Annotated in this window: 110 protein-coding genes and 6 pseudogenes (1 of these 116 only partly in view); 54 read left to right on the top strand and 62 right to left on the bottom strand. The window is 41.5% G+C overall.

Annotation, left to right across the window (positions count from 1 at the left end; translation table 11 throughout):
• Positions 1-36 precede the first annotated feature (36 nt).
• The 11 genes from ssuC to QUB80_RS25760 form a co-directional block, all read right to left on the bottom strand.
• The gene (gene ssuC, locus QUB80_RS25805; RefSeq protein ID WP_289792336.1) at positions 37-837 is read right to left on the bottom strand and encodes an aliphatic sulfonate ABC transporter permease SsuC; all 801 of its coding nucleotides are present in this window, start codon (positions 835-837) and stop codon (positions 37-39) included.
• Between the two features lie 110 nt (positions 838-947).
• Entirely contained in the window at positions 948-1,118 is a 171-nt protein-coding gene (locus QUB80_RS35305; protein WP_502875327.1) for a hypothetical protein, read from the bottom strand.
• Between the two features lie 62 nt (positions 1,119-1,180).
• Positions 1,181-1,639 (bottom strand): LLM class flavin-dependent oxidoreductase, encoded by a 459-nt coding sequence (locus QUB80_RS25800; RefSeq protein WP_502875326.1) that lies wholly within the window; start codon positions 1,637-1,639, stop codon positions 1,181-1,183.
• Positions 1,640-1,658: 19 nt separating this feature from the next.
• Entirely contained in the window at positions 1,659-2,702 is a 1,044-nt protein-coding gene (locus QUB80_RS25795) for a sulfonate ABC transporter substrate-binding protein (RefSeq protein WP_289792335.1), read from the bottom strand.
• A 25-nt stretch (positions 2,703-2,727) separates the two neighbouring features.
• The gene (locus tag QUB80_RS25790; RefSeq protein WP_289792334.1) at positions 2,728-3,543 is read right to left on the bottom strand and encodes a class I SAM-dependent methyltransferase; all 816 of its coding nucleotides are present in this window, start codon (positions 3,541-3,543) and stop codon (positions 2,728-2,730) included.
• 96 nt (positions 3,544-3,639) lie between these two features.
• On the bottom strand, positions 3,640-4,740 hold the full coding sequence (locus tag QUB80_RS25785) for an aliphatic sulfonate ABC transporter substrate-binding protein (RefSeq protein ID WP_289792333.1): 1,101 nt from the start codon (positions 4,738-4,740) through the stop codon (positions 3,640-3,642).
• Positions 4,741-4,998: 258 nt separating this feature from the next.
• A complete protein-coding gene (locus tag QUB80_RS25780; protein WP_289792332.1) occupies positions 4,999-6,186 on the bottom strand; it encodes an acyl-CoA dehydrogenase family protein in 1,188 nt (395 codons plus the stop codon).
• A gap of 35 nt (positions 6,187-6,221) precedes the next feature.
• Positions 6,222-7,016 (bottom strand): ATP-binding cassette domain-containing protein, encoded by a 795-nt coding sequence (locus QUB80_RS25775; protein WP_289792331.1) that lies wholly within the window; start codon positions 7,014-7,016, stop codon positions 6,222-6,224.
• Positions 7,017-7,467: 451 nt separating this feature from the next.
• Positions 7,468-8,289 (bottom strand): NADPH-dependent oxidoreductase, encoded by an 822-nt coding sequence (locus QUB80_RS25770; protein WP_289792330.1) that lies wholly within the window; start codon positions 8,287-8,289, stop codon positions 7,468-7,470.
• A gap of 146 nt (positions 8,290-8,435) precedes the next feature.
• Positions 8,436-9,458, bottom strand: coding sequence for a sulfonate ABC transporter substrate-binding protein (locus QUB80_RS25765; RefSeq protein WP_502875325.1), 1,023 nt, complete (start codon positions 9,456-9,458; stop codon positions 8,436-8,438).
• Between the two features lie 169 nt (positions 9,459-9,627).
• Positions 9,628-11,295, bottom strand: a complete 1,668-nt coding sequence (locus QUB80_RS25760; protein WP_289792328.1) for an iron uptake porin — start codon at positions 11,293-11,295, stop codon at positions 9,628-9,630.
• 537 nt (positions 11,296-11,832) lie between these two features.
• Here QUB80_RS25760 and QUB80_RS25755 point away from each other — a divergent pair.
• The 5 genes from QUB80_RS25755 to QUB80_RS25735 all read left to right on the top strand — a co-directional run bounded on the left by QUB80_RS25755 (position 11,833) and on the right by QUB80_RS25735 (position 17,789).
• Positions 11,833-12,873 (top strand): NADP(H)-dependent aldo-keto reductase, encoded by a 1,041-nt coding sequence (locus QUB80_RS25755; protein ID WP_289792327.1) that lies wholly within the window; start codon positions 11,833-11,835, stop codon positions 12,871-12,873.
• 539 nt (positions 12,874-13,412) lie between these two features.
• The gene (locus QUB80_RS25750) at positions 13,413-15,065 is read left to right on the top strand and encodes an FAD-dependent oxidoreductase (RefSeq protein WP_289792326.1); all 1,653 of its coding nucleotides are present in this window, start codon (positions 13,413-13,415) and stop codon (positions 15,063-15,065) included.
• A gap of 122 nt (positions 15,066-15,187) precedes the next feature.
• A complete protein-coding gene (locus tag QUB80_RS25745) occupies positions 15,188-15,517 on the top strand; it encodes a 4Fe-4S dicluster domain-containing protein (protein WP_289792325.1) in 330 nt (109 codons plus the stop codon).
• A gap of 88 nt (positions 15,518-15,605) precedes the next feature.
• Positions 15,606-16,709: an ABC transporter substrate-binding protein gene (locus QUB80_RS25740; protein ID WP_289792324.1), complete on the top strand. Its 1,104-nt coding sequence runs from the start codon at positions 15,606-15,608 to the stop codon at positions 16,707-16,709.
• Positions 16,710-16,841: 132 nt separating this feature from the next.
• The gene (locus QUB80_RS25735; protein ID WP_289792323.1) at positions 16,842-17,789 is read left to right on the top strand and encodes a D-2-hydroxyacid dehydrogenase; all 948 of its coding nucleotides are present in this window, start codon (positions 16,842-16,844) and stop codon (positions 17,787-17,789) included.
• Between the two features lie 37 nt (positions 17,790-17,826).
• Here the strand turns inward: QUB80_RS25735 and QUB80_RS25730 are convergent.
• Together QUB80_RS25730 and QUB80_RS25725 are read right to left on the bottom strand one after the other, a co-directional pair.
• Positions 17,827-18,170: pseudogene (locus tag QUB80_RS25730) on the bottom strand (IS1634 family transposase); the annotation flags it as partial.
• On the bottom strand, positions 18,092-18,385 hold the full coding sequence (locus QUB80_RS25725; protein WP_289792322.1) for a hypothetical protein: 294 nt from the start codon (positions 18,383-18,385) through the stop codon (positions 18,092-18,094). The gene QUB80_RS25725 and the pseudogene QUB80_RS25730, both read right to left, overlap by 79 nt.
• Before the next feature lie 54 nt (positions 18,386-18,439).
• On the opposite strand from QUB80_RS25725, the gene QUB80_RS25720 reads away from it, so the two are divergent.
• Positions 18,440-19,678: an acyl-CoA dehydrogenase family protein gene (locus QUB80_RS25720; RefSeq protein WP_289792321.1), complete on the top strand. Its 1,239-nt coding sequence runs from the start codon at positions 18,440-18,442 to the stop codon at positions 19,676-19,678.
• 73 nt (positions 19,679-19,751) lie between these two features.
• Here the strand turns inward: QUB80_RS25720 and QUB80_RS25715 are convergent, their stop codons facing one another.
• The 13 genes and pseudogenes from QUB80_RS25715 to QUB80_RS25655 form a co-directional block, all read right to left on the bottom strand.
• Positions 19,752-20,396 carry an HAD family hydrolase gene (locus tag QUB80_RS25715; RefSeq protein WP_289792320.1) on the bottom strand — a complete coding sequence of 215 codons (645 nt, stop codon included), beginning with the start codon at positions 20,394-20,396 and terminating at the stop codon, positions 19,752-19,754.
• A gap of 77 nt (positions 20,397-20,473) precedes the next feature.
• Positions 20,474-21,121: an HAD-IA family hydrolase gene (locus QUB80_RS25710; RefSeq protein WP_289792319.1), complete on the bottom strand. Its 648-nt coding sequence runs from the start codon at positions 21,119-21,121 to the stop codon at positions 20,474-20,476.
• A 48-nt stretch (positions 21,122-21,169) separates the two neighbouring features.
• On the bottom strand, positions 21,170-21,511 hold the full coding sequence (locus QUB80_RS25705) for a 4Fe-4S binding protein (RefSeq protein ID WP_289792318.1): 342 nt from the start codon (positions 21,509-21,511) through the stop codon (positions 21,170-21,172).
• On the bottom strand, positions 21,508-23,199 hold the full coding sequence (locus QUB80_RS25700; protein ID WP_289792317.1) for an FAD-dependent oxidoreductase: 1,692 nt from the start codon (positions 23,197-23,199) through the stop codon (positions 21,508-21,510). The genes QUB80_RS25705 and QUB80_RS25700 overlap by 4 nt, the downstream gene beginning before the upstream one ends.
• Positions 23,200-23,202: 3 nt before the next feature.
• Positions 23,203-25,062, bottom strand: a complete 1,860-nt coding sequence (locus tag QUB80_RS25695; protein WP_289792316.1) for an ABC transporter ATP-binding protein — start codon at positions 25,060-25,062, stop codon at positions 23,203-23,205.
• 47 nt (positions 25,063-25,109) lie between these two features.
• Positions 25,110-25,238, bottom strand: coding sequence for a hypothetical protein (locus QUB80_RS25690; protein WP_289792315.1), 129 nt, complete (start codon positions 25,236-25,238; stop codon positions 25,110-25,112).
• 328 nt (positions 25,239-25,566) lie between these two features.
• Positions 25,567-26,565, bottom strand: a pseudogene (locus tag QUB80_RS25685) (aldo/keto reductase).
• A gap of 55 nt (positions 26,566-26,620) precedes the next feature.
• The gene (locus QUB80_RS25680; RefSeq protein ID WP_289792314.1) at positions 26,621-27,262 is read right to left on the bottom strand and encodes a DsbA family protein; all 642 of its coding nucleotides are present in this window, start codon (positions 27,260-27,262) and stop codon (positions 26,621-26,623) included.
• Between the two features lie 103 nt (positions 27,263-27,365).
• Positions 27,366-28,040, bottom strand: a complete 675-nt coding sequence (locus QUB80_RS25675; RefSeq protein ID WP_289792313.1) for a class I SAM-dependent methyltransferase — start codon at positions 28,038-28,040, stop codon at positions 27,366-27,368.
• Between the two features lie 6 nt (positions 28,041-28,046).
• Positions 28,047-28,697, bottom strand: a complete 651-nt coding sequence (locus QUB80_RS25670) for a carboxylesterase family protein (RefSeq protein ID WP_289792312.1) — start codon at positions 28,695-28,697, stop codon at positions 28,047-28,049.
• Between the two features lie 79 nt (positions 28,698-28,776).
• Positions 28,777-30,210: an NAD(P)-binding domain-containing protein gene (locus QUB80_RS25665; protein ID WP_289792311.1), complete on the bottom strand. Its 1,434-nt coding sequence runs from the start codon at positions 30,208-30,210 to the stop codon at positions 28,777-28,779.
• 105 nt (positions 30,211-30,315) lie between these two features.
• Complete coding sequence (locus QUB80_RS25660; RefSeq protein WP_289792310.1) at positions 30,316-31,854, bottom strand: amidohydrolase family protein; 1,539 nt, start codon at positions 31,852-31,854, stop codon at positions 30,316-30,318.
• Positions 31,855-31,980: 126 nt separating this feature from the next.
• Entirely contained in the window at positions 31,981-33,345 is a 1,365-nt protein-coding gene (locus tag QUB80_RS25655; protein WP_289792309.1) for an LLM class flavin-dependent oxidoreductase, read from the bottom strand.
• Between the two features lie 670 nt (positions 33,346-34,015).
• On the opposite strand from QUB80_RS25655, the gene QUB80_RS25650 reads away from it, so the two are divergent.
• From QUB80_RS25650 to QUB80_RS25570, 17 genes are all read left to right on the top strand, one after another.
• Positions 34,016-35,065 carry an LLM class flavin-dependent oxidoreductase gene (locus QUB80_RS25650; RefSeq protein WP_289792308.1) on the top strand — a complete coding sequence of 350 codons (1,050 nt, stop codon included), beginning with the start codon at positions 34,016-34,018 and terminating at the stop codon, positions 35,063-35,065.
• A 27-nt stretch (positions 35,066-35,092) separates the two neighbouring features.
• Positions 35,093-35,908 carry a hypothetical protein gene (locus tag QUB80_RS25645; RefSeq protein ID WP_289792307.1) on the top strand — a complete coding sequence of 272 codons (816 nt, stop codon included), beginning with the start codon at positions 35,093-35,095 and terminating at the stop codon, positions 35,906-35,908.
• 166 nt (positions 35,909-36,074) lie between these two features.
• The gene (locus tag QUB80_RS25640) at positions 36,075-36,302 is read left to right on the top strand and encodes a hypothetical protein (protein WP_289792306.1); all 228 of its coding nucleotides are present in this window, start codon (positions 36,075-36,077) and stop codon (positions 36,300-36,302) included.
• 38 nt (positions 36,303-36,340) lie between these two features.
• Entirely contained in the window at positions 36,341-37,225 is an 885-nt protein-coding gene (locus QUB80_RS25635) for a MetQ/NlpA family ABC transporter substrate-binding protein (RefSeq protein WP_289792305.1), read from the top strand.
• A gap of 220 nt (positions 37,226-37,445) precedes the next feature.
• The gene (locus QUB80_RS25630) at positions 37,446-38,423 is read left to right on the top strand and encodes a methionine ABC transporter ATP-binding protein (RefSeq protein ID WP_289792304.1); all 978 of its coding nucleotides are present in this window, start codon (positions 37,446-37,448) and stop codon (positions 38,421-38,423) included.
• Positions 38,423-39,079: a methionine ABC transporter permease gene (locus QUB80_RS25625; RefSeq protein WP_289792303.1), complete on the top strand. Its 657-nt coding sequence runs from the start codon at positions 38,423-38,425 to the stop codon at positions 39,077-39,079. The genes QUB80_RS25630 and QUB80_RS25625 overlap by 1 nt, the downstream gene beginning before the upstream one ends.
• A 77-nt stretch (positions 39,080-39,156) precedes the next feature.
• Positions 39,157-40,014 carry a MetQ/NlpA family ABC transporter substrate-binding protein gene (locus QUB80_RS25620; RefSeq protein ID WP_289792302.1) on the top strand — a complete coding sequence of 286 codons (858 nt, stop codon included), beginning with the start codon at positions 39,157-39,159 and terminating at the stop codon, positions 40,012-40,014.
• 20 nt (positions 40,015-40,034) lie between these two features.
• On the top strand, positions 40,035-40,895 hold the full coding sequence (locus QUB80_RS25615; protein ID WP_289792301.1) for a MetQ/NlpA family ABC transporter substrate-binding protein: 861 nt from the start codon (positions 40,035-40,037) through the stop codon (positions 40,893-40,895).
• Positions 40,896-41,111: 216 nt separating this feature from the next.
• The gene (locus QUB80_RS25610) at positions 41,112-42,185 is read left to right on the top strand and encodes an aliphatic sulfonate ABC transporter substrate-binding protein (protein WP_289792300.1); all 1,074 of its coding nucleotides are present in this window, start codon (positions 41,112-41,114) and stop codon (positions 42,183-42,185) included.
• 136 nt (positions 42,186-42,321) lie between these two features.
• On the top strand, positions 42,322-43,431 hold the full coding sequence (locus QUB80_RS25605) for an LLM class flavin-dependent oxidoreductase (protein ID WP_289792299.1): 1,110 nt from the start codon (positions 42,322-42,324) through the stop codon (positions 43,429-43,431).
• Between the two features lie 91 nt (positions 43,432-43,522).
• Positions 43,523-44,176 (top strand): cysteine dioxygenase family protein, encoded by a 654-nt coding sequence (locus QUB80_RS25600; protein ID WP_289792298.1) that lies wholly within the window; start codon positions 43,523-43,525, stop codon positions 44,174-44,176.
• A gap of 5 nt (positions 44,177-44,181) precedes the next feature.
• Positions 44,182-44,943, top strand: a complete 762-nt coding sequence (locus tag QUB80_RS25595; RefSeq protein WP_289792297.1) for a class II aldolase/adducin family protein — start codon at positions 44,182-44,184, stop codon at positions 44,941-44,943.
• Positions 44,944-45,165: 222 nt separating this feature from the next.
• Positions 45,166-46,038: an ABC transporter substrate-binding protein gene (locus QUB80_RS25590; RefSeq protein ID WP_289792296.1), complete on the top strand. Its 873-nt coding sequence runs from the start codon at positions 45,166-45,168 to the stop codon at positions 46,036-46,038.
• A gap of 21 nt (positions 46,039-46,059) precedes the next feature.
• Positions 46,060-47,256 carry an acyl-CoA dehydrogenase family protein gene (locus tag QUB80_RS25585; protein ID WP_289792295.1) on the top strand — a complete coding sequence of 399 codons (1,197 nt, stop codon included), beginning with the start codon at positions 46,060-46,062 and terminating at the stop codon, positions 47,254-47,256.
• 63 nt (positions 47,257-47,319) lie between these two features.
• A complete protein-coding gene (locus QUB80_RS25580) occupies positions 47,320-47,565 on the top strand; it encodes a hypothetical protein (protein ID WP_289792294.1) in 246 nt (81 codons plus the stop codon).
• A 55-nt stretch (positions 47,566-47,620) separates the two neighbouring features.
• Positions 47,621-48,385: a sulfite exporter TauE/SafE family protein gene (locus tag QUB80_RS25575; protein ID WP_289792293.1), complete on the top strand. Its 765-nt coding sequence runs from the start codon at positions 47,621-47,623 to the stop codon at positions 48,383-48,385.
• Between the two features lie 218 nt (positions 48,386-48,603).
• The gene (locus tag QUB80_RS25570) at positions 48,604-49,122 is read left to right on the top strand and encodes an MgtC/SapB family protein (RefSeq protein WP_289792292.1); all 519 of its coding nucleotides are present in this window, start codon (positions 48,604-48,606) and stop codon (positions 49,120-49,122) included.
• 447 nt (positions 49,123-49,569) lie between these two features.
• Here the strand turns inward: QUB80_RS25570 and QUB80_RS25565 are convergent, their stop codons facing one another.
• The 5 genes from QUB80_RS25565 to QUB80_RS25545 form a co-directional block, all read right to left on the bottom strand.
• On the bottom strand, positions 49,570-50,001 hold the full coding sequence (locus QUB80_RS25565) for an RrF2 family transcriptional regulator (RefSeq protein ID WP_289792291.1): 432 nt from the start codon (positions 49,999-50,001) through the stop codon (positions 49,570-49,572).
• Between the two features lie 324 nt (positions 50,002-50,325).
• Complete coding sequence (locus tag QUB80_RS25560; RefSeq protein WP_289792290.1) at positions 50,326-50,760, bottom strand: protein tyrosine phosphatase family protein; 435 nt, start codon at positions 50,758-50,760, stop codon at positions 50,326-50,328.
• 94 nt (positions 50,761-50,854) lie between these two features.
• Positions 50,855-51,526, bottom strand: coding sequence for a glutathione S-transferase family protein (locus QUB80_RS25555; RefSeq protein ID WP_289792289.1), 672 nt, complete (start codon positions 51,524-51,526; stop codon positions 50,855-50,857).
• Positions 51,527-51,633: 107 nt separating this feature from the next.
• A complete protein-coding gene (locus QUB80_RS25550; RefSeq protein WP_289792288.1) occupies positions 51,634-52,758 on the bottom strand; it encodes an aryl-sulfate sulfotransferase in 1,125 nt (374 codons plus the stop codon).
• A gap of 645 nt (positions 52,759-53,403) precedes the next feature.
• Positions 53,404-53,943: a DUF2808 domain-containing protein gene (locus QUB80_RS25545; RefSeq protein ID WP_289792287.1), complete on the bottom strand. Its 540-nt coding sequence runs from the start codon at positions 53,941-53,943 to the stop codon at positions 53,404-53,406.
• 985 nt (positions 53,944-54,928) lie between these two features.
• Between QUB80_RS25545 and QUB80_RS25540 the strand changes: the two genes are divergently transcribed.
• The gene (locus QUB80_RS25540) at positions 54,929-55,360 is read left to right on the top strand and encodes a four-helix bundle copper-binding protein (RefSeq protein WP_289792286.1); all 432 of its coding nucleotides are present in this window, start codon (positions 54,929-54,931) and stop codon (positions 55,358-55,360) included.
• 26 nt (positions 55,361-55,386) lie between these two features.
• On the opposite strand, the gene QUB80_RS25535 is transcribed toward QUB80_RS25540, so the two are convergent.
• From QUB80_RS25535 to QUB80_RS25505, 7 genes are all read right to left on the bottom strand, one after another.
• Positions 55,387-55,941 carry a cupin domain-containing protein gene (locus QUB80_RS25535; protein WP_289792285.1) on the bottom strand — a complete coding sequence of 185 codons (555 nt, stop codon included), beginning with the start codon at positions 55,939-55,941 and terminating at the stop codon, positions 55,387-55,389.
• 168 nt (positions 55,942-56,109) lie between these two features.
• A complete protein-coding gene (locus QUB80_RS25530; protein WP_289792284.1) occupies positions 56,110-56,709 on the bottom strand; it encodes a thioredoxin family protein in 600 nt (199 codons plus the stop codon).
• Positions 56,710-56,763: 54 nt separating this feature from the next.
• Positions 56,764-58,140: an LLM class flavin-dependent oxidoreductase gene (locus QUB80_RS25525; RefSeq protein WP_289792283.1), complete on the bottom strand. Its 1,377-nt coding sequence runs from the start codon at positions 58,138-58,140 to the stop codon at positions 56,764-56,766.
• Positions 58,141-58,287: 147 nt separating this feature from the next.
• Positions 58,288-59,199 carry a TauD/TfdA dioxygenase family protein gene (locus QUB80_RS25520; protein WP_289792282.1) on the bottom strand — a complete coding sequence of 304 codons (912 nt, stop codon included), beginning with the start codon at positions 59,197-59,199 and terminating at the stop codon, positions 58,288-58,290.
• Between the two features lie 175 nt (positions 59,200-59,374).
• Complete coding sequence (locus QUB80_RS25515; protein ID WP_289792281.1) at positions 59,375-60,463, bottom strand: sulfonate ABC transporter substrate-binding protein; 1,089 nt, start codon at positions 60,461-60,463, stop codon at positions 59,375-59,377.
• Between the two features lie 200 nt (positions 60,464-60,663).
• On the bottom strand, positions 60,664-62,148 hold the full coding sequence (locus QUB80_RS25510; RefSeq protein ID WP_289792280.1) for an amidohydrolase family protein: 1,485 nt from the start codon (positions 62,146-62,148) through the stop codon (positions 60,664-60,666).
• A gap of 543 nt (positions 62,149-62,691) precedes the next feature.
• Entirely contained in the window at positions 62,692-62,964 is a 273-nt protein-coding gene (locus tag QUB80_RS25505; RefSeq protein WP_289792279.1) for a hypothetical protein, read from the bottom strand.
• Between the two features lie 301 nt (positions 62,965-63,265).
• Here QUB80_RS25505 and QUB80_RS25500 point away from each other — a divergent pair, with 301 nt between their 5' ends.
• Both QUB80_RS25500 and QUB80_RS25495 read left to right on the top strand, forming a co-directional pair.
• On the top strand, positions 63,266-63,931 hold the full coding sequence (locus QUB80_RS25500) for a class I SAM-dependent methyltransferase (protein WP_289792278.1): 666 nt from the start codon (positions 63,266-63,268) through the stop codon (positions 63,929-63,931).
• Positions 63,932-63,947: 16 nt separating this feature from the next.
• A complete protein-coding gene (locus QUB80_RS25495; protein ID WP_289792277.1) occupies positions 63,948-64,697 on the top strand; it encodes an SDR family NAD(P)-dependent oxidoreductase in 750 nt (249 codons plus the stop codon).
• Positions 64,698-64,711: 14 nt separating this feature from the next.
• Here the strand turns inward: QUB80_RS25495 and QUB80_RS25490 are convergent, their stop codons facing one another.
• Complete coding sequence (locus QUB80_RS25490) at positions 64,712-65,779, bottom strand: NADH:flavin oxidoreductase/NADH oxidase (protein WP_289792276.1); 1,068 nt, start codon at positions 65,777-65,779, stop codon at positions 64,712-64,714.
• A gap of 362 nt (positions 65,780-66,141) precedes the next feature.
• Here QUB80_RS25490 and QUB80_RS25485 point away from each other — a divergent pair, with 362 nt between their 5' ends.
• From QUB80_RS25485 to QUB80_RS25415, 14 genes and pseudogenes are all read left to right on the top strand, one after another.
• A complete protein-coding gene (locus QUB80_RS25485) occupies positions 66,142-67,209 on the top strand; it encodes a sulfonate ABC transporter substrate-binding protein (RefSeq protein ID WP_289792275.1) in 1,068 nt (355 codons plus the stop codon).
• Positions 67,210-67,278: 69 nt separating this feature from the next.
• A complete protein-coding gene (locus QUB80_RS25480; RefSeq protein ID WP_289792274.1) occupies positions 67,279-68,988 on the top strand; it encodes a fumarate reductase/succinate dehydrogenase flavoprotein subunit in 1,710 nt (569 codons plus the stop codon).
• A gap of 44 nt (positions 68,989-69,032) precedes the next feature.
• Positions 69,033-69,443, top strand: a complete 411-nt coding sequence (locus QUB80_RS25475; RefSeq protein WP_289792273.1) for a VOC family protein — start codon at positions 69,033-69,035, stop codon at positions 69,441-69,443.
• Positions 69,444-69,497: 54 nt separating this feature from the next.
• The gene (locus QUB80_RS25470) at positions 69,498-70,022 is read left to right on the top strand and encodes a GNAT family N-acetyltransferase (RefSeq protein ID WP_289792272.1); all 525 of its coding nucleotides are present in this window, start codon (positions 69,498-69,500) and stop codon (positions 70,020-70,022) included.
• A gap of 120 nt (positions 70,023-70,142) precedes the next feature.
• Positions 70,143-70,861, top strand: a pseudogene (locus QUB80_RS25465) (pyridoxine 5'-phosphate synthase).
• Positions 70,862-70,894: 33 nt separating this feature from the next.
• Entirely contained in the window at positions 70,895-72,058 is a 1,164-nt protein-coding gene (argJ, locus tag QUB80_RS25455) for a bifunctional glutamate N-acetyltransferase/amino-acid acetyltransferase ArgJ (protein WP_289792269.1), read from the top strand.
• Between the two features lie 43 nt (positions 72,059-72,101).
• Positions 72,102-72,727, top strand: a pseudogene (locus tag QUB80_RS25450) (GDSL-type esterase/lipase family protein).
• Positions 72,728-72,769: 42 nt separating this feature from the next.
• Complete coding sequence (locus QUB80_RS25445) at positions 72,770-73,543, top strand: class I SAM-dependent methyltransferase (protein WP_289792268.1); 774 nt, start codon at positions 72,770-72,772, stop codon at positions 73,541-73,543.
• 28 nt (positions 73,544-73,571) lie between these two features.
• Positions 73,572-74,033 carry a GNAT family N-acetyltransferase gene (locus tag QUB80_RS25440; protein ID WP_289792267.1) on the top strand — a complete coding sequence of 154 codons (462 nt, stop codon included), beginning with the start codon at positions 73,572-73,574 and terminating at the stop codon, positions 74,031-74,033.
• A gap of 9 nt (positions 74,034-74,042) precedes the next feature.
• On the top strand, positions 74,043-74,552 hold the full coding sequence (locus QUB80_RS25435) for a GNAT family N-acetyltransferase (RefSeq protein WP_289792266.1): 510 nt from the start codon (positions 74,043-74,045) through the stop codon (positions 74,550-74,552).
• 23 nt (positions 74,553-74,575) lie between these two features.
• Positions 74,576-74,803, top strand: coding sequence for a 4Fe-4S dicluster domain-containing protein (locus QUB80_RS25430; protein WP_289792265.1), 228 nt, complete (start codon positions 74,576-74,578; stop codon positions 74,801-74,803).
• 105 nt (positions 74,804-74,908) lie between these two features.
• Positions 74,909-75,883 carry a HEAT repeat domain-containing protein gene (locus QUB80_RS25425; protein WP_289792264.1) on the top strand — a complete coding sequence of 325 codons (975 nt, stop codon included), beginning with the start codon at positions 74,909-74,911 and terminating at the stop codon, positions 75,881-75,883.
• Positions 75,884-75,902: 19 nt separating this feature from the next.
• Positions 75,903-76,058, top strand: a complete 156-nt coding sequence (locus QUB80_RS34950; RefSeq protein ID WP_336622348.1) for a DUF4058 family protein — start codon at positions 75,903-75,905, stop codon at positions 76,056-76,058.
• A gap of 69 nt (positions 76,059-76,127) precedes the next feature.
• Positions 76,128-76,691: a Uma2 family endonuclease gene (locus QUB80_RS25415; protein WP_289792263.1), complete on the top strand. Its 564-nt coding sequence runs from the start codon at positions 76,128-76,130 to the stop codon at positions 76,689-76,691.
• A 115-nt stretch (positions 76,692-76,806) separates the two neighbouring features.
• On the opposite strand, the gene QUB80_RS25410 is transcribed toward QUB80_RS25415, so the two are convergent.
• On the bottom strand, positions 76,807-77,853 hold the full coding sequence (locus QUB80_RS25410) for an isopenicillin N synthase family dioxygenase (protein ID WP_289792262.1): 1,047 nt from the start codon (positions 77,851-77,853) through the stop codon (positions 76,807-76,809).
• A 111-nt stretch (positions 77,854-77,964) separates the two neighbouring features.
• Here QUB80_RS25410 and QUB80_RS25405 point away from each other — a divergent pair, with 111 nt between their 5' ends.
• Positions 77,965-79,023, top strand: a complete 1,059-nt coding sequence (locus tag QUB80_RS25405; protein WP_289792261.1) for an Mrp/NBP35 family ATP-binding protein — start codon at positions 77,965-77,967, stop codon at positions 79,021-79,023.
• Here QUB80_RS25405 and QUB80_RS25400 read toward each other — a convergent pair.
• The 12 genes and pseudogenes from QUB80_RS25400 to QUB80_RS25350 all read right to left on the bottom strand — a co-directional run bounded on the left by QUB80_RS25400 (position 78,995) and on the right by QUB80_RS25350 (position 91,016).
• On the bottom strand, positions 78,995-79,669 hold the full coding sequence (locus tag QUB80_RS25400) for an HAD family hydrolase (RefSeq protein WP_289792260.1): 675 nt from the start codon (positions 79,667-79,669) through the stop codon (positions 78,995-78,997). The two genes, QUB80_RS25405 and QUB80_RS25400, sit on opposite strands and share 29 nt — an antisense overlap.
• Before the next feature lie 27 nt (positions 79,670-79,696).
• Positions 79,697-80,551 carry an ABC transporter permease gene (locus QUB80_RS25395; RefSeq protein ID WP_289792259.1) on the bottom strand — a complete coding sequence of 285 codons (855 nt, stop codon included), beginning with the start codon at positions 80,549-80,551 and terminating at the stop codon, positions 79,697-79,699.
• 86 nt (positions 80,552-80,637) lie between these two features.
• Complete coding sequence (locus QUB80_RS25390) at positions 80,638-81,456, bottom strand: ABC transporter ATP-binding protein (protein WP_289792258.1); 819 nt, start codon at positions 81,454-81,456, stop codon at positions 80,638-80,640.
• A complete protein-coding gene (locus QUB80_RS25385) occupies positions 81,431-82,513 on the bottom strand; it encodes an ABC transporter substrate-binding protein (protein WP_289792257.1) in 1,083 nt (360 codons plus the stop codon). Before QUB80_RS25385 ends, QUB80_RS25390 begins: the two co-directional genes overlap by 26 nt.
• Positions 82,514-82,695: 182 nt before the next feature.
• Positions 82,696-83,610: an ABC transporter substrate-binding protein gene (locus QUB80_RS25380; RefSeq protein WP_289792256.1), complete on the bottom strand. Its 915-nt coding sequence runs from the start codon at positions 83,608-83,610 to the stop codon at positions 82,696-82,698.
• Between the two features lie 350 nt (positions 83,611-83,960).
• Positions 83,961-84,509: pseudogene (gene folE / locus QUB80_RS25375) on the bottom strand (GTP cyclohydrolase I FolE); the annotation flags it as partial.
• Positions 84,510-84,626: 117 nt separating this feature from the next.
• Positions 84,627-85,607 (bottom strand): aldo/keto reductase, encoded by a 981-nt coding sequence (locus tag QUB80_RS25370; protein ID WP_289792255.1) that lies wholly within the window; start codon positions 85,605-85,607, stop codon positions 84,627-84,629.
• A gap of 125 nt (positions 85,608-85,732) precedes the next feature.
• Positions 85,733-86,101, bottom strand: a complete 369-nt coding sequence (locus QUB80_RS25365) for a GNAT family N-acetyltransferase (protein ID WP_289792254.1) — start codon at positions 86,099-86,101, stop codon at positions 85,733-85,735.
• A gap of 53 nt (positions 86,102-86,154) precedes the next feature.
• Complete coding sequence (locus QUB80_RS34945) at positions 86,155-86,526, bottom strand: hypothetical protein (protein WP_336622346.1); 372 nt, start codon at positions 86,524-86,526, stop codon at positions 86,155-86,157.
• 32 nt (positions 86,527-86,558) lie between these two features.
• Entirely contained in the window at positions 86,559-87,515 is a 957-nt protein-coding gene (locus QUB80_RS25360; protein ID WP_336622345.1) for a tetratricopeptide repeat protein, read from the bottom strand.
• A 176-nt stretch (positions 87,516-87,691) separates the two neighbouring features.
• Positions 87,692-89,521 carry a vanadium-dependent haloperoxidase gene (locus QUB80_RS25355; protein ID WP_289792253.1) on the bottom strand — a complete coding sequence of 610 codons (1,830 nt, stop codon included), beginning with the start codon at positions 89,519-89,521 and terminating at the stop codon, positions 87,692-87,694.
• Positions 89,522-90,257: 736 nt separating this feature from the next.
• Positions 90,258-91,016 carry a dienelactone hydrolase family protein gene (locus QUB80_RS25350; RefSeq protein ID WP_289792252.1) on the bottom strand — a complete coding sequence of 253 codons (759 nt, stop codon included), beginning with the start codon at positions 91,014-91,016 and terminating at the stop codon, positions 90,258-90,260.
• 190 nt (positions 91,017-91,206) lie between these two features.
• On the opposite strand from QUB80_RS25350, the gene QUB80_RS25345 reads away from it, so the two are divergent.
• Both QUB80_RS25345 and QUB80_RS25340 read left to right on the top strand, forming a co-directional pair.
• Entirely contained in the window at positions 91,207-92,520 is a 1,314-nt protein-coding gene (locus QUB80_RS25345) for an MFS transporter (protein WP_289792251.1), read from the top strand.
• A gap of 155 nt (positions 92,521-92,675) precedes the next feature.
• The gene (locus tag QUB80_RS25340; protein ID WP_289792250.1) at positions 92,676-93,014 is read left to right on the top strand and encodes a VOC family protein; all 339 of its coding nucleotides are present in this window, start codon (positions 92,676-92,678) and stop codon (positions 93,012-93,014) included.
• A 74-nt stretch (positions 93,015-93,088) separates the two neighbouring features.
• Here the strand turns inward: QUB80_RS25340 and cutA are convergent, their stop codons facing one another.
• Positions 93,089-93,421 (bottom strand): divalent-cation tolerance protein CutA, encoded by a 333-nt coding sequence (cutA, locus tag QUB80_RS25335; RefSeq protein ID WP_289792249.1) that lies wholly within the window; start codon positions 93,419-93,421, stop codon positions 93,089-93,091.
• Positions 93,422-93,738: 317 nt separating this feature from the next.
• Here cutA and QUB80_RS25330 point away from each other — a divergent pair, with 317 nt between their 5' ends.
• Positions 93,739-94,161, top strand: coding sequence for a GNAT family acetyltransferase (locus QUB80_RS25330; RefSeq protein ID WP_289792248.1), 423 nt, complete (start codon positions 93,739-93,741; stop codon positions 94,159-94,161).
• A gap of 153 nt (positions 94,162-94,314) precedes the next feature.
• Positions 94,315-94,671, top strand: coding sequence for a DOPA 4,5-dioxygenase family protein (locus QUB80_RS25325; protein ID WP_289792247.1), 357 nt, complete (start codon positions 94,315-94,317; stop codon positions 94,669-94,671).
• 21 nt (positions 94,672-94,692) lie between these two features.
• On the opposite strand, the gene QUB80_RS25320 is transcribed toward QUB80_RS25325, so the two are convergent.
• Positions 94,693-95,913, bottom strand: coding sequence for a glutathione S-transferase family protein (locus QUB80_RS25320; protein WP_289792246.1), 1,221 nt, complete (start codon positions 95,911-95,913; stop codon positions 94,693-94,695).
• A gap of 2 nt (positions 95,914-95,915) precedes the next feature.
• A complete protein-coding gene (locus QUB80_RS25315; protein ID WP_289792245.1) occupies positions 95,916-96,572 on the bottom strand; it encodes a class I SAM-dependent methyltransferase family protein in 657 nt (218 codons plus the stop codon).
• A 517-nt stretch (positions 96,573-97,089) separates the two neighbouring features.
• On the opposite strand from QUB80_RS25315, the gene QUB80_RS25310 reads away from it, so the two are divergent.
• The 4 genes and pseudogenes from QUB80_RS25310 to QUB80_RS25295 all read left to right on the top strand — a co-directional run bounded on the left by QUB80_RS25310 (position 97,090) and on the right by QUB80_RS25295 (position 101,139).
• Positions 97,090-97,350 carry a hypothetical protein gene (locus tag QUB80_RS25310; RefSeq protein ID WP_289792244.1) on the top strand — a complete coding sequence of 87 codons (261 nt, stop codon included), beginning with the start codon at positions 97,090-97,092 and terminating at the stop codon, positions 97,348-97,350.
• 26 nt (positions 97,351-97,376) lie between these two features.
• Positions 97,377-97,805 (top strand): annotated as a pseudogene (locus QUB80_RS25305) (type II toxin-antitoxin system VapC family toxin); the annotation flags it as partial.
• Positions 97,806-98,125: 320 nt separating this feature from the next.
• Positions 98,126-100,450 (top strand): FAD/NAD(P)-binding protein, encoded by a 2,325-nt coding sequence (locus QUB80_RS25300; protein ID WP_289792243.1) that lies wholly within the window; start codon positions 98,126-98,128, stop codon positions 100,448-100,450.
• Positions 100,451-100,461: 11 nt separating this feature from the next.
• Positions 100,462-101,139, top strand: coding sequence for an HAD family hydrolase (locus tag QUB80_RS25295; RefSeq protein WP_289792242.1), 678 nt, complete (start codon positions 100,462-100,464; stop codon positions 101,137-101,139).
• A 155-nt stretch (positions 101,140-101,294) separates the two neighbouring features.
• Here QUB80_RS25295 and QUB80_RS25290 read toward each other — a convergent pair whose 3' ends face one another.
• Positions 101,295-101,984 carry an SDR family NAD(P)-dependent oxidoreductase gene (locus QUB80_RS25290; RefSeq protein ID WP_289792241.1) on the bottom strand — a complete coding sequence of 230 codons (690 nt, stop codon included), beginning with the start codon at positions 101,982-101,984 and terminating at the stop codon, positions 101,295-101,297.
• A gap of 340 nt (positions 101,985-102,324) precedes the next feature.
• Between QUB80_RS25290 and QUB80_RS25285 the strand changes: the two genes are divergently transcribed.
• Positions 102,325-102,930 (top strand): nitroreductase family protein, encoded by a 606-nt coding sequence (locus QUB80_RS25285; protein WP_289792240.1) that lies wholly within the window; start codon positions 102,325-102,327, stop codon positions 102,928-102,930.
• 60 nt (positions 102,931-102,990) lie between these two features.
• Here the strand turns inward: QUB80_RS25285 and QUB80_RS25280 are convergent, their stop codons facing one another.
• The 6 genes from QUB80_RS25280 to QUB80_RS25255 form a co-directional block, all read right to left on the bottom strand.
• Positions 102,991-103,866: a bile acid:sodium symporter family protein gene (locus QUB80_RS25280; protein WP_289792239.1), complete on the bottom strand. Its 876-nt coding sequence runs from the start codon at positions 103,864-103,866 to the stop codon at positions 102,991-102,993.
• Between the two features lie 101 nt (positions 103,867-103,967).
• Complete coding sequence (locus QUB80_RS25275) at positions 103,968-106,322, bottom strand: arylsulfatase (RefSeq protein WP_289792238.1); 2,355 nt, start codon at positions 106,320-106,322, stop codon at positions 103,968-103,970.
• The gene (locus QUB80_RS25270) at positions 106,312-107,277 is read right to left on the bottom strand and encodes a formylglycine-generating enzyme family protein (RefSeq protein ID WP_289792237.1); all 966 of its coding nucleotides are present in this window, start codon (positions 107,275-107,277) and stop codon (positions 106,312-106,314) included. The genes QUB80_RS25275 and QUB80_RS25270 overlap by 11 nt, the downstream gene beginning before the upstream one ends.
• A 339-nt stretch (positions 107,278-107,616) precedes the next feature.
• A complete protein-coding gene (locus tag QUB80_RS25265) occupies positions 107,617-108,906 on the bottom strand; it encodes an MFS transporter (RefSeq protein ID WP_289792236.1) in 1,290 nt (429 codons plus the stop codon).
• Positions 108,907-108,924: 18 nt separating this feature from the next.
• A complete protein-coding gene (locus QUB80_RS25260; protein WP_289792235.1) occupies positions 108,925-109,692 on the bottom strand; it encodes an SDR family oxidoreductase in 768 nt (255 codons plus the stop codon).
• A 100-nt stretch (positions 109,693-109,792) separates the two neighbouring features.
• Positions 109,793-110,488, bottom strand: coding sequence for a class I SAM-dependent methyltransferase (locus QUB80_RS25255; RefSeq protein WP_289792234.1), 696 nt, complete (start codon positions 110,486-110,488; stop codon positions 109,793-109,795).
• A gap of 391 nt (positions 110,489-110,879) precedes the next feature.
• Here QUB80_RS25255 and QUB80_RS25250 point away from each other — a divergent pair, with 391 nt between their 5' ends.
• The 4 genes from QUB80_RS25250 to QUB80_RS25235 form a co-directional block, all read left to right on the top strand.
• Positions 110,880-112,508, top strand: a complete 1,629-nt coding sequence (locus QUB80_RS25250) for an FAD-dependent oxidoreductase (protein ID WP_289792233.1) — start codon at positions 110,880-110,882, stop codon at positions 112,506-112,508.
• Positions 112,505-112,903, top strand: coding sequence for a 4Fe-4S dicluster domain-containing protein (locus QUB80_RS25245; RefSeq protein WP_289792232.1), 399 nt, complete (start codon positions 112,505-112,507; stop codon positions 112,901-112,903). The genes QUB80_RS25250 and QUB80_RS25245 overlap by 4 nt, the downstream gene beginning before the upstream one ends.
• Before the next feature lie 106 nt (positions 112,904-113,009).
• Positions 113,010-114,056: an ABC transporter substrate-binding protein gene (locus QUB80_RS25240; RefSeq protein WP_289792231.1), complete on the top strand. Its 1,047-nt coding sequence runs from the start codon at positions 113,010-113,012 to the stop codon at positions 114,054-114,056.
• Between the two features lie 129 nt (positions 114,057-114,185).
• A protein-coding gene (locus tag QUB80_RS25235) for an MFS transporter (protein ID WP_289792230.1) crosses the window boundary here: on the top strand, positions 114,186-115,343 show its 5' portion. It continues 111 nt past the right edge of the window; the window shows 1,158 of its 1,269 coding nt (coding positions 1-1,158); it begins with the start codon at positions 114,186-114,188; its stop codon lies off the right edge, out of view.

Genomic DNA, 115,343 nt, shown 5'->3' with positions numbered 1-115,343 from the left:
TCATCCAGCTTTGTCAAAACAACCTGACTTTGAGATCTAGCTCTTCACATAATTGGGATTCCATTGCAACCAGTAGTTTTCCAATCCTCTGGCGATCACATCCGCTAACTTCCCAAAAATGGCATATAGCAAAATACTTAATACTACGACATCAGTTTGCATAAACTCTCTCGCGTTCATTGCCATATAACCGATACCAGAATCAGCAGCGATAGTTTCGGCGACAATCAGTGTCAGCCACATAATCCCTAAAGAGAAACGCACACCCACTAAAATAGAAGACATTGCTCCAGGGAGAATAATTCGCCAAAACAAACCCCAAGCGTTTAAACCGTAAATTCTTCCCATCTCAATCAATCCTGGATCAACGCTACGAATACCGTGAAAAGTATTTAAATAAATGGGGAACATTACACCTAAAGCGACAAGAAATAATCTCGCTTCATCGCCAATTCCAAACCACAAAATTACTAGAGGAATTAAAGCTAAGTTAGGAATGTTGCGGAGCATCTGAATAGATGTATCTAATAGTTTTTCTGCAATAGGGGAAATGCCATTTATTAGCCCCAAAGCAAATCCAATACCTCCACCAACTAAAAAACCTGTAATTGCTCGTGTAGCACTAATACCAATATTCCTAAAAAGTTCGCCTGTTTTAGCTAATTCAACAGCAGCATTCAAGACACTTAAAGGAGCAGGTAAAATTCTTGTTGGAATTAAGCCAACAAAAGAAAATAACTGCCATAAAATAAGTATAGATATGGGTACAATCCAAGGAATAAGTGACTGAATATGACGATTCTTTAAAAACTTAAATTGGAGTTTATTTTGTTTCATCGTCTGCCTCGAATTAAAATTCCTACGAGAAGAAGAAATTATTTTCATAGGATTATGTAACTTTAGAAATAATTTGTCTGAAGTACTGAATTGAATTGCAATTAATTCAATTAATTGCTAAATCTAGTAAAAGAATTTAAAACTGGTGATGCTGTAGTAATTGGAAAATTTTGCAACGGTAAGCGAGGAAATACTAATTCGGCAACGCGATAGGGTTCTTCTAAGTGAGGATATCCAGACAAAACAAAGGTATTAATTCCCAAGTTCGCGTATTCTAGCATTCTGATCGCTACTGTATCGGCATCGCCTACTAAAGCTATGCCTGCACCACCACGGACTAAACCTACACCAGCCCATACGGGCTAATTTCTAGTTGTTGGCGACTACCTTGGTGTAGTGTCACCATGCGGCGTTGTCCCTCAGACTCAGAGTTTGCTAATCTTTCTTGGGCAGCAGCGATCGCACGCTCGTCGAGATGTTTAATCAGTTTATCTGCTGCATCCCAAGCTTGCTGAATTGTTTCGCGGACTATAGCATACAATCGAATTCCAAAACGCACCGTTCTATCGATCTCTGCTGCTAATTGCCGGATTTTGGCAATTTTTTGAGCGACTTGTTGGGGTGCGGCTACAATCCACGTATCTTGTTTTTGCCCAGTACCAATCAACATTCCGCCATAACCAAGTTGATCTACAACTTGGGCAATTTGCCGCATATAGGGATAAGTCGCTTCTCGGCTGCCAATTTTCGTGCCTAGATAGCGCTCATCTCCCTGAGTTGGTAGATACCAAAAAACTTCCATCCGTCTATATTCCTTATGTTCATTTTTGACTGAGGATGTCTGGTGTTAAAGCTGAATACTCTTTGGGTGTAAGCATAGCCTCTTTGATATCAATTTGTTTGGGAATAACTTTTTCTTGGTAGAATAAATCAGCTATGCGCTGTTGATTGTCCATTATTTCTTGATTAATAGGTCGTAACCTGTAAGTTCTTCTTCGGGTGACTATTTCTAGAATTGGCAACTCAACTTTTAATTCAGGTGTAAGTAGTTTTGCTACCTCATTAGTGTTATTCTCTGCCCATTGTCCCAACTTATCTATTTCTTCTAAAATTATTCGCACTAATTCCGGATTTTCTGTAGCAAAAGTGCGGGCAGCCATATAAAAACCACCTTGAGTAGCTATACCACTAGCATCTCTGAGAATACGAGCATTTACCGTTTTTTGTGCTAAAGCTAAATGGGGATCCCAGGTTACCCAAGCATCTATTTTCCCTTGAATAAAGGCTGCACGAGCTTCTGATGGCGGCATACTCACAGGTTGAATATCACTATATTTTAATCCTGCCTCTTCTAGAGCCTTGATTAATAGGTAATGGGATGCAGATCCTTTTTGAAAAACTACTTTTTTGCCTTTGAGATCGGTCAAACTACGAATAGAAGAATCTTGTCGAACAATAATACCACTACCTTCACCAGTAGAAGGTTTCCTCCTAGCTACATATACTAGTGAAGTACCAGCAACTTGGGCAAATATGGGCGGAGTTTCACCAACAGAACCCATATCCACTTTACCAACATTCATCGCTTCCATGAGTTGTGGCCCCGCTGGAAATTGTGCCCAGTCTACTTTCACACCTAGAGGCGTAAGCCGTTTTTCTAAAACTCCTTTTAGTCTGACAATATCACCAGAGCTTTGATAGCCCATGTTGACAGTTGTTGTTTTAAACTCACTTGCTTTTGTTTCAGAATTTGAAGTTTGAATTGCACAACTAGTTAAAGTAGAAATAGTAAGTAATCCGGGTAATATTACTAACGAAAAACGTTGGATTTTGATAGTTTTAAGTGCTTTTGATGAAAAAAACATTGTATTTAACAGTTGATTAAATTAGTTATTGGTTTTTCCAAGCAGCAATTATCGTAATCGGTAATTCTTCTATAAAACTCCCAGATGGTTCAACAGCAAGCAACGATTCTTTTAAATCTGCTTCAAATCTCTCGCGGTTTTCTCCCACATAACTAGGGAGACAAAAGGCTGTGGAATAGAGATAGCCAAGGTAAGTATCAACCGTCCAAGATTGTTGGTATTTAACTTCATATTTAGCTTGGCTGGAGAAAGCTGATTGAGCTAAGATTTCTTCATGGGAAATTTGCAAAGGTTTCCAAACTCCCTTACCACCTTCACCAGTGCGGCGTTGTTCACCTAACCAACGTTTGACAACAGCAATAGCTGTCTTTTTCCAGGGATGATCGCTATTCCAAGGATCTTCGTGAGTCTGGATAATTGCCAAACCACCATTATCAGTAAGTAAGTTATATACGCGTTGCAAGACAAAATCTCGCTGCATCCAGTGAAAAGCTCGACCAATAGTTACCAGACGAAATTTATCAACATCAGGAGAAATATTTTCGGCTCTGTATTGTACCCAACTTATATTTGTTGCACCCACTGCTGTTGCTTGTTGTTGAGCAACTTGTAGCATTTCAGGATCGGGGTCTAAACCGATAACCTCCTCAAAGCGATCGCGTAAAGGAATAGTAATTAAACCTGCACCACAACCCAAGTCAAGGAGCTTTCCCTTACCATCAAGATGAAATATCTCTGTGAGTAAATCAAACACAATTGGTGGATATTTCGGTCTGTATTGGGCATAATACCAAGCAGCACCTGTAAATAAAGTTGGGTCGTAGGCAGGGATTGTTGTCATGTGCAGAAATTCCTGAATTCAGCTGTCATCATTCTTCTAAAATAGCAAAGCCTTATTACTCTTCTTTACCCAGTCAACTAATGTTTGAGATATTAATCAATTTTGAGCGAGTACTTCCTTTGGAGTTATTTCGGCGTACTGCTCAGGAGTCAAAAACCCATCTCTAACATTTACCTTTTTGGGTATGAGTTTGAGGTTGTACCACATATCTGCAACCTCTTGTTGTTTATTGATGACTTGTTCTGTGATTGGTACCAGTTTAAAATCATACTTTGTGTGCATGATTTCCAACGTGGGTGGGTCGAGTTGAGTTGTTTTAGCAAGCAATTGTGAAATTTCTTTAGGGTTATTCTTTGCCCAAACTTGTGCTTTTTGTAATTCCTCTAAAAATACTTTAATTACTTCAGGATTTTCTTGATAAAACTTACGTGTCGTCGAGTAAAAGTTGTTAGTATCGCGTAAGTTTCCACCATCTATCAATACACGACCAACTTTGTTTTGTACATTCCTAGTTACAAAAGGCTCCCAGATAAACCAAGCATCTACTCTACCTTGACTGAATGCCACATTTGCATCTGGAGGAGGTAGATAAATTGGCTCAATATCATTCAGCTTAAGACCTTCTTTTTCTAATGCTTTAACTATGAGATAATGACCAATAGATGCTTTTTGGGAAGCAATTTTTTTACCTTTTAAATCTTTTACACTTTTAATGTTCGAGTTGGTAGGAACTAAAAGTGAAACTGCTTTACCATCAGAGGCATTAGCAGCCAGATATACAAGTGGTGTTCCGGCTGCTTGGGAAAAAACAGGAGGTGATTCAGCAGTAGAAGCAATGTCAAGTCCACCTGCATTCAATGCTTCTAGTTGTTGTGGCCCGGCGGCAAATTCTGGCCACTCTACCTTATAACCAAGAGGTTCTAATCTTTTTTCAAGAATACCTTTTTGTTCCAAGACAGCTAAGGCTGTTAGCTGTTTAGAACGAACAATTCTAACTACTTTTTTCGTAGTATTACCACTAGATGTACTAGCTGTATTAGAGATGGGTGAAGCTTGTTGCTGAGTGTTATTTGGTGACGAAGTGCAACTCAACAGTGTAGTAGATATTGCTAAACTATAACCAAGAGCAAATAATGCAGAGCGACGAGTGATACGACGATGTTTCCAAGATTCTAGTTTTGCTTTCAAAGCTTGCATAAGTTGACTTATTTTTCTGTGAGTATATGGTTGAAAATTTATGATCGGAGATAGAGAGACTCCGATAAAAGTGTTGTCAGATATCCATGAAGATGGTTGTTCAGGTAGTCAAATATTGTCCTTAAATTGAATAAATTTTTAAATTATTATTTTTGATGTAAAATTCAATATTCTAAATTTAAGAATCTAGGAAGTAAGGTGGGGATTACCCACCTTAGATAACTTGATGAGAGGCTTACTGTGGCGAAAACTTATACTTTAAGAATATTGAGTAACTAGAGGTAATTCCTGGTTGAGTACCCAATTACCAATATCGTGCAATTTGTAATCCACTGGATCGTGTAGGGTAAAGGTGCGTAGATCCCGCCAATAACGGTCAAACCCATATTTACTAGCTGTGGAACGGGTTCCCATGACTTCAAAAATTTTGTTGGTGATATCTAACCCGACACGAGTAGCAAAAGATTTAGCGGCAAAGACTGCGATCGCTATTTCTCCCCTTTCCTCAGCTGTCAGATTACCTTCTTTCTCCGACGCTTGTTGGACTTGGGCAGCAGTGCGATCGCTCAAAGCAATGGCAGCTTGTAGTTCTGTCCATAGCTCACCGTAATGATACAGAATGTATGGGTCTTTTTTGGCACTATCTACACCCGATGTAATCCACGGTTTTGTTTGAGTTGCGGTGTATTCTTTGGCAGCAGTTATCGCTCCTTCCGCAATACCCAAATAAACATAAGTTTTGGTTAATTGAGCGATGATTCCCAAAAATGTAGCAAAAGCACCATCAGGAGGATGAGGATATCCCAAGATTTCATCTTTTTTCACCAAAACATCGTGGAAGGTAAATGTATCGCTATCTGTACGTCGCTGTCCGATGTTATCCCAATCTTGGTTAGAAACGACACCAGCCCTATCTTTGGGAATAACAAACAACCACGGCAGTTCTACACCATCTTGAAGAGCAGAGAAGACGCGCAAGTCTGCAATTGCAACACCCGTACCAAAACTTTTGACTCCATTAACGCGGAAATGCTCGCCATCTGGGTTAATTTTCAGTCTAGTATCGCGTGTGTTGATGGCATTTGCCCAGAATAAGTTATGTTCGGCAGTTTGGCGATAATATCTTTCTTTTTGTTTGCTAGTGCCGGAAACATGACCCAAGGCTGTTAAATTTAGGTGATTGCCATACAACTGTCCAATCGAACCATCTGCTTTTGATAGTTCTTGGACAATTTTTAAAGCTTCTGCCCAAGTTGCACCAGTACCACCATATTCTTGCGGTATTACCAAAGGCAACAAGCCAGTTTCTCGCAACTTTTGGATTTCTACATCTGGAAGCCCGGCTTTACTATCTCTTTCTACTGCTGTAGCAGTAAGTTCCGCAGATAGAGAAGCAGCGATCGCAATCCAATTTTTAGACTCTTCTTTAACTAATAGTTGTACCATTGCCCGTTAATCTCCTGGTTGTGACTGGGGAGAAGTTATGCAGCTTCCGAATTTAGGGCATACTCATGGGAGCGATCGCTTTGAGGTTTAGCCATCACTCGCTGTAAAATTCTCTCGACTGTCTGGGCAAATTCTGCATCTCCTCTCGGACGCGGACGTGGCAGATCAATTTTTACATCCATGCCAATTTGACCGTTTTCTATCAATACCACTCGGTCTGCTAGCACTACAGCTTCTTCCACATCATGGGTAATTAACAAAGCAGTAAATTTCTGCTCTTGCCATAAATCTTCTAGCAATTGCTGCATTTCAATCCGTGTCAGGGCATCCAACGCTCCTAGAGGCTCATCTAACAGCATCAATGAAGGTTTACTTGCCAACGCTCTTGCTAGCGCTACGCGTTGACGTTGTCCGCCAGAAAGAATACCCGGCCATTCCTGAGCACGGTCTTCTAAGCCCACTGCACGCAGCACTTGTAAAGCTGTTTGCTTGGCATATATCTTGGAATTAGAACCAAGCAATCCTAACTCTACATTGGATAATACTCGCTGCCAAGGCAAAAGTCGTGCATCTTGAAACATCATCCGAATTGTCGGATTAATCCGCTGATGGCTATGTTTGCCATCCAAAAACACGCCACCTGCACTTGGAGCATCTAACCCAGCAACCAGACGCAGCATCGTACTTTTACCGCATCCACTGCGACCAACGATCGCAACGAATTCCCCTGGCTGAATTTCTAAATCGATGTCTTGCAGAACTGTCTTAGTTCCAAAAGACTTCCTCAGTCCTTGTAATTGCAAGTGCATTCCGCGTGGTTCGGATACCATACCAAAAAACCTCCCATCTTTAAACTAATAATTCTCGGTAAATAGAAATGCCCAATCTTCTTCTTTTACAGTCAATTTCTGCTTGTATGCTGTTTGCAAATTTCTACAATACTGCGCTGCAAAGATAATATTGTTTTCTCTGTTAGATGCCTAACAACAGAGACAACTGGATGAACCAATGGGGCAACAGCACTTTTGGATTGACATTTTTCCCTGATGTCGCTATGTGTTTTCGACCTACAATCTTTGTCTAGCAGTTATTTCCGTGGCATTGATGCCTTGGATTTTGATGCTAATTAGCGTACTTACATATAATACGGTAAATTGGTAGGAATACCGTATTTAGTTTATAATAGCTTTACATAGTTAGAAAAAAAAGGCAAGCATTTTTTTACAACAAAATGTAAAAGTAATAAGGCGTTACCTATATCTAAGTTATGAGCGCATTAGCTTAACGCAGTTCAAATCCTAAATTCCTCAAAGCTTCCCGTAAGCGATCGCGTCCTGATAAAGATTCGGCAAACGCGACTCGTTTAGCTGAATGTTCCGTCCAATCACCAGGGACATTCATCTTTTGGGAATTATAGAATGCTTTCATGACTTGATTGTAAAGTGCGATCGCTTCATCTTGTTCGCTTAATTGATAGGTTTCCCGGTGTAATACTGCTGATTGGGGTAAGCGGGGTTTAATTGCAGTTTCTATTGTGCGATCGGCATAACCCACGCACAACCCGAAAACTGCAAAAATATGAGGCGGTAAATTCAGAACCTGCGCCACTGCTTCTGGACGATTACGCAACGCACCAATATAAACTGTTCCTAAACCGAGAGATTCTGCTGCTACCACCGCATTTTGCGCCGCCAATGCTGCATCTATCGCTGCCATCAAAAACATTTCTAAGTAATCCAAACCCTGATGTGGCAGCCCCCGGCTTTCGGCAATGTGCGTCAATCTTGCCAAATCAGCCAACCATACCAAGAAAAGAGGACACTGACGAATGTGTGCTTGATTATTAGCTAGTTGCGATAACTTTTCCTTACGGTTGGAACTTTCCACCGCCACAACACTCCACGTCTGAAGATTAGAAGAAGTAGAAGCGGATTGTGCTGCTGCTATTAAAGTTTCTAGAGTTCCTGACGGTAAAGATTCACTTAGATAAGCACGAATTGAACGATGAGATAAAAGAGTATCAATACAGTCATTCCAAGGAATATCTGTATGGAAAGAATTTACACCATAACGGCGATGGAGTAACTCAGTAGGATTAGTCATACATTTTTGTTAGTGGATAGTAGTTAGTGGTTAGTAGTTAATAACCAACTTAAAACCTAGATCCCCCCTAACCCCCCTTATAAAGGGGGGAATTTCTAAAGCCCGCTTTTTAAGGGGGTTGGGGAATCTTAATGTTCCTAACCAATCTATATCTTTGGAGAAAAAGCCGCATATTGCTGTGGTGTGAGCATTGCCTCTTTCACATCAATTTGTTTTGGTATCAACTTCAGTTCATAAAATTTATCAGCAACTTGCTGTTGTATAGCAATCAGATTCTCATCAATAGGTACAACACCAAATTTTCTTCTTGAACTTGCTTTTTTCATAGTGTCTAAATCAATTCCCAAAACTGGCGCAAGAATTCCTGCTACCTCATCTCGATTTTGATCAGACCATTCTTCTAGTTTTTGAATTTCTTCAAGTACTGCCTTAATAATTTCTGGTTGCTCAGTCGCAAACTTTCTAGTAGCTAAATAATAACCTCCCTGCTTATTTATCCCTGTGCCATCAATTAAAACACGAGCATTAGCTGATTTTTCAGCTGCTGCATAAAAGGGATCCCAAATAGTCCAAGCATCAATACTACCTTTTACAAATGCAGCACGGGCATCAGCAGGAGGTAAATATATAGGTTGAATATCTGTATATTTTAAGCCATATTTTTCTAGAATTTGTACTAGCATATAATGGGCGCTAGAACCTTTCTGGAAAGCAACTTTTTTTCCTTTCAAATCAGCAACTGTTTTAATAGGAGAGTTCTTGGGAACAAGAATAGCTGAACCTTGAGGACTTGGTGCGATTCCTGCAACATAGGTAAGTGGAGTACCTGCTGCTTGGGCAAAAATAGGTGGTGATTCTCCTGCATGTCCAAAGTCAATACTTCCCACATTCATTGCTTCTAAAAGTTGCGGCCCGGCAGGAAATTCTATCCATTCAACAGATACACCTTCTGGTTTAAGCCGTTTTTCTAAAACACCCTTAGCCTTAAGAAGAATTAGGGATTTTTGATAGCCAAATCTAACGACTGATGCTTGATTTTGGCTAGTATTATTCGCCGCCGTTACATTGCTATTCTCAACAGAGTTATTACCCGTGCAAGCAGCAAATAATAAGCTCAAGCATAATCCAGCCACAAAAGTACCAGAGATAGAAAGAGGCGGAATAGACAAGAATTTCTTTTGACCTAATAGACTAATTAATCTTACTTTTGTAAGTCTTGAAATTACACTTTTTAAAAGTTGCCTCATCATGTTTAATCCGCAAAACAAAGTAAGTACACTAATTTGATAGATGTATCGGAGTAGATAACTAAAAAAATATCATACTCCGGTATCTTGATTAGAAAGTAAAAGTAGTACGCAAAGCTCCTACCCAAATTGGATCGTTGTCACTATTGTGTTCTGGGTTGAGAATCACATACAAATCTGGGGTAATAGTAATGTTGTTATTTACCCGATAGCTATAAAAAGCCTCTAAGTGTAAAGAAGTATCGTTATCTTCTCGGCGATCCGCTCCAGGATTAGGTCTAAAGTCGTTACTGATAGCTTTAGGCGGTACACCAACGATAAATCCACCTACATTTCCTTCTCTAAACAAATCTGGAAAGGCAAAAGTAAGCGCACCGTTAATGATAGTCGCATCGTTATCACCGCCGCGGATTTGATGGGCGAGTGTATAACCAAACCAGCCAGCTACGTTAAAACCATTAGTAACTTTCCAGTTAAATTGAAGTCCAAAGTTATCAGATGCAGTGGCATTTTGTTGAAAAGGGTTTCTCGCAAATGCACTACCTGTACCACCAGTAAGGTTAAAACCAGTATTACTAGCAAAGTATTTGCGGACATAGCTCAGACCAAAATCTAGCTCGTTATTAGGGGATATAGTTAATTGAGCAAATGCAATGTTGTTCGCATCGGAAAAACCTATTTCCGGTACATTAGTCTGAAAGTTATCTCCTATGTAACTCAGGTTTAATTGGAATTGTTTGCTAAACTTATACGCCAAAGCTGCACCAGCACCGTCAAAGCCAGGTCGGTAAACAGTAGGGTTAAAGGTGGCAAATCTAGAGACAGCACCGTTGATTCCACCAACTAAGGGATTCAAGGTAGGAGTGTGAACAGCAGGTTGAAGCGCCCTGGGGCCTACCCAAACAGTGAGTTTGTCACCTACCGGGAAACGATAATATAACCGATCTAGATACAGATCGCTATCTGCGAAAGCACCCGATTTATCAAATGTAAAACGGGTCATGTGAGTTCCCGTAGATGTTGCCAAGTTAGGAATGTTGCTTGCTTGTAAACCAGTTGTTAGTTGGTCTTTACCATTAAAGCTAGTTTGTAAAGCGAGCCTGGCACGGTAAGCAAAAAAGGTGGTAGTGTCGTCTTCTGTATCATCAGCAGCAGTGTTATTTACTGTGTCGCCAAAGGTATCAGCCACTACGAAGATTGCATCACCAACTAGTTTTGTTGTCGTAGAAAACTGATTCGCTTCTAGTTGTGCTGTTCGCGCTTCTAAAGATTCTACTTTTCCCCGTAATTGAGCCAATTCTGGTCTAAATTCCTCTTGCAATCGCTGTAATGTAGCTAAGTCTTCTTTAGTCGCTAACTCAGCTGTCGAGGATGCAATTAATTTATTTACTTGATCTAAGCAAGCATTTAATCCTGCCGCAAATTCATAGCGGGTTAAAGCGCGATTCCCACGATAAGTACTATCAGGGTAACCTACTATGCATCCATATCTTTCTACTAAAGATTGGAGTGCAACAAAAGCCCAATCAGTAGGTTGTACATCAGAAAGCTCAGATACTGACGTGACAGGTGATTCAGTAGTTGACTGTGCTGATGGTTGGAATAGTTCAGCAGGTGTTGTTTCTGGTGTATTTTGGGTGATTGATGGAGATATTTCTGTTGCTTGTTCTTGGGCAAGAGTTCTCGTACTAGCTACTAATAACAGCAGCATTACAAAGACTGGGAAAGTAAATAACAAATTCCAAAATGTTTTTTTCATCTTGATCAGGACACAAACTTCGGTCTAGTACACAATTCTTGGTAATTCCGCACAAGCTAGTCAGATGATATTGGAACTATTTGATTTTCTAAAGAAAAGTTCGTATTTTCAGTGAGGTTATAGCCTCTCATCTGAGCAGTAATTGCAGAGTAACTATTGTTGTTTTTTCAGATTTTTATCAATAATTACTTACAAAATATCCTTCCTCCCTTAGTTACAATTGGAGGAAAGATAGTACCACTCTGGCAAGCAAATTTACCTTGCAATCTTAATATACAGTAAGTCAGTAGACTTAAAGTAGATTAATTTTACTAGATAGTAGTTTTTCACCAAAACTGTATAGAATAAGTATGAATAGCTACATTTAAATTAAAAATTAATATTTCAATAATTATATTGCCTATGAAAGCAATGTTTGGTAACATACACTTTTTGACATTAACTCCGATAAAACTATAGTTTTAGTGTACTTTGAGCAAAAATGTAGTATTTTTAAAATTTGTAGGAAAATGTAACCAAATAAAAATATTCAAGAATATGAAGTACAATCAACTTGGCGAAAGTGACCTTAAAGTTTCAGAAATTTGTCTAGGAACTATGACTTATGGGCATCAAAATATCATTGAAGAAGCCCATCAACAACTAGACTATGCTATTGCTCAAGGGATAAATTTCATTGATACTGCGGAAATGTATCCAGTACCTCCTCGTGGTGAAACCCAAGGAAGAACAGAGGCTTATATTGGAGAATGGCTGAAAAAACAACAACGCGATCGCCTCATTATTGCAACCAAAATAGCAGGGCCGGGTCGTCCTTTTAAATGGCTGCGAGGGGGAGACATTAAAGTTGATCGGGACAATATTAAACAGGCTGTAGATGATAGCCTTAAGCGACTACAAACAGATTACATCGATTTATACCAAATTCATTGGCCAGACCGTTATGTTCCCACATTTGGACAAACTGAATACAATCCTAATTTTGAGCGAGAAACTGTGAGTATTGCTGAACAATTAGAGGCTTTTGCTGATGTAATTAAAGCAGGTAAAATTCGTTATCTAGGTTTGAGTAATGAAACTCCTTGGGGAGTAAGTGAGTTTATTCGTGTCTCTCAACAGCTAGGATTACCTAGAGTTGTTTCGATTCAAAATGCCTATAATTTATTAAATCGCGTGTTTGATTCAGCTTTGGCAGAAGTTACCCGATATACTAATGTTGGTTTGTTAGCTTACAGCCCTTTAGGATTTGGTTTCTTGTCTGGGAAGTATACAGGTGATAATACACCAGAAAATACACGCATAACTTTGTTTCCAGGTTTTGGACAGCGTTATTTGAAACCAAATGTCAGCGAGGCTGTCGCAGAGTACGTGAAAGTTGCTAAAAAATATAATCTTAAGCCTGCACAGTTAGCCATAGCATTTGTACGAAGTCGGTGGTTTGTAAGTAGCACGATTATTGGTGCAACAACATTAGAACAACTGCAAGAAAATTTAGGTAGCCTGAATGTAGTTCTCGACAAGGAAATTTTAGCAGAGTTGGATACCGTTCACACTCGCTATCCAAATCCTGCAACTTAATAATTCAAAGTTAAAAATTTGTTTTACATTTTATCTTTTTTAAGCTAGATGTAAATCAAACCGCCATTTTTCGGCGGTTTTTCTATGTATGTGACTGTATTACATGAACCGATTCTGCCAAAATTTATAAAATTTAATTATTAAATACTGTAAGTCGATAGATTTATAAAATTTTTAGTTTAGAGACAGGCAATGAGATAATGATACGCTCTTAAAAAACAATCTTTACTAATATCACTAGACTCTTTTAAATCAAGTTTAATTTTTATTAAAGCAGTTCTTGATTTTCTCAAAAAAGTATGCAAAGCTTACTTTAGGAAATAAAATACGATAAACCGACCAATAAACAGTATTTAAAATTTTAAATGCTACTATATTCAGGAAGCGTGATTAATAAGCTATCCATTTGCATCATTGATATATTGCATTTTACAGTTAGTAATTAAGTGCGATCGCTATCCGCACTCAGGCGATCGCCACACCATTGCAAAGATATTTTTCTGTTTAGACAAGCGTTGATATTTGCAGCGAGGAATGCGATGAGTAGGAACCAGTTGTGTTCAACAGATTCATCTACCACCAATAGTGACCAGAACTTAGATTGTGATGTGTTAGTAATTGGTGGAGGCCCAGCTGGCACTTGGGCGGCTTGGAGTGCTGCATCTTTTGGTGCGAAGGTTGTTTTGGTAGATAAAGGTTATTGCGGTACTAGTGGCTGTGCAGCGGCATCGGGTAACGGAGTGTGGTACGTGCCACCAAAACCGGAAGCAAGGGAAGCAGCAATGGCTTCTCGCGAAGCATTAGGGGGATTTTTGTCCAGCCGTGATTGGATGCAACGAGTGCTGGATCAGACTTATGCGAACGTCAACCTACTAGCAGAGTGGGGTTATCCCTTTCCGACGGATGAGAAAGGTAAACCCTATCGACGCAGTCTGCAAGGTCCAGAATATATGCGCCTGATGCGAAAGCAAATTAAACGGGCAGGGGTGAAGATTTTAGACCATAGTCCGGCTTTGCAACTATTAGTAGATGCAGAGGGTGCAGTTGCAGGGGCGACGGGAGTTAACCGTCAAACTAGTCAAAAGTGGGTTGTGCGATCGCACGCAGTTATCATTGCCACCGGTGGCTGTGCTTTTTTGAGCAAAGCTTTAGGTTGCAATGTCCTAACAGGAGATGGATACCTTATGGCAGCTGAAGCGGGTGCGGAAATGTCGGGGATGGAATTTTCCAATGCTTATGGCATCGCACCTGCCTTTTCTTCTGTTACCAAAACCCTGTTTTATAATTGGGCTACCTTCACTTACCAAGATGGCACACCTATACCAGGTGCAGGTTCCCAAAGAGGGCGTTCTGTTATTGCCAAAACTTTATTAATGCAGCCAGTCTATGCCATCTTAGACCAAGCCACTGAACAAATGCGCGTACAGATGCGTCTAGCCCAGCCCAACTTCTTCTTACCTTTTGATCGCGCAGGCATCGATCCCTTTACTCAACGCTTCCCTGTTACCTTACGTTTAGAAGGAACAGTGCGGGGTACAGGTGGGATTCGGATTACCGATTATACTTGCGCAAGTTCTGTACCGGGACTATATGCTGCTGGAGATGCAGCAACGCGAGAATTAATCTGTGGAGGATTCACCGGGGGCGGTAGTCACAATGCGGCTTGGGCGCTCTCTTCAGGATACTGGGCGGGGCATTATGCTGCTAAATACGCTCATGACTTAGGCAAGCAAGCTAACCAACGGCAAGTAGAGGCGATCGGTACAGTCGGATTTACATCTGGTAGTCAACATCAACTCAATAGCCAAGAGATCATCGAAGCTACTCAAGAAGAAGTTTTCCCTTACCATCGCAATTATTTCCGCAATCAGCAAGGGTTAACAGAATCATTGCAAAGATTAGATTACCTTTGGCAAGAGATTCGTACCAGCCAGGCTACGGATGATGGTAATATTCTCCGTGTCAGGGAAGCTGCTGCAATGGTGGCTACAGCACGATGGATGTACAGCAGCGCCTTAGAACGCAAAGAAACGCGGGGAATGCATAGGCACCTAGACTATCCCCAACAGGATGCCAATCAGCAGCACCGTTTGATTAGTGGTGGCTTGGATAAAGTTTGGGTAAAAGCTGAAGAATTAGGGACAAGGAATAAGGGATCGGGGATAGGGAAAGAATTTGCATTAACAGTCTAGGGACTTGGGACTAGGAACTAGGAACAAGAACATGATTCACGATTCTCCATATCCGCGTGTCACCTTGTCCTATTCTTCCCAATACCCAATACCCGATCACCAATACCCAATACCCGATACCCATGATTGAGTTAGTCAGTGAGTCGCGGTGCATTCAATGTAATATCTGCGTCAGTGCTTGTCCGACTAATGTTTTCGACAAAGTACCAGATGCACCACCCAAAATTGCTCGTCAAAGCGACTGTCAAACCTGTTTTATGTGTGAATTGTATTGTCCGGTAGATGCGCTTTATGTCGCCCCGGAAGTTGAACCCCTGGCAGAGATAGACGAAAAGTCACTCAAAGAAGCTGGACTTTTGGGAAGCTACCGCCGAAATATTGGTTGGGGGCGCGATCGCACCACCACAGCCCAACAAGATTCTACTTACCAAGTACTGAAGCAGATGAAGTAGAACAAATTTCTTTCTCCTTTTTCCCATTCCGGTTCTGGGCTGCGGCTTCCGTTGCCCAGGCTTCTTCCTATATCTTTGGTTATTGTTCATGATTCTACATCACACACACGACGGTAGTATGGGGAAAAGTTTCAAGACTCAAGTAAATAACTTTTTTCCCTTCACCCTTTCTTCTTTTTCTATTTACCAAAAAAACTGTGGTGGACTACTAGTATCTGGCTTAATATTCTTGAGTACTGCTTGCAGCTCCACTCAAACCGTCTCGCAAGCAGTGCCAAACTACAACACACAACTTACACCAAACACTTCTACCTTACGTTTGGGTTTCATTAGTACCAATAATGCTAAAGTTCCTACAGGCCCTACAGGTTGGGCAATGCAGCAGGGAAAATTTTTACCAGAATTGCAGAAATTGGGGATTACAGAAGTTAAAACACTTTCATTTCCCAATGGCCCCAACTTAAATGAAGCTTTAGTTGCAGGGGCAATTGATGTTGGCATCTACGGTGATACACCTGCATTGGTTGCCAAAGCTAACGGTACTCCCACCCGCTTGATCAGTCAAGAACAAGTGGGGATGAATGCGTGGTTGCTGGCGAAGAAAAACGGGCCGCGTTCATTAGCACAACTCAAAGGGCAAAAGGTAGCGACTTCTAAAGGGTCGTATATGCATCGCTATCTAATCGGATTGTTGCAAAAATCTGGTATTGAAAAAGATGTAACAGTCATACATTTGCTACCAGCTGAAGCACAAGCAGCACTTGAACGAGGTGACGTGGCAGCGATCGCAGCTGCTACAGGTACGGGGCCATTGTTAATATCAAAGGGTTATCCAGTCATTGATGAAGCAAAACAGCATTCTGATTTACCAGGAACTAGTGTAACTGTTGCCACAGAAACTTTTCTTGCCAGACATCCTGATCTACCTCAAAAGTGGAATCAAATTAAACAAGCAGCAGTCAAAGATATCAAAGCTAATCCAGAACCATACTATAAATTCCACGCCAAGGCGACGAGATATCCGATTGATGTGGTGAAGGCATCTTTTCCTGTCGAACAATTTCCACAAGAACCGCTTCCTCCTAAAGGAATAAAATTGCTGGAAGGAACAAAGCAGTTTTTAGTAACCCAGAAATTAGCTAAATCAGATTTTAAATTGAATGATTGGATTGTGTCACCGCACCAAAAGTAAACTGAAAAACAGATAGTCCCAATGAAAAATATATTTTTCTCTGCATCCTATTTCAAGCCAGATGGGTAAGAAAAACCATTTCCTTCTGCCTCCTGCCCTCTGCCCTCTGCCTTATTCTTAAGGAGGTTTATTTTGAAAATTATTTTACCCATAGAACTTGCTGTCGATATTGAGCCATTCTTACCTTCAGATATTACATTTGTGCGTGTAGATAGTGATGGTAATTTTGATGACGATCCCAGTCATGCAGAAGTTTACCTCAACGGATTCAAATTAAAACCTACTACTCTGCACAAGGTATTAGCAGCAGCACCTGGAATTTGCTGGCAGCATACACCCAGTTCAGGCGTGAATCATATCCTGACGCCCACTTTTTTAGAACATGACATCATTCTGACGAACGGTTCAGGAGTTCATGCCATTCCCATAGCGGAATTTGTACTGAACTTCATGCTTTATTACGCCAAAAATGTCCATAAGTTGCAAAATTTACAGGCTAACCATCACTGGTTCAATTGGTTAGAGTTAGAAGAATTATACAATAAGACTTTATTAATTATCGGTGCAGGAAATATTGGTCAAGAAATTGCCCTTCGCGCTAAAGCCTTTGGGATGCGAATTTGGGGTAGTCGCCGCCATCCTGAACCATTGCCGAATTTTGACAAAATAGTTGGTGTGAATGAATGGCGATCGCTGCTTGGAGAAGCTGATTATGTAGTAGTTGCCACACCTCTCACACCGGAAACCAAAGGCTTAATAGATGCGGAGGTGCTGCAATTAATGAATCCCAATGCCTACTTAATTAATATTGCTCGCGGTGCAATTATAGATGAATCAGCATTATTAACTGCTCTGAGTGAAGGATGGATTGCAGGTGCGGGTTTAGACACTTTTGTTACTGAGCCACTCTCACCCGAAAGCCCGTTTTGGTCTTTGCCTAATGTATTTGTAACACCCCATTGTTCAGCGCTTACACCACAACTTCGGAACCGGATTGTGGCATTGTTTCTCGATAATCTGACGCGTTATCGTCACGGGGAACCTCTACGCAATGTTGTAGATAAAAATGCAGGCTACTAGCAAGTGAACGGTAAGTATCCTACATTCCGCAGGTTGCTCAACGAAGTAGATAATATTTCTGACAAGCATAACCAAGAAACCGTAGTATAAACTGTCGTTCATGAGTGAGGTTAGAAATAAATTTGACCTGAGAAACTACAACTAGATGAACAGCTTGAAAACATTGGAAAACCCAGCGCAGAGTAGGAGATTGAGTAGGAAAACCGCGTTGATTGGGAATAGTGTGATTTTCTGCGACGAGATGGGAACGGAGTTGTCGCTGCCCAATAATGTAAACAAGTAAACATCAAGCATAATCATAGCTAGAGCAGCCACCCGTTTTGAAGACTTAACAAATACACTCGATGCGAAAAAAATAGGGTCTTTAAGAAATTTGAAGCCAGTTCTTTATCTACTAGTTTCTCATTCAGATTTTGCTGTGGTTTTTCGTCTACTTGCAGCCAGATATCTATTGTTAGCAATCCATGTGCTACATCATTTGATGAAGGCGTTTTTTGAGATTCGCTCTCTGAGTTTTCATATTCCCCATCTACATGGAAGCTATTCCATCCAAATGTGGGACTAGCCCGCCCGGCTAAACGCTTCTTTGAGACCACAACTGCCTCTGTAACCTAGATACAGCCATTCCTAAAATATCAGAGAGAAAAACAATGATTAAGAGTCCAGAAAAACTTGCAGATTCGACAATCCAGTTTTCGGCTCCGGTCACAGCCCACTCGCCAGAACTCCAACAGCTTTTTGATTTTATCGCTCTGGGGGCTTCTGAGCGCGATCGCGATCGCATCCTGCCTTTTGATGTGGTTGAATTGATCCGGCGTTCGAGGTTGGGTGCATTGCGAATCCCTGTTGCCGAAGGTGGTGCTGGTAGTTCAGCGCGGGAACTGTTCGAGGTCGTGATTCGGCTGGGGGATGCCGATCCAAATGTTGCTCACATTGTACGGAATCATTTCTCAGTTACGGAGAGAATTTTGCGTTCAGAACGCACCCAAAGGAATCGTCGATGGCTCAAGGCTGTTATCGATGGCGCGATTATTGGACTTGCTTCGACCGAACTAGAAGTCAAGCGATCTGGTGGCGGTCAAGTTGTGAATACAAAATTGATACCCGATGGCGACGGCTATCGTCTGAATGGGATGAAGTATTACAGCACTGGTAGCCTTTATGCAGACCTAATCTTCGTGCGTGTGTTAACACCCGATGACGCTACAGCCTTCATACTCATTCCTACCAACCGCGAGGGGATTGAGCTTGTAGACGACTGGGACGGCTTCGGGCAAAGGTTGACAGGTACGGGAACGACTACATTCACCAACGTCCATGTCGAGGCAGATGAAGTAATTCTTGATACAGACACAGATAAAGATAACCTACCCTATAACATTGTGCCGCAATTGTTCCTGACTGCGATTAACGCTGGTATTATTCGCAGCGTGCTGCGCGATGCGATAAACCTCGTCCACAAACGTCCCAGAACCTTCTATCATGCTGTAGCCGAGCAAGCAGCAGATGACCCCCTCTTGCAGCAAACCATTGGTCAAATTTCCGCCAATGCCTTTGCTGCCGAAGCGATCGTCCTAGCCGCCGCCAATGCTCTTGATCGCCTCCCGGCTGCCAAAGCTCAGGGTGAAGAGGCGGAGACAGCAGCAGCACTAGGAGCTTCTTTGAGTGCAGCCAAAGCGAAACTGGTTGTTGATGAGTTGGCACTACGTTCAGCTACCCTACTATTTGAAGTCGGTGGGGCTTCCACAACTAAAAAAAGCTCCAACTTGGATCGTCATTGGCGAAACGCTCGCACCTTGGCATCACACAACCCAAGTCACTTCAAAGCTCGTGCGATCGGGGACTACGAAATCAACGGCACACCACTGCCGATGAGAGGATTTTTCTAAGTTCATTGCATACAGAGCAACGGGTGCAGAGGAGCAGGGGAGATAGGATAGAAAATTCTTCCCCTTGTCCCACCTAGAGCAGCTGAGAAAGCTGCCGCATATCGTTAAAAACAATCTTGGCTCCAGCAGCAGCAAGAGCAGTGCGATCGCTAAGTTGAGCATAGCCAAAAACAGTCATTCCTGCCGCGCATCCTGCTTGCACACCCGGTACAGAGTCTTCAATCACAGCACAATGTTCTGGATTTGTCTTCATTTGCTCCGCTGCGTAGAGATACACATCGGGAAAAGGTTTGGGGCGCAAAACATCATTAGCACTATATAACTTGCCATGAAAGTGATGCAGAAGTCCCGTTAATTTCAATACCAGTTGAATATGGCGGTGGCTGCTATTTGATGCCACACATTTTGGTAATGTAATTTGCTTCAATATTTCGGTAATTCCCGAAATTGGCTGTAATTCTTGCTGCAATGCAGCAATTTCTCGTTTCCTGCAACGTTCGACAAAGTTTTTGGGCAATGGTTTGTTGTAGGTTTGCTCGATAATCTCTAAACAGGTTTCAAGGGACTTGCCTGTAAATTGTTGAGTCATTTCTGCATAGGTAATAGAAAAACCAACTTCGGTGAGCATTTCCGCAAAAATGCGATTCACAATTTGTTCGCTATCAACCAAAACTCCATCACAATCAAAAATTACAAGATTGAACCGATTTTTGCCCATATCATTGCCTTAAATATAGGATTCAGAAACAAGATCCCCGACTTCTTGGAGAAGTCGGGGATCTGAACATTAAATGATTAAGAGCGATCGCATTTCATCACGTAAATCTTGTTAAGTAATTTTGGAAGGAATTTCATATTAGAAAATACATTGTTTTTTTCCTCTGCTTCTTCCTCACTAGAATATTTCAAAGCATACATTCCTGCTGTGCGTGCTGCTTCAATTCCAACATCGCTATCCTCAATCACAACACAATATTCGAGCGAAAATCCCATTTTATTTGCTGCATATAAAAATAAACCTGGATCGGGTTTCCACGAGCCAATATCATAAGAACTAAACAAGCGATCGCCAAAGTAATGCGACAGAGTGGTTACATTTAGAGCCTTGCGAATTTTTGCTATCGGCGCACTTGAGGCAACACAAAATGGATATTCCAGGGTTTTTAGCATCTCTGAAACGCCTGTGATTGGCTGCAAGTAAAATTCAAATAACTCATCTACTCTCTGACGATATGTTGCCTCAAAATCTATGGGCAGCTTTTCGCCAAACCTCATCTCTATGTCAGCGAAGATTAAAGCCAATTTTCTGCCACGATATCGACGAATCAAACTTTCAACTGAGTAGTTGATAAAAGGTAGCAGATCGATAAATGCTTGGTTACAAAGCCTCTCACTGTCAACTAATGTTCCATCCAAATCAAAAATGACACAAAGATGCTTCATTTATTGTCCATTTGCCATAGTTTAGGTTGACGATGTCAGGCACCCAAATTAACTTTGGTAAGGGCGCGGCAATTGGCGTAATTTATGAGCAGTATCCAATTCACTATTGTTTTTTCTGCCATATCCCCAACCCAAGATGCGACGATATTCACCCATAATGCCACTTTCAATTAGATCATCCTCGTTGACTGCAACATTGGTATGAGATTGGGGCGCAACATAAAGCGCATCCGCAGGGCAATATGCTTCACACATGAAACAAGTTTGACAGTCTTCTTGTCTCGCGATCGCAGGTGGTTGGTTGGGAACTGCATCAAAGACATTAGTAGGGCATACTTGGACGCAAACATTACAATTAATACAGAGTTTATGGCTGACAAGCTCAATCATGATACTGAGACTTTGGTTTGAGTTGTTAATAATGGTGGTGTAGCAATCCCATCTCTAATCCAATCACGCCTCACCCATAGCTGATCTAAGCCGCCTGTGGCTTGGTAATAAAGCTGATTTGGATCGGTTTCGGGATAGTCTATGCGAATATGTTCGCTGCGAGTTTCCGTGCGATGTAAAGCGCTAAAATATGCCCATCGTGCTACAGCTACAAGAACTGCCGCTCGGCGAGAAAATTCCAAATCGCGCACTGTATCTTGTTTCGGGTTCCCTTGTACTTGCTGCCACAGCGTTTCTAATTTGACGAGGGAATCCAGAAGTCTCTGTTCACAGCGCAAGTAATTCTTCTCTAACGGGAACATCTCGGCTTGGACACCGCGCACAATAGCATCGCTATCGAATGTTTCGGAATTGGGGGACTGCGATGGGCTACGCCCCGCCATAGGCGATCGCAATCCGGCTTGACCTGCTGGATGCACAACCCGTTCATGGGCATAAGCGCCCAGACTCTTCGCAAACATAGCCGCCCCTTCCCCTGCCCATTGTCCTGTGGAGATTGCCCAGGCGGCATTAGGGCCACCACCCCCAGAAGCTAAACCGGCTAAAAATTCCCGCGATGCTGCATCACCGGCGGCGTAGAGTCCAGGAACCTTTGTACCGCAACTATCATTCACAATCCGAATTCCACCTGTACCACGGACTGTACCTTCTAAAACCAGTGTTACAGGTACTCGTTCTGTATAAGGGTCAATGCTAGCTTTTTTATAGGGTAGAAAGGCGATGAAATGAGACTTTTCAATCACTGCCTTAACTTCCGGTGTGGCTCGATCCAAACGAGCATAAACGGGGCCTTTCAGGAGGGCATTGGGGAGAAACGCGGGATCGCGACGACCATTGATATACCCGCCAAGCTCCTTACCTGCTTCATCAGTGTAACTAGCCCAGCCAAAGGGAACACCCCTTGTGACTGTGGCATTAAAAGCGGTCGAGATAGCATAGTGATTAGATGCTTCCATACTGGAGAGTTCGCCGCCTGCTTCTACTGCCATCAGCAGTCCATCACCTGTATTGGTATTGCAACCTAAGGCTTTACTCAAGAATGCACAACCACCATTAGCTAGGACTACTGCACCAGCACGAACGATATAGGTACGATGCTTTTGCCGCTGCACGCCTCTGACTCCTGCCACTGAGCCGTCATCAGCTAATAACAACTCTAGAGCCGGGCTTTGGTCGAGAATTTGCACACCAATACGCAAGAGGTTTTTGCGAAGTACCCGCATATATTCCGGGCCATAATAACTCTGACGTACAGATTCCCCATTTTCTTTGGGGAAACGATAGCCCCAATCTTCTACTAGAGGCAAACTCAGCCAAGTTTTTTCAATTACTCGCTCGATCCAACGTAAGTTAGCGAGATTATTTCCTAAGCGATAACGCTCCGATAAAACTTTATCCCAATTCTCTGGAGAAGGTGCCATGATGCCATTTCCACTGGCAGCAGCAGCACCGCTTGTACCCAGAAAACCTTTATCAACAATGATGACTTTAACACCTTGGACTGCGGCTGCCCATGCTGCCCATACGGCGGCAGGGCCACCACCAATTACCAGCACGTCAGCAGTTAATTGTAGTTCAGTGTCACTATAGGCTGTAAGCAATTCCTTTTCCTCCTGATTGGCAGTCAAAGTTTATACTTTGCCACTTTGAACGGCTTCTTGGGGCAAAAAGCCACCTGCTTGCATTTTCCATAACCTGTAGTAAGCGCCGCCCTTTGCCAATAGTTTTGCGTGAGTATCATCTTCGACAATGCGACCTTGGTCAAATACCAAAATGCGGTCTAGATGGGCAATAGTGGATAAGCGATGAGCTACTACAATCACCGTTTTGCCATGCATGATTAAATCGAGGGTATCTTGGATCGCTTTTTCGGTGATCGAATCGAGGCTAGAGGTAGCTTCGTCTAAGATCAGGATTGGTGCGTCTTTGAGGATTACCCGCGCGATCGCAATGCGTTGTCGCTGTCCTCCAGAGAGTTTAACCCCACGTTCACCCACTAAAGAATGATAACCCTCCTTCATCTGCGCAATAAAATCGTGAGCATAGGCTTTGCGTGCTGCTTCCATCACTTCCTCATCGGTTGCTTCCAGTCGTCCATAACGAATATTTTCCAGTAACGTGCGATGGAATAAAGATGGATCTTGGGGAATCAAGCTGATCTGGGCGTGGAGGGCATCTTGAGTCATGTCTCGAATATCCACCCCATCAATGAGAATCTGTCCGGATTGGGGATCGAACAGACGCAAAATCAAATTGACAAAAGTAGATTTTCCAGAACCAGAAAAGCCTACTAATCCGACGCGCTGGCCTGGTTGGATGGTAACAGAAAGATTTTGAAAGACTTTTTTCTCAGAAGAATAATTAAAATTTACTTGCCGAAATTCAATTCTGCCTTTACTGATTGGGTGAGCGATCGCGCTATCTCGATCAATTAACTCGTGGGGTTGAACAATAGTGTAAACTCCATTGGCAATATTACCGATGTGTTCAAATATTTCTAGAAACCGTCTACTTAAATTCCGTGCTTCACTGATAATTAATAACGATAAACTAGTTGCTACCACAAAGTCAGCAGCAGCGATCACTCCTTGACTCCACAGAGAAAGCGAGTAATAAAGAGTACCTATTTTCAAAATTGCTGCCGAGATAAACTGAAACCAGCGAATTCGCTCCGAGTACCAGTTAGACTTTCTCACTTCCTTGAGTTCGCGCCTTAATCGCTCATTTAAATACCGTCGTTCAAAACCCAGACGCGCAAACAGCCGACTACTAGTAAGATTTGTGACTGCATCTACGATGATGCCAGCTGTTTCACTTCTGGCTGCTGCGGCTTTGCGGGAATAAATTCGACAGCGAGTTGCTAGCCAGAAGGAAATACTGATAAACAGAACTGCCCATACTCCCACAAGCAAGGCTAGAGGCGGATAGGTACGATACAGTAAAACTGTAGCGACTATATAGACGATGATTACTGACATAAATTCAGAAATCAGCATTTGCATCGTCTGGGTAACACCCAAAGCGGCTTCGCTGATGCGCTGTGCCAAAGCTCCAGCAAAACTACTACTCAAGTAGCGATGGGAATGTTGTTGTAAGTAGGCATATAGGGAGCGAATGATATGCTGTCGGTGGATAGGATGGAGAATAGTCAACAACAGTCCTGAGGATCGCCCAAATACCACTTCACCCACACTCAAGGCGGTAAACAGCATCAAGGGTTGGGTAATAGCATCAAGAGTGGGCTTGCTATCACCCGTCGATTGTGTCACGTTGCGGATAATTTCGCCAATGGCATAGGGCAACATAATGCCACAAGTCGCGTGCATCACCTCCAAAATCACAATTGCTATATACCACCAACGAAATTGATTGACAAAATAGCAAATAAACCTGAATGAAGTCGCTGGTAGCTTGGGTGCATCCGCAGCACGTTGGAACGATTGAGATGAACGAGGGCTTTTGATTAAAGAACGGCGATCGCGTCGTATCACTTCAGCTTCTCCCTAATGGTGCTGTTCCCTTGCTAAAAACCAAATAGTCATGAGTCGCACGAGTAGTCAATATAAATTTTGTCTGCTAAATATTTTCGGAGTTTCTGCCAATCTTGATTGTCCATTGCATTGGCAATACCAACAATGACATCAATAATATTGCCACGCTCTATCATCCACCGAATCTGTGATATTTCAGATGCTATGAGTTAGGTTGATGTCAGTATGATTAATAAAAATCATTATCAATAGATTATTACGATTCATCTTACGAATGACAGCAAAAAGTGTTCAATGATTTTCTTTGAACTGCTTCAGGATAGAAGGAATCTCATTGAATTCATTGATCGTTGCATCAGTCGTACTGTGCCGCGATCAATTTACGATAGGCTTGTTGTGCGGTTGGCAGCCGACGCATTAGAATGACATTCATTTTCAGCATCATGCAATTTTGCTTGGCTAATTTTTAGCATATCGCTCTATAAAATTGCTGGGTTAGCAATCTTAGCGCACAGCATCTCCCTTACGATATTCAACGGTGATATCATCTAGCTTTTGTTTCAAATTGTCATCAAGTTTTACTTCCACTGCTTTAAGAGTGTCAGCAAGTTGTTCTGGACGACTCGCGCCAATAATCGGAGCAGTGATAATTGGATTAGCCAGCACCCAAGCTACTGCTAAGGTAGTGAGTGACAATCCTGCCAAATCTGCAACTGTGCGTAACTCCTCAACAGTATTAAACTCGCGATCATGCCAATAACGTTCTTGATAACGTTCAGCAGCTGCACCCAAGGTAAAACGAGTTCCGTCAGTAGGCCCTTGAGCAAAATTGTGTTTACCAGTCAGTAAACCTCCTGCCAACGGATTGTAGGGAATTACACCCAGTCCTTCTTCTTGCGCTAGGGGTAAAAGTTCTCGCTCAATTTCGCGGAATAACAAATTGTAGCGTGGCTGAATCGAGACAAAATGAGTGAAATTGCGAACATCGGCACGACCTAAAGCGCGGCTAAGTCGGTAAGCTAAGAAATTAGAAACACCAATATAACGTGCTTTACCAGAGCGAACCACCGTGTCCAGGGCTTCTAAAGTCTCATCAAGGGGAGTTGAGGCATCATCAGAGTGCAATTGATACAGATCAACATAATCGGTTCCTAAGCGTCTTAAGGAAGCATCGATCGCATCCAAAATATGTTTGCGTGAAGCACCTTGATCCCAAGGTGCAGGGCCAACTTTGCCTACAGCTTTGGTAGCCAGGATAAAATGTTCGCGTTAACCTTTGAGCCAGCGTCCAATGATTTCTTCGGTACTTCCTGCCGTAGCTAATCCACCCCCCAAGGGATAAACATCAGCTGTATCCAGAAAGTTAATACCAGCATCGGCGGCGGTGTCGAGAATTACCCTGGAAGTTTCTTCGTCTGTCTGCAATCCAAAGGTCATGGTGCCAAGAACAAGGCGCGAAACAGTCAATCCAGTTTTACCGAGTTTAGTTGTTGGTAACGTCATAGATTTTTAGAAATTGTTAGATTGATTTTCCAGGAGAATATAGCCATCTAAAAATTTATATTGGGAGTCTTGAGCACACCTTTTCCACCAACCAATCAACACGATCTTTACCCCAGAAACGCTCACCTTCTATTACCCAAGTAGGTATACCCGGACAGCCTGCCTTGCTAAACAAATTCATTGAATGATTCAACATTTGAGTAATTTCCATAGTGAAAGCGCGGTTTAAGATATTCTCACAATCCAAGCCAGAGGAAGATATACAGTGTTTAATAACTTCCTCCTCATTTACATCCATGCAATCTACCCAAGCGGCACGAAAGAGAGCTTGGTCTAACAATGATTCTTTCCCAGATCCAAGTGCTGCATAATAAGCGTGGGCTGGTAGTTCTTCACGATTCAATGGCGATGCAATCCATCTCTTGGCACGCTCTTGAAAGAGATCGCGAGTGATTAAGTTGAGTTCTATCCTAAATTTCTCTGCCCAACGGATGCAATCTTCTCGATGATAAGATCCTTTAACAAAAGATTCTTTACTGCCTAATAGGTCTGCAACCATGATTCCCCGTTTTTTGGGAATACAAATTGGGCGACGCTGAACTATAACGGGTGTCCCAAATAAAGCGCGATTTAACAATGTGATGCCAATATACGCATTAGGTGAGTGATAGATTGTGTAGCTGTCAATTTCAATCATCGTGGTAACTTAACTAAAATGAACCATACAGCCGTAAATAATGGTATCTGAAATTATGAAGGCAGAGGAATTGACTCATCTTTCCTCCTGCTCTCCTGCATCTTCAGTCAGGCTGTACTGCCTTACCCCACCAAACTCGTTTAAACAGCTTGCCTGTTTGCCTATCCAATATTTCGTAATGTTTTAGTTCTATATCTTTCCAGCCAGATAACAGGTCTAGCAAATATTCTTGAGAGAAAAAATGCATAGTTTGTTCATGACGTTCTAGAAAGTAATTTGGCTCTATTTCGCGCAAGGGTGGGTGGCGTTCTGCTCGAACCAAAGCATCTTCTATAGAATTAATATGGAAAACAAACAATCCTTTAGGGCGTATTATTCGGCGAATTTCTTTGAACAACTCGCGTGTGATCTGATCTGAAAACATATGGATAGCAACATTGGACATCACAGCATCAAAAATTGCACTATCAAAAGGCAAACCTTTTGCCATGTCCGCTACTACAAACTGTGTGTTTAGTCCTAGCTTTTCTGCTTTCTCGCGTGCTTGTCGCACTGCCTCATCTGAAAAATCTAGACCAATTACTGTAAAACCTTGTTGTACAAGACGTAAAACGTCGTTTCCTGTCCCACAACCAAGGTCAAGCATAGTTTTAATGTTGGCGGACTTGAGAAACGGAAGGTGAAACTTCGTCCATTGAGTTCCCCAATCTAAATCAGTGCCAGCATCCTTACATTTAGAGAAGAATTCGTTCCAGTGATCGGATGGTGCGTAAGACATAATGCTTCAGACAGCTACAGAAGTGCGACGGCTTTGTGAAATCAGCCATTGTTGCAATTTCGGATCGGTGTAAACTTCATCGGCAATAAAATGATCCCCTTCAGGTAATACAGTAAAATCTGTTGTACCACCGGCTGCTCGCAAAGTATCGACAATCTGCTGTGTATCTTCAATAGCCAGTTTTTCGTCTTTTGCTCCTTGGAATATCTGAATGGGAATTTCCTTAAGTGCAGCTAATTGGGGTTCTTCTAACGAGGTTGGTACGCGACCAGACACCGCTACCAAACCAGCGAAGCGCCCAGGATTAGAAGCAGCAATGTGCCAAGCCCCAGCTGTACCTAAACTGAATCCTGATAAGATGACACGGGCAGGATCAATGGATTGAGAAACGATCAGATTATCCAACAAAGCAATCACATCTGCTTCACGTTCTACCCAAGTTTGTCCTTCAGGAAGTTGGGGCGCTGCAAAGAAATAAGGTAAGGAACTTGATTCATTCACAAAACGAGGTAGACCCCATTTTAGCAGCACATTTAAATCATTACCACGATCGCGGGCCCCATGCAAAAACAACACGAGGGGTGCGGGTTTTTTGGTATCTTCAGAGACGCGGGATAATAAATAAGGGAATAAACTAGAGCGGCGTTCGATAGACATAGCGATAATTCCTCAAGTGTGTGTTTGATTTAGGAAGCGGGGATTGGATCATTTCTAATCCCCATGTACGGCAAACGTCTTAACCAACTGGTACTTTCTGCTTCCACACTGCGGCTGCGTACAGTGAGTCCTCGAAGTCGGGCGCAATGTTCTCGCTGGTGATGCGTGCTTCGTGCTGCTCCCAGTCTGCGAAGAATAAGTCGTGGCTGATGCGAGATACTATGATCGGCACGTCGCGGCGAATGCTGGGTACGTCACCAATTGGCAGTCCGAAACTGACAAAACCAGCAGGGTTAAATACGTGAATGTCTTTCAGGTAGAGCGCAGTACCGGGTACTTTCTCTAGGTATTCGTGCGCGTTGCCGAGGTAAGGGTGCGTTCCTAGATCGTCGTCGCGTTGATCTGCTGGTGGCTCGTAGCGATCGCGCCACAGGGCAATGTGCTGGGCAAAGTCGGCTAGTTCGGGGCGCTTTGTTGGATCGACGAAGTAGCCAGTACCTGCGATCGCAAAATCAAACTCGAAAACATCATCGTTCACCTGGGCAACAATACGCCCTCCCTTTTCCTGTGCCGATTTCCAAGGTGCAGACAGGTGCAAGTGGAAATTGGGGAAGGCGATCGCTCGCTCAATTGCGTCGGGTGGTGGCGTGGAGCCTACTTGGCGAAAGCGCCAAGCCTGGAACCAGCGAGCGGCATCAGGCAGTTGTGGATAGTTGTAGTAAACACCAGGATAACCCCGCACCCGAATCACTGGCAAAGATGCGATCGCTGAACGCCGTGTGAACAGGTGTACTGTCTTCGCTCCCGATTCCAGGGCTACCCCTGCTGCATCGAAAGCTGAGGCTGCCGCACCTATCACCGCCACATTTTTACCGCGCAATGCATCAAAATCGATGGCATCAGCAGTATGTGCATACAGCGTGCGTGGTAAGTCAGCTAGTACTGGTGGTATGTATGGGCCACCTGTACCAGCGACACCGTTAGCGAAAATAATCTTACGTGTAGTCTCCACCTGCGGAATACCATTTACCTCAAGGTGTAGACGAAAGAACCCTTCAGCTGGCTCAATCCGCACCAACTCCGTCTGGTAACGAACTGGAATGCCGAGAAACTGCCGATACCAGCTAAGGTACTCAGCCCACAGCAATCGGGGAATCCGGTCGATTGCTGCGTAAGCCTCAGCACCGTGCCGCACTTCGTACCATGCTTGAAAAGACAATTCTGGGATGCCTAATTCCGGGCCGGGCAGGTTCTTCGGTGTGCGGAGCTTTTTCATCCGCGCTCGTGTCAGCCACACGCCTGCATGAGCTTCGTCCTCGGCTGCGTCAATCACTGTCACGCGGCCGATCCCGGCACGCTGTAGCGCAAATGCAAAGGTACTACCGCTGCCGCTACCACCTACGATCGTGACATTGTGGTCGATGCCTGGGCGATCGCTCACCCAGTTTTCCGGATCGGGACCAATTAGGCGTAGTGCCTCACGAGCGCCGAAATCGGGGTCAGTTGTTGTCATATCGATTTCCCGTTTTGGATTGAGGACTAGAAAGGAAGGGGATGAGGAAGACAAAGAGAATTGTGAACTATGCCCCATACCCCACGCCTAATATCCAACAAAGTCTTACACTCCCACTAAGCTTTTATCTACTTGTGGGGATTCGAGGTTACTTACCTTGGATTCAATCGCCGTACCCTTGAAGAAATTAGGGTTAGCTTCAGTGTAAAATTTGTAGGGATTAGTAAATACATAGGCCTTGAAGTCAGCTTCGGAAATCACGCCTTCTTTAACGAGATCCCAACTTTCCGCGAGAGGAACTGTGAGATCGGGTACATCCCAGTGACCTACATCCGAAGAATAGATAGCATTGATTTTCACACCCAAGGGATTAGCTTTGTCGTTGAATGCTGCTGCGATAGTGCGGTCATCGGACTCGGAACCAAAGAAGAAATTATTTACCCAGCGATCGCGGATGTCCTCAATTGTTTTAATACCTGCTGCTGCAAAATCTTCTAGTTCGCTACCAACTGGTTGACGGCTATGACGGCTGAAGGAAGAACCCAGCACACTCTTAGTCAGTTCTTCTTTGCTGAGGGAATGCCCTTGAGTAATTTCGCCACCGTAGCGCTCAAACAACTCAAATAGTTCATCGGCATTGGTGAGATCGGGGTTGTAGTTTTGGAGTGCTTCCAGATTGCGCTTGGAAAAACGATCCACTAAATGAATGTAGGTGTGTGCGCCCCAATCTGCACCACCTTCGAGCATGGCTACGCGCAACTGTGGAAAACGTTTAGTTACACCACCAAAGAACAATGCTTTAGCAAATGCTTGTGAGCCATCGGCAAAGTGACCAATATGGTTGTTCATGTAGTTACTGATGGAAGAACGACCAGTCCAACCTTGACTACCGTAGTGGGTAGTAATGGGGACTCCCAATTCCACGGCTTTTGCCCAGAATGGATCGTAGTCGTATTCACTATCTAATCCGTAAAAGTCGATATAGGAAGCATATTTGGCGATTTCAGGAAATTGATCTGCTGGATACTTATCAGCGATCGCCTTAATTGGCCGTTTTACGCCACCAGGAATATTTGCTACTTTTAAACATAGTGTTTTTACAGCAAATTCTAACTCCTCAACAGCTTCTTGCGGGGTTGTCATGGGGATACCAGCTACCACCGTCAGGCGATCGCTATATTTGCGATACAAGTCAGCATGATAGTGATTGACTGCTCGTTGCAATGCTTGGCGATTCTCAGGACTAGCCCCGGCTGGTGCAAGGACGTTATTGGGGAATAATACTGAATAGTCTGACCCTTGTTCTGCCTGACGTTCATAGAACAATTCTGGCAAAGTGTAAGTTGCTAAATCTAAGGTATTACGGGTAACTCTGGCCCACCAAGGCGATCTAATTGTGCGGTAGTATTGTCGTTCTTCAGGTGTTTGTTGATACCAGTCCTTACCATTGACTTTGGAATTGAGTCGAGAGTTTTCCGCCTTGCGTAATTCGTCTACAAGTTTCGATCCACCGTAATCAGCGATGTAATCCTCAAGAGCGGGTGTAAAATCATTGGTGTGAACATCGGTGTCAATTACCGGATAATCAAGGGTTGCTTTGATTGCGGCAGAGGGCGAAGTCTTCAATCGGCTATATTCAGTCATGTTTCTTTCCTTATTTTTGGCTAAGATTTTGAGGCTATGTAGAATATCAAGCACACTTTAAACCGGAGGCGATCTACAAAAAGCACGCTTCAAAAGGTTTGGTTTAGCCATCTGTGAAAAACTTATTTACGCCAAAACCAATTTTTCATCCACTTGTTGAGCAGCAAAACGATTGCCCGGACGACGCAGCCCCAGGTTTTCACGCAAAGTACTACCCTCGTATTCAGTACGAAAGAGTCCGCGTTTTTGGAGGATGGGAACGACTAGATTGACAAAGTCATCCAATCCTGTAGGTAAGATAGATGGCATGATATTAAAACCATCTGCCGCACCATTGTTGAACCATTCCTCTAATTGATCGGCAATACTTTCAGGAGTACCAATTATGGTGCGATGACCTCTTGCAGTAGCTAGAGCAAGATACAACTGACGCAGTGTCAAGGTTTCGCGAGTAGCCAAATCCCTAACTAGTTTGAGACGGCTCTTGTTGGTGTTGGTGTCACTGGGTAGTTCGGGAGCTAAATCATCTAGAGAGTATTTAGACAGATCTACACCTTTGTAATAGTTTTTCAAAATACCCCACGCGACATCGGGATGAATCAACGATTGCAGAAATTCGTATTTTTCCTGCGCTTCTGACTCGGTACGGCCAATAATTGGAAAAGCGCCAGGCATGATTTTTAGATCGTCTGGAGAGCGTCCATATCTCGCCAACCTACCTTTGACATCAGCATAGAATTCCTGTGCATCAGCTAGGGTTTGATTAGCAGTGAAGATTACCTCGGCAGTGCGTGCTGCCAAGTCCCGTCCCGCTTCGGAGGCTCCAGCTTGTACAATCACTGGATAGCCTTGGGGCGGACGACTGACGTTCAAAGGCCCTTTGACAGAAAAATGTTTGCCCTTGTGGTTGAGTGTATGCAGTTTCTTGGGATCGAAATAGATACCAGATTCTCTGTCACGGATAAAAGCATCATCTTCCCAGCTATCCCATAGTCCTTTTACGACTTCCACAAATTCTTCAGCACGTTCATAACGCTGACTGTGTTCTGGGTGATGCTCAAGTCCGAAATTAGCTGCGGCATTATCATTGCCTGTGGTAACTACATTCCATCCTGCTCGTCCTTTACTTAAGTGATCCAGAGAGGCAAACTTACGTGCTAAATTGTAGGGTTGTTCATAGGTGGTCGAAGCAGTGGCTATGAAGCCGATATTTTGGGTCACTGAAGACAAAGCACTGAAGAGAGTAATCGGCTCAAAGTGGACAATCTTACCATTGCGAATTTGATTTTCGGGAGTGCCGCCCCAAACTCCTGGGCTATCTGCTAGAAAAACTGCATCGAACAAGCCGCGTTGGGCAGTCTGGGTAATTTCTTTGTAATGCTCGAAATTGAGACCAGCATCTGCTTGTGAATCGGTGTGCAGCCAAGCACAGACATGATGTCCTGTGGCTTGAATGAATGCACCTAAACGAAACTTGCGTGTTTTGTTCATATACTTTTTTCTTTTCCGTAGTGCGTTAGCGAAGCTTACAGTCGGTACGCTGATTTGCTTATGGCTAATGGCTTTTCATGTAAAGCCATAATTTATGCATTACATCTTGGTCAAAAGCCTATGGCTTTGTGGCAAGTGACTTAATTGAGATAACCTTATTAGACTTTCAACCCTCGACATCCGCCCAAAAAATACTCGGATACAGATTGATAAAATTCTTTTTCCATAAAGCTTTGAGGTACTGGTATCAGCCTCTTAGGTATTCACCTTTTGCTAGACGCTGAAATTCATGGTGGATTTACTGTAAATCACAATATCATGAAATACTAATTATTAGCTTATCTAACATTAAGGATTGTAAAATACCCTTACTGTTGTGGCCATTCTCCTAGAGCGAAAGAACGCATACTGGAACTATCTTTAGATAATTTGCAAGGCGATCGCACTGGGCAATCTCTACATAATGTTGTGGATAAAAGAGCAGATTATTAGATTTTATTTCGCTGACCCATTGCTTTTGCTAGCTATTTGTGAAATTATTATATATTAATACTACGGTAAATCTATCAATAAATAGTATTTTATCTAGACAAGCAAGTCGCGTGTTCAAACTCCAATCGACTTTAATTTCCAGAAGATATTAGCCTCTAGTCAAAGAGGGTATAAAGATATGTCTCAGCCACGCTACGGGATCTGGATTCCAGTTTATGGTAATTGTGGCGCGATGAACCACCCCCATGAACCCCGTGATGCCAGTTACAAAAGGGCAAAGCAACTGATCCAACTAGCAGAAGCATCTGGGTTTACTACCACTCTCATCGCCGAACACATCATCAATCCCAGGAATCAAGAATTAGATCAGCTAGAGACTTGGACAACCGCAGCAGCGCTTGCGGAAGCAACTGATTCCATTGAAATCATCGCCGCAGTTAAGCCTTTGCTATTTCATCCAGTAGTGTTGGCAAAGATGGCATTAAATATTGATGCGATTAGCGGCGGACGATTTGCAATTAACCTTGTTAGTGCTTGGTTTATGCCGGAATTACAAAAATCTGGCATTCCTTTTCTACCGCACGATGAGCGTTATCGCTATTCCCAGGAGTGGATTGAGGTAGTCAAGGCGCTGTGGAGTGGGGAACGAATTAACTTTCAAGGTAATTACTTTCAAATCAACGACCTTTGTTTGCGTCCGCGTCCGATAGCACAACCCCATCCCCGTATATATTTGGGCGGAGAGTCAGAAGCTGCGAAAAATTTAGCAATGCAAACAGCAGATGTATTTTTCCTGAATGGGCGTCCTTTGGAAGTGGTGCGGGAAACTATTGCTGATGTTAGGAAGCGAGAACGGATGAAGCCCAAACCATTACGGTTTGCGATGTCAGCTTTTGTCATCGCCCGATCTACTGACGCAGAAGCTCAAGCAGAATATGAATATCTTTTGGAACTTGCTAAACAGGATGATAGAACCGAACTGATGAAAGGCGTTGAGCCAGAAGTGGTGATGTTCAAGAATATGGCGAGATATCCAGGCGTGGGGAGTAACGGCGGTACAGCAGCCGGATTAGTTGGCAGCTATGATACCGTAGCAGCAACAATAGCAGATTTTGTTGGTACAGGCATTGATACTTTTATGCTGCAATTCCAACCTTTTGCTGTGGAGATGAAACGCTTTCATGAAGAAGTAATGCCACGAGTGCGTTCTTTAGAATTGGTAGCTTAATCTGCAATCTTAATGAAGGAAGACTTTATGACAGCAACTTTAACTCGTCCAACTTGGACAACTGAGTTTGAAATCGAAACTATTGATAAACTGGTTGCTCAATACGCTCCTCACTTTCCTACCACCCGTTTTCAAGAACCGCGACAACTAACAACACAAGAAGAGTTTGAGAATTTCTATCGCTTTCGGATTGGTGGAGCTGCTCACGATTTATATATTGTCCAAGTTTGCAGCAAAGTCATCGATCAAATTCCCGATCCAGAACTCCAGCTATTTTTGAGCCGCCAAATTGGTGATGACGGCGCGCATTCCCAATTTACTCGTCAGCGAGTTTGGGAATTGTCAGGATGCGATCCCCTCGACAAGATTGTACAGGAAGTGGAAAAACATTGGGATTTCATGGGGAATTTACCAATTCGCAGCTGGTTGGGTTTTGTGGCGTTTGAATTACACTATGAACTGCATATAGTCGCCCAGCTAATTTTAAACAGTCGCACAACGACAATCACAGATCCAGAAACTTCTAAGTTTGCTAGTCAAACAATTTTACCTGATGAAGCAGCTCACCGATTAGGAGTATTAGCTTGGTGGCAAAGTAAGTATGACAAACTTGCACCAACGCAAAAAGCGGAAATTGCAGCTCAGTTATTAGAATTAGACGAAGAAGGACAACGACGACGTAATGGTTACCTCAAAGAACATTGGCAGATTGTCCATCGTGCCACAGGTGCAGAAATTGAAGGATTAGAAGTCGTTTATGATGCTTGGCGACAAGAAGTCTTAGCCTATTTCCTCGATATCCCCATTGCTAAACTTCCTCAACTTGTCAGTGTGAGTGAGTGAAGTTTCCGACTATTAATGTTCTCCTCTGTTGCTCCCCCCTTGGGGAGCTTTTTGGAAACCAGTGCGCTGAGTAAAACACAGGATTGAAATTGAAACGCAGAGGGACGCAAAGTTTGTTGCTTTCTATTGTTGAGAAATGATGCTATTTAGTTTTAAGGAAAGTTTTATGAGTGCTACCTTAATTAGGACGGTAATAAGCTGGTTAGATGGAATTAACTTTAGGTATCTTCTAGAGCCATTAGGTATTCACACTTTTACTTTTTTATTCATGATTGGTTTTGGTTTAGGTTTCATTATTGCTTTTGTACAAAACAATCCTTCAAATCATTCTCTATTCAAACAAGATTTACATCCCAGTATTTTATCCATGCTGAAAAATAGAAATCATCAATAGCTGCTGAAACAAAGTCAATATTTAACAGAGATGAGCGCATGAATATGAAAGTTAACCGCCGCTTCTTTTTTATAACGGTTGCATCTTTCACCGCTACAATATTTACCAGTTGTACTTCACTTCAAAATAATGGTACAGCTAACACAGCAAATAGTTCTACTGCGACAACGGCTGCAAATACGATTGCAACTGGAACAAAAGAAAAAATTAAAGTCGGCGTTTCACCCGTACCTGCTGGAGAGATTTTAGAATTTGTGAAAAAAAATCTTGCATCCCAAGCAGGATTAGATATTGAAATTGTCACATTTAATGATTCTGTACAGAATAACACTGCTTTAAAGGAAGAACAAATTGATGCTAATTACTTCCAATATATCCCATTTATGGAGGATTTTGGTCAACGTAAAAATATTAAAATGTATGCTTTTACTCCACAGATTCATTTAAATCCTGTAGGAATTTTTTCTAAAAAACATAAATCACTTGCAGAAGTTCCTCAGAATGCTTTAGTGTCAATTCCGGATGATGTCAGTAACGCTCATCGCGCATTGAAGGTATTAGAAGAAGCTAAATTAATTAAACTCAAACCAAATGTTCAACCAGCCAGTCCCAAAGATATCATTGAGAACCCTAAAAATCTACAAATTCGAGAAATACCTGGAGCGCAAGCAATTCCCACTCTCCCGGATGTAGATTTAGCCGGAATTACAGGTAATTGGGTTGTGCAATCGGGTATGAAAACAGATAAAGATGCTTTAGCAATAGAATCAGCACAAAATCCACTTTATGCGGTAACACTCACAACATTAGTAGGAAAAGAAAATGATCCCAGAATTCAAAAACTCTATAAATTGCTACGCGATGACCAAGTAAAACAGTTTATTAAAGATAAGTATCAAGGTGCTGTACTTCCTATTCCTTAATTCAATAAAAATCGTAGAAACGTACTATAAAAAATTTCCTTCTTCGTGTTCTTTGTGTCTTTGTGGTTTAATAATTCTTTTCTAACCACCCAGACACGAATGTAAAAATAGATTCCGAAATTCTAAATTTGTTAGATTTTTAATTCATCTTAAATATAATTACTCCATATTTTTGATTTGAACTTCCTAAAAAAGTCTGTGTTTATGGAGAAGCTCATTAATGATTGAATTTATTAATGTACATAAAATATATCACCAAAGTGAGCAAAAAGTAGTAGCTTTAGATGGCGTGAATCTTCATGTCAAACTAGGCGAAATATTTGGTGTTCTAGGACAAAGTGGAGCAGGTAAAAGTACTTTAATTCGCTGTGTCAATCAGTTAGAAAAGCCAACATCAGGTTTTGTCAAAGTCAACGGTGAAGAGATGACAAAACTTTCTGGTGCGGCTTTGCGTCAAGCACGCCAGCGTATTGGCATGATTTTTCAACACTTTAATTTACTTAGTTCTAGAACTGTAGCAGAAAACATCGCTTTTCCCCTAGAAGTTATGGGTTATAGCAAATTAAAACGCAAAGCAAAAGTAGAAGAATTACTGGCGTTAGTGGGTTTGGAAGGTAAAGCAAATGCCTATCCAGCGCAACTTTCTGGTGGACAAGAGCAACGAGTTGGTATTGCCAGGGCGCTAGCGGGGGAACCTAAAGTATTACTCTCAGATGAAGCTACCTCAGCCCTTGATCCCCAAACTACCCGCTCAATTCTAGAACTATTGCGCGATCTCAATAAACGCATGGGACTGACAATTTTGCTGATTACTCATGAAATGGGTGTAGTCAAGCAAATCTGCGATAGTGTGGCGATCCTCCATGCTGGCAAGATTGTGGAACAGGGACGTGTTAGCGATCTAGCAGCGCAACCTGATTCATTGTTAGCTCAGGAGTTTTTTCCCCGTTGTAAAGGCTATGCACCACGTTCTGGGGCTGTTTTGGCAACGGTGGCATTTGCTGGCGATGTGGCGAGAAATGCGATATTTACTACCTTGGCACGTCGTTTTGATGTGGATGTGAATATCCTCAATGGTAGCGTCGAAACTGTAGGCGATCGCCGTGTTGGTCAATTTCAAGTCGAACTTGCGGGAACCAAGGTAATACAAGCACTGGAATACCTACACAAATCAGAGTATGCTGTCGAGGTACATTAATGCAAGGATGGGAATTGCTTGATAGTTTGTGGCAAGCAACACTGGAAACTTTTTACATGGTGGGAATTTCAGCTGTTGTGGCTGTAGTTTTGGGTCTACCTTTGGGTTTATTGTTGGTAATGACTAGTCCTAGCAACGTTCTCTACTCTCCCAAACTCAACCAGGTACTAAGTGCAATAGTCAATACTGGACGCTCTTTCCCCTTTATTATTTTACTAGTTGTCCTCACGCCGCTAACCCGATTCATAGTTGGTACTTCTATCGGTAGTACCGCCGCCCTTGTTCCTTTGACTTTGGCAGCGATTCCCTTTTTTGCCCGCATCGCTGAGACTAGTATTCTCGAAGTAGATAAGGGATTAGTAGAAGCAGCAGAAGCTATGGGCTGCAACTATTGGCAAATTATTCTCAAAGTTCTCATTCCAGAAGCATTACCTTCCATCGTTTTAGGTATCACAATTTTAATTGTCAGTCTCCTCAATTCTTCCGCTATGGCTGGGGCTGTTGGTGGTGGTGGCTTGGGTAATTTAGCTATTCAATATGGCTATCAACGTTTTGATGTCGGAGTTATGTTTACCACGATTGTAGTGCTGATTTTTCTAGTGCAATTTATCCAGCTTTTAGGCGATTTGATAGCACGACAGTTCAGAAAAAAATAATCTTTTTTAGCGTTTTTAAAGGCGGATCAGCTTGTTTTTTATTTTAATAGATAATTTAAAAATATTGGAATTTACTTATGAATGATTACCATAATTTAGCTCCTTTAACAAAAACAGGTCGTCGTTTTGTTCTAACATCAGGAAGCATACTTATTGCATCAATCATCTTTGCTGGTTGTAGCCGAATTTCAGGAACAGTATCCCCAAATAGCCAAGACGATATCATTAAAGTCGGAGTCACTGGCATAGTTTCTGAAGATATCTTGAAGTTTATTAATAATAATCTTGCCAGTCAAGAAAATTTAAAAATCGAGATTGTAAAATTTAACGATTGGATACAGCCAAATACAGCATTAAGAGACAAATTAATTGATGCTAATTTTTTTCAACATAAGCCTTTCATGAATAATGCTATTCAGGAAACTAAGATTAATTTATTAGCATTAAATCCGATTTATTTGAATACACTTGGTCTTTTTTCCAAGCAGTTCAAATCAGTGAATGAAATTCCCCAGAATGCTACTGTGACAATTGCCAACGATGTCATCAATAACAACCGAGGACTAAGGTTATTAACAGCTAATGGACTAATTCAGTTAAAAGAAAATGCTGGAGAATTTGTTACCCAAAGAGATATTGCTGCTAATCCTAGAAATCTGCAAATCAAAGAAGTAGAAGGTGTACAAGTCGTCCGAGCTATTAATGATGTAGATTTCATTGTATCCACCGCTCAAACTGTTGCTTTGGCAGGAATAGAACCTAATTCGATGGGAGCAGAAACAGCTAAGGACAAAAAATATGCTCTAGCATTAGTGACATTACAGGGTAGAGAAAATGAAGCGAAAATTCAAAAATTAAATAAACTGCTCGTTCATCCCCAAGTCAAAGATTTTATTAATCAAGAATATAAAGGAAGAATTCTACCTGTTTTTTAGATTTAGGAATTAAGATTAAAATGAAACGTCGATTTTTACTAATCGCTGTAAGCTCATTTACAGCATCTATTGTTTTTTCTGGATGTAACAATAATCAAAATCAAACATCTGGTAATTCTACTACAAATATAACTGCTTCTCCAGTCCAAAATAATCAACAAAAAGAAGTGATTAAAGTTGGTGTATGGGCAGTTATTTCTGAAGATATTTTAAGGTATGTCAAAGATAATCTGGCGGCAAATGAAGGTTTAGATATCCAGATAGTCAAATTTAATGATTGGATACAGCCAAATACAGCACTTCGAGATGGGGAAATAGATGCTAACTATTTTCAACATAGCCCTTTTATGAAGAATGCTTCTAAACAACTTAATCTAAATTTGGTCATGCTCAATCCTGGCTTTTTAACACCACTTGGCATTTATTCCAAACGGTTTAAATCTCTGAGTGAAGTACCGCAAAAGGCAACGATCGCAATCTACCAAGACAGAAGTAATGGCGATCGCTCTCTAAGATTACTTGCAGACCAAGGTTTAATCAAGCTCAAGGACAATGTGGGAGAACTCGCCACAGTTCAAGATGTTGCTGCAAATCCGAAAAACCTACAATTTCGGGAGTTAGACGGGCCTGCAATTGTGCGATCGCTCGATGATGTAGATTTGGCTGTATTCTCTGCTGGTTTGCGTTTGCAAGCTGGATTACAACTACAACCTCTAGTCCAGGAAACATTAGCTCAAAAACATTATGCTGTGGGACTAGTCACCTTGCAAGCAAAAGAAAACGATCCAAAAATTCAAAAGCTGAATAGACTGCTAGTTGATAGCAGAGTCAAAGATTTTATCAATCAAAAATATCAAGGTGCTGTCTTAGCTGTTTTTTAGGGTTAAAAAAATAATACCTAATACCCCGTACCCAAAGGATAGTTCAGTTATTCAGAAATAAAGAAATATTGACTTGATTTTTGTTGTCAATCAAAAAATGGTATGCTTAATTTTGCTATCTACTGTAAATTGATAGATTTATAGTAGATTAATGTGAATACAAAAATATGGCTGCTGTTTCAACTCCTAACAATTCAGATGAAGGAGTAAATTGTGGTGAATTATATAAAACAGCACAGCTTTCGGTACAAACAAGTGCAACCTGCTAAAAGAACTTTTCTGGTTGTGGCGTGTATTGGTTTCGTAGTATCTGGTTGCAATCAACAAACGACAGTCAATGGTGCTGCTAACTCATCGAATTCTGCTTCAAAAGCTCTAAGTAGCAATCAAACGACACAAAAAACTAACTTGATTCGCTTAGGATACCAAAGAGGCGGGATTATTCCGATCGCACGTCAGCGCGGCGAGTTAGAACGTCAGCTATTAACTCAAAATATTAAAGTTGAGTGGAACGGAGCATTTGACCGTTGTGCAACCCTTCTGGCTGCTCTGAATGGAAATCGAGCAGATATTGGTGGGTGTGGTGATATTCCTTCCATCTCCGGAATAGCTGCTGGACAGCCTCTTTGTATTGGCTCTGTACAGCGCCCTAAACCAGATGCTTTGGGTAATGCCATTCTAGTTCGCGGTGATTCTTCCATCCGTAAGCCTGCTGATTTAGTTGGTAAAAAAGTAGCAGTTAATCAAGGAGGCGCAGGTGAGTATCTGCTATTGAAAGTTTTAGAAAAAGAAAATATTCCCAAACAAAAAGTTCAGCGAGTTTATCTCTCGCCAAATGATGCTGCACCGGCTCTCTATCAAGGTTCTGTTGATGCTTGGGCAGTTTGGGAACCTTATATTTCCATCGCTGAACTAGAGCATAAAGCTCGGAGAATCACTACAACACATCCTGCTCCTACTTACGGCATTATGGTTGTCCGCACTGATGCCGCCAAAGAAAATCCTCTAGCAGTAAAAGCTGCCCTGACAGCTTTGAGCCAGGATGGTGAATGGCTTAATCAGCATACTGACGCTGCCGCAGATTTTATGGTCAAAGAGCTAAAAGTTTCTGATGCTGTAGCCAAGCAAGCGACTAAAAATCGAGGCCCGGAGTCTTATGCTTTTCCTAATGCTGAAGATATCGCCAATCTCCAAAAAACTGCCGACTGGTTACTAGAGCAAAAAATTATTCCCCAACGAGTAGATATTGCTGCGGCAGTGTGTCCGTTGGAAACTACTGCTGCGAGGTAATAAACTGGGCGTTGTTCCTACGGGTAGGTTTAAAAGATAAATTATCAGTTTTAACGGCAAAATTATTAGCAAAACCCGCCCCTACCAACCACTAACCACTCACAACTAACTAATAAATTGGAGCGACATTTCAGATATGCCTGTGGAATTTATCGGCATGATTGGGACGCGAGAAGCGTCAGAATTAAATGGCCCTACCGTATCCCTAACGGGAGGAAGCGTAGATCCAGAATATGTTCGCAAATTTGCGAAAGTCCATGAAGATGGTGGCTTTGACCGAGTGCTAGTCGGTTATAGTTCTACTGGGCCTGATGGTTTCAGTGTAGTCAGTTATGCGGCTTCGGTGACAGAACAACTCAAGTTTTTACTAGCACATAGACCAGGGTTTGTAACTCCTACTCTCGCCGCACGTAAGCTGGCAACTCTAGATCACTTTACTAATGGTCGTGTTGCTGTTCATATCATCACTGGTGGTAGCGATGCTGAACAACAGCAGGATGGTGATTGGCTCGATCACGATACGCGCTATCGTCGCACGGATGAATATCTCGATATTTTGCGGCAAGTATGGACAAGTGAGGAACCCTTCGATTATGAAGGTGAGTTTTACCGACTTAAAGGAGCATATTCGGAGGTAAAACCGTTACAAAAACCGCATATTCCAATATATTTTGGTGGTGCTTCTGGTGCTGCTGTTGGTGTAGGCGCGAAACACAGCAATGTATACGCCTTTTGGGGTGAACCGCTAGCAGCTATTAAACAACGCATTGCCGAAGTCAAAGCCGCAGCACCACCAGGAGTTGAGTTACGGTTTAGTATTTCCTTACGTCCGATTTTGGCTGAGACGGAAGAAAAAGCGTGGGAAAAGGCGCGTTATATTCTCTCGCGTATCAAAGAAACCCGTGCTCAGGCGGGAATTCAACTACTACCTGGTACTTCCGCAAAACCCCAAGCCGTTGGTTCATTGCGGTTACTAGAGTTTGCAAAAGAAAGTGAAATTCACGACAAACGTTTATGGACACCGATCGCTGCTGTGACGGGAGCCTATGGTAATACTACTGCCTTAGTAGGAACTCCAGAACAAGTGGCAGAATCGTTGGTTGATTATTACAAAGCTGGCGTAACAACACTATTGATTCGCGGTTTTGATCCGGTAGAAGATGCGATCGCCTACGGTCGAGATGTGATTCCGTTGGTACGTCAACAAGTGCAACGACTAGAACAACAAACATTAACCGTCGCCTAAAATTAAAAACCGCAAATGCCGAAAATATAAAGAAAAGGGGAGAATGCGTAAGCCTTAATCCATAGTTTTTGCATCCATAACCTAAAATCCTATGCCTTACACAAATGTTCTTGAAATTTTAGAAGCAGATCAATGGTTTATTGATAGTCCTGACTTACATGAGTTTGTTGCTATTGCTAAAGAAATTATCTCTAGCACGACTCATAACCACACAGAAACTCTCAATACCCTTGAACCCCATTTCGCTGCACTATTAAAGAAACAGAATTGGCTACCAGAGCATTTCGCCCAAGCAAATCTTGATAGTGGTTTGGGGGGAGGTATCGGACAATGGTTGCTCTATCGTTCTCAGGATCGTTCACTTACTATCTTTAGTTTGGTGATTCCCCCTCATTCGGTCACCCCTGTACATGACCATTTATCTTGGGGACTTGTGGGTTTATATAAAGGCAAACAAGAAGAAACTGTCTATCGTCGCGTGGATAGCGGTGAGTTAGAAGGACGTGCTCAGTTAGAGATTGTTGGTGTTTATCCAGTCAAAAGCGGTGACATTTATCGTTTGTTACCTCCTGAAGGAGATATCCACTCTGTAAGAGCTATCACAGTATTTACTCCTTCTATCTCAATTCATGTCATGGGCAATGATATTGGTAGCATTTGGCGAAACCAGTATAACCCAGAACAACGAACTGTGCAGTTGTTTCGCTCTGGATATGCCAACGCACCTGTTAGCAAACAAAAGTAAAAATCATGCCGAAATTTGATAGACCTCAACCACCTGTTTTTGAACGAGTTGAAGAAGAACGCCTTTACCGCCAACAACGCCTAGCAGCTGCATTTCGTGTGTTTGCTCGTTTTGGTTTCAGTGAAGGAACAGCAGGTCATATTACTGCCCGCGATCCAGAATTTACTGACCATTTTTGGGTAAATCCATTTGGCAAGTACTTTGGTCATATCCGCGTTTCTGACCTGATTTTGGTAGATAGAGAAGGGGAAGTTGTCAAAGGAGATGCGCCTGTAAACCGCGCTGCTTTCGCTATTCATTCCCAGGTACATGAAGCACGACCAGATATCGTTGCAGCTGCACACGCCCATTCCCTTCACGGTAAAACTTGGTCAAGTCTTGGTCGCCTTCTTGAGCCGTTAACTCAAGATGCTTGTGCTTTTTATCAAGATCATGCCCTGTTTGATGACTACAAAGGTGTGGTTTTAGATACGTCGGAAGGGAAAAGAATTGCTGAAACTTTAGGTAACAAGAAAGCTGTCATCCTCAAAAATCATGGCTTTTTGACAGTAGGACGCACAGTAGATGAAGCAGCTTGGTGGTATGTAAGTTTCGAGCGTTCAGCTCAAGCACAACTGTTAGCGGAAGCAGCAGGAAAACCCATCCCTGTTGATCGCGACATTGCTACTTTAACCCATAGCCAAGTAGGAACACACTCTGGCGGCTGGTTTAGCTTTCAACCGCTCTACGACAGAATTGTACGGGAAGAGCCGGATTTATTGGAATAGTCATTGGTCATTAGCTTTCCCCTACTCTCCTTATCCCCCTGTCCTCTATCCCTAAAAATCAACGTGTCTATCAAGTGGCTACAGCTGAATTTTCTTTTACCTGTGGGTTGCTTATCGATAGCAACAGTAGCTTGCTCACAGGTAAAATCTACCAGCCCTACAACTAACACTGATAATTCTAGTCAAAATACTATAGCAGTATCAAATAACACTGAGCTACGGGTGGCAAAGTACAAAGGTGGATGGGACTTAGATTTAAAGTTAGCCGAACTGGATAATTTCCCTTACAAAATTCAGTTTACTGAGTTTACGGGGGGTAATCTGATGGTACAAGCAATTAATGCTGGTGCGATCGACCTCGCCTCGGCTAGTGAAATTCCACCCATTTTTGCCATCGAATCTAAGGCATCTGTAAAAATTATTGCTACTAGGAAAGGGCCTACTGTTGGTCAAGTTGTACTTGTACCCAAGAATTCAACCGCAAAAACGATCGCCGATCTTAAAGGTAAGAAGGTGGGTTACGTTAAAGCCACAACTGCCCACTACTTCTTGATTAAGATGCTGGAAAAAGTCGGGTTAACGATGAAGGATATGACTGCGGTTCCTTTGTCGATACCTGATGGACTTTCTGCTTTTCGTAAGGGCGATCTTGATGCTTGGGCTACCTACGGTTACTCTATCCCGCAAGCAAAAAAAGAAGGAGCACGGGTGCTTGAGTCTGCAAAAGATATTTTGAGCGGTAACTTTGTGATTATCGCTGCTCCCAATGCGATCGCCGATCCCGAAAAGAAAATTGCGATCGCTGATTTCCTCTGTCGTCTGCAAAAGTCCCAAGCTTGGCGGGAAAGCAATCTCAAACAATGGTCAAAGAGTTATGCAACTGCTATCAATGTTGATGAAAGCATCGTTTACGAGGATGCCCAAGAAGGACAACAACAGCGCCGCCAACAGTTGCTTCCTGTCTCTGATGAAGCTATTAATTCTCAGCAAAAAGTGGCTGATACCTTTTTCAAAGCGGGTGTCATTCCAGCAAAAGTTAATGTCAAACAACTTTGGGATAGTACTTTCAACGAAGATATCGCTAAATGCAATTAGAAAGCAGGAGTAAACAGTCAAATGTCAAAATCACCTGTTTTAGAAGCATCTGCTACCACAACAGCACAGTCTTTCTCCGATCTATTTGCATTGGTTGAATCCCTAGCAGATGACTTTGCCACTCGCGCTGCTGCTCATGATCGCGATGGTTCGTTTCCTTTTGAAAATTTTCAGGCACTCCATCAAGCACAACTGTTAAGTCTAACTATCCCAGTGGCATTTGGCGGTCAAGGTGTAGGGTATGCTACGGCTTGTCGGGTGATTGAAAAGATAGCAAGTGGTGATGCTTCTACTGCCTTAGTACTAACAATGCACTACTTACAACATGTCAACGCTGCCCGAACTCGGCGCTGGCATCCGGCTGTTTACGAAAGGCTATGTCAAGAATCAGTACAAGGTATTGCTTTACTCAATGCTGCACGTGTGGAGCCGGAATTAGGTACACCTGCTAGAGGTGGATTACCTGCAACGATCGCCAAACATACACCTGATGGTTGGCTAATCACTGGTCATAAACAATACACTACAGGAAGTCCAATTCTGTGTTATTTCGTAGTTTGGGCGCGGACAGATGACAACGATCCCCAAGTGGGCAGTTTTCTTGTGCCTCGCAATCTCCCTGGTGTCAAGATTGTAGAAACTTGGGATCATTTAGGGATGAGGGCAACAGGTAGCCACGATTTAATTTTAGAAGATGTCTGCATACCAACAGAGTATGCCTTAGATGTCCGTCCCCTCAAAGCTTGGTCATCGCCCGATCCGTTAATGCTAGCGGGTGGCAGTTTATTTTTGAGTGCATTGTATCAAGGGGTAGCGACAGCAGCGCGAGATTGGTTAGTTAAGTATTTAAATGAGCGATCGCCCACTAATTTAGGTGCAAGTCTGGCAACTTTACCCCACTTTCAAACATCTGTTGGTGAAATTGAAGCATTACTATACACCAATGATCGCCTAATCTACACTCTGGCTGCTGACATTGACAAAGGTGAACACAATCCAAATGTTCATTTGCAAGCACAAACGGTTAAATATGTGGCTACAAACAATGCCATTCGTGCAGTAGAAATCGGTTTGGAACTAATTGGTAATCCAGGTTTATCTCACAAAAATCCTCTAGAAAGACATTATCGAGATGTTCTTTGTAGTCGTATCCATACACCACAAAGGGATGTGATTTGTTTGTCTTTAGGAAAAGCTGCGTTGGAAATTACAAATTAAAAATTAAATTTCAAATTCAAAGTTTTATTTTTAGAAGATTCACTGTCTTAAAAGGGTGAAAATATGTTTCATGGAAAAATTGAAAAAGAATTGCTCGATGGAGAACCTTGGTTACCTGTTCAGCAGAGTAAATTACCACTTCATCTTCAATTATTAGTAGAAAAAAAGCAGGGAAGAAAAGATGTCTGGGAGTTGCCGAATCTAGAATCTGAGGATGCTGCAAATAAAAAGTTCACAAGTTCAGAACTCATACAGAAACATCCCAAATTTTCATTTTTTAGATTCTTTCGGAGATTATTTTTTAACTAACTTTTGAAAGTTACACAAGACTTTTTTGAATTTTTTTAATATTGAAATACTGAGCATGACACTTGCACAAGCTGGTTTTCTTCTCACTACTGCTATTATCGGTGGGGCATTGACTGCTATAGCTGGTGGCGGTGGCTTTGTTTTGTTCCCTGCACTGATTTTTGCAGGTTTGCCTTCTATTAATGCCAATGCTACAGCGACGGTAGCAGGATGGTTGGGATGTGGCGTTAGTCTTGCTGCTTATCGAGATGAATTGAGCGCACAACGACGGATATCTGTTGTACTAGGCAGTATCAGCCTTATCGGTGCGACTGTTGGTGCTGTTTTGTTAATTTACACCCCGACAGTTGCCTTTGATCGTCTCGTACCTTACCTTTTACTGTTCTCAACTTTACTATTTGCTGGCGGCGGTAAGATTACGAGTTGGTTACATTCTCATTTGGGGGAGTTAAATCAAGCTTCTTGGCGATCGCTCATCATCGCCTCATTCATCCAATTTTTTATTGCCGTTTATGGGGGATTTTACGGTGCAGGTGTCGCGATTTTGATATTGGCAGCACTGGAAATGCTGGGCATGAAAGATATTCACAAGATGAATGCTTTGAAAATGCTGCTGATGACTTGCATGAGTAGTTTCGCTGTGATTACTTTTGCGATCGCTGGTGTGATCGTGTGGCAACCAGCAATTTTGATGATGTTAGGGACAATTATTGGTGGTTATGGTGGCGCATATTACGCCCGAAGGTTAAAGCAGCATTTAATCAAGCATTTTGTGATTGTGGTGGGTTTTTTGATGACTTGCTACTTTTTTATACGTTGATAATCAAGCTTGTGGAGTAATTTCAGCGAATAGCATTGAGCGATCGCTTACGCACTCAAATGTCGCACATCGGATATCAAAATAGTATATTTTAATACTATAAAAAATCTATCTATATTTATAACAAATTTTGCTTGTTAACCTAAACTTAAACTAAGGTTAATCTATCGGAGTTACGGATATTTAACTTTACATCCACAATTGCAGGGTTATGGGCAATGAATGTCATGTTCCTTACTTCTAATGATTGGTTGCATATAGGATTTAGACTGGGACTGGCAATGATAGTAGGTTGCCTAATAGGACTGAACAGAGAGCGTAAGGGTAGATCAGCGGGAATGAGAACTTTTATGCTAGTTAGCATGGGTGCAGCGCTATTTGTGATGATTCCACTCCAAGCTGAGGGAGATAGTCCCTATGCTGCAACTAATGCACTCAGTCGCACTATCCAGGGAGTAACTACAGGAGTTGGTTTTTTAGGAGCTGGGTTGATTTTACAACAGTCTTCCCCACCATCATCAGAAGCACCTAAAGTACGCGGATTAACTACCGCAGCTTCAATATGGATAGCAGCAGCATTAGGAGCAGCGATTGGCTGTGGTTTATGGCAAATGGGTATTATGGGAGGTTTGCTGACTTTAGTGACGTTAAGTGGTGTAAAGCGTTTGAGAAAGTCAGTTGCTTCGGTTAAAAATCAACAGTCAGCAGCATTAATTTCTGAAGATACGGAAGATTAAGTTTTGATGTTTAAAATATTGATTCAACAAAATAAGACTTGATTTTTGCTGTCATCTATGAAAAAATCTCTATATTAAGTAGAAAACACAGTTTACTTATCAATTTAATGTACTTTGATAATATCCCAATACCAAATAATGAAATAACTACCTTTTAAACTACAAGAGTATTTACATCTTTCTATTGATATCCTCAGCAATGACACTGAATAAATCTGCCGACATCGGTAGAACATAGAAGCATAACTGTGCAATTGCTTTGACCTGGATAGACCAATGTTTTGTGTAATAAAACTTGAAAAATTCTGCTCCAAAATCAATAATTTTGGATGGTGTAGTTTTTCAAAGTTAAAGTATGGATGTTGATTGCAAACTACGTCATTAATCTTTTGTATTAACAAATGATTAATGGCTATTTTTTTGAACACTATTAAGTTTAGTGTTAACCTAGATATAATACATTAATTGCGTTTGACTTTGATTTTCTTGCCGTTCACGCAGATCTTGTAGAGTATATTGTTGTAAAACAGAATTAACTGCTTGATATGCTTCTAAGCAAAAACTTTGAACAACTTTTTTACCTATGCTTTGATTGGTAGTAAAAGCAGCAATTCCTGAACCTCCTTCAATACAGTTAAAAGCATCTAAAAGCGTAATTTCACTAGGTTCTCGCGTGAGGATATAGCCACCTTTGGAGCCACGTGTGCTTTGAATTAAACCTCCTTTTCTCAATGTTGCCAATATTTGTTCTAAATAGCGGCTAGGAATATTCTGAAGTTCTGCTATTTGGCGGATGTGTAAATACTCACCTTTAGGATAAGCAGTTGCTAATTCTAAAAGAGCTAAAAGTGTATATTCATACTTGCTGGAAAATTGCACGGAAATTCATGCTCTTACTTATCATTTATGAGTATTAAGTAATGAGGCTGATTTAGTCTGAATAAAACTAAATTTAATATCCCATTACAAATCGCGATCACAATTTGATTTAACTCTAGAGACTTTGAAGGATAAAAACAAATATTTTTTCTTCTTATTTTAATAAATAAAAGTGATTTTGCAAATTAAAAACCTACACCGTATATCTGAACGGTGCAGGTAGCTAACTGCATGACAACTTTTGGCTTAGGTGCTTAGAACTTAGATGCGATCGCTTTACTGATGACTATGTTGTAACAAAAGCTTCCCATACTGTGTTTGACTCTAAATCTTGGTTTGCTTTTGTTGGAGGAATTGCTGTAGGTGGGGTTGTTCTAACTTGAGGTTAAGTTCTTCAGCCTTTTGCTGGATTTGTTCAAGACTCCAGCCTTCATTAGTTGCTGTGGCAATTAAGGCGATCGCGCTTGCTCTTGCACCAGCTGCACAGTGAACTAAAATTGGCTTGGGCAAGTTCTCGATTTCCTGAATTGCTTGATTAACTGATTCTTGATTCGCTTCCGCAGCACTTAAAGGTATATTGGCATAATCGAGTCCAGCTGCTTTTGCTTGTTCCTGTTCATCATTGTCAAAACCATTCTCTGCTGGTGAACGCAAATTTAATACTGACTTAAATCCTGCTTGTGCTGCCTGCTGTAAATCTTCAGGAGAAACTTGTCCAGTTGAACTAAAGTTTTCACTAACTTTCTTGATGTTTGTCATAAGAATACTCTATTTTGTTTTTGATTGATTCCATTTGTAGGTAGGTTATTTTTAACTTTTGTATGGAAAATCAGTCCGACGAGATCGAGCTTTTTTAGTTTACACTAGCAGGAGCAGATGCAAATCTAGCGTAGCGTTCTAAATAAAATTCTTTAGGGTTAGCGATCGCCTTTACTGACTCCCGTTGACTGACTGCATTCCACCAGTTTTTTATGCGAGTAAACTCCGACGGAAATTTAAACCCTCGATATTCCTCAATCACAGCCCAACGCTCAAACCAAGGATAAAAAGTTAAATCAACCAAACTGACAGATTTTCCAAACCAGTAAGGCCCATTTTGAGATAATTTACTTAACCCTTCAGATTCAATAAATTGCAAATGGTTGTATAGTTCCTGCGCGGCTTGCTTCTGTTGTTCTGTATCCAAAGAACGCAAAAGGTTAGAGAAAGTAGGTACAAACCGGGTATTTGCAAAGTCAACCCAAATTCGTGCTTGCGCTCTAGCTATGGGGTTTTGAGGTAATAACTGTGGATGAGGAAAAACCTCCTCCAAATATTCATTAATAATTGCAGATTCCCAGACTTTTTCCTGGCCATGTTTAATTGCAGGTACTTTTCCGTAGGGTGAGATTTCTATAAAATTGGCAGGCTTATTCTGTAAGTCAATCTCAATTAAATCAAACGTAATACCTTTTTCTAAAAGTGCTAGACGTGTTCTATGAGCATAAGGGCAAACAACTGCACTGTAGATTGTAATTTCAGTCATCTTTATATTTCCTGTTATTTATAAGTCTCATGTAAATCATGTTTTGGTGTTGTGACATCTTTACATGAGATGATATATTTGCTACTTACTAGCAATTCAAAATCTAATTAAAGCCAAGCGATTTGTTCAGGTGCATAACGAAAAGCCCTAAACACAGAATTTTGCTCTCCACGTGCTACAAATGCAGATTCCCCAGGAGCATTTTGATTTCCAAAATAGGGATTTACGTATTCCCAAACAATTTCACCTTCTGTTGTAACTTCAAATATTCTTCCATAAGCACCCTCTGTAATTAAAGTATTGCCATTAGGTAGGCGTTGCGCTCCCGATATATACGCACTAAAAAAATTATGTGGTGGATTATCAACATATTCCCAAACAATTTCTTTTGTCTGCCGATTTACTTCAATCACACGGGAAAAATTCAAAGCTGTATTATGACGATGAGCACCATTATCAAAAATCAATAAATTCCCATTTGGTAACTCATTAGGAAAATGTTGCTGTGCCAGAACATCATGTCCTAACTTCCAAAGAACTTCCCCAGTTTTTCTATCAACAATTACTACTGTAGAAATATTGCGAAAACTTAGCACTATATTGCCATCAGCTAACTCTCCAACCGTGTTACCATGTGACCATTCATGGCGTTCATCTTGCGCAGTAATAATATCTGTTTCAGTGTCGAGATGCTCGTAGGCGTGCCAAGTCCAAATAATTTCACCTTGGGAAGTTACTTCATAAACTACATCTGCATAAATATCGCTATCTAACTCTGTACTTGGAACTCCACCTTTAATTTTAGGAACTAAAGACTGGGGTACTTTTTCAATTGCTAGTATAATTGTGTTGCCATTACTGAGGCGGCGAGCATCATGATGATGATCTGGATGTTTGTATTCCCAAAGTATTTTTCCTTGTTTGTCTACTTCTAAAACCACTCCACCTTTAAATAAAGACCATTTTGGAAAACGTGGTGGATTTTCTGGCGTTTTACCATTATAAAATAAATTCCCATTAGGTAATAAATAGCCATATAATCCAGGAGGGTAAGGTAATTGCCATTGATGTACAATCTCACCTTCTAAGTTAACTAAATATACTTCTCCATTACCTGTTAAGGGAGTAAACAATGTATACCCATTAAAAGCTTTTTCGGGGTTATAAGCTTTTAAGCCAGTACCCCGACGGCGAATTGTATTTTGCTCAACCAATCTTGTCGCTACAGTCATAGTTAATCTTACCTCTTAGGAATCAAAAAGGAACAGAGTTGGGGAAATAGAGCGTTTGGGATAGTGATTTAAACCTCAACCAAAACTTATAAATTGTATAAGATGTGGTTTGAGAAACTTATAGGGGAACAGATAAATTAAAACAACTATTTTTCAAAAAAATAGACTGAGCTAGTCAGCTTATTCAGATACAGATTTATAAATATATTATTTCAATTATCGACTTTTCATCTTTCAAATATTTAGTCACTTTGCTGACTAAGTTACTGTCGATATTTTTGAGTATAAAAATACAATTTATCTGCCTATATTTATCAGATTATAAGCACAGCATAATGAAAACAAGTCAGAATAAAAAATTTTATTCTTGACTTGTTGATTATAAAATACGGTAAACTGATAGATGAACAGTATTTTAGGAGCAGAACTTGATTATTACATATGTAGATATAGATAGCAAGTTTTTGAGAAAAATTTGGATACTGAGTACTTTGTTATATCAACTATACAGATTTTGTAGTCAGCAATTTCTAACTTTTTTAGGACTAAATTCCTCAGAGTACGAATATATAGAAATAAAAAATAAAATAGCCCCTAATGTAGGGCTAGTAAAAAAATACACTTTAGTAAGTCGAAGAATGTCAATTATTCATTGGTAGCAATGCCGTAGAATTGTAGGCGGGCAGTTCCAATTACATAATTGTCCGTCTGTTTTCCTGTAGGTAGAGTCTGCACTTGGAAAAGGTATACACCTTCATAGTTAGGATTGCGTAAAGGTTTCAATCCAATGGTGATTGTTTTACCGGGTGCGACTGGTTGATCGAAGGTAATGGTGGCAGTTCGTTGTTGGCGATCGCTTTTAGCAAGTGTGATTCCTAATTTTTGTCCTCGGCGATCGCGTGTTCCTTCAAAGGCGGTACTATTTCTTTCATCGAAGCCAATCGCTTCCAAACCACGTATTTGGGTAACAGTAACTTGTTGCAAGGGTACAGAAGCCGACTCCGCCGGTACTGTTAGGGTGAAATAATAAGTCGCTTCCCTAACACTGGTTTGATTGTAGGTTGTCTCCGCAGACAGCAAACGTGGTGCTTGTGCTGAGACTAAAGAATTGGTGGCAGGAACATAAAGTAAACAAATTCCTGTGCCAACCAATAAGGTTTTACACAGAGATAAAATGCGTTTCATGTTAGTCGGAGATGGATATTTATACACAAAATTTATGTTGGAAATTTCCCAACATAAAATGTTGAATTGGCAGCTGAATTTATGCCCAAAAACTAATTTTTCCATAGCCATGACAATATAAAACAACTCAAATTTCAAATGGCGTGAAACTTGAATTATTTATATTTACAGTGACTATGTCACTTCAATCAGTTGCTGTGGACATCTATGTTCTAACGTAACTTATTAATTTTAGCAATTTTATATGCGTGAAAAATCTATATATTATCCTCTGAAAATGCCACTATTTCGATGTGCTTAGAGGACTTTACCTTGTTTTGAATGGCTTCAAATTCAAACAAATATTCCTAATCAAAGATAAGATAAATCTAATCTTTGTCTAGAAAGCTGATAAACTTATAGGAGTTAATAATATATAACTTCAGAAAATAATGACAGCAAAGGGCAGAAATCAAATGTTCTTACTACTTTGGATAGACTATTGTAATCAGAACATCGTCTCTGAGTAGTCTTGTACCTGTGTTTAGAGCCAGCTTCAGATGTATTTACTTCGGGATGCGATCGCTTGTTATCCCGCTTTAGTAGGGAGCATTCCAAATGTACACAGTTACTACAATGCCGGGAAGCTGTCTTTGGCTCTGATAAGTCATAGAAACATGACATTAGTAATCATGAAAGAAATTTAAGTTATAAGTTCGCTCTAAACCGATAGTTATTTTTACTCATAGAATCATCCGCCAGACTTATTAATCTCCCATACAAAAGTGGGGTTTTATATCCATCGATTTGTAATAATTACAGAAAATAATAGCTTCTAATAGCTCTTGCCAAGGTGGAAATAGGATTAAATTTGCAGTAAATCTATCGCTTTAGTGTTCTTGAAAATCCAGCCTGTGTAAAGCTAATTGACTTTCTTAAACTGAAGCAATACTGTACGAATTAACAGGCTACACTACAAAATATATAGATATAAAAGGATGCTCTTATGATTACTGAATCTACAATCACCGAACTGGAAGTTTGCAGAAAAGCTTGCACAGACTGTTACAAAATTTGTATAGAAATATTAAATTACTGCAAGATTCAAGGTGGCAAATACATCGATATGACAATGGTATCGATGATACGTGATTGTGCAGAAATGTGCATGATGTGCATCAACACAATCGATGATGGCTCTGAGTTTATGGGACGCATCTGTGCGCTTTGTGCAGAAATGTGCGATCGCGCTGCTATGGTTTGCGAACAGATGAGCGATGATGCCAAAATGATGGAGTGTGCTGCTGCTTGCCGCAAGTGCGCCGAATACTGCTATCAGATGGGATTGCAGTCTGCTTTTTACTTCCGCAGATCCAGCTTAGTCAATGAGGAGTCATTGCTGTATAGCTGCGACACAAATAATTGGGATGTACTCTAAGCTGAGAGTTCCTTTTTATCGTTACATTAGCACTCGTTTCTAAGAAAATCCTGAAATCTCGTGCCTGTGTATTCAGGTATCCACCCATCAGCTGAAGTGAAGTAACGCAAAGCTTTCACGTGCAAGGATGCGGCAGGACTAAACCAATGCTCAACTTCGGCGGGGATGTAGATATAGTCATGCGCTTGAACTAGTAGTTGGACTTGATTACCTTCTGGTTGCACAAACCCAAACATTGCTTCTCCAGCCAGTATGTAGAGTGCTTCCGCATCTTTATGAGTGTGGTAGCGGCTGTAGGCTGCTGCTAGGGTATAAAGATTTGGTGAACCTGGATGCAAAACTAACAGGTCATAAAAATGATAATCGACTTTTTGTTTGAGAACCTCAAAGTCATTTTCGTATAAATGCAAAATTCGTTGTTTTTCTTGCTGACTCAGAATATCCTGGGCGAGCAATTCTGGAGAGCGAAGTGATTTTCCTAAATCTTGATGCTCAATTTGGATATTTAGAGTAGCGAGTTCGCGCTGAATATCGCTAAGATGACTGAGGATTTGACCGTTTTCAAGCTTGAGGATAGACATTGTTGGAGTCTCAACGGGTTGAATGGGATTTTAGCTATACCTTAAATACAACTAAATTCCGCTCAGAAAGCAGTAGTTTACTTTTTATATTGTGACACTAACTGCGATCTTCTCACTCCAACAAACCAAAAATTTTAAAAAGGGTGTGCTGAGGTAGCATTCACCAAATTAAGCAGTAACAGCAGGAGATTTGTAATACACAGGTTCATTTCCTGGTTTCCATTTGATGTTGCAACCAATACTCGGCTTTTGCTCCCTGACAATAATGCGATCGCGCAACACATCTTCAATTGCTGCTCGCAAATCACTTCCAGTCACAGGTATACCATTATTAGGACGGCTGTCGTCTAACTGCCCGCGATAAACAAGCTTTCGATTCGCGTCAAAGAGAAAAAAGTCTGGAGTGCAAGCCGCGAAAAAGTTCTTTGCAGTTTTCTGAGTCTCGTCAAAAAGCAGAGGATAGGATAAATCCAACTCTTGTACGAAGTCTTTAAGAGATTCAGGTGCATCATCAGGATGGGTGTTATGATCGTTGGCGCTAATTGCAATTATCCCAAGATTGCGATCGCGATAATCTTCTCCCAATTTTGCCAATTCAAATTTGATGTGCTGCACAAAAGGACAATGACGACTCAAAAATATCACTAGTAAGGCTTTTTTGCTCGCAAATGTAGAGAGTGAAATCGTTTCACCTGAAACCACGTTTGGTAAAAGAAAATTGGGTGCTAAAGTACCTAATGGTAACATTGTTGAAGGCGTTAATGGCATAAAATAAAACTCCCTTAATGTTTAAATTAAGTATTTTTGCTGAAATAAATGAAATTATGCGGAGGAACCAACAGCTAAAGGCTCAGGGGAAGTTGCAGCTGTGCTAAATCTGTTAACAGGACGGGGTAATCCAAGATTCTCGCGCAGGGTTTGCCCTTCGTACTCTGTCCGGAACAATCCTCGGCGTTGCAATTCGGGGATCACCAGTTCTACAAATTCATCCAAACCACCAGGCAAATAAGGCGGCATAATATTGAACCCATCTGCGCCACCATTCACAAACCAATCCTCTAGTTGATCGGCAATTGTGACAGGTGTTCCTAATATGGTTCTATGTCCCCGCGCCCCCGCGATCGCTAAATATAACTGTCGAATCGTTAAATTATCTCTGCGAGCCAAGTCAGTTAACAGTTGCTGACGACTTTTGCCACCATTAGTTTCTGGTAGTTCCGGTAAAGGCCCGTCTACAGGATACTTAGATAAATCAAATCCGCCGATCATCCCCGCAAGTAAACCCAATCCAACCTGCGGATGAATCAACTCCTGAAGTTGCTCGTATTTATCCTTAGCTTCCTCCTCAGTTCTACCGATGACTGGAAACACTCCCGGCATAATCTTGACATCATCAGGGTTACGCCCGTATTTAGCTACTCTCGCCTTCACACCAGAATAGAATACTTGGGCTTCTTCTAGAGTTTGTTGAGCAGTAAAAATTACCTCTGCTGTTTGAGCGGCTAGTTCTTGACCATCTTCAGAAGATCCAGCTTGAATAATTACCGGATATCCTTGAGGTGGACGAGCTACATTAAGCGGCCCACGTACCGAGAAATGCTTACCTTTGTGATTGGGAATGTGCATTTTGTCAGGCTCGAAGAAAATACCTGACTCTTTGTCTCTTACAAAAGCATCATCTTCCCAACTATCCCAAAGCTTAGTCACAACCTCCACAAACTCTTTAGCACGTTCATAACGAAGTGTATGCTCCATGTGCTTTTCTCGATTGAAGTTGTATGCTTCAGTTTCGGTTGCAGAAGTGACGAGATTCCAGCCAGCACGTCCACCACTGAGATAATCTAAGGAAGCAAACTTACGGGCAAGATGATAAGGTTCATTGTATGTGGTCGAGACTGTCGCTGTTAATCCGATGCGATCCGTTACCACAGACAAAGCTGACAGCAAAGTTAACGGTTCAAAGTGGACAGTTACCGAACGACTCAAAGCCTCAGTTCCTTGACCTCGTTGGCGAACAGCTACACCATCAGCAAAGAAAATCATGTCAAATTTTCCCCGTTCTGCTGTCTGGGCGATCTGCCGAAAATGCTCAAAGTTGAGACCGCCGTCCGCTTGCGCATCCGGGTGTCGCCACGCCGCAACGTGATGACCAGAACTCATCAAGAATGCACCCAGTCTTAGTTGCCTTTTCGTACTCATCTATATTCCTTTCCTCTGTTTAGAAGCATCCACTAGCGGCAAATATTATCCTTTATACTTTGTAGATGAAACAAAAACCCCTTTCCTTCTGCCCCTCCGAAGTTTGGATCGGAGGAAGCCTCCGCTCCAACTTCTCTCTGCCTTCTCTTAAGCAACAGCCAAGCTAGGGATATAAGCAGAAGAATCACCTTTGATTGCCTCACTGTGTTTGCCGTCAATGCTAACTGGCAAATCACCAGCAATCGTTACTCGCTGAACGCGACGAGGTTGATTACCATAATCAGCGATCGCATAATGTTGAGTAGCACGGTTATCCCAGAATGCCACATCACCAACTTGCCAACGCCAACGGACTGTGTTTTCTGGACGTGTTACGTAGGACTGCAACAGCCGAATAATGTCGTCCGATTCTGTAGTTGATAGTCCTTTGATTTGACGCACGAAACCACCGATAAACAACCCGCGCTCTCCAGACTCTGGATGGACGCGAACAACGGGATGCAGGGTTTCATATACTGTGGAAGTAAAAACAGCCCGATAAGCTTTGAGTTCTTCAGAAAGACTGACTGCGGCTTCCGCGTAATCGTAGGCATTGCTGTGCACAGCCCAAAGTTTATCAGCAATATCACGCAAATGTTCTGGTAAATTTTGGTATGCACTAACAGAATTTGCCCAAATTGTATCACCTCCAACGGCAGGAATTTCAATTGCTCGTAGAATAGAACCAAGCGGCGGGCGATCTACAAAGGTGACATCGGTATGCCAATTATTTGCACGAGTGGCAGTTCGACCATAATCTAGATCCAGGACTTCTGGGTGTCCAGGTAGAGATGGTACGGTAGGGTGAGCAGTGGTGACTTTACCGAAGCGTTGAGCAAAAGCTACTTGCCCTTTAGCATCAAGCTGCTGGCGACGGAAGAAAATTACCTTGTATTGGACTAGGGTTTTACGGATATCACTGATGATATCGTCGCTGAGGTCACTACTCAAATCAACACCTACAATTTCAGCTCCAATACGTCCTGCAACTGGTTGAATATCGAAGTATTTAGAAGTCATTATGTTTATTTCTCCAAGGAATTTTTGTACTTATCCGCCAAGACAAAAGAGGACACCCAGACGCGGAGACAAGGAGACGCGGGGACACGGGGACAAGGAGAATAATTCTCTTTTACTCCCCCACTCTCCCCCTCTCCCACTCCTCTTCCTAATCCCATCCCCGATCCCTTTCATACTATTTCTGGCTAATTGTGGGCGGAGTAATTGCTGCATACTGCTCAGGTGTCAGCATCGCTTCTTGAACATTGAGAGGTTTGGGAAGTAAGCCATTTTTATAGAAGTAATCTGCAATCCGTTGTTGCTCCTTGATCAGTTCTGGAGAAATAGCTCTCAATCCATAGCTGCGACGACTGAGTACCAATTTCATCACGTCTGGAGGTAGTTTTTGCTCTGGCGCAATCAGCTTTGCAGTCTCTTGGGGATGCGCTTCAGCCCAACGATCAATCTTATCAATCTCCTCAATCACTATCCGCAGCAACTCTGGATTCTCAATTGCAAACTGCTTGCCAGCAATATAGTATCCACCAGGTGAATCAAGCCCTTGAGCAGTCCTGATAATTCGAGCCTTACCCAATTTTTCAGCCCTAGCTAAATGAGGATCGCCACTTACCCAAACAGGAATTTTCCCTTCTAGAAATGCACTAGCAGCTTCTACATTAGGTATACTGAGAACTTGAATATCACTGTATTTCAAACCAGCCTCTTCCAATGCTCTGATAATGAAATAGTGAGATGCAGAAGCTTTTTGGAAGACTACTTTTTGTCCTTTGATATCTTTAACGCTCTTAATCGGAGAATCTGGAGGAACTGCGATCGCGCTTCCTTTACCAGTCTTTTCAGTACGTCTTCGACCAACAACATAAACAATCTCAGCACCAGCAGCTTGGGCAAAGATAGGAGGAGTTTCCCCAACGGAACCCAAATCTATTTTACCCACATTCATGGCTTCCATCAGTTGTGGCCCTTGGGCAAATTGCGCCCACTCCACCTTCACACCCAAAGGTTCTAAGCGCTTTTCCAATACTTTCGTTATTCTGACCAGATCGCCTGCTTGTTGATACCCCATGCGGAGTACTTTGGTCTTAATACCAGATGGTTTAGTATCCGATACGTTACTAGCAGAAGACCGATTTTCTGCTTTTTGGCTTTGTTGTGTACAACCGACTAACGTTAACGAAGTTACCAAGGTGAATATTCCTGGCATTAACAGCAGTGTAAAGCGGCGAAATATTTTTAGAGACTGAGGTTTGACTGTTGCAACCATAAGTTTTTTTAAATAAGAAGTTGTGTAACCATCAAATGAAGACTCCAATTGTGATTTGCAATATGCTTAGACTAGGAGCTAAGAAGAGGAGGGGGAGCACCAGGGGCAGAGGGGCAAGAACGTGCTGATCAATTCTCCGCATCCCCGCGTCTCCTTGTCCCCGTATCCTCTTCCTAGTACCCGATCCCCCATCCCTTTCACTACCGACCAACACTTACCAGATATTCTTCTGCCTCTTTTTCTATTGTCGTTCCCTTGAAGAAGTCACGATTGAGGCTGGTATATAACTCCAAAGGATGGATAGATAAGAAATAACGCAAGTCTTCTTCGCTGAGAATTCCCCGTTCTACCATGCTGTGAGCATTAGATACCACAGCTGTAATATCAGGTACATCCCAATGGCCGGAATCAGAACCCAGGAATGCTTTCACTCTATCGTTAAAGGGGTTAGCCTTTTGATGGAAGGCATAGGCAACACGGGTATCATCTGATTCGGTGCCAAAGTAGAAGTGATTTAAAAAGCGATCGCGCACATCTTCGGCTTTTGTGATTCCAGCCGCAGCAAATTCATTTAGTTCGCCGGGATCTTCTGGTGCAAAGTATTTGCCGTGGAAACCTAAACCGCTACCAATTTGCTCAAAGCGATCGTTAATTTCTGGCCCGCCATAACGAGCGAACAGTTCGCGTAATTCCTCTTTGTTGACATTCCCAGGATGATTGTTCTGTAATATCTCTGGGTTACGGGTTTCCCAATGCCAAATGATATCTGTGTAGAGGCTGGCACCCCAAACAGAACCACCTTCTAGAAAAGCAAATTTCAAGGTAGGAAAGCGACGAGTAACACCACCAAAGAACAGTGCTTTGCAGAATGCTTCACCTGCTGAAGCAAAGTGACCAATATGATTGTATTGGTAATTGGAAATCGAACGCCGAGCAGTCCAACCCATACCGGAAGCGTGAGTGGTGGGGACAACTTTCGATTCTACGCACTTCGCCCAGAAAGGATCGTAATCGTAGGCACTATCTAAGGCAAAGGTATCAATCCAAGTTGCTTCCCTTTGCACTTCTTCTGAATATTTCTCGAAGGCAGGAATGACACGGGTAACATAGCCGGGAATTTGAATTGCTTTGAGTCCCAGGATGTTCACTGCATATTCCAATTCCTCAATTCCTTCCTCTGGTGTGTTGAGAGGAATGGTGGCAATGGGAGTGAGGCGATCGCGATAAGGACGGAAGATGTCTGCATGATAGAGGTTGGCAGCTCGACAAACTGCCCGTCGCATTTCTTCATTCTTAATTTGTGGTGCTAGAGTTGCCAGATTAGGATAAAGGATCGCAAAATCTGTTCCTGCTTCTTGCAAGCGTTCGTGCAGCAATTTGGGTAAACTAATAGTTGCTAAATTTAGCGTATCTTTGGTAGGACGCCCCCAAAAGGGAGGACGGGCAGTACGGTAGCGACGGCGTTCTTCCCAAGTTTGCTGAAACCAACGATAACGCCCAGCTCCGGGTAGATGTTCCCGAAAGCTATCTACAATCTTGGAACCACCAACCTCAGCTAAATAATCAAGAAATACAGGTTCAAATTCCTGAGTATGCACATCGGTATCAATGACGGGATAACCTAGTTGCTCTCGAATCTCTGCGGAACGAGTTTTCTTCTTAGGACGTTCTAGTGCAATAGTCACGATCATTTCTCCACGGATACGAATCTTTTGCCGTGTGTGTTCAGTTTTGACAATGTCTAAATCGTTTCATCGCGCTACGTTTGCGCTGTATCTATACAAAATACTAATCATCGACCGATTTATCGGTGATTAATTTAGTATGATTGCATAACCTTAGCTACAATACAAGCCTTTAGCAAACAAAATATACGTTAAACTAAATTTATTAATTACTAATTATTAGGTAAACTAAGTATTGAGTGAGTTTGTTCTTATAAGTAGTAAGTAGCCCTCAGGAACTATGTATACCAAAAACTTTCTTCCCTACCTGTGGAAGGGGCGTAACGACTTCTGTGTAAAGAAGTCGTTCCGTAAGATAATACCATTTCACGTTAATTACGATACATATAAATCATGTAAAGACGTACCATGACCGTCTCCACTCTATGAGAAGCCCTTCTGGTGATGCCTCCGACACTTTTGCCCCTCTGTCCTAATTTTTAAGACAGATATGATGTGATAAATTATACAAATTTTAACTGGTTAATAATTAATTATATTGACCTACTTTACTAAATGAATAAAACCCATAAATTGTTGAATTTGTTGAGTTAAATAATTTCTTAATAAATTAGATGCTTCTACTGGCAAAAGTGTTGTTACAGCAGCATATGTTAAGCAAAATAGAGCAATAATTAAAGCCAAAGACCTTCCAAAACAACCTGGATTAATTTCAGCAAAAAATAATTTAGCTTGTCCGATAACAGCAATAAATAAAAAGACTATTCCAAATATCCACAAAAAATTAATACCAGATATTTTATTTACAATTTCCATAATTAGGACTTCTATATAGGTTTCCTATTTAAGCTTGAACACGCTATCTACATCTCTACTTTGTTGCTTTACTTTTTGTTCTCTATCCAAAGAGTTTTTAATGTAACAACGGTAATTTGATAGATTTATATTATTCTACTAAAGATTGAGCAAAATTTATTTTATTAGATAATTATTCTAAATAAATACTTTACTAATATCCAAGACCTTCATGAATAAGGTTAAAACAAAATACACTAAATCGATTGACTTGTCGTATTATATATAGAAGTCTTAAAAAGCTTCTAGATTTATTGATTGAATGACTACTAGCAAAACTCTGCACCTACCGAACCATCTTTACGAATATCTCTTGTCTGTCTCATTGCGGGAACCAGAACTACTTCTACAATTGCGGGAAGAGACTGCTCGTCATCCTAGAGCAAATATGCAGGTTGCACCAGAACAAGGGCAGTTTCTCGCTTTTTTGGTAAAACTGATTGGAGCAAAGAAAACTTTAGAGTTAGGAGTTTTTACAGGTTATAGTTCTCTTAGTGTCGCGTTGGCTCTACCACCAGACGGCAAAATTTTAGCTTGTGATATTAGTGAAGAGTTCACCGCGATCGCTCGTCGTTACTGGCAAAAAGCAGGTGTGGCAGATAAAATTGATCTGCGGCTTGCCCCAGCGACAGAAACTTTGGAAAAATTGCTAGCAGAGAGTGGGGCAGAAACTTTTGATTTTGCCTTTATTGATGCAGATAAAGAAAACTACTATCGCTACTACGAATTAGTTTTACAGCTAATTCGACCAGGTGGATTAATTGCTATTGACAATGTACTTTGGTCTGGGCGTGTGACACAAGCAGATATTCAAGATTCAGCTACTAATGCTATCCGCGAATTTAATAGCAAGTTGCGTCAAGATGAGCGCATAGACTTAAGTCTGATTTCTGTGGCAGATGGACTTACTTTAGCAAGAAAACGTTAAGTATTCGTTAATCATCATGACAGGTAAATTAGAAGGCAAAGTTGCAATTATCACTGGAGCTTCTGCGGGAATTGGGGAGGCAACAGCGCTTGCACTAGCAGCAGAGGGAGCAAAAGTAGTGCTTGCAGCTAGAAGAGGCGATCGCTTAGATGCACTAGCACAACGAATTGCAAGCAGTGGTGGCAGTGCATTGTCCATCATCACTGATGTTACAGACGAAACTCAAGTAAAGAATTTAGTTCAGAAGACAAACGCAGAATTCGAGCGGATAGATATCCTCGTTAACAATGCAGGTGTTGCTTTTGTTGGTGCGATCGATGGTGCAAATACTTCAGATTGGCGACGCATGATTGATATCAATGTTCTAGGATTGTTGTATGCAACTCATGCGGTATTACCAATTCTCAAAGCCCAAGGGACAGGGCATATTGTCAATATTTCATCTGTGGCAGGTCGCACAGCAAGAGAAGGTATTAGTGTTTATAATGCGACTAAGTGGGGTGTGAATGGTTTCTCAGAAGCCTTACGCAAAGAAGTTTGCAAGCACAATATCCGTGTCACTATTATTGAGCCTGGTTTAGTAAATACTGAAATTAACGACCACATAACCGATCCGATTGCCAAACAACGCAGTGAAGAACGTCGTCGTTTGATCGCACCTCTCGAAAGTGAAGACGTTGCTGCGGCGATCGTTTATGCTGTGACACAACCGCAGCGCGTCAACGTCAATGAAATTCTCATCCGACCAACACAGCAAGAATGGTAAAAATTTTATAGATACTAAATCCAAGCCCGCTCATATTGCACAGGTGAAAATACCTCTTGTCCTAACTTCTTCGCGGCAGATAAGCCCCAGTAAGGATTGCGTAGAAACTCTCTTCCAATCAAAACAATATCAGCCTGATCTGTGCGGATAATATGGTCTGCCTGTTCTGGAGTCGTAATTAAACCCACAGCCCCAGTTAAAATATTTGCCTCTCTACGAATTCTGGAGGCAAACTCAGTTTGATAGCCAGCACCATAGGGAATTTTGGCGTTAGGTACAGTACCGCCACTAGAAGTATCAATTACATCTACACCTAGTGACTTGAGTTTATCTGCCAAGGCAATACTCTGCTCAATATCCCAACCATTTTCTACCCAATCGGTTGCAGAAATCCTCACCCACAAAGGATAATCTGATGGTAAGACTTTTCGTACTTCCTGAACCACTTCCCTAAGCAGACGGGTACGATTTTCAAAACTACCACCATATTCATCATCACGTTGATTGCTTAATGGCGAGAGAAATTGATGTAAAAGGTAGCCATGAGCAGCATGGATCTCAATAACTTTAAATCCTGCTGTTAAGGAATGTTGAGTTGCTTGCACAAAAGCATGAATAACTTGTTGGATGCCTTTACTATCTAAAGCTTCTGGGATGGGGTGATTTTCGCTAAAAGGAATAGCACTACTAGAAACCACCGGACGCCAACCACCATGAGATGGATCTAGTACTTTTGAGCCTTCCCAAGGTGGTGATGTGCTAGCTTTTCTACCAGCATGGGCAAGTTGAATTCCTGCGACTGCACCAAAATTGTGAATTGTCTTGACAATTTTTGCCAATGGCTCGATGTGTACATCCGACCAAATTCCTAAATCTTGGGGGCTGATTCGTCCTCGTGGTTCTACTGCTGCTGCTTCTGTGAAAACTAAACCAGCACCGCCGATCGCACGACTTGTCAGATGAATCAAATGCCAGTCATTGGCATAACCATCAGTACTGGAATATTGACACATGGGTGACACTGCAATCCGATTGCGAAAAGTGACAGCGCCAATAGTAAGGGGTGTAAATAGGTGAGTCATCTGAAGTATGAAGGGTAAGGTGTAAAGAAAGATTTACACAAATATTTTAGAAAATTAAGCCTTTAACAGCAGATTTTTCGGTAATGTAACAATCTCGTACCTAAGTTGATTAGTAAAGCATTTTATGTCATTATCTACCGATATAGCAGTTAAATACGGTAAATCAATCGATTTTAAGTATTAAATTTAAAATTTATACTTTTGTTGTTGTTTACTTTTTTAACAATGCTGCTAAAAAAAGAAATTTCTGACGTAAATCCACATTTTAAATACATACGAGAAATAGTGACATTGATTAAATCCTGTGTATTTACCTAAGAATTCAATAATATTCATTACTTCCGTGTTCACAGAGTCTATCTATGTCAATTCAGTCCTTGAAAACCGGAATTTTTAGCATTTGGCAATTTTTCACTGCTATTTTGCAGCATCGCAAAACCCGTACATTATCCGTACTATTCGCTGTTGGATTGGTTTTTAGCTTGGTAGCTTCTGCCTGTTCTTCAGGTGCCACTAACCCGCAAGCCAATACCTCTGCCAATAACCAGAGTACCGCTCGTGGTATTACAGTCAGCATCGGATATCAAAAAGCGGCTACAATTCTTAATGCTCTCAAGAATCGAGGTAGTTTAGAGCAAGTTTTAGCTGCTAGTGGTGCATCTGTGAGGTGGACAGAATTTCCTGCCGGGCCACCAATGCTAGAAGCCATGAACGCAGGTAGTATTGACTTTGGGTACACAGGTGAATCGCCACCCATCTTTGCCCAAGCCGCAGGTGTTCCCTTGCTTTATGTTGCTTACGATCCTTGGAGTCCTAAAGCAGAAGCGATTATTGTGCCGAAAAATTCACCAATTAAAACTGTCGCCGAACTTAAAGGTAAAAGAGTTGCCTTTGCCAAAGGTTCCAACACTAACTATCTCGTTGTTAAAGCTGTAGAATCTGCCGGATTAAAGTATAATGACATCCAGCCAGCCTATCTTACACCAGCAGATGCCCGTGCAGCCTTTGAAGGTGGTAACGTTGATGCTTGGGCAATTTGGGATCCTTACCTAGCGGCAGTTGAGCAAGCAATAGGTGCTAGGACTCTTACAGATGCGACAAATTTAGCACCCAATCGAGGTTACTATCTTGCTCGTAAAACCTTTGTAGATTCTCACCCAGATGTGTTGAAAACTGTCTTAGATGAAGTCAGTAAAGTAGACAAATGGGCTGCAAGTAATCCAAAGGAAGTTGCTAAGTTTCTCGAACCAGAATTAGGTATTAAAGCATCTGCACTAGAGATTGCCGAAAAGCGTCGAGAGTATGGTGTTTTACCTCTCACAGATGAAGTCATCACTCAACAACAAAAGATTGCTGATACTTTTCACAAAATCAACCTCATTCCTAAGCAAATCCAAGTCAAAGATATCGTTTGGAAGGGTAATCAATAGAAAGCAGAAGGTAGGAATCCTATTCATCTGTTGTACTTTTCCATTTCACAAAGGCTAAAAGGTATGGTTATGGACATCAATACCCAACGGATAAAAACTGATGTGCTTATCATCGGTGGCGGTACGGCGGGAACGATGGCAGGTATCAAGGCAAAACAGGCAAATCCCGATGCTGAGGTGCTAATTTTAGAAAAGGCTAATATTCGCCGCAGTGGTGCGATCGCAATGGGTATGGATGGGGTAAATACTGCTGTGATTCCCGGTCATTCTACACCTGAGCAATACGTCCGTGAAATCACCCTAGCTAACGATGGCATTCTCAACCAAAAAGCAGTATATCAAACAGGCAAATTAGGTTATGAAGTCATCCAAGAATTAGAAAGCTGGGGTGTGAAGTTTCAAAAAGATGCCCAAGGCAATTATGACTTGAAACAAGTACATCGTGTGGGTAAATATGTCCTACCCATGCCAGAAGGTAAAGACTTGAAAACAATTCTTACCCGGCAAGTTAAACGTCACAAAGTTAAAGTCACAAATCGTGTCATGGCAACCCGCGTGTTAGTCAAAGCAGGACGTGCGATCGGTGCAGTGGGATTTGATGTTAGAAACGGCGATTATATTGTCATTCAAGCGAAAGCAGTCATTCTCTGTACAGGTGCTTGCGGTAGATTAGGATTACCTGCTTCTGGCTATCTCTACGGCACTTATGAAAATCCTACTAATGCCGGGGATGGCTACTCAATGGCATATCATGCAGGAGCAGAACTCAGCAACATTGAATGCTTTCAAATTAATCCCTTAATTAAAGATTACAACGGCCCCGCTTGTGCCTATGTTGCCGGGCCTTTTGGCGCTCATACAGCCAACGCTGAAGGAAATCGCTTCATTAGCTGTGACTATTGGAGCGGTCAAATGATGTTGGAAATCTGGAAAGAATTAAACTCTGGTAAAGGTCCAGTCCAACTCAAAATGACTCACCTTGATGAAGATACAATTGCTGAAATTGAATCCATACTTTGGGCGAATGAACGACCAAGTAGAGAACGCTTTCATCAAGGCAGAAATGAAGATTACCGTACCCACGGCGTAGAGATGCACATTTCTGAAATCGGCTTATGTAGTGGTCATAGTGCTTCTGGCGTGTGGGTAAACGAAAACGCTCAAACAACTGTCCCAGGTTTGTATGCAGCCGGAGACATGGCCAGCGTCCCCCATAATTATATGATTGGCGCATTTGTTTTTGGTCGCATAGCCGGAACTCATGCCATTGAATATATTCAAGATTTAGATTTTCTAGAACCAGATGCGGAGTTTTTGGAAGCTGAAAAAACTAGAATTTATGCGCCTTTAACACGTCCCAATGGTGTACCTCATACTCAAGTCGAATATAAACTCAGACGCTTAGTTAATGATTATCTACAGCCACCAAAAACAGGTAATAAAATCGAGATTGGTCTGAAACATTTTGTTCAATATCACCAAACATTAGATGTAATGGGTGCGCGTGACCCTCATGAATTGATGCGTTCTCTAGAAGTGCATTTCATTCGAGACTGTGCAGAAATGGCAGCCAGAGCATCATTATATCGTCAAGAAACTCGTTGGGGACTTTATCATTACTGCTTAGATTATCCAGAAAAAAATGATGATGAGTGGTTTTGTCATGTCAATTTAAAGAAAGATGAATCAGGGCAAATGGTGTTATTTAAACGCCCTGTAGAACCTTATATCGTAGAAGTAGATGCAATCAAGGAAATCTACAATGTAGCTGTAAGGTAATATATTCAATAACTGATTAATTCTCAATCGTAAAGATTTTAAAAATGATTACTGGAGTTAATCACATTACTTTATCTGTCAGAGATTTAGAGGAATCTATCACTTTCTATACCAATGTGCTATATTTTCGCTTACTGGCAAAATGGCCTAAAGGTGCTTATCTTTCGGCTAGCGACATTTGGTTAGCATTGATTTTAGACCAGAAAGTTCGAGAAAGTCCTCTACCTGAATATACCCATATTGGTCTGACTGTTTCTATTGAAAATTTTCCTATTCTTAGCCAACGCATTCAACAATCAGGAGCAAAAATTTGGCAAGAAAATAAAAGCGAAGGTGCTTCTTTGTATTTCCTTGATCCAAACGATCACAAATTGGAAATTCATGCTTCTGATTTAGATACTAGAATCAAAACTGCTAAAGCATCTCCGTGGGAAGGGTTAGAATTTTTTGTTTAAAGCAATGTAGGGTGTGTTGTCGCGCAGCACACCATCAAAGATTCAATTACTAAAATGCTTGAATTAATTAACCCAACTTATAATTTGCATTCAGAGTTTCTTGATATGGTTGCGGAATATCATAACGCTGGTGAATCACGCCTATTTGATCAGAATAATTTGACGTTAATTCAAGAAAATTTTTCAGCTTATATTCAATACTTAGAAAATAATTCTCAAGGTATTAGTTTAAAACCAGGTTTTGTTCCTGCAACAACTTTTTGGTTAGTGATGAACAGTAAAGTAATTCTGGGCGAAAGCCAATTACGTCATTGGTTAGTACCTACTTTGGAACATCAAGGAGGACATATTGGATATATGATTCGTCCTCTCCAAAGAAGCAAAGGATATGGTACACAAATACTGGCTATGACTTTAGAAAAAGCTAGAAATATGGGATTGAGTCGTGTTCTCTTAACTTGTAACCGAGATAATTTTGCTTCCGCCCGCATAATTCAGAAAAATCAAGGTAAATCAACAAGTGAGGATATATTAGAGTATACGGGCAAACTAATTTCTCGCTACTGGATTGATTTGTAAACGGGACTTTAGTATGTTATCGCCATTGTTTTGAGTGTTATGATCGCGTGTGCGATCGCTTTACGAAATTAGAACATTCTAACTTGCATGGTTATTAATCATCCTAAAGAATGAAACCTGATGACCAATCTTAGCGTTAATCTTAATAAAGTTGCTCTACTTAGAAATTCTCGAAATTTTGGCATACCTAGCGTCATCAAGGCGGCTTCTACTTGCATTCGAGCAGGCGCAGATGGGATTACAGTTCACCCACGTCCAGATGAACGACATATCAAGCCTGAAGATGTTTATGAGTTGGCAAAAATGCTAACTGTTGAGTTTAATATAGAAGGTAATCCATCACCTCAATTCTTAGAGCTTATACGAGAGATAAAGCCAACACAGTGTACCTTAGTTCCCGATGCACCAGATACTTTTACCTCAGATCACGGTTGGGATTTAGCTACAAATGGTTATTGGCTCAGACAAATTATCCAAGAGCTAAAAGAACTTGGAATTCGAGTTAGCCTATTCCTCGATCCCGACTTAATTCAACTTGAACTTGCTAAAGAGATTGAAGCAGATCGCATTGAGTTATACACAGAACCTTACGCTACAGCTTTTCGTAAAGGTGATGTGGAGTCAGTTTTCAGCAGTATCAACAAGCAGCGAAAAAGGCTCAGGAAATTGGTTTAGGAGTGAATGCAGGACACGATTTAAACCTGCAAAACTTAGGAAAGTTTTGCTCCATTCCTAACATACTTGAAGTTTCGATTGGTCATGCCCTGATTGCTGATGCTTTAGACATGGGATTATTTGATGCTGTCAAGGAGTATTTGAGTATTCTTTCTCCTAATTAATTATTTTTTATTGCTCTATATCAAAATAAAAATATGCAATTACCAACTTATTTCATTCCTCAAGGTTTTAGCACTTTTATTACTAACTTAGGTATCAAAGATAATACAGATGATTTTGTGTTTATTAAATCAGATGTGCCTTGTGTTGCTGATGGAGTCTTTACTCAAAGTTTGTTTGCAGGGCCAAGTGTCACTATTAGCCGCCGTAATTTAAAAGATGCTCAAGCGCAAGGTATTATTGTTATATCCAAAAATGCCAATGTCGCAAATGGTAAGGTTGGCATCGCTGATGCAGAAGAAATTATTCAACTCGTCGCTAATGAAACTGGAATTGCAACGAATGATATTTTGATAGCTTCTACAGGTGTAATTGGTAGAAGTTATCCTATAGAAAAAATCCGAGCAGGGTTATTAGGAATTAGGAATAAATTAACTGCTGCTGATTTTGATGCAGCTGCTCGTGGCATTATGACGACTGATACCTTACCTAAGCTTGCTGCACGACAAATTGGAAATGCAAAGTTGGTAGGAATTGCTAAAGGTGTTGGTATGATTGAGCCGAATATGGCTACGCTGTTAGCTTTCTTTTTTACTGACGCAGCAATTTCCAAAGATACACTTCCTACAATTTTTCGACCCATTATAGATAAAACATTTAACTGCCTGAGTATAGATACTGATACTTCTACGAGTGATTCTGCTGTTATTCTTGCCAATGGTTTAGCTGGTGAAGTCGAAAAACAAGAATTTATTTATGCATTGCAAGAGATTGCACATGAGTTAGTGTTAGCGATCGCACAAGATGGAGAAGGGGCTACCAAAGTTATTGAAGTGACTGTAGATTCAGCTATTAATTATGCACAAGCTAAAAGAGTTGCAAAAGCAATTGTTAATTCACCACTAGTTAAAACTGCTATTTATGGAGCAGATCCCAATTGGGGAAGAGTGGCTATGGCTATAGGTAAATGCGAACACGATAAAGAGATAAATCAAGAAAAAGTTGTAATTAGATTTGATGATATTCAAGTTTATCCTGATGCCGATTCTAATGAAAAGCTTGAGCAATTACAAAAAATTATGCACAAAGAGAAAGTAAACATTTATGTTAGCCTCAATGTTGGCGAAGCTTCTGTAACTGTGTGGGGATGTGACCTTTCAGAAGCTTATATAGATATCAATGGTAAGTATTCAACTTAAGTCTGTTTTCATAACTCAAGTTAAATACTGAGGATTGTTTATAATGACAGAATTATCACAAATTAGAGTTTGCTTTCTTGGTGAATCATTTGTTAACGGCACTGGTGACCCAGAATGCTTGGGATGGACAGGAAAAATATGTGCTAATGCTAATAAAAATGGCTATGATATTACTTACTATAATTTAGGAGTCAGACGAGAAACGAGTACAGAGTTAAGACAGCGTTGGTTGCGAGAAGCTTCTTACCGTTTACATAAACAATATGATAGTAGAGTTGTATTTTCGTTTGGTGTAAATGATACAACTATTGAAAATGGTAAAACTCGTGTTGAATTATCAGAATCAATTCAAAATGCTCGTATTATATTAAGTGAAGCCAAGCAGTTATATCCTGTTTTAATGGTTAGTCCTCTACCATGTACAGATAGTGAACAGGATCAAAAAAATCAGCGAATAGCGAATTTATCTAAAGAATTTTCTTTGATATGTAACGAACTGAATATACCTTATCTCAATATTTTTACTCCTTTGAGAAAGTCAAGGATTTGGGTAGAGGAAGCAAAAGCTTATGATGGTGCTCATCCAAGAGCAGCTGGTTACACAGAATTTGCAAGTATCGTCCAAAATTGGAGGGTTGGTTAAATTGGTTTCCTACCTTGTCATCATGAAATGATTTACAAAGTTAATTATTTAAATTTCATACTTTAAAAATGCCTATCTATAATTCAATTGGTCAACAATATTCACAAACTCGCATTCCTGATGTCCGTATTATCGATAAATTAATTGATTTACTAAATTTACCCAAAGGTAGCGTTATCGCTGATATTGGTGCTGGTACTGGTGGTTACAGCCTAGCCCTAGCTAACCAAGGATTTTTTGTTCATGCCGTTGAACCTTCTGTAGTGATGCAAAAACAAGCAGTAGAGCATCTACAAGTTAAATGGTTTACTGGCTATGCAGAAAATTTACCTCTACCAGATAAGTCTGTTGATGCTGTTGTCAGTATCCTGGCAATTCATCACTTTACTCATCTCGAAAAAGCATTTCAAGAAATGTACAGAGTTATTAGAGATGGGACAATAGTTTTACTAACTTTTGATATTAGATTTGCTCAGAAAATATGGCTTTATGATTATTTCCCATTTTTGTGGGAAGATGCTTTACGATTTTTACCACTTAGCGAACAGATTAATTTTATTCAGAATAATACTAAAAGGTGTGTTGAAGTCATACCCTTTTTGTTACCACATGACTTATCTGATTTATTCGCAGCAGCAGCCTGGAGAAAACCAGAGTTATATCTTCAACCAGAAGTACGTGCTGGAATATCGTCTTTTGCTTTAGCAAATCAAGATTTAGTAGAGCAAGGAGTACAGTTATTAAAAGCAGATTTAAGTAGTGGAGAATGGACTAAAATATATGGTGATATTCACAATTTAACAGAAATTGATTTAGGCTATCGTTTTATCTGTGCAACGTAGGATAAATAAATCCTTATAAATTGAAGTTATGACAAATAAAGTCACTGTAGATGAGCAAATTAAAGTTAGACAAGCTGATATTAAAGATGCAGAACGAATTGCTAATCTTTGCGAGCAATTTGAATATTATGTTACAAATCAACAAATAGAGCAGCGACTTGCTAAAATTCATAACAACAATGCTCATATTGTATATGTTGCAACTTTGGCAAATGAATGTGTAATTGGTTGGGCGCACGCTCATATTAGTGATTTATTAGTTATTTCAACTCAAGCGATTCTTTTGGGATTAGTAGTAGATAAAGATTATCGTCATAATGGAATTGGACGTCTTTTAATGCAGCAAATTGAACAGTGGGCATCTCTATCTGGATGTGAAGGTGTTATGTTACGTTCTAGTCTTAGACGCAAAGAGGCACATTTATTTTACGAAAAAATTGGCTATACCAATATAAAACAGTCTTTGGCTTTTCATAAAAAATTACTGTAGTAAAAGTATATGCAGTTAATAGAAACATTTACTACTCATCGTCTGGTAGCTGTACCTCTACAATTGCAACATTTGAATGAACTTCATCGTATGCACCAAAATAAACAAGTTATGGCAACTTTAGGCGGTGTTCGTTCTGATGAAGAAACACGGCTTTTTATACTAAATAACTTGAATCATTGGCAGCTTTATGGATTCGGACTATGGGTGTTCCGGGATAAAGTTAATAATCAGTTCGTTGGTCGCGCTGGTCTACGCAATACTCATGTAACAGGCAAGGATGAAGTAGAATTAGCTTATGCTTTAATAGCTAAATTTTGGGGAAAAGGATTAGCTACCGAAATGGGCGAAAAAATCTTGAAAATTGGCTTTGAACTGCTGAATATACGGGAGATTGTTTGCTTTACTCTTATAACTAACAAAGCCTCACAAAGGGTGATGGAGAAGTTAGGATTTCAATACGAGGGTGAGATTATCCACGCAGATTTACCACATTTATTGTACTGTTTAATAGTTTAATTGCAACTTCATGGAGTAGATTCATGGCTTTAATCAATCAAAGAGTAGATGCTCCTGTCATCGTTGATGAATCAAAATGTTTAGAAAAATGCACAGCCTGTATTGAAGTTTGTCCCCTTGATGTACTAGCAAAAAATCCAGAGACAGGCAAAGCTTATATGAAATATGATGAATGTTGGTTTTGTCTACCTTGTGAAAAAGAATGCCCTACCAATGCGATTACTGTCCAGATTCCATTCTTGTTACGCTAATTTTAGCAATGATAAATGATTCATGAAATTATATCTTTGTTGATTTTACTAATTGGCTTTTTGTTTATGTGGTTATTAACAAACGAAGAATATAAATAAAAAATAATGAATATTGATACTGATTCTGAATTAAACCAGTGGCTAGAATTGTTACGATCGCCTGATGTAAATGACCGTCTAGTGGCTGTTAAAGCTTTACAACATCTAGGTGATGAGGAAACCATAGACGCATTAATACTTGCTTTGAAGGATGAGCATATTGCTGTGCAAAAAATAGCAATATCTGCTCTTTGGGAAATTGCCAATCCTTTAGCGATACCTGCTTTAATTGAATGCCTGAGTTCAGCAGATACAGATATTCGTAATGAAGCAGTATCAGCTTTAAATGAGTTAATTACACAAAATGAGTTATTAATTTTATTAGATAAATTACAAAGTAATAATATCAATCTTCAATTAAATATTTTAGTGCTTTTACGGAAGATTCATGATATTCAATATTTACCGTATATTTTACCATTTTTAGAATCAGAAAATCCTCAATTAAGAGAAGCAGCCGTTACTACACTGCGATATATCAATCAACTAGAAAAATGTCCCCAAGCTTTAAATTTAATCTTAGATCAAGAAGTAATTGTTCGTCGTGCTGCTGCTTTAACTTTAGGACACTTAAAAGATACAGAGGTAATTACAAAACTTGCTCAAGCACTTACAAATGATAGCGACTGGCAAGTTCGTCGTAATGCAGCAATATCTCTGGCTATTCATGAAAATTATCAAGTAATTTCAGCATTAGAGATAGCGTTAAGTGATAAACATTGGCAAGTCAGGAAATCAGCAGCACAGGCTTTGCAAAAAATTCCAGATACTCAAGTGATGCCGAGATTAATTCAAGCATTAACGGATGAATATGCAGATGTCCGCAAAGAAGCTGCGATCGCACTTGGTAATTTAGGGCATCACGATGCGATTAACCCCCTGCAACAAGCCTTAGACGATCCTGATAAAGAAGTGTCTATCCAAGCGCAACGGGCTATTCAGAAGATTCAAATAGATAAAATAGTCTCAAGGGAGAAGTAAATGATTAGGGGAAAACGTAATGGAAAATCCATTTCTTGGAATGAACCCGTACTTGGAACAGCCTGAACTTTGGCATCAAGTTCACAATCGTTTGATTGTAGTGATCGCCCCAAGAGGATGCTTGCATAAGAGAAATTTTGGAGAGGATCTAAACAAGAGCGATCGCACTTGGTAATTTAGGGCATCCCATAGAATAATTACAATAAAAGAAGCCGTGCAACCAAAATCCTTAAGGAAAACTTAAATGGTACAAACACCTGCTCAATTTCTTACACTAGAAGAATTTTTGCAGTTGTCAGAAACTAAGCCTGCCAGCGAATATATTGATGGGCGTATCATCCAAAAACCGATGCCGCAAGGAGAACACAGTGCAATTCAAACTGAGTTAGCTCCTGCTATCAACTCAATCCTAAAAACCAAAAAGATTGCACGAGCTTTTTCGGAACTTCGCTGTACTTTTGGTCTTCGCTCAATTGTACCCGATATTTCTGTGTTTACGTGGGATAGAATTCCACGTAAGGAAAATGGAGAAGTTGCCAACAATTTTCCCATTGCGCCAGATTGGACAATCGAAATTCTTTCACCCGATCAAAATCAGACAAAAGTCACCAAAAACATTCTGTACTGCTTGGAGTACGGAACTCAGATGGGATGGTTGATAGATCCGAAGGAACAATCTGTGTTTGCATATTTGTCGGATCGACCTACTAGTGTTTACGATAAACCGAAAGCACAATTACCAGTGCCGGAGTTTGCCAAAGATTTTAGTCTGACGGTAGAAGATTTATTCAGTTGGTTACTAAATTAAGAAAAATTGATATTTAACCAACAAATTGGCATAAATTTCTGGATTAATAGTAAGGGCCATTTTTCCACTTATCTTTATCGTATTCAGCATTAGAATAACAGTATCTGCAAAATCCCTACAAAACCACACGCCGTAACTCTGGAAAAACCTTCGACACCTTATTTAACACATAATCCCCATACGTCCCGCGAAAATCATGAACGCTAGCGCCATCCCAGCGTTCTTTGCGATCGTCATTTATCACGCCACCTAATTCAATCGGTTTTACTTCAACATTGAAATTAGGATCGAAAAAGAAGGGAAATGAAAGGCGATGTCTGGGGACAAGCCGCTTCGCGTCTACGCGTCTCGACAAGTTCTGAACCCGATGAGGTGTAGAACGATACAAACCTCCAGTCATTTTATCTAGCATATCGCCGATATTACATACAAAGGAACCAGGAATGGGAGGTGCAGCAATCCAACCAGACTTTGATTTTACTTGCAACCCACCTGAATCATCTTGCTTGAGAATAGTCAATATTCCATAGTCGGTGTGTTCGCCCACTCCCCACCTATCTTCAGCATCCGATGGCGATGAATAGGCAGGATAGTTAAAAATACGGAATAATATTAATGGGTCTGCTGTGTAGCGAGCGGCAAAGTAAGATTCTTCCAATCCCAAACTGAGAGCAATACCAGCCATGAGTATATGTCCAAGTTGTGTCATTGCCTGCATATACGCAAGCACTGTCTCGCGAAACATGGGAATATTGGCAGGGAAAAGGTTGGAACCATGCAACGGAGTATGAGCCTGCACCAAGGGGTGTTCCTCTCCCAATTCCGCACCAAAGTAAATTCCTTCCTTGCGATCGGGTTTACCGGAAGTCAGTTCATCTCCCACTGGGAAATACCCCCGCCATGCTTTACCACCCAAAGCCATGCGGATTTTGAGTTTAGTTTCCAAATCTTGGGCAAAAAACTGTCGGCTGAGTTGTTCTAAACGTTGTTGTAAATTTTCATCTACGCCATGTCCAACGATATAGAAAAACCCGCACTCACGACACGCTTTCCGAATTTGGGAAGCGACAGTATGGCATTCATCAGTTCCAGAAACCAAAGCACTGATATCAATGATTGGAACCGACGAAAACTCTTGAGCTACAACTGGCGAGATTTTCATGCTATTGTCCTCCTCGTTGTGCGCAGTCAACGCTCTTATAAAAAGAATTATGACGCACTCATCGATTGAACAGGTGCGAGATTTAGCAAGAATATTTTTGTGGAGTTCTGAATGTCTAGCCATCAATCTCCCTTTCAGCACCCAGAAGATAAGGTGCAGCTCAATTCACGTCAGCAAGAAGTCGTCCAAATTCTCAAACAAATCATCGAACCTACCCTCAAAAATGACATCATTAGCTTAGGAATGGTACGAAATTTACGTATAGTTAATGACTATGTTTACCTGCGTTTCTATATTGGTTCCCATCAGCACCAATTACAGGCAGAAATAGAATCTGCATTATCCTCTTTAGCGTGGTGCAAAAAAACTTACATTCAACTCTGTACAATTCCTGGCATTAAAACAACCCTAGCAGTTTCTAGTGGTAAAGGTGGTGTGGGAAAATCCACCACAACCGTGAATATAGCGGCAGCCTTGAGATTGCAAGGTGCAAAAGTCGGTTTGCTGGATGCTGATGTCTACGGTCCAAATGTACCCCAAATGTTGGGATTAGGACAAGCAGATATTCAAGTGATTCATACTCCCGCAGGTGATAAGTTTTTGCCCCTAGAAGCCCAAGGAATAAAAGTGATGTCAGTAGGTTTACTAGCAGAAGCAGATCGTCCTTTGGCATGGCGAGGCCCAGTGTTACACAAAATTATCACTCAATTTCTGCAAGATGTGGAATGGGGCGAATTGGATTATTTATTGATTGATTTACCGCCAGGAACAGGAGATGCTCAAATCACGATTATTCAAGAAAGCCCAATTTGTGGAGTAATTTTGGTAACAACTCCCCAACAGGTGGCGATCGCAGATGTACGACGTAATATCCATATGTTTCGCCAAGGTGGTGTTCCTGTGCTTGGCATCATTGAAAATATGAGCTATTTAATCTGTGGAGATTATGGTTCACGCACACCAATTTTTGGTAGTGGTGGCGGTGAGCAACTTGCAGCAGAATTACAAGCGCCTCTGCTGGGACAAATTCCTATTGATGCTCGTATTTGTCAAGGTGGCGATGTCGGAAGTCCGATTGTAATGAGCGATCGCACCTCACCAGCCAGTCAAGTTTTTACACAAATTGCTGCTGCATTAAATACTACCTTTGCTTGGTATAGCTTTGGATGATGGCAGGGAGCATGGATAAATCCTCAATAATTTCATCAGCTTCAGCTGAATATCCCCAGTAACTATCGCGTTTCCAAACTGTTTTCATGCCAATATTTTTAGCTCCTAACACATCAACTTTTGGATGATCTCCAACAAATACACTCTGTTCTGCTTTTACTCCTAATTTCCGTAATGCTCTAGAAAAAATCTCTGCCTCTGGTTTTCTAACTCCCTCACTCTCAGAAATTAAGATAGCCTCAAAATAATTTTCAATTCCTAATCCTTGTATTGAGTTTTGCTGAAACTTTTCACGACCATTTGTAATAATTCCTAATAAATATCCTGCTTGCTTCAGAGTTTCTAGAGTGGTTTGCAAGTGAGGAAAAGGAACACAATAAAAAATAAATTGATGTTCGTAATCTCGTAGTAAGTCTTGCCAACTTAGTTTTTCAATGGAAAACTCAGATACCAAACTTTGATAAACTTTATCTTTCCAAACATAACCCCGATAATCTAACTCAATGAATCTAGAAATATAATTGTCTTTAGGAATGCCATGCAGTGCAAAGTCAAAGCGATCATATTGAGTAGAAATAAATTGCTTGAGTGAAGTCTCTCGATCAAGTAGAGTTCCATCCAGGTCAAAAAGAATTGCCTTAATCATTAAGCCTTCAGATTCCTACCTATGATTTTATAGCTCCCTCGCGGTTGTTCGCCAACGTAAAATGTGGGCTTCCAGCCGACGAATCGACCAATCCAAGAAAACTCCTATCACTGCTAGAACAACCAAAACCGCCCATGCCCGATCAACATTCAATACACCTTGAGCTGCCATCAATAAAAATCCCAACCCTTTAGTAGAGCCAACGTATTCAGCCACAATTGCTCCCACCAATGCCATGCCCAAACTAGTGCGAATTCCGGCAATTACCCAAGTCATCACTGCTGGGAGTATCACCATCCGCAGAATTTGTAGCCGACTTGCTCCCATAACTTGAAATGCATCTACTAATTCCTGCTCAATACTACTTAGTCCCTGGTAGGTGGTAAAAAAGATAGGAAAAAAGGCGGTTAAGGCTGCCAAAATTACTTTTGAGGTTAAACCGATACCAAACCAGACAATAAAGAAGGGAGCTAAAGCTATTCGGGGAATAGAATTTAAGATTTGAATGTAGGGTAACGTTAATAAAGCACTTTGGCGAGAGTAGGATAGTATAATCCCCAGGCTCACTCCAGCAACGATCGCGACTGCTAATCCTCCCAGTGCTTCTTGAAATGTCACCCACACATGAATCAAAATATCGCCACTGGCTACCAGTTGAATCAGTTCACTAGCAATTCCACTTGGCTTACCTAAAACAGCAGCTTCTAGAAACTTAAAGTGATCGCTCCAACTACCGCTAGCAAGTTCCCAGACAAACAGAACTATGAGCAATGGTAGTATCTGAAGTCCCAATCTAGAAAATTTTGCCAGTCCTTGAATACTAGGTTGTCTAAAAATTTTCTGCCTTTGAGTAGCCTGTTCAATAAGGAGTTTGTTGCTCACTGATACCCTCCCAGTTATGGCGGTTTCAATTCCAGTTGAATCCACCTTGCTCTAGCGAATCTGTTATTTTGTCTATAGTAAGAAAGCTATTGTGCATAAATCCCGACTAGGGATTGGAATAAATCCTGCCATATTTCTCTTTGGAGATTTTGAAACTTGGGATTGGTGCGGATTGTCAAAGCGGAGCGATCGCTTGGCAGTGGTATTGAAAATTCTCGCACTAATCTACCCGGACGCGCCCCCAACAAAAAAACCCTTTGGGAAAGGACAATAGCTTCTTCTAAATCATGAGTAACTAATATAAAAGTACATCCCGTATCCCGCCAGATGCGCAGAAACTCATCTTGCAAGAGTACGCGGGTTTGAGCGTCTAAGCTACTAAGTGGTTCGTCAAGTAACACCACATCTGGCTGATAAATTAATGTCCTAATGAGCAAAACTCGTTGTTGCATTCCGCCTGAAAGTTCACTGGGGTAGCTGTGTTCAAAGCCTTGCAGCCCATACTTTGCTAATAATTCCAAACCTTTATTTCGCCGTTCTATTTTAGGCACACCACGAATTTCTAGAGGTGCAACCACGTTCTCCAAAACTGTACGCCACGGCAGTAAGGTTTGCTTTTGGAACAAATAGCCGAGTACTTGATGGCGGGGACGTCTAATTTCTCCATCGAGTTCTACCCCTGCTCTGCTAATACCTGCCAGTGCGTTCAATAAAGTACTTTTACCACACCCACTAGGGCCGATCAAACTCAAGAATTCTCCTGGTTTTACGGCAAAGCTAATATCTTTGAGAGCTTCAACTCGTTTATGTTTACTCCAATAGGTAATAGAAACGTGCTGTGCTTCCAAAGCGTAAGGACTAGGTGAATTCGACTCACGATTAAGCCCGATTTCCAGCTGCGGCATCGTATACACCCTCTTCATACGGCACTAACTTCGTGACAATCTTAGTGTCTATAAATACTTTCTGGTCAGCTAAATAAGCATTTTTACTAATAGAAGCGTTATCAGGAATGGCTCTTTTGATATCTCTTTTAATACTCTCAGTCAGCACGGGGATAGGAGTTCCTTCGTAGCGCTTGGCAACAGTCTCGGCTACTTCTTCTGGACTGTGAGTATGTAAATATTGCATCGTCTGGTTGACAGCCTCAACCAATTTGGCGATCGCATCTGGTTTCTCTTTCAAAATACGCTCATGGGCAAGCCATGCCCTAGTCATTGCCTCCAAAGCTCCAAAATATTCTTGGTGTACAGATGGCTCTGTAGGATCTACTAAGGTAAAGCCTGCCTGCTCTTGGATCAAGCGTGTCAAATCTGGTGGTGGAGTTACTGCTGCATCAACTTGACCACTCTTAACTAAGGCATAATTTGTACTAGACTCACTGGCAACATATTTGACATCCTTACTTGGATCGAGTCCGTGATGTTGCAGGTACTTTTGAGTCAATGCCCAACTCCAACTGCCAATTGCTCCCACAGAAATGCTTTTACCTTTGAGATCCAAGACTTGTCTAGTAGAGGCTTCTAAATCTTTGCGAACAATTAGCGCTGCATCAACAATATTTCGACGATTAGCAACAACTTTTAGAGGTATGCCTTTGAGACGAGAAAGATAGACGTGCAGTGGAGCCTGAGCACTAAAATCAATTTCTCCTGCTACTAAAGCATCCCGCATCTTTGTGGCACTCTTAAACTGGATAATTTCTGCTTCTAATCCAGCTGCTTTGAAGTAGCCCAGATCATAGGGAATCCAAACATCGATAGAATTGATCCCGGTAACTGCCCCTAACTTAACAGTAGTTTGGCTTTTGACGGCAGGATTTTTACTAGAAGTAGTAGTGGAGGCATTACTATCCTGGTTCTCTAACTTTCCAGTTGAGTTGGAATCCTGACAAGCGATGAGTGTCAAAGCAGTCACAGTTCCCAAAGAAAAATTTTTTAAAAAACGTCGGCGTTTTACCATTGCAACTATCCTTTAGGAAAATATTGAACTAGTGCAGTGGGCGGAAAGAAATATCTAGAGAAAAGGCGGGAGAGATGCGCTTAAGACATCCCTCCCAACTTCAGAGGAGACACAAGGTTTAGTTGCACGAAAGCTGCCAATTTATGAAAGCAAACTTAGTTTGTAACCTAACTTCAGATGGTTCAGGCAGAAACAAGTTGCGTATCAACCACTTGCTCATAAGTCGCGTTTGGAGCAATTAGTTCTCGCTCTACCATCCAGCGATAGGTACTGTCAAATCCTTCTCGACTCAGAGGCTCTGGTGGTAGATAACGTGGCACTTTAATTGCTGCCCGGACTTTGTCTATAGTCTGTGCATCAATGCCATCCTTAACTAGGATATTAACAAGTTGTTCTTTATATTTTTCTGGTTGTTGGTTAATTTTATCTACAGCTTTGGCGACTGCCCGGTAAAAAGCTTCTAATGTTGGTTTATCCAGCTTTTCCCTTCCAACCCAGCCACCACGACCAGGGTATTCTAGAAGAGGACGGAATCCCTTGACTTGTGCCAATGTGCTGTAAGGTTCCATCAAGGAACTAGCTTCTACCTGAGCAGTAAATAATGCTTCCGCCCGCTTGATGGGTGCACCAAAGTGAATCAGCTTGATTTGATTGCGGGGTATACCGTGATTTTCCAAAGCTTCATATGCTGCAAAGTAGGAGCCTGAGTTGAAGTTAACAGCAATTGGTACTCCAGCCAAATCTTTTGGTGTGTTCAATCCAGAGTTTTCTCGCACGTAGATGGTGTGAACCATGCCAACCGTGCGCCGATTACCGATAATTTTTCCAGACTGGAGTTCTACTACACGCTTAATAATGCCCCACTCACAGGCTGAATAAACATCAATATTACCAGCACATAGATTAGTTTCTTTGTAGCTCTTAGTTAGATCCGCAGTGGATTGACGCAGGGCTTCTTCCGTGCGTTCTCCTTCTGTGAACTCAACACTAATACCTTCCTCAGCAAAGAAACCTTCCTGGTGTGCAACTTGCCAAGGCAATACCCAACCGCCTGAGTCAAACAATCTTAAATGAGTCGTGATGGAATTACTACTCATGGTCATTTTGTAAAATTTTGTAATGAGCGTAGGAGAAAATTTAATAAGCTTTGATAGTTGCAATTGCTTAAGCTATGTAGTCAAGTTTTGTTTTCAACTAGAGCTACATTCTTAAGAGCTTTGCTTCGACTAAATTTTCTCTATTGCTAAAATACGGTAAGTTGGTAGGCAAACCGTATTTGTTCCTAAAAGAAAATATCTCATAGTTTTTTGTAAAAAGCAAGCTTATACAATTTCACGGATATTTCTTAAGCATGATGAAAACATTCTTAATGAATGTTAGTCAAATATATTGGAGCTTAGATAGCGCGATCGCATGATTTGCCTATATAAAAGCTGCTATCTTCTACCTAAAACAACTTTGCTTGATGACTAATTAAGTTGAAAAATTCTTCACGAGTTTTTTGCTCTTGAAATACACCTACCATTGCACTAGTAACAGTCCAAGAACCAGGCTTCTGTACTCCCCGCATCACCATACACATATGAGTAGCTTCAATCACAACTGCAACACCCTGTGGTTCGAGAATCGTCTGAATAGCTTCGGCTACTTGTTTGGTTAATCTCTCCTGCACTTGCAAGCGACGGGAATACATTTCGACGATCCGGGCAAGTTTGCTTAATCCCACGACTTTTTGATTGGGGATATAAGCAACATGAGCTTTACCCATGAACGGCAACATATGGTGTTCGCAGAGGCTAAAAACATCAATATCTCGTACTAGTACCATCTCGTTATGACCTTCGTCAAAAATGGCACCGTTAATCAATTCTTCTAGAGATTGGTGATAGCCACTGGTGAGAAATCGCATTGCCTCTGCTACTCGCTTGGGTGTTTTCAAGAGTCCCTCACGATTGGGATCTTCTCCCACGTCTAGCAGTAGTGTTTTGACAGCAGACTCAATTGGCTGTAAATGCGATCGCTCATCATTTAGGGTTGTGGAGCAGAATTGGTAATTAAGCTCGATTGTCATTGGCACTCTAACCTAAAAATATTTTGTGATTACACTAATTTTTTAGCGATGCCCTAAGATGGGATGAGGTTTGTATGGTTCCTCAAGCAACTTGCGTTCTTCCTCCGCAAGCACCAAATCCACAGCTTCAACTGCTTCTTTGAGATGTTCTATCTTACTGGCACCAATGATAGGTGCAGTCACTCCCGGTTGATGCAACAACCAAGCTAGGGCAATTTGCGCTGGTTTAACGCCGCGTTTTTGCGCTAACTCGACTACGCGATCGACTATTTGAAAATCGGAATCATCGTAGTAGAGTTCATGGGCAAATTCATCGGTTTTTGCTCGTAAGGTTTCACCGTAGCCTTGCTTTTGCCGAGTTCCTGCTAATAAGCCCCGCGCTAGGGGACTCCAAGGAATGATCCCAACTCCTTCAGCCAGCGACAAGGGTATAACTTCTCGTTCTTCTTCTCTATAAACTAGGTTGTAGTGATTTTGCATAGATACAAAGCGAGTCCAACCGTGTTTATCGGCTGTATACAAAGCTTTGGCAAACTGCCATGCGTACATACTCGATGCACCTATGTAACGCACCTTACCCAATTTAACTAAATCATGTAGTGCTTCTAGAGTTTCCTCTACAGGTGTTTCGTAGTCCCAGCGGTGAATTTGGTACAAGTCTACGTAATCTGTCTGGAGTCGTTGCAGGGAAGCATCAATGCTATCAAAAATATGTTTGCGAGATAATCCCCGATCGTTGGGGCCATCACCGACTTTATTAAAGACTTTAGTCGCTATAATTACTTGATCTCTTTTTGCAAAATCTTTGAGCGCTCGCCCCAGGATTTCTTCGCTGACACCCAAGGAATAAACATCAGCTGTGTCAAAGAAGTTAATCCCCAACTCTAAAGCAAGTTTGATAAACGGGCGGCTCTCTTGTTCTTCTAGTACCCATTCTCGCCACCGACGAGAGCCATAAGTCATTGTGCCTAGAGCAAGGCGTGATAATTTTAGTCCGGTTTTGCCAAGGTTGATATATTTCATGTGGTTAACCTGAGCTAATTTCTAAGGTGGTTAATAATACTTGTTATGATTAGTAGGTGAACATAATTACTCTTTTTCCAGTGCAATCTATAGTTATTTAAAAAACTGCCAAGCCTATAAATTATTTACGATAATTCTATTGAAAAGTGATGACTTGTAATATTCATACGCTGCATCAGATAAAATCTATGATCTGTAAATCGCTGTACTCCGGAATCAAGACTCAAATGTTGACACTGATGATTTTGAGCATATTCTATTAACCACTGGAATAAATTTTGACCATAACCCTGTGACTGATTCAACTCATCAACAACCAAGTCATCAATGTACAAAAATTTTCCTGATGCCAAACAAGTAGAAACACGAAATCCCGCCACTGCTAAAACTTGCTCTTGTATTTGCAAGAAGGCAAGTTTATATCCTTCTTTCATCTGATGCCGAACTTGTTCCACGAATTCAGTCTTTTGAAGATGCAGACGTAACTGGGACATAACAGGGAAACATCCTAAAATTTGAGAATCAGACTCTGCCAATTGTACTAACATCAAGTAATTAAGTTATTAAATTTCCTCACACTACGTCCTAGTTCTCTATAGACATAAGCTAATTCCCGTTGAATGATTGGGATGTTGCTTCGCTTGACATGACGCTTTTCAATAATACCCAGTGCTTTGCGATACTCTTGACTACGAATCAACGCATAAAGATAGGCTTGCTCAAATAAATCTCTTTGGGCATGGCTACCACCTGCTTGTTGTAAACTTGGCAGTACCAATTCTAATTGAGCGATCGCAATCTGCAATTCCCCCTGAGCATGAGCTATCATCCCACGAGCAGCAGGTAAAATCACCTCTAACCAGGTTGCTTGTACATAGGACAGTGTTTTACGAGCGTATACTTGCATACTCTCTAACATCTGTGCTGCCCAATCATCTTTACCAGCACGTACTAATGCATAGATATAATGCTATAATGCAAATCCATAAAACCAAGGACGTGTTCATGCAATCTTGGCTGGAGGTAAGCGGCTATTTCTTGCCAGCGCGAACCTACATCTACGCCTCTCAATTCCAAGCGCAGCAGTAGCGAGATCGCATTAACTTGTTCACGTCCATTATCTTTTCTGGCACGTCCCCAGATGTGAGTGTCATAAATTTCTAATACTTTAGTAATGTCCTCAGCATCAAGATGATACAGAGCGGTGTGCCACCAAAGATGGCTGTAAAAAGCTGGGTTGCTACTTTCCCAAGTGTCGCAGACACTCTCCATCCAAGCAATTCCGTCTTTTAAACGCCCTTGAGTTTCTAAAACATGAGCTACGGCGTGGTGCGCCCAACGGTTATCGCGTTTCATTTCGGTTGCCCGTCGCCCTGCTTCTTCTGCCTCTGATAGGCGATGACATTCTTCTAAGCCAAAAGCAAGCATTCCGTATATATATGGATTATCGCGATTGGCTGGTAAAACTTTTTCTGCAATCCGCAGCATTCCCTCACTGTCACCGCAATTTCTGTAGTGGTACTGGCAGATATGTACAGAGATTAAATCACGAGGAAAAGATTCGGCGATCGCTTCATGATGAGCGATCGCACTCTGGGTATCACGCTTTATCCAAGCATCAATGGCAGCTAGATAGAGTTGTTCGCGTTCGTTGGCGTCAGCAAGATGTGTTTTAGCAGCGTTAAGATAATTTACTGCCTGGGCGAAAGTATCGCTAGTGCCGGAAAACAGATAAAAAGCTGCTGCATAAATATTGGCAAGAGTAGAGACTGGATCTGCTTCAACGGCTTTTAGGCTCACCTCAGCATTGTTGCCAACGCTCAATAATTGCTCGCAAAAGCCATTAATCGCATTTAGAGCCTCTAATGAGTTAGTACTAACAGCCAGATCTTGAGAGTCTTTTAACATCGCTGTTTCCAAACGATTGCGTCGCTACATTTATTTCTGTCTTTTATCTTTAAAATACGGTAACTCTATCGAGTTACCGTAATGAGTAGCCGCAAGTAAGACTTTCGCACAAATAGCACTCCCATTGCAAGCACTTTTCTGTAATTTTTAGTTTTGACAAATATTACTTAATAGCTTCAAACGGTTATCTGTGTGCCATCAAACTTGGTAAACGTGAAGCCATTAAATTTTTCGTTGTAACCCAGTCTTTCGTCTCTGAGGATGCTAATGGCAACTTCTTCTCCTAACGCCAAGCCAGCAGCACCATCCGAACGCCAATGGATACCGCCATGACCGCGTCCAATATAATAGTTAGTTGCCAGCTTGTTCAATTCACCACCGACTGTAAGTGGTGCTCCACTGTAGGGAATTACTTTTGTGGGATCGTTGGGATCGGGTACTACAGGATCGGGAATGATAAAGTTCTCATCAAAAAAGGCTTTCAAAAGGGTAGCTTGTACACCAGCAATGGAGGCAGCACCACCAACATAGGAAGGATGAAAAGGTGCGCCTTCAGGGTAGGCATGGGGTAACAGATAGGTGCCAAAGGTGCTAAAAGTTTGAGCTAAAGCTGTGGAATTTAGAACTTCTGAATTAATCGGATAGTCAGTTTTATTGACAAGGTTATTGTAGATTAACCCACCATACGCTTCCGGTCGTAAACGCCGATGTACATAAAACTTTTGCCAGTAACCAACTCTAATGGCTCGTGAAGGAGCTAGGTTAAGTAAAGCTTGAAAATGTGCTGGTGCAAACGTAGCAGCAGAACCTAGTTGAGTCTTCGAGTTGAGATAGGGATTACCTGGGTTTAAGGGTGCTCTAATTCCACCACTGAGAGTCAAGAAGGCTCCAAAGAACAAAGCCCCACCGATATGTGCTAATTCACTTAAATCCCGAACAGTGGATACAAAACGACGTGTTGGATCGTATTTAATAGACTTACCAGAACTGCCTCCATTCTGAACAGTTAGCCATTCTTCGTAATTAGTGAGGAAGTCATTTTCCTTACCAGCAAGAGCAGTACGAATTAGGGGTGAAATAACCTGGGTATTGTAAGGAATCTCCCGTAACAGAAACTGTGAAATATAAGGCCCTTCTGTCACTCCAGGTGGGATAATATGTTTTGCTGTTCTACCTGAAGAATCGCTTTCATCAACATAGATGACACTACCGCGAAATAGGGTTTGGGGAGTAACACTACCATTCTGTTTTGGCCCTTTGAAAGCTGAAAGGTTATTTAGTTCTGCGATCGCTGCCGAGACTTTCGGATCGTCCTCAAATCTATGAAAAGGTACATCTCTCAATAAAGCCTGCCAGTAGAGTTCAACCGCCTCTACTGCTTGTTCTGGGCTATCTAGAGTGGGCGCTGGTGGAATTCCCACCTGAGATGCATTGATCCCTTCTAAGCTAATTGCCAATGGGCCTTGAGGGTTGACTAGTTTCCTCGCCCCACCCAGGATAATATTTTCATAGTCATCCGGGTTCTGTGTTGTCAGTGCTCTAATCAAAGAATCATAGGCTTTAAGATCAACTTCGCCTCGCTGGTTGTGCGGTAGTCCCCTAGTGTCAGTGGCGATTTTATTGGAGTAGCGTTCTTCATCACCGTTAGTTGGATGTGGTGGAATCTCAATCTGTTGATTGGCTCGCGCTGCTTCCAGACGCACTTGAAAGGATTTCTGGCGAAACTGAACATAATTGAACTGTCTAACAGGATTTCCAGCTTGAGCAATTTCTTGTGCCTGGACAATGCCTTTTTTCTTAGAGAAAGAAGAACCCACCACCCCTGCAACAACGCTAGTAACAGTAAAGATACCAGCATGACCGAGAAATGAGCGTCTCGTAACGCCGCTGCCTAACAAAAATCTGCCACGCTTCCTTCCTTTACCACGAAATTGAAGATTTGTTGTTTCGTTTTGTACTTGTGTATCTTCTTGAGAAGCTCGATGAGAATTGTGATCGGGTTGCATGAGATTATCTCCATAATTAGAAAGTGAAATATCAGAATTGCACCACAAAAGGGTAGGTTCTCTGTAACTAATCCGTCAGCACAGATGCAAACCAATCTCCGGCAAGAGTAGTTCCAAGATTAGGAAACTTACCCAATACCTGCGTTAAAGTATTGCTAGTAAAGGAAAACAGTCAAAAAAAAGCACGTAAACTACTATCTATGCATATACCGACTAGGACTCTTGAACTGAGAATTTAAGTTCAGAAGCACTACTTGAAACACCTTTTAGAAAGCTTCCTTAAAATACTCCTAACCTGGCATATGCAGTTCAAAGTTGAGAGCGATCTGCTTATGCTTAGAGAATAAAGTACTTTAAATCGATTAGTTTACCGTATTTGATGCTAAGATAGAATCTTACACAAATATATTTCAAAAGCAAGAGTTGTTATAAAATTACATAAACTTTAGATTCAGAGATATTTAGAAGCTATTCTTCTGACAATATTTTTGTCTAGTTTTAGTAACATCAAAAAAGTCACCAGTCATATTCAAGCTAATGACTAATGACTAGGAAAACAGTTGTATTGCTAACTAAACCCACAATTACTACATTCCAATACAGTTCATTGAAGCTTGCAGGCTCAAACTTGAGGGGATTGGAACCAAGTCTGCATTTGCAGGCTTTATCTGTATAACCGCACCTTAAAAGTGTAGGCGATCATTAACTGAACCGTATTACACTATATGCAAAAGATTTAGACTGTCTGAAGCTGGTTGTTAAATAATTCCTTTACTTTGCTCCAAGCGTCAGCAGCAGCTTCTGGATTGTAACTACCACGATGATTGCAGAAAAAACCATGCTCGGCAGGATAGCGGAAGACTTGGTAAGGAATTTGGTATTTTTTTAACTCTGCTTCAATTTGCTCTGTTTGTTCTTGAGGAATTCCTGCATCTTGAGTACCGAAGAAGGCGTAAACAGTACCCTTGATATCTGGGGTACGGGTAATGGTGGGCGCACCACCACCAGGAGTTGAGTTAACAATACCACCACCATAGAAAGATGCTATAGCCTTAATTTCTGGAAGTGTTCCAGCCAAGTATACAACGTGTCCGCCAAAGCAAAAACCAATAGAAGCGATCGCATCACCATTCACGTTTGGCAAAGTTTTCAGATAGGTAATAGTCGCTTGAATATCACTCAAGATTTCATCTGCTTTGGTTTGTTCTTTATATTTTCTGCCAATCTGGATATCTTCAGGGGTGTATCCAGCCTCGAAACCAGGAGCAAGGCGCTGAAAAATTGCAGGTGCTATAGCTACATACCCTTCATTAGCTAATCTTTCTGTCACTTCCCGGATGTGAATGTTCACTCCAAAAATTTCCTGGATCACAATTACTGCTGGAAAAGTTCCTTGAGCCATAGGTTCTGCTAGATAAGCATCTATTTGCAAATCGCCGTTAGGAATTTTGACATGAGCAGTGCGAATTGCTGCATCTGTTGCTGTGTTAGTCATATTCGTGATAATTGGGATTTTTTAGGATATTCCTTAAATTATACTACAGTATATCTACCGATTAACCGTATTTTAGATATTTGATTATCTTGACATTCTCATTGCTATATATTTAGTATATCTAAATATATGTAAACCTAAGTTTTAGTGTAATTAAATAAGTAAAATTTATAATTTCCCGAAAGTACAAATGCAACAAAGTAATAAACAAGGTTCTGCAAAAGACAAGCATCTGTTTAGTTTTTTTCAGATTCCACCAGCTCTAAAATCCCCAAATGTTTGTTGTTTCGTAATAGGAGAAAGTGTATCTTTTTTTGGCTCTTGGATGACTCAAATTGCCTTGGTATGGATGGTATATCAATTAACTAATTCAGCCATGTTAGTTGGCGTAGCTGGATTTACTAATCAAGCTACAGGTTTAATTATTACTCCTTTGGTGGGTGTGTTACTGGATCGCTGGAATCTACGATATGTTTTACTAACTACTCAGCTAGTCTCTATTTTACTATCCTCCACTCTAACTTTTCTAACTCTTAGCAATCACATCAGCTTTGTATGGATTATTATCATCGGTATACTTCAGGGAACAGTCAAAGCTTTTGATTTACCAGCACGTCTTGTCACTATTCCCCGACTTGTGGATAACAAAGCAGATACTTATAGTGCCATTTCCATACATTCATTTTTAATTAATACGGCTAAGTTTGTTAGCCCAATGATTGGAGGTTTACTAATTGCTAAAACTGGAACTGCTTCGTGTTTTTTAGTAGATAGTGTCAGCTATATACCATTTATTTTGGCTATCTTAACTACTCAAATTAATTCATTACCTAATAAGTCTCGCACTAAAAAAGATAATATTTGGAAAAATTTAAAAGAAGGTTTTGTATTTGCATATAACTTTTTGCCAATAAAATATGTTTTCATTTTGCAAATTGTAATTTGCTTTATGGCAATGACTTATATAAATTTAATACCCATTTTTGCTAAAAATATATTAAATGGTAATGCTGAGACGATGGGATTTCTCATGACAGCCTCAGCACTTGGTTCTATAGTAGCAGGTCTTTATCTAATTCTTCGTAAAGAAGCTACAGGCTTAGGAAAAATAATAGCTCGTTCTGCCATGAGTCTTGGTTTAGGTTTAATACTTTTTTCTCGTTCAGCAAGTTTAGAAATTTGCCTAGTTTTGATTTTTATTGTTGGAATGGCTAATACTCTCACTCTTGCTGCAATTAGTAATTTTATTCAATTAATTCTTGTTGATGAAAATAAAAGAGGTAGAGTTACAAGTATATTTACAACAGGTTTTTTGGGAATACTACCTTTTGGGAATTTATTTTTTGGTGGACTAACAGGTCAAGTTGGAGTTGCTAATGCTTTACTATTTGGTGGTATCTGTTGCTTTATAGGAGCTTGTTTTTTTGCTAGAAAACTACCTAAAATTAAAAATATATTATATCCTATATATTTAGATATGGGCTTGCTCCCACAAGTTAAATAAAATATGAGTTTATCTTTTATATTATTAAAGCAATTTATATTCTCATCTAGTGCTCATTTACTTAAATGAATAGCAAGAATGAACCTATTATTTATCGTGTCAGTATTGATAGCATTCCGTCTTTGTTTTTGAAAAAGACTTGACAACAGAAAATAGTGCCAAAAATCTCATTAAAACTGGAGATAGTAATTATGTGGTTGAATAGGATTGATCATATTCAAGTAACATCTTCCCCGGAAGCAGAAGATGCAATGCTATTTTTCTATAGCAAAGTTTTGGGACTTACTGAAATAGATAAGCCTGAAACAATTAAAGATAATGGAGGGGCTTGGTATGTTTTAGGAGATATGCAAATTCATGTCAGTATAGAAAAAAATCCTGATAACGCAACATCTAGACGACATATTTGTTATTCGGTACATGATTTAGAGGCTTTCCAAGAACACTTACAAAAGTATCAAGTGGAAATATTCCTGATAAACAACCTATACTAGAACGGGAACGTTTCTTTCTTCGCGATCCTGCTGGAAATCGGATCGAAATTATTTTTAATTAAAATCTGTTCCTGCTATTTGACGTATGTTCTTGCTAATGGACGTATGGGAACTTCAGCATTCAGCCATTCCAAAAAGTTGTGATTAATTTCTGTAGGTGAAATTTCTGCAACAAAGTTAGTGTAGCTAATGTACTGGTTAATTACCTTTTCAATCTCATCCCGATACCCTGACTGAGTTTTCACAATTAACACCACCTCTGGTTCTTCTTTAATTTCTCCTTGCCAAATGTAAGCGCAGGTAATCGGAAACCAATTAACACAAACGGCTAGTTTTTGCTCTAACAAAGCACGTCCAATTTGACGCACTTCATCTGAATTATTCAAGGTAATGTAGTAGAGTTTCATATATAAGCAAGAAAGTAAATTTTATCAATAATGTTTCCGATTACAGTGCTGACACTACTATAGTGATTCATGTAAAAATAGGAAAATTATCATGTGCTTTTAGCATAAACATAACTATCGGCAACATTAAAATTTAAAATATGGCGATCGTTCTGTTACAAAAGTTCTATTAGTATCCCCACATTCTTTATTTTTATATCTTTATTTTAAATATACACTAAATTGATAAATTTTTAGTAATAAATTAATTAGAGTATTACATAAGTTGTATAAGCAAAGCAAGTAGTTTGATTTAAAAAGATAGCCCAATTGTAATAATGAAAAATATCAACATAGTAGTTAGACCATATCAAGAGCAAGATGAAGAACAAGTGATTGAGTTGTGGCACAACTGCGGATTAGTAGTACCTTGGAATCACCCTAGAAAGGATATTTGGCTCAAATTGCAGGTACAACCAGAATTGTTCCTCATTGGTCTGGTTGAAACTCAAGTTATTGCTACCATTATGGCAGGATATGAAGGTCATCGTGGTTGGCTTAACTACTTAGCCATAGCTCCAGAATATCAACGTCAAGGAATCGGTCAATATATGGTTGAGCAAGTAATCACCAAATTAAAGGCAATGAATTGCCCAAAAATTAACTTACAGATACGTACGTTTAATACTAGTGTTATTAAGTTTTACGAGTGCCTTGGTTTCAAAATTGATGATGTTGTTAGTATGGGCAAGCGTTTGTGAAGTGATGGTGCAACGCACCCGTCTTCTTGCGATCGCACTTGATAAAATTTGAACACAAGAATTCTCCTTCTATGCTTACATGGTAGGCTCGAAATCTTACTTAAAATGCAAGTATTCCTAATCCAAAACTGATATTAAGTGGAGTTATAAGTGATGCAAGATGACACTGTTAAAATCACTGGTTTTCACGCCCATATTTACTTCGATACTACAACTCGTGAGGCGGCTGCACATATACGCGAAGGATTAGGCGCTGATTTTAATGTACAACTTGGACGCTGGCATGAACAGCCCATCGGTCCCCATCCAAAAGCAATGTATCAAGTTGCATTTTCTCCAGAGCAGTTTGGTAAGGTTGTTCCTTGGTTAATGCTCAATCGTGAGGGATTAGATATTCTTATCCACCCGACAACTGGTGATGATGTAGCAGATCATACAGACCATTCTCTTTGGCTAGGAAAGAAGCTAGAGTTAAATATCGAGTTTCTACGACAGGTGAGAGCAACTTGACAAAGCCAAAAGGGGCGATCGCTAATAAACAGATGCCAACACCTTATCTGCTGCCACTCGGAATGCAGTTGCAGCACCAGCACTCATATCCCGTGGCGCACAGATGCGATTTCTCACATAGGCAAGCGTAATTGCTCCCACAGCAGCGACGGTTGGATCGAGACTATCCTTACCACCTGTTCGTCCACCTGGTAAAGCTGCGCCATTGCCATTAATAAGATAATCTGCCAGTAGCCTCAGATGAAACTCAACAGCTTCTTGAACTGCTGAAATGTTGCCATCTACTGCCAAAGCTTGCACTCCAGAATTTTTGAGAATATCTGCGATCGCAACTTCTCGATTATCGCTCAGTCTCTCAGCTGCTTCCGCTCTAAATTGAATTTTCTCGCTATCTACTGGATCGAGGGGCAAAGAATTACCAATTGGTTCCACACCCCATCTACGACGTAGGAGTAAATTGTTGGTGATATGATCCGATTTGACTCTATGATAGGTAGGACGTTGATTAAGCGCTTCAAACCAAGCATTGATGCGAGAGAAGCGTGGATTTCCCTTGATGTGATATCCCCGGTATACAGGTAAATTAGCTGCCAATCTATCTAGATGGGGGCTATACATGATATCTACAAGACTAAAACTTGAGAGAAAATAAGACCCAGGATATTTACTTAAAGCTTGCTCTAGCTCATCTAGTTTAGTTTCAAATGCTGCTTGTAAATTTGCCAATTCATGAGCATCTGTGGGTATTTCTCTTAAAAATTTGTAGGCAATATCCCTAAAACCGTTAGTTTCTGCCTCTTCAACCCATTGTCTGGCAACAGCGTTTTCCTCTGAATTTTCAGGAAGTAGTGAAGGAGTAGTAAATCTTTCTTCTAAAGCCAAGAGAATATCTTTAGATTCGTACACCAACTTCCCCTCAATTTTTGCAGCCGGAACAAGGGTTGTGGGAACTAAATCGGTATACCATTTAGGCTTGTTACTCAAATCGATAAACTCTGTCTCAAATGGAATCTCTTTTTCTTCTAGAGCAAACCAAACTCGCTCGCAGAAAGGACACCAAGAGTTAGTATCTCGGTACAGAAGAACTGGGGGCGCTGTATTTGGGGGAAGTTTATGGAGACTGCTGGGGATTGGTGCAGTAGAAGGAGATTGCCCCAATCTCCGCACCCTACGCGCAGAAGTATTTTTTCGAGCCGTATCTAACAGTTCTTCCCAACTAGATAGTGTGCCTTGAATAGACATTTTTACCTCGCATTAATTGGAATCCCGGAAAACACGAATAACTGTTGCTCCTTGGGTGCAGGTGAATTTTCATTCCTATAACGATGAATACCTACACCCATATCTCCTGTAGAAGTGAGTTTAAAATTCACTTCCTCAAATCCAGATTCATGCAAAACTTTACGCACACTCTCGGAGTAGGGAATACCATTAGAATGTCCGCGAGTCCAAATAATAAAAGTTCCTTGTTTACTCAGAAAACTTAGGTTCTCCAGCAAGCGACGGAGTTCAGCTTCATCAGCGAGATTGCCAAAGACACCACAGACAATCACAATATCTGCTGGTACTGCCCCTATATAGTTAGCGGCGATCGTTGCATCACCATTGATAAACTCAATTTGGTTTGCCAAACCCAGATATTCTATAGTTACTCGTCCACGTTCAACAAGATTTGAGTTTAGCTCAACTAATCGTGCATAGACATCTTTTGTACGAGGGTGATTTTCTAAGGTTCCTAGTAAATCTCGCCCATCACCCGCGCAAACACTTACTATCCGGATAGCTCCAGCTGGGGACTCATTCAAGCTATAAGCAATATATTCCCGCACGATTTCTAGACGCTGTTGCAATTTTGGCTCAGTGTTGTAGAGGTCGTGCCATTCATACCAATCCTTTGGCATAGGGGGTAATTCCCGTTTTATGCACAATGTGTATTTATAAACTACGGTTAATTTATCGATTAACTGTAGTTTATAGATAGAGGTAGGTTAGCATAGAAGTTCATCCTAGATCAAGTCTTATTTCTTAACTAGTTTTTGTTGGTAACTAGAGAACAGGCATGTAGCATAAAATGCTTTAGGTGAGGAATCGAAGTTTGGAAGTAATTACAACATAGTTAGGACTTACGCAAAATTCCTCTAAAACCCTCTTTTCTCCGTGTTCTCTGCGTCTCTGCGGTTAATTCTTCCGTTACTGATACATAAGTTCTGATAGTTAATCGTTCTAGATACAACAATAAATTCTACGAATTAACGGCAATATTGTGAATTTTGCCTAAGCGATCGCGCTGACGAATCAATCAATTTCTGAGGATGCAGTTGCGTTAAATACAAGTATTAAATTCATCTTGACGATCGCTTTAATAACTCTAGGATTGTAAAATTAAGAAGTCGAAACTATCAAGGTAGTGAGGTGCTAATGACATATCCAGAACTGCGCCAGAAGATTGAACAGCAACTAGCTCAACTACCACCCGATCAGCTTACCTTGGTTAGTGAATTTCTAGATTCTCTTCAAAACAAAGGGAGTAGTAGCGATCGCTCACTTCGTCGGTTAGCTCCGATTAAACGAGGAAGTAAAGCCGTAGATTTGTTGAAGTTCGCAGGAACATGGCAAGGCAACGATTTAGAAGAGTGTCTCCAATTTGTTCGTGAAACCCGCTCCAAAGCTCAATTTTAATATCCTAATTCCATGTACTTTTAGATACTAACCATTGCAGCTACATCATCAATAATACTCCTAGCGTTATTACCGCATTACGTTCACGCTCTGCCAATGAAATCGGCATTAGCATCATTACGTATGGTGAACTGCTGTACATGACAGAAAAATCCGAACGCAAAGCTCAAAATCTTGTAGCAGTCGAAAATTTCTTGGCCAGTGTGGATTTATACTTCATTGATGAAGAAACGGCTATTCTTTACAGTCAACTCAAAACATCTGTTTTTAATAAGTTTGCACCCAAGGAAAAAAGTAAACGTCGAAGTACAAGTGTTAGAGATTTAGGATTTGATGACCATGACCTTTGGATTGCAGCAACAGTAGTCCAGCATAATCTGATCCTTGTATCTGCTGACAGTGATTTTATCAGAATTCAGCAAGCTCATTCTTTTTCCCTAGAATCTTGGCTGTAACTGCATATGAGTACAAGGAGACGAACAAATTAATTATGAATCTCACACCAACGGATCAATTTTTCAGGGATGCGATCGCTCACTGCCTCGGTTAGCTCCGATTAAACAAGGAAGTAAACCGGAAAAAAGGAACTATTACTGTGCAATCCAAAACTACGGTTAATTTATCAATTAAATGTATTTAATGCCTGAAAGCAGGGTATTATAGGAATTTATATAAAATAAAGTCTTAATTCTTTTAGCTGGGTTGGAAATACGTTTAGTCCCGGTAGATAGACTTTATGAAATAGGCGTAACTATTGATTCTAACTAAGACCGCCATGAACCCTAGTTTTTTGACTGCCCATACTCCAACCACGATCGCTATTGTTGGCGGAGGCTTTAGTGGTTCTCTAGTCGCTACCCACCTATTGAAAACTGCAAGCCAACCCCTCACCATCAAGCTGATTGAGCGCAGTCAGCAAATTGGTAAGGGAATTGCCTACAGCACAGATACTAACTGTCATTTGCTGAATGTATCGGCAGGCAATATGAGTGCATTTGCTCGCGATCCGGGACATCTGCTGCGTTGGCTTCAGTATAACCGCGATGAGTTAGCAGCATTTTTTCCGGAAGAAGTCAATGCTAGTACGTTCATACCTCGTAAGGTCTATGGTTTATACATTCAATCGGTTTTGGCAGAAGCAGAAGCAACAGCACCTAGTGATGTCCGACTAGAACGCTTAACCGATGAAGTGGTAGGGATACAGCCTGAAGGAAAAGGCACGATGATCTCTCTGCGTAGTGGTCGCTGTTTTGCCGCAGACAGAGTCGTGTTGGCATTGGGAAACTCACCCTGTACACCTCCCGCAATTCCCAATACAGACAGTAATAATGAAACTTATCTACGCAATGCTTGGTCAGCCGATGCCCTAGCAGATCTTGATGCTGATGCACCTGTGTTGCTAATTGGTACGGGACTGACGATGGTAGATATGGTTTTATCTCTCCACGATCACCAACATCGAGGCAAAATTTATGCCGTATCTCGACGAGGGTTGTTCCCCCAAAAACATCAAGCGGCTCAACCTTATCCCAGCTTCTTGACTCCAGAAACCTCACCAAAAACAGTGCGCGAATGGTTGCGTCGGCTACGTACTGAAGTGGAAGTTGCAGCTGCCCAAGGCTACGACTGGCGAGCGGTAATTGATTCTCTGCGTCCTATCACTAAGCAAATCTGGCAAAAACTACCGACTGTGGAACAGCAGCGTTTTTTACGTCATGTGACACCCTATTGGGATATGCATCGTCACCGCATTGCCCAACAAGTAGCAGATGTAGTCACCCAAATGCTGGACTCTGGGCAACTCATCATTTCTGCCGGGCGAATTCGGGAATATCAAGCTTTGCCTGACGGTGTGGCAGTGACTGTGTACCAGCGCAAAACCCAGGCTAATACTATCTTGCATGTCCGCCGGATAGTGAACTGTACAGGTGTAGCAGCAGATTATCGCCGATCACCTCATCCCCTGATTGCCAATTTGCGATCGCAGGGATTAATTCGCCCCAATGCGATCGGCTTAGGACTAGATACAGATGCCCGCGGTGCTATATATGCAGCAGACGGTCAAGTTTCAACGCTGCTTTATACCTTGGGAACTCCGCGTAAAGGTGACTTGTGGGAAACTATTGCTGTTCCAGAATTACGGCTACAAGCACAGGAATTATCCAAGACTTTGTTGCAGTCACTGCCAGTGCGTGTACGTCCAATTCCGACTATGCCTTTGTTAAATCAGGAAACAGGCGATCGCACTTCAGAGATACTCCAGTCAACCTTACTATTTCGTCAATTTTTTGACCCTGAAAGCAGTAGCTACACTTACCTGATTGCCGATGGAAAGACAGGAGATGCGGTTCTAGTCGATCCTGTATTAGAGCAAGTAGACCGCGATTTGCAATCATTAGATGACCTGGGATTAAAGCTACGCTACTGTCTGGAAACTCACCTTCATGCCGATCACATCACAGGGGCAGGCAAACTCAGGCAAAAAACAGGCTGTCAGGTGATTGTTCCCCAGAACACTGCTGTCACGAAAGCCGATCGCTCCCTTGTCGGTGGGGAAATCCTCGAAGTGGGATCTGTAATCATCGAAGCAATTTTCACACCCGGCCACACCGCCAGTCACATAGCATATTTAGTGAACAAAACCCATCTGTTAACTGGGGATGCCTTATTTATTCGTGGTTGTGGACGCACAGATTTTCAGGGAGGCGATCCTGGAACTCTATACGATGTAGTAACGCAACGCTTGTTCACCTTGCTAGACGATACCTTGGTGTATCCCGCCCATGACTACAAAGGACGTACAGTTTCCACCATTGGCGAAGAAAAGCGCCTCAATCCAAGATTTAGCGATCGCGGAGCGACTCGGAACGAGTATCGCAGCCGCAGTCAATTCATTACCATCATGAATAATCTCAAATTGAGCTATCCCCAAAAGATGAATGCTGCTGTACCGGCGAATGAATACTGTGGTGATTTTATTCCTCAAGAAAGTTTAGATCAGGCTACAAGTCCAGCAACAGATGAAGAACAAAAACAAATAGAACGCACTGTCATGACTAATACAGAAATTTATAATGATTACTTTGCTATGTATATTTAGACTAGGCAAAAATGAAATTAGTGATGTTTGACATTGATGGCACTCTCACTGAATCGAATAACTTAGATGATGAATCATATTTACGTGCATTGCATGAAGTATTCGGCTTTTCACAAATCTCAAATGATTGGACATCATATACTCATGTAACTGATATTTGTATATTAAAGGAAGTTTGTCAAAGTCAACTTGGTCGCTTTCCTTCATCTATAGAAGTTGAGACATTTCAAAAACGTTTTTTAGAATTGTTAATTGATGGTGCAAAAGCACGCGATGGGATTAAAGCGATACCAGGTGCATTTGAGATATTGAAAAGGCTACTTGTATCTCCTGAGCATGAGTTAGTCTATGCTGGAGGAGGTTGGGCTGCATCAGCGATATTCAAGCTCAAGTCTGCTAATCTTCTTATTGAAAATATTCCCCATGCTTTCTCTGATGACGACGATTCCCGTGAAGGAATCATGACGATTGCACATTATAGAGCAGAAAAGTATTATGGTCAGTTGTTTCCTAATGTTGTTTACGTCGGCGATGGTATTTGGGACATTCGTTCTGCTAAGAAATTAGGATATTCATTTATTGGTATTGCTTCTGGTAATGAAGCCCAAGCCTTATACAAAGAAGGAGCAACTTATGTTTTTCCTAACTATAATGACTACAAGAGTTTTTTGGCAGCATTATCCAATTAGTTTTCAAGGGTTTGGTGCATTAGACTAAAGTCATAACACAACGGCAGTTTTGCGGGAAGAAAATCTACATCGCAAACTGTCTCCCCTATAAATACTTAACTTTTTTTCAGAAATTAAACTGGATTCCTATAGATAAACAAAGATATCTTTTAAAATTAAAATTTTTCTACCCAAGGTCGCAATTCAACTTCCCATGTCCAAGCACTGCGAGGTTGGCGGAGAATGTTAAGGTAGGTTTGAGCAATCGCATCTGGATCAAGTAAGCTATCTGGCTGCTCGTCTGGCTCTATCCGGGTAGCAGAACGAATTGCCCCGTCAATTACGAAATGCGCTACATGGATATTCTTAGGAGCCAGTTCACGAGCAATGCTTTGAGCCAAACCTCGTAAGGCAAATTTACTCATCGCAAACGGTGCAGACTGAGGATAACCTTTAACACTTGCAGAAGCACCTGTAAAAAAAATAGCGCCTTCACCTACAGTCAACTGACGTTTCGCAGCTGCTTGTGCTACCAAAAAGCCACCATAAGCCGTGATTTCTAATGTTTTGGCAACATCGGCAGGGTCAAGTTCGACTAGTGAACCTCGTACCCGCCAGCTAGGATTATATACAACTACCGTTGGCGCTCCTAGTTTGTGTTCGACATTATGGAATAACTGGTTCACGTCATCTGGTTTAGATGCATCAGCAGTAAAACTGACGGCTTCAATCTCATCAGATAAACCTTTAAGTTTATCTATTTGTCGTGCTGCTAGTGCAACAGTGAAACCTTCCTTTGCAAACAAACGGGCGAGGGATGCGCTGAGTCCGCTTCCTGCGCCGACAATTAATGCTGTTGTTGACATTTGCTCAATTTCTCTTAGACACTTGTTTAGCTTTGAAATTGAAGATTTACTTCTTAGAAGCAATCTGTGATTAGCCTAAAACCTACTTCCATATCCTTTACCCTTGCTTTGGTCAATGGCTAACACTTGATTGACCTCTCATTCATGCAGTACTATAAGCTAACTACTAATTATCTATCAATTTATCGTATTATTTAGATTTATTGTTCAAAAATATAGTCTTGTTGACTTTTACAAGGCGTTTGCAACCGCTATCAACATAGCAATCAGTATTGCAGTCATAAATATGTCACGCCTGCACATCTAGATAAATACTCTATCAACAAGGAAATCCCTAAATATGGCAAATAAACTTGCTCAAACACAATACCCTATTCATGAATTGATTCGTAGTCGTTGGAGTCCCAGAGCTTTTGCCGATCGCCCTGTTGAGCAAGATAAACTCCTCTCTGTGCTAGAAGCGGCTCGTTGGGCACCTTCTTCCTACAACTATCAGCCTTGGAGTTTTATCGTTGCCACCAAAGATGAGCCGACGGAATATAACCGTTTACTTAGTACTTTGGTAGAGTTCAATCAAGGGTGGGCAAAAAATGCTCCCGTACTCATCATTGCTGTTGCTCAAACACTCACCAATGATGGAAAAACCAATCGACATGCATTTCATGATGTCGGATTGGCAATCGAAAATTTGGTACTTCAAGCAACTGCTTTGGGTTTATCTGTGCATCAGATGGCAGGATTTGATGTAGATAGTGCCAGAAAACAATACCAGATTCCAGATGGTTATGAGCCTGCAACTGCGATCGCAATCGGTTATGCTGGCGATCCACAGAGCCTTTCTGATGGGCTACGCGATCGTGAACTGGCACCCCGTATTCGCAAACCCTTAAAGGAATTTGTCTTTACCGAGCAATGGGGTAATACTTCGCCTTTACTGTTAGACTAAAGTCAATTTTCCTAAGAAACACAGGGAGTGGGGAAGCTACTAGGTTCTAAACATAAGGTTTTATGAAAGTTGTGTCTGTTCTACTTCTAGAACCTTTCCTTCCTCAATGACTGTGAATTTTGGCCCAGCAGTGAGAACTATCACCATCATTAATATACTTGTCACCATGATGATACTCACCACGCTTGGATCGTCAAAATTGCTCGTACCCACTAATAATGCTGCGGCAAAATTGCGTTGAGCCGTTCCAACTCCTAGCACTCGTTGGGTATCGATACCAGGCCCGCCTAAAAGATAACCTATGCTAAAGGAGAAGAGAATAAATACTGCACAGACAAAGATTGTACCTGTTTTTAATAAGCCGATGATATCGTTAGTATGAATTACTAGTCTAATTACTAGACCTAAAAGTAATCCAGCATTAGATATTTTGAATAAAATCGGCTGAAGAGTGGGAGCGATCGCAGCAAATTTGGCTTTGATAAATAACCCAATCAACAACGGGCTAACCATCATCAACAATAAAGGTTCAGCAATTTCCCAGGAGTTGATTTGTACCCCTTGCACAACTAAGGGCAGTACAATCGGCATATAGAAGATTGTGCCTAGCATTAGTAACATCATTAATCCCACAGAAAAAGCTATATTTCCTTTGACTATGTGAGCTAGTTTAGGTAATGCTGGAGGCCCTGACGCTACCGCCATAATCAGCAAGCCATCTCTTAGTGGTTCACTTAGATGTACTACTTGCAACAGCAAATATACAAACAGCGGCACTAGTACAAAATTTGTCAGCAGAGATAATATGACTAGACGGGGGTTGCGGAGTGGTTCCCAAATCTGTTGTATAGTCAGACCTAAACCTGCACCCAACATGGTGAACACAATAAAGGTGAAGAGTGCAAGTTTATCAGTTACTGCTAAGATTTCATTCATGATTGCTGAGGGGATTAGGGGCGATGGGGATTGGGGATTGGGGACTGTGGGGACTGGAAACTGTTCTCCCTGCTTGTTCTCCCTCATCTCCCCAATTTCTACTACTTCAACTCAAGGGTGACTTGCTGTAAGTTGCCGGTGAAGACAAAGGGTACTTGGTAGGAATCCACAACGGGAGTACCTGTATCTCTACCGATATCAAAAGTTTCGTCTAGGGCTAGACGGTAAGCGATGGTTTTTTCAACGCGTCCTTCGGCTACCTGTTGATTGTTGATGAATAGTTTCCCGGTTCCGCCTGCACCAATAGCGCCGCCATCATAATCAAAGTTGAACCGGAGTGTAGATTTACCGATGGGCAGTTTTTCGGGGGATTGAATAATGTAGTGAGCAGCATTAGCATAGTTGTAGGCATAAGTGGGCTTACCATCCTCAAGGAAAAAACTCCAACCAGCAAAGCGTCCGCCTTGAGTTAAGAGAACACCCTCAGCTCCCCTTTCCGGAATTTCTACATTAGCTGTGATGCTAAAGGATCTATTTTTCAGGTTTGGGGCGCTACCTTCTGGGATGCCAACTGCACCAGGATAGTAGGTAAAGGTCGTCCGTCCGACGGTGAAACTGGGGCGGGTTTTGACATCAAACCGTTCTAGAGCGCGATCGTCCAATGGTAAGACATTGTACTTGCGGGCTTCTTTAAAAAAGAGCTTTTGCAGTTTTTGTAACTTGTCGGGATTCTCTTTTGCTAAGTCGTTCGCTTCGCTAAAATCTTCTGCAATGTTATACAGTTCCCACTGATCTGCATCGAAGTCAGCTTTTACTGTCCGTTCCCAAGGTAAGCGTCTATGACGAGCCGCCGCCACCCATCCTCGATCGTAAATGGCTCGGTTGCCTAGCATTTCGAAATACTGAGTTTGACGATGGGAAGGAGTATTAGGATGATCGAAGGTATAAACTAGGCTAGTACCTTCAATTGGTTTTTGCTTGACACCATTCACTTCTTTGGGGGTAGTAATTCCCGCCACTTCTAAAATGGTGGGTACAATATCAATGACATGATGAAATTGGCTGCGGATTCCACCTTGGTCTTTAATACCTTCACCCCAAGAAATAACTAAGGGATTACGAGTTCCACCAAAGTGAGAGGCGATTTGCTTTGTCCATTGGAAGGGACTATTAACTGCCCATGCCCAAGCAGCAGGAAAATGGTTGAATGTCTTGGGGCTACCCAATTCATCATAGGAAGCTAGCAGTTGTGATAGATTTTCGGGTACACCATTGAAGAATTTCAATTCATTGACCGTACCTGTTAAACCACCTTCTGCACTAGCACCGTTGTCTCCGACTATATAGATGACTAAAGTGTTATCTAGTTCACCAAGTTGAGCAACTGTATCAATCAACCTGCCAATTTCATAATCTGTATGAGCTAAAAATCCGGCAAACACCTCCGCCATGTGAGCAGAGAGTTTCTTTTCTTCTGTTGAGAGGGAATCCCAAGCTGGCAGTTCTTTGGGGCGGGGAGTAAGTTTGGCATTAGCAGGAATTACACCCAGTTGTTTCTGACGAGTAAAGATTTCTTCACGTAATTTATCCCAGCCTCGATCAAACTTACCTTTGTACTTGTCAATCCAAGTTTTGGGGGCGTGGTGGGGTGCGTGGGTGGCTCCAGTAGCCAGATAGGTGAAAAAGGGTTTGTCTGGAGCAATGGATTGTTGGTTGCGAATCCAGGCGATCGCATGGTCTACTAAGTCAGGAGTGAGGTGATAATCTGGCTGATTGGCTGGTTTCTCTACTCGTTTGGTATTTTCTACCAGGGCAGGACTCCACTGGTTAGTATCACCACCAAGAAAACCGTAAAAGTACTCAAATCCCAATCCTGTAGGCCAGCGATCAAAAGGCCCGGCAGCGCTAGTTTCATAGTCTGGGGTGTTGTGCCATTTACCAAATGCAGCCGTGTTATAACCATTTTGCCGCAACACTTCGGCGATGGTAGCAGCACTTTTGGGCAAAATTGCTGTGTAGCCGGGATAACCTGTGGCTAATTCCTCAACTACCCCTGTATTGACTGAATGGTGATTGCGTCCAGTTAAAAGTGCTGCCCTGGTAGGTGAACATAGGGCTGTGGTGTGGAATTGGTTGTAGCGTAGTCCTCTTTCGGCTAGGCGAGTCAAATTAGGAGTTTCCACCGGGCCGCCAAAAGTACTGGCTTGTCCAAAGCCCACATCATCTAATAGCACTAGCAAGATGTTGGGCGCTTTGGCTGGAGCGGTAATTGGTTGAGGAAAATCTGGCTGTGACTCTTTGTAGGTGATGCCGATTTTACCCTTGAACTCTGGTGGGGTAACAGGTAAAACTTCTGATGTGGCTGCTAGGACGGGGCTATTTACCATCAACAAAGTGATGAGCAAAGATAAGGCGATCGCCTTTGCTATTTTTGATAGCTTGTATTCAGACTTCATTCTTCATCCTTTCTGTAGTTAAGTTCTTAACTAAGCGAAATCCAATATGGGTTGTGCCAGTATCGGGGGCTTGAGATTCTCGTGCTGCTGGACGGAAACGACTGCAATAGTTGGGCGCACACAGATAAGAGCCTCCTTTAATTACGTGTAAAGCGCTTTCGGTAGGTTTATTCGGATCAAAACTTTGCTGTGGGCCTGTAGGATTGACACTGTGGGTTTTATCATTATGTCCTGACTTATACCAATCAGAAGTCCATTCCCAGACATTGCCTGTGATGTCATAAAGACCATAAGCATTAGGTGGGAAGGAACCAACTGGGGCAATTCCTACGTAACCATCACTTTTGGTGTTGAAAAAGGGAAAAATTCCTTGCCAGGTATTGGCTTTTTTCTCAGAGTATTGATTGCCCCAAGCATAAGTTGCACCATCTAACCCCCCACGGGCGGCGTATTCCCATTGGGCTTCTGTAGGCAATGATTTTCCTGCCCATTGGGCGTAGGCTACTGCATCTTCGTAGGCAATGTGAACAACTGGATAGTTATCTTTACCCGCGATCGCACTTTCAGAGCCAAAGGGATGTTGCCAATTTGCTCCAGTCGTCCAATGCCACCAACTCAGCAACTTTGCTCCTGGCTTTGTCATTTCAAACACTAAGGAACCCGGTAATCTCTGCTCATCTGGCAAGTCGGGAAACTGTTCTTTAGGTAAAGGTCGCTCTGCAACTGTTACATATCCTGTTGCTTTGACAAATGCCACGAACTGTGAATTTGTCACCTCATATTTATCAATACAAAAAGAACTAACTGTTACCTCTTCAGCCGAGAGTTCTTCTATCAAACCAGAATGATCCGATCCCATCGTGAATGTGCCTGCTGGAATTATTGCCATTTCTGGTGGACAGGGATTAGTAGTGGTGGCAAGGGCAGAGGGAATTATAAATAGGAGCGCGATCACTACTCCCTGAATGAATATTAGTGTTAGGAAATAAAATTGTTTCCCATATCTAATCTTCGGAAGATTATCTCTTTCAACTGAACTTTTGTAGTTCATTAATTCATTAACAAGATTCGACTTTACTCAAAACTTACGTAAGTCTGAAAAAATTAATACTGAGTTTATCCAAAAATAATCAATATAAATCAGTTCAAAATTATTCAATAGAAGAACTAATTGCTAATAGAAATATTTTATTGTTCTTGCAAAGTGCTAAAAAATTGATAGATTTACCGATGTTCAATCTAATATTGATAAACTACATCTTGTGAAAAAATAAGTCAAGCATGATTGGGCAATTCAAGGTGTTGCCGGGTTGGATAACTCGCCACTGGAATTGGTTTTGAGCTTAATCCAACTTGTCAACAGGGGCAACTTTCGGGAAAACCAGACCGCCTGTCCAAGGCAAACAATTCCACACCCCATCACCGTATTTGGCGCACCGATGTACTGTGCCAGAATGCCTGCGAGCAAGTTACCCAAGGGTAGCGTCCCAATCACAGCCAGAGAATAGAGACTCATGACTCTGCCCCGCTTATCATCTGCTACTAGGGTTTGGACAATTGTGTTACTACAAGCAACCTGGAGCATTCCCCCACCACCCACAACTACCAACATCAGCAACGACAGCCAAATTTCTCTGGACAAACCAAAGGCAATTAACCCCATACCAATTGCGACTGGACACAAGGCAATTAACTTTTCTAACCCCAACACTTGCCGACGCAAGCTAAGATAGGCACAGGCAATGACTGAACCTCCAGAATTGGCCGCACTCAACAAGCCCATTGTCCCCCCGCCACCTTTGAGAATATCAGCTGCAAAGATGGGAAGTAGTGCCATGTGAGAAATGCCAACTAAACCATGCAATGTCAACAGCAATAAAATAGTCCGAATTGGTACTGTACTGTAGACATAGCTAAATCCTTCTTGCAATTTCTGCCACGTGTCGTTGATTTGGGGTGTATCTGGTTGGAGAGTTGGTTGCAATCTCATCGCTGCTAGTGTTAGCAGGGCGATCGCGTAACTAATACTGTCATAGAGAAAACAATATTTGGCTCCAATAGTTGCCAGCAAGACACCACCGATCGCTGGGCCAATAAACAAAGAACTACTGAGCATGGCAGAATAGAGAGCGATCGCATTGCCCAAATCGCCTCTATCGTCCACTGTTTCAATCACGATCGCATACCGAACTGGCATATCCAATCCCTTCAATAATCCTCCCAAAATACTGACAAACATCAGCAATCGGAAATCGACAAACCCCAAAAAGGTAAGTGTGGTTAGGGTAAAAGAGACAATAATCCCCAATACTTGCACCAACATCAGCAAATCTCGCCGACTCCAGTGATCGGATAAAACGCCGGAAAACGGAGCCAGAAATAATGTTGGTACAAATTGCAGAAACCCGGTTAAACCCAACAACCAGGCAGAATTAGTCAAGCCATAAACTAACCAGGAAATCGTTACCTGAGTCATGAAGGTTCCCGACAGGGACAGCGTTTGTCCACTAAAGAAGAGCCGAAAGTTACGTGACTTGAATGCGGGTAAATAAAAATAAATCTTCTTTTTCAGCCAGATCGTCAATTGCTGATGCCTCCTGAATCAAAAATGAGTGAGGTATCCACCATCAACAGCCAAAACTTGACCTGTGATGTAAGAAGCGGCGGTTGAAGCAAAAAAAACTACAGCACCAGCGATTTCGTTGGGTTCTCCCCAACGACCAAGGGAGGTTCGTTTTTGCAGCCAATCAGCGATTTCCCGATCCGCAACTACATCTGCATTGGATTCAGTCGCGAAAAAGCCTGGGGCAACCCCATTAACAGTGATTCCAAACGATCCCAGTTCAGCAGCAAGTGCCCTAGTCAGGGCTTCGAGTCCTCCTTTGGCGGCAGTATAAGCAATGTCTCCAGCACCTGCAATTGAGCCAGCTATCGAGGTAATGTTGATAATCCTTCCCTCGCCTTGCTGGCTCATCAGTCGTGCGGCTTCTCGGCAAAGATTAAAAGGAGCAATCAGATCAACTTCTATGAGCCGACGTACTGCATCCAGTTCAAATTCAAATAGTCCACGGCGATCGCGCATACCAACATTATTGACGAGGATATCTAAGTGCCCGTACTGGTCTTGGATTTCGATAAAGGCCTTTTGAACGGCTGCTTCATCGGTAATATCTAACTGCAATGGTGATGCTAATCCGCCAAGGGAGGCGATCGTCGCAGCTGTGTGCTTTAAGCTTTCTTTATTTCGTCCATTGACAAGAACAAACGCCCCAGCATTGGCAAGTGCCTTGGCAATTTCCAATCCTAGTCCCCGGTTTCCTCCAGTCACCAGGGCGATTTTTCCATCCAGGGAAAATCCAATTGGTGTCACGGCAGTTCCTTTAACTTACAAGCTATACTGCTTAAACCATGCCTGAAAACCTTGTCAACCATCAAGAGCTTCTTGTTAACGATCGCAAAGACGATAATAATTAAGTTGTAACCTTCTTGCCACGAGCATAAATAAAATAGTTCTCTGTCACCTTCACTTCGGTTTTGAACTGAGCGATCGCCAATTCTTTCTTCAATTCATCTGGTTTATAGAAAAGCTTGACAATCTGAAATTCCTGACCATCATTTAATTTACGCAGCTTGTAAATACTTCCGTCGTTTTTCAGAACATGGTCTTTTGCAGTAGAAGTTGGTTCAAAACGAGAATCAATAATGAATATCTGCCCTCCAATGCGAACCGAACGATAGACTTTCTGGAGAAACGAATTGAGTAACATCGGGGGAACGTGAGAAAGCCAGAAAGAAAAAAACACTAAATCATATTGCTGTTCTGGCTCCCAAGTAAATAAATCCCATTGTTGATATTTGACTTGGGGAGATTGAAGTTTCTGTCGGTTAATCTCAATGACTTCAGAAGCAGCATCAATCGCGGTAATTTGCTGACCAATTTGTAAAAGTTCTTGTGTCCAGATCCCTGTTCCACAAGCAAGTTCTAAGATATGTTCGACGGGTTTAATTTGATGTAAGGCGCTTTTAAGGATTGCTACTTCATCAAACCAGCGCCTATTGAGTTCCTCACCACGATCGTAACGACCAATTCGATAGAACCACCGATCATATTCGTTAGCTCTAGCGCGATAGTATTCAATTTGTTGTTGAATCACATCATTTGTCATAGTGTGTCTCCGGTCTTTGATATAGGATTACACGCCATACTGCTTAAACTATGCCCAGAAACATTGACAGCCATCTTACCCAGACAGATTAGTTTTGGGGCGATCGCATATTTATTCATTTAGATATACTAATTATTAGTAAAACATAAAATTAGTTATACATTAATTTTATTGCTGAAAGGCTTGAATTTTATCTGGGGTCGTGTAATACTGCTAAACAAATCACCGATAAATCGGTAGATAAGTAGTATTTTAAGCTTTGTTGTAAATACTGTAAAAACTGTAAAAACAATTCATTCAAGTTTTTCAAAGGCAATGCACAGCTGGCTTTTCTTAGTCATGCCTGTGTTTTTAATAGGTATTGCTAGGTTAAATAGAGGGGTGAGAGCTAGTGAGCACCAGTCAATTAGTGTCTGAGCAAACATCTGCTACTGTCTCCGATCTAAATATAGAGGCTGATGTCTTAGTTATTGGTGGTGGCCCGGCGGGTGCTTGGGCAGCTTATAATGCGGCGGTTCAGGGAGTCCGAGTTGTTTTAGTTGACAAAGGCTACTGTGGTTCTAGTGGAGCAACTGCATCAGGTGGAACCAGTGTGTGGTATGTAGCTAACCCTGAGCAACGGGAAACTGCGATGGCGAGTCGGGAAGCTCTGGGAGGGTTTTTATCTGAGCGATCGTGGATGGAGAGAGTTTTGGATCGAGCTCATGCAAATCTGCATCAGTTAGGTAGCTGGGGTTATCCTTTTCCTTGGGATCAACAGGGAAAACCTTACTACCGTTCGCTTCAGCAAGGGGCAGAATATATGCGCTTGATGCGTAAGCAAGTCAACAGAGCCGGAGTGCAAATTCTGGATCATAGCCCTGCCTTGGAATTACTGATGGATCAGGAAGGAGCAGTAGCTGGAGCGAAGGGAATACGTCGTCAAGCAGGTGGACGCTGGACAGTACGAGCCGGAGCAGTTGTAATTGCCACTGGTGGTTGTGCTTTCTTGAGTAAAGCTCTAGGTTGCAATGTCCTAACTGGAGATGGTTATTTAATGGCAGCAGAAGTTGGGGCGCAAATGTCAGGGATGGAATTTTCCAATGCCTATGCCCTCACCCCTGCCTTTGCTTCTGTCACTAAGGGAGCTTTCTATCGCTGGGCAACATTTACCTACGAAGATGGCACAGTAATTGAAGGCGCTGGTTCTCAACGGGGACGCTCTGTAATTGCCAAGACATTACTAACTCAACCAGTGTACTGTAGTTTACACGAAACCCCAGAAGAAGTCAGGGCTTGGATGCGAACTATCCAGCATAATTTCTTCCTACCTTTTGACCGGAGTGGAATTGACCCCTTCACCCAACGTTTTCCAGTCACTCTACGTTTGGAAGGCACAGTACGGGGTACTGGCGGGATTCGGATTGTGGATAATTCTTGTGCTACCTCAGTACCCGGACTTTATGCAGCTGGCGATGCAGCCACACGGGAATTAATCTGTGGAGGCTTTACAGGTGGCGGTAGTTACAATGCTGCTTGGGCAATGTCTTCTGGCTATTGGGCAGGGCAAGCAGCAGCTGAATATGCTTGTCAATTGGGAGCAAAAGCAAACCAAAGACAGGTGCATTCAGTTGGACAGGCAGCCGTTAGTTCTGAAAGTAGCCATACTTTTAACCCCCAGGAAGTTATCCGCGCTGTGCAAGCAGAAGTATTACCCTACAATCGCAACCTCTTTCGTACCGAACGCGGCTTGAAAGATTCCCTAGAACGGCTGCATAGTTTGTGGCGAGAAATCCGCCATAGTGCTGCCCCAGCAGATAGCCAAGCATTACCAGCAAGAGAAGCTGCTGCAATGGTTGCTACTGCACGTTGGATGTATACTTCAGCACAAGCAAGAAAAGAAACTCGTGGAATGCACAAACACCAGGACTATCCCCATCAAGATTTTAACCAACAATATCGGTTAATTAGCGGTGGACTAGATACAGTCTGGGCAAAGTTTGAACAAGAACTAGTGAATAGGGAGTTAGTAGCACTGTGATTGAATTAGTCAGTGAATCTCGCTGCATTAAATGTAATCTTTGTGTCACTGCCTGTCCTACCAATGTTTTCGATGCAGTACCGGGACGTGCGCCCAAAATTGCCCGCCAGAGTGATTGTCAAACTTGTTATATGTGCGAACTTTACTGCCCCGTAGATGCATTGTATGTCGATCCCAACGCCGAGCGATCGGTTCCAGTGGATGAAGATACTTTGGTAGCAGCTGGCTTGCTTGGCAGCTATCGGAAAAACGTAGGCTGGGGAAAAGGACGCACACCAGCCGCTAAAAATGAGAAGTCTGCTTACTACTATCCAGTTATGCAAAGTAGCAGCAACCTGACTACAGATGCTCAAGGCAGGATTCTTCCTTGGGGAACACAGCAGACTAATTCGTAATTGAGAAATTTCCTAGTAGTGCGTCAAGTTTAAAAGTGTTCAGTTCCCCGACTTCTTCAAGAAATCGGGTAAATACTCGTCACCCACTGTCTCTATATTCAGTCTTATGAGTACCTACGCACTTGAGCGCGGTTTTCTGAATCGTCTTTTAGCTTCAGTCACAACTGTTGCACTTTTATTTACCCTCACCAGTTGTACTTCCCAACATAGCCAGTCAAATAACTCAGCAGTAGCCTCATCAAATACTAAAGCAAATCCAGCAGAGGCGAAAACACGGGTTCTACGAGTCGGCTTCATCAGTTCTGAAAGCAAGTTGCCAATAAGGCCTGAGGGTTGGGCGCTGAAAAAGGGGACATTAACTCCAGCACTCAAAAGCTTGGGCATAACTGAAGTAAAGTTTTTTCCCTTTGTAGGAGGCCCGTCTCTAAATGAAGCTCTAGTCAGCGATCAATTAGATATTGGTTTGTATGGAGATACTCCAGCTCTAGTAGGTAGAGCAGTAGGGCTTCCAACTCGATTGATTAATCAAACGCGGGTTGGTCAAAATGCCTGGTTAGTGACCAAGAAAAATGGCCCGCGCTCAGTAGCACAACTCAAAGGTACGAAGATAGGAGTTGCGAAAGGCACTTATCCACATCGATATCTGATGGGTCTGTTAGACAACAAGGGACTGACTAAAAATGTAAATGTAGTGCAAATTCCATCTGCCGATGCCAAAGCAGCACTTGAGCGGGGGGATATTGCAGCCTATCCATTTGCGATGGGAACTGGGCCAATGTTAGTTGCTCAAGGATTTCCAGTCATCGATCAAGCTAAAGATCATCAGGGATTGGTGGGGACAGGGGTAAGTGTCGTAACGGAAAATCTCCTTTCTCGTTATCCACAGTTGCCGCAAAAGTGGAACCAGATTAGACAACAAGCATTACAGGATATCAAAGCAAATCCAGAGGAATTTTATCAGTTTGCGGCTCAGGCAAGTGGGAATGTGCCATTGGCGATCGTTAAGGAATCTTATCCACTAGACCTTTATCCGACTGAGCCTTTTACACCGCAAGGATTGAAACTACTGAATTCGACAAAGCAGTTTTTAGCCGATCAGAAATTGTTGAAGTCAGATTTTGATATCAAAGATTGGCAAATCTCGAATCCCTAAAATTTTTTTAACTACAGAGGCACAAAGAACACAGAGAATTCATTAAGAGATTTATTACTCGCCTTGACAGGACTAGATGAGCTTAACCCATACTCTAAACCTTGCAATTACTAGATTGTATACGCCTCTATGAAGTTACTAAAGCAATTGGCATTCCAGCTTAATCTAGATCTACCTGCTTTTAGATCGCGTAATTATCGCCTCTACTTTGCTGGACAAGGTTTGTCTATGACAGGCAACTTCATGACCCAAGTAGCAATTCTGTGGTTGATTTATCAATTGACTGATTCGGCTTTACTGTTGGGATTAGCAGGGTTTTTTGGACAACTGCCAGTATTTGCGCTAGCTCCAATTTCAGGTATTTTAGCCGATCGCTACAATCGTCATCGCTTGTTGCTGTTACTTCAGATTGTGGGCATTTCTATATCTGTAACTCTGACAGTCATTACATTTTTGGGTTGGGCAAATTTTTGGACATTGCTGCTTCTGAGTACATTGTTGGGTTTGCTGAAGGGGTTAGATGTACCTGTACGTCACGCATTTGTTAGTGATATGGTTAGTCGTGAACTGATGGGAAATGCGATCGCTCTGAATGCGGCTTTCCTGAATAGTGCGCGTTTGTTTGGCCCTGCAATTGGTGGTATTTTGATTGCTCATTTTGGCGCAGGATTCTGCTTTGTTTACGATAGCCTGAGTTATATTGTGGCTATTTGGGCAATTTCTGCGTTAAAAATTACACCACGTACCGTAGAAGTACAGAAAAGTAATACCTGGCAAAAGTTAAAAGAAGGCTTCCAGTATGCCTATCACTTCCTACCTGTGCGTTCTATCCTGCTATTACTAGCAGTAGCTAGTTTAGTCAGTATGTCTTATACAACACTTCTCCCCATTTTTGCAGTAGAAGTTCTGCACGGAGGCTCGGAAACCTTAGGCTTTTTAACTGCCGCAGCAGCAATGGGATCGGTGTTTGCTTGTGTTTACCTGAGCTTTCGCCATCGTGTAGTGGGTTTAGAAAGACTCATCGCTTTTTCTCCAGCCATTATGGGAATTGGTTTCATCTTTTTCTCTATCTCGCAAGTCTTCTTGATTTCTCAGTTAGCTTTGGTTCTGGTTGGTTGGAGTTCTACTCTTCAGGTAGCTGCTAGTAATACAGTGCTGCAATTTATTGTGGAGGATGGCAAACGAGGTAGGGTGATGAGCTTTTATGCTATGTGTTTTATGGGTATGGCTCCTTTTGGTAACTTGCTAGCAGGAACTCTGGCGTATTATTTGAAAGCTCCTAATACA

Source organism: Chlorogloeopsis sp. ULAP01, from assembly GCF_030381805.1.
Classification (GTDB): domain Bacteria; phylum Cyanobacteriota; class Cyanobacteriia; order Cyanobacteriales; family Nostocaceae; genus Chlorogloeopsis.
Note: the sequence above shows the minus strand (reverse complement) of the source record. Positions and strands in the feature narration are given on the sequence as shown.

What these genes read in the sequence shown, in the direction of transcription:
- QUB80_RS25535 (WP_289792285.1), bottom strand. Translation starts at nt 55,941, where the DNA reads ATGTCTATCCTCAAGCTTGAAAACGGTCAAATCCTCAGTCATCTTAGC.
- QUB80_RS25355 (WP_289792253.1), bottom strand. Translation starts at nt 89,521, where the DNA reads ATGCAACCCGATCACAATTCTCATCGAGCTTCTCAAGAAGATACACAA.
- QUB80_RS25400 (WP_289792260.1), bottom strand. Translation starts at nt 79,669, where the DNA reads ATGATTAAGGCAATTCTTTTTGACCTGGATGGAACTCTACTTGATCGA.
- QUB80_RS25300 (WP_289792243.1), top strand. Translation starts at nt 98,126, where the DNA reads ATGAACCCTAGTTTTTTGACTGCCCATACTCCAACCACGATCGCTATT.
- QUB80_RS25285 (WP_289792240.1), top strand. Translation starts at nt 102,325, where the DNA reads ATGGCAAATAAACTTGCTCAAACACAATACCCTATTCATGAATTGATT.
- QUB80_RS25370 (WP_289792255.1), bottom strand. Translation starts at nt 85,607, where the DNA reads ATGAAATATATCAACCTTGGCAAAACCGGACTAAAATTATCACGCCTT.
- QUB80_RS25585 (WP_289792295.1), top strand. Translation starts at nt 46,060, where the DNA reads ATGTCAAAATCACCTGTTTTAGAAGCATCTGCTACCACAACAGCACAG.
- QUB80_RS25380 (WP_289792256.1), bottom strand. Translation starts at nt 83,610, where the DNA reads ATGAGTAGTAATTCCATCACGACTCATTTAAGATTGTTTGACTCAGGC.
- QUB80_RS25770 (WP_289792330.1), bottom strand. Translation starts at nt 8,289, where the DNA reads ATGACTAATCCTACTGAGTTACTCCATCGCCGTTATGGTGTAAATTCT.
- QUB80_RS25785 (WP_289792333.1), bottom strand. Translation starts at nt 4,740, where the DNA reads ATGCAAGCTTTGAAAGCAAAACTAGAATCTTGGAAACATCGTCGTATC.
- QUB80_RS25800 (WP_502875326.1), bottom strand. Translation starts at nt 1,639, where the DNA reads ATGGAAGTTTTTTGGTATCTACCAACTCAGGGAGATGAGCGCTATCTA.
- argJ (WP_289792269.1), top strand. Translation starts at nt 70,895, where the DNA reads ATGCAATTACCAACTTATTTCATTCCTCAAGGTTTTAGCACTTTTATT.
- QUB80_RS25295 (WP_289792242.1), top strand. Translation starts at nt 100,462, where the DNA reads ATGAAATTAGTGATGTTTGACATTGATGGCACTCTCACTGAATCGAAT.
- QUB80_RS25485 (WP_289792275.1), top strand. Translation starts at nt 66,142, where the DNA reads ATGTCAATTCAGTCCTTGAAAACCGGAATTTTTAGCATTTGGCAATTT.
- QUB80_RS25710 (WP_289792319.1), bottom strand. Translation starts at nt 21,121, where the DNA reads ATGAAGCATCTTTGTGTCATTTTTGATTTGGATGGAACATTAGTTGAC.
- QUB80_RS25390 (WP_289792258.1), bottom strand. Translation starts at nt 81,456, where the DNA reads ATGCCGCAGCTGGAAATCGGGCTTAATCGTGAGTCGAATTCACCTAGT.
- QUB80_RS25630 (WP_289792304.1), top strand. Translation starts at nt 37,446, where the DNA reads ATGATTGAATTTATTAATGTACATAAAATATATCACCAAAGTGAGCAA.
- QUB80_RS25635 (WP_289792305.1), top strand. Translation starts at nt 36,341, where the DNA reads ATGAATATGAAAGTTAACCGCCGCTTCTTTTTTATAACGGTTGCATCT.
- QUB80_RS25705 (WP_289792318.1), bottom strand. Translation starts at nt 21,511, where the DNA reads ATGATTGAGCTTGTCAGCCATAAACTCTGTATTAATTGTAATGTTTGC.
- QUB80_RS25645 (WP_289792307.1), top strand. Translation starts at nt 35,093, where the DNA reads ATGACAGCAACTTTAACTCGTCCAACTTGGACAACTGAGTTTGAAATC.
- QUB80_RS25290 (WP_289792241.1), bottom strand. Translation starts at nt 101,984, where the DNA reads ATGTCAACAACAGCATTAATTGTCGGCGCAGGAAGCGGACTCAGCGCA.
- QUB80_RS25760 (WP_289792328.1), bottom strand. Translation starts at nt 11,295, where the DNA reads ATGAAAAAAACATTTTGGAATTTGTTATTTACTTTCCCAGTCTTTGTA.
- QUB80_RS25715 (WP_289792320.1), bottom strand. Translation starts at nt 20,396, where the DNA reads ATGGGCAAAAATCGGTTCAATCTTGTAATTTTTGATTGTGATGGAGTT.
- QUB80_RS25360 (WP_336622345.1), bottom strand. Translation starts at nt 87,515, where the DNA reads ATGTTAAAAGACTCTCAAGATCTGGCTGTTAGTACTAACTCATTAGAG.
- QUB80_RS25280 (WP_289792239.1), bottom strand. Translation starts at nt 103,866, where the DNA reads ATGAATGAAATCTTAGCAGTAACTGATAAACTTGCACTCTTCACCTTT.
- QUB80_RS25350 (WP_289792252.1), bottom strand. Translation starts at nt 91,016, where the DNA reads ATGACTAACACAGCAACAGATGCAGCAATTCGCACTGCTCATGTCAAA.
- QUB80_RS25780 (WP_289792332.1), bottom strand. Translation starts at nt 6,186, where the DNA reads ATGGTACAACTATTAGTTAAAGAAGAGTCTAAAAATTGGATTGCGATC.
- QUB80_RS25620 (WP_289792302.1), top strand. Translation starts at nt 39,157, where the DNA reads ATGAATGATTACCATAATTTAGCTCCTTTAACAAAAACAGGTCGTCGT.
- QUB80_RS25545 (WP_289792287.1), bottom strand. Translation starts at nt 53,943, where the DNA reads ATGAAACGCATTTTATCTCTGTGTAAAACCTTATTGGTTGGCACAGGA.
- ssuC (WP_289792336.1), bottom strand. Translation starts at nt 837, where the DNA reads ATGAAACAAAATAAACTCCAATTTAAGTTTTTAAAGAATCGTCATATT.
- QUB80_RS25740 (WP_289792324.1), top strand. Translation starts at nt 15,606, where the DNA reads ATGATTCTACATCACACACACGACGGTAGTATGGGGAAAAGTTTCAAG.
- QUB80_RS25385 (WP_289792257.1), bottom strand. Translation starts at nt 82,513, where the DNA reads ATGGTAAAACGCCGACGTTTTTTAAAAAATTTTTCTTTGGGAACTGTG.
- QUB80_RS25255 (WP_289792234.1), bottom strand. Translation starts at nt 110,488, where the DNA reads ATGACAAATGATGTGATTCAACAACAAATTGAATACTATCGCGCTAGA.
- QUB80_RS25660 (WP_289792310.1), bottom strand. Translation starts at nt 31,854, where the DNA reads ATGACTGAATATAGCCGATTGAAGACTTCGCCCTCTGCCGCAATCAAA.
- cutA (WP_289792249.1), bottom strand. Translation starts at nt 93,421, where the DNA reads ATGAAACTCTACTACATTACCTTGAATAATTCAGATGAAGTGCGTCAA.
- QUB80_RS25720 (WP_289792321.1), top strand. Translation starts at nt 18,440, where the DNA reads ATGATTAAGAGTCCAGAAAAACTTGCAGATTCGACAATCCAGTTTTCG.
- QUB80_RS25430 (WP_289792265.1), top strand. Translation starts at nt 74,576, where the DNA reads ATGGCTTTAATCAATCAAAGAGTAGATGCTCCTGTCATCGTTGATGAA.
- QUB80_RS25640 (WP_289792306.1), top strand. Translation starts at nt 36,075, where the DNA reads ATGAGTGCTACCTTAATTAGGACGGTAATAAGCTGGTTAGATGGAATT.
- QUB80_RS25330 (WP_289792248.1), top strand. Translation starts at nt 93,739, where the DNA reads ATGAAAAATATCAACATAGTAGTTAGACCATATCAAGAGCAAGATGAA.
- QUB80_RS25475 (WP_289792273.1), top strand. Translation starts at nt 69,033, where the DNA reads ATGATTACTGGAGTTAATCACATTACTTTATCTGTCAGAGATTTAGAG.
- QUB80_RS25520 (WP_289792282.1), bottom strand. Translation starts at nt 59,199, where the DNA reads ATGACTTCTAAATACTTCGATATTCAACCAGTTGCAGGACGTATTGGA.
- QUB80_RS25680 (WP_289792314.1), bottom strand. Translation starts at nt 27,262, where the DNA reads ATGATTGAAATTGACAGCTACACAATCTATCACTCACCTAATGCGTAT.
- QUB80_RS25775 (WP_289792331.1), bottom strand. Translation starts at nt 7,016, where the DNA reads ATGGTATCCGAACCACGCGGAATGCACTTGCAATTACAAGGACTGAGG.
- QUB80_RS25345 (WP_289792251.1), top strand. Translation starts at nt 91,207, where the DNA reads ATGCAACAAAGTAATAAACAAGGTTCTGCAAAAGACAAGCATCTGTTT.
- QUB80_RS35305 (WP_502875327.1), bottom strand. Translation starts at nt 1,118, where the DNA reads ATGCTAGAATACGCGAACTTGGGAATTAATACCTTTGTTTTGTCTGGA.
- QUB80_RS25415 (WP_289792263.1), top strand. Translation starts at nt 76,128, where the DNA reads ATGGTACAAACACCTGCTCAATTTCTTACACTAGAAGAATTTTTGCAG.
- QUB80_RS25745 (WP_289792325.1), top strand. Translation starts at nt 15,188, where the DNA reads ATGATTGAGTTAGTCAGTGAGTCGCGGTGCATTCAATGTAATATCTGC.
- QUB80_RS25410 (WP_289792262.1), bottom strand. Translation starts at nt 77,853, where the DNA reads ATGAAAATCTCGCCAGTTGTAGCTCAAGAGTTTTCGTCGGTTCCAATC.
- QUB80_RS25405 (WP_289792261.1), top strand. Translation starts at nt 77,965, where the DNA reads ATGTCTAGCCATCAATCTCCCTTTCAGCACCCAGAAGATAAGGTGCAG.
- QUB80_RS25495 (WP_289792277.1), top strand. Translation starts at nt 63,948, where the DNA reads ATGACAGGTAAATTAGAAGGCAAAGTTGCAATTATCACTGGAGCTTCT.
- QUB80_RS25605 (WP_289792299.1), top strand. Translation starts at nt 42,322, where the DNA reads ATGCCTGTGGAATTTATCGGCATGATTGGGACGCGAGAAGCGTCAGAA.
- QUB80_RS25315 (WP_289792245.1), bottom strand. Translation starts at nt 96,572, where the DNA reads ATGCCAAAGGATTGGTATGAATGGCACGACCTCTACAACACTGAGCCA.
- QUB80_RS25320 (WP_289792246.1), bottom strand. Translation starts at nt 95,913, where the DNA reads ATGTCTATTCAAGGCACACTATCTAGTTGGGAAGAACTGTTAGATACG.
- QUB80_RS25500 (WP_289792278.1), top strand. Translation starts at nt 63,266, where the DNA reads ATGACTACTAGCAAAACTCTGCACCTACCGAACCATCTTTACGAATAT.
- QUB80_RS25325 (WP_289792247.1), top strand. Translation starts at nt 94,315, where the DNA reads ATGCAAGATGACACTGTTAAAATCACTGGTTTTCACGCCCATATTTAC.
- QUB80_RS34945 (WP_336622346.1), bottom strand. Translation starts at nt 86,526, where the DNA reads ATGTTAGAGAGTATGCAAGTATACGCTCGTAAAACACTGTCCTATGTA.
- QUB80_RS25580 (WP_289792294.1), top strand. Translation starts at nt 47,320, where the DNA reads ATGTTTCATGGAAAAATTGAAAAAGAATTGCTCGATGGAGAACCTTGG.
- QUB80_RS25650 (WP_289792308.1), top strand. Translation starts at nt 34,016, where the DNA reads ATGTCTCAGCCACGCTACGGGATCTGGATTCCAGTTTATGGTAATTGT.
- QUB80_RS25365 (WP_289792254.1), bottom strand. Translation starts at nt 86,101, where the DNA reads ATGTCCCAGTTACGTCTGCATCTTCAAAAGACTGAATTCGTGGAACAA.
- QUB80_RS25625 (WP_289792303.1), top strand. Translation starts at nt 38,423, where the DNA reads ATGCAAGGATGGGAATTGCTTGATAGTTTGTGGCAAGCAACACTGGAA.
- QUB80_RS25595 (WP_289792297.1), top strand. Translation starts at nt 44,182, where the DNA reads ATGCCGAAATTTGATAGACCTCAACCACCTGTTTTTGAACGAGTTGAA.
- QUB80_RS25490 (WP_289792276.1), bottom strand. Translation starts at nt 65,779, where the DNA reads ATGACTCACCTATTTACACCCCTTACTATTGGCGCTGTCACTTTTCGC.
- QUB80_RS25540 (WP_289792286.1), top strand. Translation starts at nt 54,929, where the DNA reads ATGATTACTGAATCTACAATCACCGAACTGGAAGTTTGCAGAAAAGCT.
- QUB80_RS25755 (WP_289792327.1), top strand. Translation starts at nt 11,833, where the DNA reads ATGAAGTACAATCAACTTGGCGAAAGTGACCTTAAAGTTTCAGAAATT.
- QUB80_RS25240 (WP_289792231.1), top strand. Translation starts at nt 113,010, where the DNA reads ATGAGTACCTACGCACTTGAGCGCGGTTTTCTGAATCGTCTTTTAGCT.
- QUB80_RS25690 (WP_289792315.1), bottom strand. Translation starts at nt 25,238, where the DNA reads ATGATAGAGCGTGGCAATATTATTGATGTCATTGTTGGTATTGCCAAT.
- QUB80_RS25550 (WP_289792288.1), bottom strand. Translation starts at nt 52,758, where the DNA reads ATGACTGTAGCGACAAGATTGGTTGAGCAAAATACAATTCGCCGTCGG.
- QUB80_RS25665 (WP_289792311.1), bottom strand. Translation starts at nt 30,210, where the DNA reads ATGACAACAACTGACCCCGATTTCGGCGCTCGTGAGGCACTACGCCTA.
- QUB80_RS25310 (WP_289792244.1), top strand. Translation starts at nt 97,090, where the DNA reads ATGACATATCCAGAACTGCGCCAGAAGATTGAACAGCAACTAGCTCAA.
- QUB80_RS25275 (WP_289792238.1), bottom strand. Translation starts at nt 106,322, where the DNA reads ATGAAGTCTGAATACAAGCTATCAAAAATAGCAAAGGCGATCGCCTTA.
- QUB80_RS25525 (WP_289792283.1), bottom strand. Translation starts at nt 58,140, where the DNA reads ATGAGTACGAAAAGGCAACTAAGACTGGGTGCATTCTTGATGAGTTCT.
- QUB80_RS25795 (WP_289792335.1), bottom strand. Translation starts at nt 2,702, where the DNA reads ATGTTTTTTTCATCAAAAGCACTTAAAACTATCAAAATCCAACGTTTT.
- QUB80_RS34950 (WP_336622348.1), top strand. Translation starts at nt 75,903, where the DNA reads ATGGAAAATCCATTTCTTGGAATGAACCCGTACTTGGAACAGCCTGAA.
- QUB80_RS25600 (WP_289792298.1), top strand. Translation starts at nt 43,523, where the DNA reads ATGCCTTACACAAATGTTCTTGAAATTTTAGAAGCAGATCAATGGTTT.
- QUB80_RS25515 (WP_289792281.1), bottom strand. Translation starts at nt 60,463, where the DNA reads ATGGTTGCAACAGTCAAACCTCAGTCTCTAAAAATATTTCGCCGCTTT.
- QUB80_RS25750 (WP_289792326.1), top strand. Translation starts at nt 13,413, where the DNA reads ATGAGTAGGAACCAGTTGTGTTCAACAGATTCATCTACCACCAATAGT.
- QUB80_RS25555 (WP_289792289.1), bottom strand. Translation starts at nt 51,526, where the DNA reads ATGACTGAAATTACAATCTACAGTGCAGTTGTTTGCCCTTATGCTCAT.
- QUB80_RS25480 (WP_289792274.1), top strand. Translation starts at nt 67,279, where the DNA reads ATGGACATCAATACCCAACGGATAAAAACTGATGTGCTTATCATCGGT.
- QUB80_RS25560 (WP_289792290.1), bottom strand. Translation starts at nt 50,760, where the DNA reads ATGACAAACATCAAGAAAGTTAGTGAAAACTTTAGTTCAACTGGACAA.
- QUB80_RS25470 (WP_289792272.1), top strand. Translation starts at nt 69,498, where the DNA reads ATGCTTGAATTAATTAACCCAACTTATAATTTGCATTCAGAGTTTCTT.
- QUB80_RS25505 (WP_289792279.1), bottom strand. Translation starts at nt 62,964, where the DNA reads ATGGAAATTGTAAATAAAATATCTGGTATTAATTTTTTGTGGATATTT.
- QUB80_RS25670 (WP_289792312.1), bottom strand. Translation starts at nt 28,697, where the DNA reads ATGTCTATCGAACGCCGCTCTAGTTTATTCCCTTATTTATTATCCCGC.
- QUB80_RS25570 (WP_289792292.1), top strand. Translation starts at nt 48,604, where the DNA reads ATGAATGTCATGTTCCTTACTTCTAATGATTGGTTGCATATAGGATTT.
- QUB80_RS25435 (WP_289792266.1), top strand. Translation starts at nt 74,043, where the DNA reads ATGCAGTTAATAGAAACATTTACTACTCATCGTCTGGTAGCTGTACCT.
- QUB80_RS25575 (WP_289792293.1), top strand. Translation starts at nt 47,621, where the DNA reads ATGACACTTGCACAAGCTGGTTTTCTTCTCACTACTGCTATTATCGGT.
- QUB80_RS25425 (WP_289792264.1), top strand. Translation starts at nt 74,909, where the DNA reads ATGAATATTGATACTGATTCTGAATTAAACCAGTGGCTAGAATTGTTA.
- QUB80_RS25445 (WP_289792268.1), top strand. Translation starts at nt 72,770, where the DNA reads ATGCCTATCTATAATTCAATTGGTCAACAATATTCACAAACTCGCATT.
- QUB80_RS25615 (WP_289792301.1), top strand. Translation starts at nt 40,035, where the DNA reads ATGAAACGTCGATTTTTACTAATCGCTGTAAGCTCATTTACAGCATCT.
- QUB80_RS25675 (WP_289792313.1), bottom strand. Translation starts at nt 28,040, where the DNA reads ATGTCTTACGCACCATCCGATCACTGGAACGAATTCTTCTCTAAATGT.
- QUB80_RS25440 (WP_289792267.1), top strand. Translation starts at nt 73,572, where the DNA reads ATGACAAATAAAGTCACTGTAGATGAGCAAATTAAAGTTAGACAAGCT.
- QUB80_RS25790 (WP_289792334.1), bottom strand. Translation starts at nt 3,543, where the DNA reads ATGACAACAATCCCTGCCTACGACCCAACTTTATTTACAGGTGCTGCT.
- QUB80_RS25530 (WP_289792284.1), bottom strand. Translation starts at nt 56,709, where the DNA reads ATGCCATTAACGCCTTCAACAATGTTACCATTAGGTACTTTAGCACCC.
- QUB80_RS25655 (WP_289792309.1), bottom strand. Translation starts at nt 33,345, where the DNA reads ATGAACAAAACACGCAAGTTTCGTTTAGGTGCATTCATTCAAGCCACA.